Origin of the sequence: Pseudomonas triticifolii (assembly GCF_014358015.1) — a bacterium.
In the GTDB taxonomy this organism is placed as follows: domain Bacteria; phylum Pseudomonadota; class Gammaproteobacteria; order Pseudomonadales; family Pseudomonadaceae; genus Aquipseudomonas; species Aquipseudomonas triticifolii.
In genome coordinates, this window is sequence record NZ_JACONV010000016.1 from 1 (window position 1) to 107,215 (window position 107,215).

91 protein-coding genes and 3 pseudogenes are annotated in these 107,215 nt (G+C 61.1%); 30 read left to right on the forward strand and 64 right to left on the reverse strand.

Features of this window, described 5'->3' with window-relative positions; genetic code table 11:
- Positions 1 to 240 precede the first annotated feature (240 nt).
- Genes H8S56_RS18190 through cbiE form a run of 3 tightly spaced genes read right to left on the reverse strand, consistent with a single transcriptional unit; the run spans position 241 to position 3,268 of the window.
- Complete coding sequence (locus H8S56_RS18190) at positions 241 to 957, reverse strand: cobalt-precorrin-6A reductase (RefSeq protein ID WP_187519403.1); 717 nt, start codon at positions 955 to 957, stop codon at positions 241 to 243.
- Complete coding sequence (locus tag H8S56_RS18195) at positions 954 to 2,066, reverse strand: cobalt-precorrin-5B (C(1))-methyltransferase (protein ID WP_187519404.1); 1,113 nt, start codon at positions 2,064 to 2,066, stop codon at positions 954 to 956. The genes H8S56_RS18190 and H8S56_RS18195 overlap by 4 nt, the downstream gene beginning before the upstream one ends.
- Positions 2,066 to 3,268, reverse strand: coding sequence for a precorrin-6y C5,15-methyltransferase (decarboxylating) subunit CbiE (cbiE, locus tag H8S56_RS18200; protein ID WP_187519405.1), 1,203 nt, complete (start codon positions 3,266 to 3,268; stop codon positions 2,066 to 2,068). Before cbiE ends, H8S56_RS18195 begins: the two co-directional genes overlap by 1 nt.
- Before the next feature lie 155 nt (positions 3,269 to 3,423).
- On the opposite strand from cbiE, the gene cobG reads away from it, so the two are divergent.
- The 8 genes from cobG (at position 3,424) to H8S56_RS18240 (ending at position 11,079) form a co-directional block, all read left to right on the forward strand.
- Entirely contained in the window at positions 3,424 to 4,764 is a 1,341-nt protein-coding gene (cobG, locus tag H8S56_RS18205) for a precorrin-3B synthase (protein ID WP_187519406.1), read from the forward strand.
- A complete protein-coding gene (locus H8S56_RS18210) occupies positions 4,761 to 5,387 on the forward strand; it encodes a precorrin-8X methylmutase (RefSeq protein WP_024685422.1) in 627 nt (208 codons plus the stop codon). The genes cobG and H8S56_RS18210 overlap by 4 nt, the downstream gene beginning before the upstream one ends.
- Entirely contained in the window at positions 5,384 to 6,118 is a 735-nt protein-coding gene (locus H8S56_RS18215; RefSeq protein ID WP_408003835.1) for a precorrin-2 C(20)-methyltransferase, read from the forward strand. Before H8S56_RS18210 ends, H8S56_RS18215 begins: the two co-directional genes overlap by 4 nt.
- A complete protein-coding gene (gene cobJ / locus H8S56_RS18220) occupies positions 6,118 to 7,818 on the forward strand; it encodes a precorrin-3B C(17)-methyltransferase (RefSeq protein WP_187519407.1) in 1,701 nt (566 codons plus the stop codon). The genes H8S56_RS18215 and cobJ overlap by 1 nt, the downstream gene beginning before the upstream one ends.
- A gap of 347 nt (positions 7,819 to 8,165) precedes the next feature.
- Positions 8,166 to 8,999 carry a hypothetical protein gene (locus H8S56_RS18225; protein ID WP_024685419.1) on the forward strand — a complete coding sequence of 278 codons (834 nt, stop codon included), beginning with the start codon at positions 8,166 to 8,168 and terminating at the stop codon, positions 8,997 to 8,999.
- Positions 9,000 to 9,056: 57 nt separating this feature from the next.
- Complete coding sequence (locus H8S56_RS18230) at positions 9,057 to 9,791, forward strand: hypothetical protein (protein WP_187519408.1); 735 nt, start codon at positions 9,057 to 9,059, stop codon at positions 9,789 to 9,791.
- Positions 9,775 to 10,410, forward strand: a complete 636-nt coding sequence (locus H8S56_RS18235) for a hypothetical protein (protein ID WP_187519409.1) — start codon at positions 9,775 to 9,777, stop codon at positions 10,408 to 10,410. The genes H8S56_RS18230 and H8S56_RS18235 overlap by 17 nt, the downstream gene beginning before the upstream one ends.
- A gap of 33 nt (positions 10,411 to 10,443) precedes the next feature.
- Entirely contained in the window at positions 10,444 to 11,079 is a 636-nt protein-coding gene (locus H8S56_RS18240; protein WP_187519410.1) for a hypothetical protein, read from the forward strand.
- Positions 11,080 to 11,085: 6 nt separating this feature from the next.
- Here H8S56_RS18240 and H8S56_RS18245 read toward each other — a convergent pair whose 3' ends face one another.
- The 20 genes from H8S56_RS18245 to cpaB all read right to left on the reverse strand — a co-directional run bounded on the left by H8S56_RS18245 (position 11,086) and on the right by cpaB (position 33,684).
- A complete protein-coding gene (locus H8S56_RS18245; RefSeq protein ID WP_024685415.1) occupies positions 11,086 to 11,682 on the reverse strand; it encodes a MarC family protein in 597 nt (198 codons plus the stop codon).
- A 74-nt stretch (positions 11,683 to 11,756) separates the two neighbouring features.
- A complete protein-coding gene (retS, locus tag H8S56_RS18250) occupies positions 11,757 to 14,546 on the reverse strand; it encodes a hybrid sensor histidine kinase/response regulator RetS (protein ID WP_187519411.1) in 2,790 nt (929 codons plus the stop codon).
- Between the two features lie 91 nt (positions 14,547 to 14,637).
- Entirely contained in the window at positions 14,638 to 15,933 is a 1,296-nt protein-coding gene (gene purD / locus H8S56_RS18255; RefSeq protein ID WP_024685413.1) for a phosphoribosylamine--glycine ligase, read from the reverse strand.
- A gap of 201 nt (positions 15,934 to 16,134) precedes the next feature.
- A complete protein-coding gene (purH, locus tag H8S56_RS18260; protein WP_187519412.1) occupies positions 16,135 to 17,739 on the reverse strand; it encodes a bifunctional phosphoribosylaminoimidazolecarboxamide formyltransferase/IMP cyclohydrolase in 1,605 nt (534 codons plus the stop codon).
- Positions 17,740 to 17,821: 82 nt separating this feature from the next.
- The gene (gene fis / locus H8S56_RS18265; protein ID WP_002555375.1) at positions 17,822 to 18,142 is read right to left on the reverse strand and encodes a DNA-binding transcriptional regulator Fis; all 321 of its coding nucleotides are present in this window, start codon (positions 18,140 to 18,142) and stop codon (positions 17,822 to 17,824) included.
- The gene (dusB, locus tag H8S56_RS18270) at positions 18,139 to 19,152 is read right to left on the reverse strand and encodes a tRNA dihydrouridine synthase DusB (RefSeq protein ID WP_024685411.1); all 1,014 of its coding nucleotides are present in this window, start codon (positions 19,150 to 19,152) and stop codon (positions 18,139 to 18,141) included. Before dusB ends, fis begins: the two co-directional genes overlap by 4 nt.
- A gap of 317 nt (positions 19,153 to 19,469) precedes the next feature.
- Positions 19,470 to 20,771, reverse strand: coding sequence for a DUF3426 domain-containing protein (locus tag H8S56_RS18275; RefSeq protein WP_187519413.1), 1,302 nt, complete (start codon positions 20,769 to 20,771; stop codon positions 19,470 to 19,472).
- A gap of 24 nt (positions 20,772 to 20,795) precedes the next feature.
- The gene (gene prmA, locus H8S56_RS18280) at positions 20,796 to 21,674 is read right to left on the reverse strand and encodes a 50S ribosomal protein L11 methyltransferase (protein WP_024685409.1); all 879 of its coding nucleotides are present in this window, start codon (positions 21,672 to 21,674) and stop codon (positions 20,796 to 20,798) included.
- Positions 21,675 to 21,799: 125 nt separating this feature from the next.
- Positions 21,800 to 23,143: an acetyl-CoA carboxylase biotin carboxylase subunit gene (gene accC, locus H8S56_RS18285; protein ID WP_024685408.1), complete on the reverse strand. Its 1,344-nt coding sequence runs from the start codon at positions 23,141 to 23,143 to the stop codon at positions 21,800 to 21,802.
- Between the two features lie 17 nt (positions 23,144 to 23,160).
- Positions 23,161 to 23,616, reverse strand: coding sequence for an acetyl-CoA carboxylase biotin carboxyl carrier protein (gene accB / locus H8S56_RS18290; protein ID WP_024685407.1), 456 nt, complete (start codon positions 23,614 to 23,616; stop codon positions 23,161 to 23,163).
- A 79-nt stretch (positions 23,617 to 23,695) separates the two neighbouring features.
- The gene (gene aroQ / locus H8S56_RS18295; RefSeq protein ID WP_024685406.1) at positions 23,696 to 24,148 is read right to left on the reverse strand and encodes a type II 3-dehydroquinate dehydratase; all 453 of its coding nucleotides are present in this window, start codon (positions 24,146 to 24,148) and stop codon (positions 23,696 to 23,698) included.
- Positions 24,149 to 24,276: 128 nt separating this feature from the next.
- Positions 24,277 to 26,061, reverse strand: a complete 1,785-nt coding sequence (locus H8S56_RS18300; RefSeq protein WP_187519414.1) for a protein-disulfide reductase DsbD — start codon at positions 26,059 to 26,061, stop codon at positions 24,277 to 24,279.
- 113 nt (positions 26,062 to 26,174) lie between these two features.
- A complete protein-coding gene (locus H8S56_RS18305) occupies positions 26,175 to 26,447 on the reverse strand; it encodes a DUF3613 domain-containing protein (protein ID WP_187519415.1) in 273 nt (90 codons plus the stop codon).
- Positions 26,444 to 27,181, reverse strand: a complete 738-nt coding sequence (locus tag H8S56_RS18310; RefSeq protein ID WP_187519416.1) for a tetratricopeptide repeat protein — start codon at positions 27,179 to 27,181, stop codon at positions 26,444 to 26,446. The genes H8S56_RS18305 and H8S56_RS18310 overlap by 4 nt, the downstream gene beginning before the upstream one ends.
- A 28-nt stretch (positions 27,182 to 27,209) precedes the next feature.
- A complete protein-coding gene (locus tag H8S56_RS18315; protein WP_187519417.1) occupies positions 27,210 to 28,094 on the reverse strand; it encodes a type II secretion system F family protein in 885 nt (294 codons plus the stop codon).
- 1 nt (position 28,095) lies between these two features.
- Positions 28,096 to 28,980, reverse strand: coding sequence for a type II secretion system F family protein (locus H8S56_RS18320; RefSeq protein ID WP_187519418.1), 885 nt, complete (start codon positions 28,978 to 28,980; stop codon positions 28,096 to 28,098).
- 12 nt (positions 28,981 to 28,992) lie between these two features.
- A complete protein-coding gene (locus H8S56_RS18325) occupies positions 28,993 to 30,249 on the reverse strand; it encodes a CpaF family protein (RefSeq protein ID WP_187519419.1) in 1,257 nt (418 codons plus the stop codon).
- Positions 30,249 to 31,439 carry an AAA family ATPase gene (locus H8S56_RS18330; protein WP_187519420.1) on the reverse strand — a complete coding sequence of 397 codons (1,191 nt, stop codon included), beginning with the start codon at positions 31,437 to 31,439 and terminating at the stop codon, positions 30,249 to 30,251. The genes H8S56_RS18325 and H8S56_RS18330 overlap by 1 nt, the downstream gene beginning before the upstream one ends.
- Positions 31,436 to 32,692, reverse strand: a complete 1,257-nt coding sequence (locus H8S56_RS18335) for a type II and III secretion system protein family protein (protein ID WP_187519421.1) — start codon at positions 32,690 to 32,692, stop codon at positions 31,436 to 31,438. The genes H8S56_RS18330 and H8S56_RS18335 overlap by 4 nt, the downstream gene beginning before the upstream one ends.
- Before the next feature lie 20 nt (positions 32,693 to 32,712).
- A complete protein-coding gene (gene cpaB, locus H8S56_RS18340; RefSeq protein WP_187519422.1) occupies positions 32,713 to 33,684 on the reverse strand; it encodes a Flp pilus assembly protein CpaB in 972 nt (323 codons plus the stop codon).
- Between the two features lie 331 nt (positions 33,685 to 34,015).
- Between cpaB and H8S56_RS18345 the strand changes: the two genes are divergently transcribed.
- Positions 34,016 to 34,207, forward strand: a complete 192-nt coding sequence (locus H8S56_RS18345; RefSeq protein WP_187519423.1) for a Flp family type IVb pilin — start codon at positions 34,016 to 34,018, stop codon at positions 34,205 to 34,207.
- An 84-nt stretch (positions 34,208 to 34,291) separates the two neighbouring features.
- Positions 34,292 to 34,699, forward strand: coding sequence for a response regulator (locus H8S56_RS18350; RefSeq protein WP_024685404.1), 408 nt, complete (start codon positions 34,292 to 34,294; stop codon positions 34,697 to 34,699).
- Between the two features lie 129 nt (positions 34,700 to 34,828).
- Here H8S56_RS18350 and pbpC read toward each other — a convergent pair whose 3' ends face one another.
- Positions 34,829 to 37,237, reverse strand: coding sequence for a peptidoglycan glycosyltransferase PbpC (pbpC, locus tag H8S56_RS18355; RefSeq protein WP_235986814.1), 2,409 nt, complete (start codon positions 37,235 to 37,237; stop codon positions 34,829 to 34,831).
- A gap of 95 nt (positions 37,238 to 37,332) precedes the next feature.
- Here pbpC and H8S56_RS18360 point away from each other — a divergent pair, with 95 nt between their 5' ends.
- Positions 37,333 to 37,626, forward strand: a complete 294-nt coding sequence (locus H8S56_RS18360; RefSeq protein WP_002555356.1) for a hypothetical protein — start codon at positions 37,333 to 37,335, stop codon at positions 37,624 to 37,626.
- 57 nt (positions 37,627 to 37,683) lie between these two features.
- On the opposite strand, the gene H8S56_RS18365 is transcribed toward H8S56_RS18360, so the two are convergent.
- Complete coding sequence (locus H8S56_RS18365) at positions 37,684 to 42,630, reverse strand: alpha-2-macroglobulin family protein (protein ID WP_187519424.1); 4,947 nt, start codon at positions 42,628 to 42,630, stop codon at positions 37,684 to 37,686.
- Between the two features lie 636 nt (positions 42,631 to 43,266).
- Here H8S56_RS18365 and H8S56_RS18370 point away from each other — a divergent pair.
- Positions 43,267 to 44,607: an MATE family efflux transporter gene (locus H8S56_RS18370; protein WP_187519425.1), complete on the forward strand. Its 1,341-nt coding sequence runs from the start codon at positions 43,267 to 43,269 to the stop codon at positions 44,605 to 44,607.
- On the opposite strand, the gene H8S56_RS18375 is transcribed toward H8S56_RS18370, so the two are convergent.
- The 6 genes from H8S56_RS18375 to H8S56_RS18400 form a co-directional block, all read right to left on the reverse strand.
- Positions 44,601 to 45,500, reverse strand: coding sequence for an alpha/beta hydrolase (locus H8S56_RS18375; RefSeq protein WP_187519426.1), 900 nt, complete (start codon positions 45,498 to 45,500; stop codon positions 44,601 to 44,603). The genes H8S56_RS18370 and H8S56_RS18375 overlap by 7 nt on opposite strands.
- A gap of 90 nt (positions 45,501 to 45,590) precedes the next feature.
- A complete protein-coding gene (locus H8S56_RS18380; RefSeq protein WP_187519427.1) occupies positions 45,591 to 47,009 on the reverse strand; it encodes a type VI secretion system Vgr family protein in 1,419 nt (472 codons plus the stop codon).
- A 157-nt stretch (positions 47,010 to 47,166) separates the two neighbouring features.
- Positions 47,167 to 49,080, reverse strand: coding sequence for an arginine decarboxylase (gene speA, locus H8S56_RS18385; RefSeq protein ID WP_024685398.1), 1,914 nt, complete (start codon positions 49,078 to 49,080; stop codon positions 47,167 to 47,169).
- Between the two features lie 87 nt (positions 49,081 to 49,167).
- Positions 49,168 to 49,539 (reverse strand): translation initiation factor Sui1, encoded by a 372-nt coding sequence (locus H8S56_RS18390; RefSeq protein ID WP_187519428.1) that lies wholly within the window; start codon positions 49,537 to 49,539, stop codon positions 49,168 to 49,170.
- 172 nt (positions 49,540 to 49,711) lie between these two features.
- The gene (locus H8S56_RS18395; protein ID WP_024685396.1) at positions 49,712 to 50,257 is read right to left on the reverse strand and encodes an NUDIX hydrolase; all 546 of its coding nucleotides are present in this window, start codon (positions 50,255 to 50,257) and stop codon (positions 49,712 to 49,714) included.
- Positions 50,257 to 51,336 carry a DUF2333 family protein gene (locus H8S56_RS18400; RefSeq protein ID WP_187519429.1) on the reverse strand — a complete coding sequence of 360 codons (1,080 nt, stop codon included), beginning with the start codon at positions 51,334 to 51,336 and terminating at the stop codon, positions 50,257 to 50,259. Before H8S56_RS18400 ends, H8S56_RS18395 begins: the two co-directional genes overlap by 1 nt.
- A 446-nt stretch (positions 51,337 to 51,782) precedes the next feature.
- On the opposite strand from H8S56_RS18400, the gene H8S56_RS18405 reads away from it, so the two are divergent.
- A complete protein-coding gene (locus H8S56_RS18405) occupies positions 51,783 to 53,438 on the forward strand; it encodes a response regulator (RefSeq protein ID WP_024694052.1) in 1,656 nt (551 codons plus the stop codon).
- Between the two features lie 2 nt (positions 53,439 to 53,440).
- Here the strand turns inward: H8S56_RS18405 and H8S56_RS25025 are convergent.
- The 3 genes and pseudogenes from H8S56_RS25025 to H8S56_RS18415 all read right to left on the reverse strand — a co-directional run.
- Positions 53,441 to 53,668: pseudogene (locus H8S56_RS25025) on the reverse strand (response regulator transcription factor); the annotation flags it as partial.
- A 62-nt stretch (positions 53,669 to 53,730) separates the two neighbouring features.
- Positions 53,731 to 54,217 (reverse strand): annotated as a pseudogene (locus H8S56_RS25030) (response regulator); the annotation flags it as partial.
- Positions 54,218 to 54,392: 175 nt separating this feature from the next.
- On the reverse strand, positions 54,393 to 54,863 hold the full coding sequence (locus H8S56_RS18415; RefSeq protein ID WP_024685392.1) for a prepilin peptidase: 471 nt from the start codon (positions 54,861 to 54,863) through the stop codon (positions 54,393 to 54,395).
- 75 nt (positions 54,864 to 54,938) lie between these two features.
- On the opposite strand from H8S56_RS18415, the gene H8S56_RS18420 reads away from it, so the two are divergent.
- Together H8S56_RS18420 and H8S56_RS18425 are read left to right on the forward strand one after the other, a co-directional pair.
- Positions 54,939 to 55,394, forward strand: a complete 456-nt coding sequence (locus H8S56_RS18420) for a TadE/TadG family type IV pilus assembly protein (protein WP_187519431.1) — start codon at positions 54,939 to 54,941, stop codon at positions 55,392 to 55,394.
- Positions 55,384 to 58,152: a PAS domain-containing sensor histidine kinase gene (locus tag H8S56_RS18425; protein WP_187519432.1), complete on the forward strand. Its 2,769-nt coding sequence runs from the start codon at positions 55,384 to 55,386 to the stop codon at positions 58,150 to 58,152. The genes H8S56_RS18420 and H8S56_RS18425 overlap by 11 nt, the downstream gene beginning before the upstream one ends.
- Here the strand turns inward: H8S56_RS18425 and H8S56_RS18430 are convergent.
- From H8S56_RS18430 to H8S56_RS18460, 7 genes are all read right to left on the reverse strand, one after another.
- Positions 58,149 to 60,173 (reverse strand): pilus assembly protein TadG-related protein, encoded by a 2,025-nt coding sequence (locus H8S56_RS18430; RefSeq protein ID WP_187519433.1) that lies wholly within the window; start codon positions 60,171 to 60,173, stop codon positions 58,149 to 58,151. The genes H8S56_RS18425 and H8S56_RS18430 overlap by 4 nt on opposite strands.
- A 105-nt stretch (positions 60,174 to 60,278) precedes the next feature.
- Positions 60,279 to 60,845 carry a DUF4136 domain-containing protein gene (locus H8S56_RS18435; RefSeq protein ID WP_187519434.1) on the reverse strand — a complete coding sequence of 189 codons (567 nt, stop codon included), beginning with the start codon at positions 60,843 to 60,845 and terminating at the stop codon, positions 60,279 to 60,281.
- A gap of 18 nt (positions 60,846 to 60,863) precedes the next feature.
- Positions 60,864 to 61,487 carry a DUF4136 domain-containing protein gene (locus H8S56_RS18440; protein WP_187519435.1) on the reverse strand — a complete coding sequence of 208 codons (624 nt, stop codon included), beginning with the start codon at positions 61,485 to 61,487 and terminating at the stop codon, positions 60,864 to 60,866.
- A gap of 17 nt (positions 61,488 to 61,504) precedes the next feature.
- On the reverse strand, positions 61,505 to 62,254 hold the full coding sequence (locus H8S56_RS18445; protein WP_024685389.1) for a methyltransferase domain-containing protein: 750 nt from the start codon (positions 62,252 to 62,254) through the stop codon (positions 61,505 to 61,507).
- On the reverse strand, positions 62,251 to 62,556 hold the full coding sequence (locus tag H8S56_RS18450; RefSeq protein ID WP_024685388.1) for a MazG-like family protein: 306 nt from the start codon (positions 62,554 to 62,556) through the stop codon (positions 62,251 to 62,253). Before H8S56_RS18450 ends, H8S56_RS18445 begins: the two co-directional genes overlap by 4 nt.
- Before the next feature lie 107 nt (positions 62,557 to 62,663).
- Positions 62,664 to 63,521 (reverse strand): MaoC family dehydratase, encoded by an 858-nt coding sequence (locus H8S56_RS18455; protein ID WP_024685387.1) that lies wholly within the window; start codon positions 63,519 to 63,521, stop codon positions 62,664 to 62,666.
- Between the two features lie 30 nt (positions 63,522 to 63,551).
- Positions 63,552 to 64,907, reverse strand: a complete 1,356-nt coding sequence (locus H8S56_RS18460) for a 3-oxoacyl-ACP reductase (protein WP_024694049.1) — start codon at positions 64,905 to 64,907, stop codon at positions 63,552 to 63,554.
- Between the two features lie 109 nt (positions 64,908 to 65,016).
- Between H8S56_RS18460 and H8S56_RS18465 the strand changes: the two genes are divergently transcribed.
- From H8S56_RS18465 to H8S56_RS18475, 3 genes are all read left to right on the forward strand, one after another.
- On the forward strand, positions 65,017 to 66,294 hold the full coding sequence (locus tag H8S56_RS18465) for an acetyl-CoA C-acetyltransferase (RefSeq protein ID WP_187519436.1): 1,278 nt from the start codon (positions 65,017 to 65,019) through the stop codon (positions 66,292 to 66,294).
- 104 nt (positions 66,295 to 66,398) lie between these two features.
- On the forward strand, positions 66,399 to 66,677 hold the full coding sequence (locus tag H8S56_RS18470; protein ID WP_024685384.1) for a hypothetical protein: 279 nt from the start codon (positions 66,399 to 66,401) through the stop codon (positions 66,675 to 66,677).
- Between the two features lie 34 nt (positions 66,678 to 66,711).
- Positions 66,712 to 68,163, forward strand: coding sequence for a DUF726 domain-containing protein (locus H8S56_RS18475; protein ID WP_187519437.1), 1,452 nt, complete (start codon positions 66,712 to 66,714; stop codon positions 68,161 to 68,163).
- A 10-nt stretch (positions 68,164 to 68,173) separates the two neighbouring features.
- Here H8S56_RS18475 and H8S56_RS18480 read toward each other — a convergent pair whose 3' ends face one another.
- Positions 68,174 to 69,202: a bile acid:sodium symporter family protein gene (locus H8S56_RS18480; protein ID WP_187519438.1), complete on the reverse strand. Its 1,029-nt coding sequence runs from the start codon at positions 69,200 to 69,202 to the stop codon at positions 68,174 to 68,176.
- Between the two features lie 84 nt (positions 69,203 to 69,286).
- On the opposite strand from H8S56_RS18480, the gene H8S56_RS18485 reads away from it, so the two are divergent.
- Both H8S56_RS18485 and H8S56_RS18490 read left to right on the forward strand, forming a co-directional pair.
- Positions 69,287 to 70,090, forward strand: coding sequence for an AraC family transcriptional regulator (locus H8S56_RS18485; protein ID WP_024685381.1), 804 nt, complete (start codon positions 69,287 to 69,289; stop codon positions 70,088 to 70,090).
- Between the two features lie 210 nt (positions 70,091 to 70,300).
- Positions 70,301 to 71,197 (forward strand): PA4780 family RIO1-like protein kinase, encoded by an 897-nt coding sequence (locus H8S56_RS18490; protein ID WP_024685380.1) that lies wholly within the window; start codon positions 70,301 to 70,303, stop codon positions 71,195 to 71,197.
- 48 nt (positions 71,198 to 71,245) lie between these two features.
- Here H8S56_RS18490 and cueR read toward each other — a convergent pair whose 3' ends face one another.
- The 3 genes from cueR to H8S56_RS18505 form a co-directional block, all read right to left on the reverse strand.
- Positions 71,246 to 71,647 carry a Cu(I)-responsive transcriptional regulator gene (gene cueR / locus H8S56_RS18495; protein WP_024685379.1) on the reverse strand — a complete coding sequence of 134 codons (402 nt, stop codon included), beginning with the start codon at positions 71,645 to 71,647 and terminating at the stop codon, positions 71,246 to 71,248.
- Entirely contained in the window at positions 71,644 to 73,842 is a 2,199-nt protein-coding gene (locus H8S56_RS18500; RefSeq protein ID WP_187519439.1) for a heavy metal translocating P-type ATPase, read from the reverse strand. Before H8S56_RS18500 ends, cueR begins: the two co-directional genes overlap by 4 nt.
- A 69-nt stretch (positions 73,843 to 73,911) precedes the next feature.
- Positions 73,912 to 74,292, reverse strand: coding sequence for a hypothetical protein (locus H8S56_RS18505; protein WP_024685377.1), 381 nt, complete (start codon positions 74,290 to 74,292; stop codon positions 73,912 to 73,914).
- A 145-nt stretch (positions 74,293 to 74,437) separates the two neighbouring features.
- Between H8S56_RS18505 and H8S56_RS18510 the strand changes: the two genes are divergently transcribed.
- From H8S56_RS18510 to H8S56_RS18520, 4 genes and pseudogenes are all read left to right on the forward strand, one after another.
- Positions 74,438 to 74,635, forward strand: coding sequence for a heavy-metal-associated domain-containing protein (locus H8S56_RS18510; protein ID WP_024685376.1), 198 nt, complete (start codon positions 74,438 to 74,440; stop codon positions 74,633 to 74,635).
- A gap of 134 nt (positions 74,636 to 74,769) precedes the next feature.
- Positions 74,770 to 75,534 (forward strand): annotated as a pseudogene (locus H8S56_RS25035) (MCP four helix bundle domain-containing protein); the annotation flags it as partial.
- A gap of 96 nt (positions 75,535 to 75,630) precedes the next feature.
- Positions 75,631 to 76,392, forward strand: coding sequence for a methyl-accepting chemotaxis protein (locus H8S56_RS25040; RefSeq protein WP_408003836.1), 762 nt, complete (start codon positions 75,631 to 75,633; stop codon positions 76,390 to 76,392).
- 136 nt (positions 76,393 to 76,528) lie between these two features.
- Positions 76,529 to 77,725: a multidrug effflux MFS transporter gene (locus tag H8S56_RS18520; protein ID WP_024685374.1), complete on the forward strand. Its 1,197-nt coding sequence runs from the start codon at positions 76,529 to 76,531 to the stop codon at positions 77,723 to 77,725.
- Positions 77,726 to 77,781: 56 nt separating this feature from the next.
- Here H8S56_RS18520 and H8S56_RS18525 read toward each other — a convergent pair whose 3' ends face one another.
- Complete coding sequence (locus H8S56_RS18525; protein WP_024694043.1) at positions 77,782 to 78,795, reverse strand: zinc-binding alcohol dehydrogenase family protein; 1,014 nt, start codon at positions 78,793 to 78,795, stop codon at positions 77,782 to 77,784.
- A gap of 114 nt (positions 78,796 to 78,909) precedes the next feature.
- On the opposite strand from H8S56_RS18525, the gene H8S56_RS18530 reads away from it, so the two are divergent.
- Positions 78,910 to 79,815: a LysR family transcriptional regulator gene (locus H8S56_RS18530; RefSeq protein ID WP_187519440.1), complete on the forward strand. Its 906-nt coding sequence runs from the start codon at positions 78,910 to 78,912 to the stop codon at positions 79,813 to 79,815.
- 450 nt (positions 79,816 to 80,265) lie between these two features.
- Positions 80,266 to 80,958, forward strand: a complete 693-nt coding sequence (locus H8S56_RS18535) for an ArsR/SmtB family transcription factor (protein ID WP_024685371.1) — start codon at positions 80,266 to 80,268, stop codon at positions 80,956 to 80,958.
- 58 nt (positions 80,959 to 81,016) lie between these two features.
- Here H8S56_RS18535 and H8S56_RS18540 read toward each other — a convergent pair whose 3' ends face one another.
- The 7 genes from H8S56_RS18540 to H8S56_RS18570 form a co-directional block, all read right to left on the reverse strand.
- Positions 81,017 to 81,970, reverse strand: a complete 954-nt coding sequence (locus H8S56_RS18540) for an adenosine deaminase (protein WP_024685370.1) — start codon at positions 81,968 to 81,970, stop codon at positions 81,017 to 81,019.
- Between the two features lie 137 nt (positions 81,971 to 82,107).
- On the reverse strand, positions 82,108 to 83,076 hold the full coding sequence (locus H8S56_RS18545) for a 2-oxoglutarate and iron-dependent oxygenase domain-containing protein (protein ID WP_187519441.1): 969 nt from the start codon (positions 83,074 to 83,076) through the stop codon (positions 82,108 to 82,110).
- Between the two features lie 74 nt (positions 83,077 to 83,150).
- Complete coding sequence (locus tag H8S56_RS18550; RefSeq protein ID WP_024685368.1) at positions 83,151 to 84,245, reverse strand: BMP family ABC transporter substrate-binding protein; 1,095 nt, start codon at positions 84,243 to 84,245, stop codon at positions 83,151 to 83,153.
- A gap of 150 nt (positions 84,246 to 84,395) precedes the next feature.
- Positions 84,396 to 85,187: a Fe(3+) dicitrate ABC transporter ATP-binding protein FecE gene (gene fecE / locus H8S56_RS18555; protein ID WP_187519442.1), complete on the reverse strand. Its 792-nt coding sequence runs from the start codon at positions 85,185 to 85,187 to the stop codon at positions 84,396 to 84,398.
- Positions 85,188 to 85,191: 4 nt separating this feature from the next.
- On the reverse strand, positions 85,192 to 86,160 hold the full coding sequence (locus H8S56_RS18560; protein ID WP_187519443.1) for an iron chelate uptake ABC transporter family permease subunit: 969 nt from the start codon (positions 86,158 to 86,160) through the stop codon (positions 85,192 to 85,194).
- Positions 86,157 to 87,146, reverse strand: a complete 990-nt coding sequence (gene fecC / locus H8S56_RS18565; protein WP_024694039.1) for an iron-dicitrate ABC transporter permease FecC — start codon at positions 87,144 to 87,146, stop codon at positions 86,157 to 86,159. The genes H8S56_RS18560 and fecC overlap by 4 nt, the downstream gene beginning before the upstream one ends.
- A complete protein-coding gene (locus H8S56_RS18570) occupies positions 87,147 to 88,067 on the reverse strand; it encodes a Fe(3+) dicitrate ABC transporter substrate-binding protein (RefSeq protein WP_187519444.1) in 921 nt (306 codons plus the stop codon).
- A gap of 245 nt (positions 88,068 to 88,312) precedes the next feature.
- On the opposite strand from H8S56_RS18570, the gene H8S56_RS18575 reads away from it, so the two are divergent.
- Entirely contained in the window at positions 88,313 to 89,404 is a 1,092-nt protein-coding gene (locus H8S56_RS18575; RefSeq protein WP_187519445.1) for a calcium:proton antiporter, read from the forward strand.
- 899 nt (positions 89,405 to 90,303) lie between these two features.
- On the opposite strand, the gene H8S56_RS18580 is transcribed toward H8S56_RS18575, so the two are convergent.
- The 4 genes from H8S56_RS18580 to H8S56_RS18595 form a co-directional block, all read right to left on the reverse strand.
- A complete protein-coding gene (locus H8S56_RS18580) occupies positions 90,304 to 92,796 on the reverse strand; it encodes a hypothetical protein (protein WP_187519446.1) in 2,493 nt (830 codons plus the stop codon).
- Between the two features lie 92 nt (positions 92,797 to 92,888).
- A complete protein-coding gene (locus tag H8S56_RS18585; protein WP_187519447.1) occupies positions 92,889 to 94,244 on the reverse strand; it encodes an 8-oxoguanine deaminase in 1,356 nt (451 codons plus the stop codon).
- A 154-nt stretch (positions 94,245 to 94,398) separates the two neighbouring features.
- Positions 94,399 to 95,082, reverse strand: a complete 684-nt coding sequence (locus tag H8S56_RS18590; protein WP_187519448.1) for an SDR family oxidoreductase — start codon at positions 95,080 to 95,082, stop codon at positions 94,399 to 94,401.
- A 31-nt stretch (positions 95,083 to 95,113) separates the two neighbouring features.
- Entirely contained in the window at positions 95,114 to 95,464 is a 351-nt protein-coding gene (locus tag H8S56_RS18595; RefSeq protein WP_024684747.1) for a MerR family transcriptional regulator, read from the reverse strand.
- A gap of 85 nt (positions 95,465 to 95,549) precedes the next feature.
- Between H8S56_RS18595 and H8S56_RS18600 the strand changes: the two genes are divergently transcribed.
- Positions 95,550 to 95,972 (forward strand): hypothetical protein, encoded by a 423-nt coding sequence (locus H8S56_RS18600; RefSeq protein ID WP_024694035.1) that lies wholly within the window; start codon positions 95,550 to 95,552, stop codon positions 95,970 to 95,972.
- A gap of 116 nt (positions 95,973 to 96,088) precedes the next feature.
- On the opposite strand, the gene H8S56_RS18605 is transcribed toward H8S56_RS18600, so the two are convergent.
- The 7 genes from H8S56_RS18605 to H8S56_RS18635 all read right to left on the reverse strand — a co-directional run bounded on the left by H8S56_RS18605 (position 96,089) and on the right by H8S56_RS18635 (position 104,093).
- Complete coding sequence (locus H8S56_RS18605; protein WP_024684749.1) at positions 96,089 to 97,015, reverse strand: ABC transporter permease; 927 nt, start codon at positions 97,013 to 97,015, stop codon at positions 96,089 to 96,091.
- Positions 97,015 to 98,115 (reverse strand): ABC transporter permease, encoded by a 1,101-nt coding sequence (locus tag H8S56_RS18610; RefSeq protein ID WP_187519449.1) that lies wholly within the window; start codon positions 98,113 to 98,115, stop codon positions 97,015 to 97,017. Before H8S56_RS18610 ends, H8S56_RS18605 begins: the two co-directional genes overlap by 1 nt.
- An 11-nt stretch (positions 98,116 to 98,126) precedes the next feature.
- Positions 98,127 to 99,680: an ABC transporter ATP-binding protein gene (locus tag H8S56_RS18615; RefSeq protein WP_024694034.1), complete on the reverse strand. Its 1,554-nt coding sequence runs from the start codon at positions 99,678 to 99,680 to the stop codon at positions 98,127 to 98,129.
- Positions 99,681 to 100,202: 522 nt separating this feature from the next.
- Positions 100,203 to 100,796, reverse strand: a complete 594-nt coding sequence (locus tag H8S56_RS18620) for an IMPACT family protein (protein ID WP_187519450.1) — start codon at positions 100,794 to 100,796, stop codon at positions 100,203 to 100,205.
- 32 nt (positions 100,797 to 100,828) lie between these two features.
- Positions 100,829 to 101,491, reverse strand: a complete 663-nt coding sequence (locus H8S56_RS18625; protein WP_024684753.1) for a TetR/AcrR family transcriptional regulator — start codon at positions 101,489 to 101,491, stop codon at positions 100,829 to 100,831.
- A gap of 81 nt (positions 101,492 to 101,572) precedes the next feature.
- Complete coding sequence (locus tag H8S56_RS18630) at positions 101,573 to 102,970, reverse strand: uracil-xanthine permease family protein (protein WP_187519451.1); 1,398 nt, start codon at positions 102,968 to 102,970, stop codon at positions 101,573 to 101,575.
- A gap of 202 nt (positions 102,971 to 103,172) precedes the next feature.
- Entirely contained in the window at positions 103,173 to 104,093 is a 921-nt protein-coding gene (locus H8S56_RS18635; RefSeq protein WP_024694031.1) for a LysR family transcriptional regulator, read from the reverse strand.
- A gap of 112 nt (positions 104,094 to 104,205) precedes the next feature.
- Here H8S56_RS18635 and H8S56_RS18640 point away from each other — a divergent pair, with 112 nt between their 5' ends.
- On the forward strand, positions 104,206 to 105,552 hold the full coding sequence (locus H8S56_RS18640; RefSeq protein WP_187519452.1) for an aspartate aminotransferase family protein: 1,347 nt from the start codon (positions 104,206 to 104,208) through the stop codon (positions 105,550 to 105,552).
- An 81-nt stretch (positions 105,553 to 105,633) separates the two neighbouring features.
- Positions 105,634 to 107,127 carry a CoA-acylating methylmalonate-semialdehyde dehydrogenase gene (locus H8S56_RS18645; protein WP_159372165.1) on the forward strand — a complete coding sequence of 498 codons (1,494 nt, stop codon included), beginning with the start codon at positions 105,634 to 105,636 and terminating at the stop codon, positions 107,125 to 107,127.
- Positions 107,128 to 107,215: the final 88 nt, after the last annotated feature.

Consider the following 107,215-nt stretch of genomic DNA (forward strand, 5'->3'; position numbering starts at 1 on the left):
AAGCACTGCTGCTCCAGCGCCTTTAACACCTCATTAACCCCGGTGGAGTCGCTGCCACTGCTTCCCCACGGAGAACTCAAATTGTGGGAGCGAGCTTGCTCGCGAAGGCGGCAGAGTGAGCACTACTGCTCCAGCGCCTTTAACACCTCATTAACCCCGGTGGAGTCGCTGCCACTGTTTCCCCACGGAGAACTCAAATTTGTGGGAGCGAGCTTGCTCGCGAAGGCGGCTGAGTGAGCACTACTGCTCCAGCGCCTTTAACACCTCATTAACCCCCCAAAACACCCGATCCACTTCAGGCAGTTCAGGCCGTTTCAGGATCAGTACCGGCAAGCCGCGCTCGCGGGCGATGTCGAGTTTGGGTTCGGTGGAGTCGCTGCCGCTGTTCTTGCTGATCAGTACATCGATCCGGCGTTGTTCGAACAGCTGACGCTCGTCTTCCAGCAAGAAAGGGCCGCGGGCTCCGATGACGTCGCAGCGCTCGTTGCCGGGGTAGCTGTCCAGTGCGCGCAGCGTCCAGAACTGGTGATCAGGGATTTCTTCAAGATGCTGCAGCGGCTCGCGCCCCAAAGTGAAGAAAGGACGTTTGAACGGTGCCAGCGCAGCGACCAGCTCCGACCAGCCGGCCACTTCCCGCCAGTCATCGCCGGGCCCGGCCTGCCACGCGGTGCGGCGCAAGGCCCAGCAGGGAATGCCTGCACGCTTTGCTGCAAGGGCGGCGTTGTGGCTGATTTGGGCTGCGTAAGGGTGCGTGGCGTCCAGCAGTAAATCGACGCCGTGCTCGCGAATGTACTGTGCCATGCCCTCAGCGCCGCCATAACCGCCGACTTTCAACTGACAGGTCAGGTCGGTCGGCACTCGGCCAACGCCTGCCAGGCTGTAAATGTGCTCAGGCCCCAAGGTGCGGGCGATGGCCAGTGCTTCAGCAATACCACCCAATAACAAAATACGTTTCATGCGGGTTCTCCAAGTGATAGCACACCAGCCTGCCCGACGATTGCGCCCTGACGATCAATGGCGAACACTTCGACCTGAACGCGGGCGGGCACCACGCTGCGGGCGAAATTCAAGGCGTGCTGGCAGACCACATCACCCAACGGCACGCCGACCGCAGCGCTCATTGCCAGCGCCTGCTGGCTGGTGTTGGCGTCGCGTATCTGCTGTTGCAGTTCGCTGTCCGCGCCAGCATCCGCTGCCCATTGCGCCAGTTGTGGCAGGTCGATGCTGGAATGGCGGCTGTGCAGGTCCATGTGTCCAGCCGCCAGTTTGCTGATCTTGCCGAAGCCGCCGCACAGGCTGAGCTTTTCCACAGGCACTTTGCGCAGGTGCTTGAGCACTGCGCCAACGAAGTCGCCCATTTCGATCAGGGCAATGTCCGGGATGTTGTACACCCGGCGCATGGTGTCTTCGCTGGCGTTTCCGGTGCAGGCGGCAATGTGCACGTAGCCATTGGTGGTGGCGACATCGATACCCTGATGGATTGACGCGATGTACGCCGCGCAGGAAAAGGGACGTACGATCCCGCTGGTGCCCAGAATCGACAGCCCGCCGAGGATCCCCAGGCGCGGGTTCATGGTCTTGAGCGCCAGCGCCTCGCCGCCCTCGACACCGATCATGACTTCGAAGCCCCCACCATAGCCCAGCGATTCAGCCAGATTCAGCAAGTGCTCGGTCATCATGCGGCGCGGTACAGGGTTGATGGCCGGCTCACCAACGCCCAGCACCAGACCAGGACGTGTCACGGTGCCGACCCCAGCGCCCGCCACAAAGCGCACGCCAGGCGCAGGTTCCAGCCTGACGCGGGCGAACACCAGCGCCCCATGCGTTACATCAGGGTCGTCGCCAGCGTCTTTCAGCGTTCCGGCCTCCGCGTAATCATCCACACAGCGGCAGAACTCCAGACGCATCTGAACCTGTTTGCCCTTGGGCAGCACGATCTCGACCGCATCGCTTACCTGTCCGCTGAGCAGCAATCGGGCGGCCGCGAGGCTGGTCGCGGTCGCGCAGCTTCCCGTGGTCAAGCCACTGCGCAGCGGGGCGGGTTGTTCAGCGGTCTCGTCACGCATCAGGGCTTGACCACATCCAGCAGGGTGATCGGCAAGGCCTGACGCCAGGTATCGAACTCGCCCAACGGTTGGGCGTGGGCGACATGGATACGGGTCAGCTCGCCGCCGTAACGCTCGCGCCAGGCCATCAGTGCGGATTCGCTTTGCAGGGTGACGGCATTGGCGACCAGCCTGCCACCCGGCCGCAACTGCTCCCAGCAGGTTTCCAGCACGCCGATGCGGGTCACGCCGCCACCGATGAAGACGGCGTCTGGACGTTCAAGACCGCTCAGGGCCTGTGGCGCTGTGCCGCGCACCAGTTGCAGACCCGGCACGCCGAGCGCATCGCGATTGAATTCGATCAGTTGTTGCCGTCCTTCATCAGCCTCGATAGCCAGCGTGCGACACGTCGGGTGGGCACGCATCCATTCGATGCCAATGGAGCCGCAACCGGCCCCGACATCCCACAGCAACTCGCCCGGCACCGGGGCCAGACGGGCCAGCGTGATTGCCCTGACGTCACGCTTGGTGAGCTGGCCGTCATGCTCGAACGCGCTGTCGGGCAAGCCGGCGAGGGTTGTCAGGCGCGTGGCGCTGGCGTCGGCGCGGCAGTCGATGGCGACCAGGTTCAACGCGGCGATGTCAGGGTTGCCCCAGTCGCTTGCCAGGCCATCGATACGCCGCTCGGCTTCGCCACCCAGGTGTTCAAGCACGCTCATGTGGCTGGGGCCGAAACCCCGTTCGCGCAGCAGGCCAGCAATGATCGCCGGGCTGCTGCCGTCGTTGCTCAGCACCAGCAGGCGCACGCCGTGATGAATATGGGCGTTGAGCGCGGCGACGGGACGGGCGACCACCGACAGCGTGACCACATCCTGCAGCGGCCAGCCCAATCGCGCCGCGGCCAGCGAATAAGAGGAGGGCGCAGACAGAATGCGCATCTCATCGATAGCGACGACACGGCTCAGGCTGGCACCGACGCCGAACAGCATCGGATCGCCGCTGGCCAGCACACAGACTTCGGCCCCGCGCTGTTCCAGTACAGGATTGAGCGAAAAAGGACTCGGCCATGCGCGACGTTCGGCACGGATGCACGGTGGCAGCAATGCCAGCTGGCGAGGGCCGCCGAACACCTGATCGGCGCGCAGCAGAGCGTGCCGGGCGTTCCTGCCCAGGCCTTTGTAACCGTCTTCTCCGATTCCCACCACTGTCAGCCAAGGCGACATGCATACCCCTCAATCCGAACTTCCGACAGAGCGCCTTTTCATGCCTGCGGACAAAGCAGGCATAATACCGCGCCCGACGGGGTACAAGTGCTCTAATCCATGGACGGGTTCAGCCAGTTTCAGTCGGTTCCAGTCAGTCCCTGCCAGGTGATCCATTGAACGAGCAGAAGTCCGCTCGCACACTCAGCGCAACGCTACGCCCCTCGGCCTGTCCGGGGTTGCTGCGTATCGTCCCGGCGCTGGACGGAGGCATTTGCCGGATCAAACTGCCCGGCGGGGTGCTGCTGGCCGAACAGGCGCAGGCCGTGGCTCACGCGGCGCGCACTTATGCACAAGGCGTGATCGAGGCCACCAACCGCTCAAATCTGCAGATTCGTGGCGTGGGCGACGATCATGACGTGCTGATCAGGGTACTTTTGGACGCAGGCCTCGGCCCGTCCCACCCAGACAGCGACGATGTGCGCAACCTGATGCTCAGCCCGGTCGCGGGGCTGGACGCCCAGATGCTGTTCGATGCCCGGCCGCTGGCGGCGCAGATTCTCACGGCGCTGGAAACTCACCCGCGCTTCCACGAGCTGTCGCCCAAGTTTGCGATTTCGCTGGACGCTGGTGAAGCGCTGGTGATGCTGGAGCATCCCCACGACCTGTGGCTCTCGGCATTGAAACGTGGCGATCAGGTGATGCTGGCGTTCGGGCTGGCAGGTTGTCCGGCCCACGACACACCTCTGGCTGCGGTGCCGTTGGCCGATGGGCAGGCTCTGGTCGTCGCACTGCTTGAGCTGTTTCTCGACCTGGCCCGCCCGGAACACACCCGCATGCGGCATTTGCTGGCCGAGGTGTCGACCGACGAGATCCTGCGCCAGCTTTCGGCGCGTCTGAACAGGGAGCTGTGCGTTGAGCCTGCGGTTACGCAGTGGCAACGTCCCGCCATCCAGCACCAGCGCCACATCGGCATTTATCCACAGGCTCAGCCAGCCGTCGTCTCGGTGGGCGCTGTCGTGCCGCTGGGACGTCTCGATGCCGACATGCTCTCGGCTGTCGCTCAGTTGGCTTCGCGAGCAGGCGACGGTTCTTTGCGCCTGACGCCCTGGCAAAGCCTGATGGTGCCCAACGTGCCCGTCGAACGAGCGCCCGAGGTGCTCGATGCGCTACAGGCTGCGGGCCTGATCTGTTCGGCCGGCCAGCCACTGGCGCACCTTGTCGCCTGCACCGGTTCGGCCGGTTGTGCCAAGGGGCTGGCCGATACCAAGGCCGATGCGCAGCAGCTGGCAGCGCACTTGCATCACAGTCAGGCGCTGCACCTGACTGGCTGCCGACGCTCCTGCGCTGCGGCGCATGTGGCACCGATGACGCTGCTGGCCGTTTCGCCCGGCCGCTATGACCTTTATTTTCGCGACGCAGCCCATGCCGGTTTCGGTGTGCTGCGCGCGCGTGACCTCACTATTGAAGCAGTCGGTGCGTTGTTGAACGCCGACTCACGGAGCCACACTGCATGATTGATTACATCCGCGATGGTCAGGAGATTTATCGCAACTCCTTCTCGATCATTCGCGCCGAAGCGCGCCTGGACACGATCCCTGCCGACCTGGAAAAACTCGCCGTGCGCGTGATCCACGCCTGCGGGATGGTCGAAGTCATCGAAGACCTGCGCTTCTCGCCGGGTGCAGGCAAGGCCGGACGCGATGCGCTGGCGGCGGGCGCGCCCATTCTGTGCGACGCGCGCATGGTGTCAGAGGGCATCACCCGCACCCGCTTGCCTGCCAACAATGAGATCATCTGCACCCTGCATGACGAAGGCGTGCGGGAAATGGCGCTGGAACTGGGCAATACCCGTTCCGCCGTGGCGCTTGAGCTTTGGCGTCCGTACCTGGAAGGCAGTGTGGTGGTGATCGGCAACGCGCCGACAGCGCTGTTCTATCTGTTGGAAATGCTGGATGCCGGCGCGCCGAAGCCTGCGTTGATCCTCGGTTTTCCAGTCGGTTTCGTCGGCGCGGCCGAATCCAAGGCCATGCTCGCTGCCGACAGCCGTGGCGTGCCGTTCGTGATCATGCAGGGTCGTCGTGGCGGTAGCGCCATGGCCGTTGCAGCCGTCAACGCACTGGCCACGGAGATCGAATGATGCAGGCACGCGGTCGATTGATTGGCCTGGGCGTTGGCCCCGGCGACCCGGAGCTGATCACCGTCAAGGCGCTGCGCCTGCTGCGCGAGTCGCCGGTGGTCGCGTATTTCGTGGCCAAGGGCAAGAAAGGCAATGCGTTCAGCATCATCGAGGCGCACCTGCAGGACGTTCAAACGTTGATGCCGCTGGTGTACCCGGTCACCACCGAAGCCCTGCCTGCGCCGCTGTCCTACGAGACAGTCATCAGTGACTTCTACGACGAGTCGAGCCTGCTGATTGCTGCGCACCTGGACGCTGGCCGCGACGTGGCAGTCATCTGTGAAGGCGACCCGTTCTTCTACGGCTCTTATATGTACCTGCATGACCGGTTGGCCGAGCGTTACGAGGCGCAGGTGATCCCCGGCGTATGCTCGATGCTGGGTGGCGCTTCGGTGCTGGGCGCGCCACTGGTGTATCGCAATCAGAGCCTGTCGGTGCTGTCTGGCGTGCTGTCCCACGACGACCTGAAACGCAAGCTGGCCGATGCCGACGCCGCGGTGATCATGAAGCTGGGTCGCAACTTTCATAAAGTGCGCGAAGTGCTGACCGAATTGGGCATGCATGAGCGCGCGCTCTATGTCGAGCGGGCAACCATGGCCAACCAGAAAATCGTGCCGCTGGATCAGGTCGACCCGATGTCTTCGCCCTATTTCTCGTTGATCATCGTTCCCGGCGACAGGTGGCAAGGCTGATGGTGCACAACATTCCGGCCATCGTCATTCTGGGCAACGGCAGCCTGGCCACCGCACGACGCATCCAGCGCCTGTATCCCGATGCCGTGATTCATGGACTGGCCGAGCGGGTGCAGGGTGCTGACAGCACATACACCGAATTTGGCGCGACAGTGCGCCAGTTGTATCAGCAGAACACCCCGATCATTGCGCTGTGCGCGGCGGGCATCGTGATTCGCACCCTGGCGCCGCTATTGCTGGAGAAAGGCGTCGAGCCGCCGGTGCTGGCCGTGGCTGAAGACGGCAGTGCGGTCGTGCCGCTGCTGGGTGGTCTGGGCGGGGTCAACGTCATGGCTCGCGCGATTGCTGCAGGCCTGGCGGTCAATCCGGCGATCACCACCAGTGGCGAGTTGCGTTTCGGCACTTGCCTGCTCAATCCTCCGAGCGGTTATGCCTTGGGCGATCTGGAACTGGGCAAGCGCTTCGTTTCCGATCTGTTGTCTGGCGAGTCGGTGCGTATCGAGGGTGACGCGCCGTGGCTGGCTCAGGCGCAACTGCCCGAAGACCCCCAGGCTGAACTGGCCATTCATGTGGGTTATGCCTTGCGCGAGCCATCGGCCAACGAACTGCTGATCTACCCGCGTAACGTATTGGTCGCCGTGGACGAGTGCCTTCCTGAGCTGGCCACTCAGGTCCGCCAGGCCTTGCGTGACGCCCGGATTGCCGAACAGTCGCTGGCTTGTCTGCTGGCAGGTGAACAGCACATGGCCAATGCACTGTTGCATGAGGCTGCCGCTGAACTGGGCGTGCCGGTGCGTTTTGTCACGGCAGGTTCGGCCAGTGACATGGCGATGAGCGCTGTGCCGCAACTGCTGCCGCCTTTGAGTCTTGCGGGGATGGCCATTTCTGTCGCGGCCCAGCCGCTGGAGCCGAGCCAGATCGGCCGTGGCCGTGGACGCCTTGCGGTGATCGGCCTGGGGCCGGGCGCAGCAGACCTGATGGTGCCTGCGGTCAAGGCCGAGCTGGCACGTGCCAACGATGTGCTGGGCTATGAAACCTACGTGCGTATGGCCGGGCCGTTCCGCGCCGATCAGGTGCTGCACTGCACGGACAACCGTGAAGAGATGATGCGCGCGCGTCACGCGTTCGAGCTGGCGGCGGAAGGTCGCTCGGTGGTGGTGGTATCGTCGGGCGATCCCGGCGTGTTTGCCATGGCGTCGGCGGTGCTCGAAGCGTTGCATGAGTCCGACAACCCGCAGTGGCACGCCGTCGATCTGGAAATCCTGCCGGGTGTTTCTGCCTCGCTGGCCACTGCCGCCCAAGCAGGTGCGCCGCTGGGGCATGACTTCTGCGTGCTGTCGCTGTCGGACAACCTCAAACCCTGGGACGTCATCGAAAAGCGTCTGGACCTGGCCTGTCAGGCGGACCTGGCGCTGGCGTTCTACAACCCGATTTCCCGCTCCCGGCCCTGGCAACTGGGGCGTGCCCTGGAAATCGTCAGGCAACACCGCACGCCTGAGACGCCCGTCACGCTGGGTCGTGACATCGGTCGTCCCGGCCAGACGCTGCGCATCATCACGCTGGGTGAGTTGACGCCCGAGCAGGTGGACATGCGAACCATGGTGCTGATTGGTTCGTCGCTGACCTGTACGTTTCCTCGCAATGAGGGACGTCAGTGGGTGTATACACCGCGCTGGTACGGGGCCAAGCCTACGAAATAATGTACGGATGCGTAGGTACGTTTCCACATGGATGTGGGAACGCGCCGAATTGATCGCATAAAAAGCCCTTGCCGGCCCCGGGTTTTCATCGCTGTTGCGACGTGAATTGATTTCTGCCGAACAACAAGCCTTGTAATAAATCGCCTCTATTCAATTCGGAGTGTGTCTCGACGCCTTTGTAATCAGGCCGTGCGCGAGACTCGCTCCCACTTCTTCATACGGCTGACGTCCGTCCTGCTACGGCAATGAGTCACGGCGCATTACACAAACGCATGCCTGTTCAGGTTCCGCCAATTCGCTAGTCTCGTTTCGTCCATCAGGACTTCATAAATTAAAGGACTAATGAAATGAAACCGGAAACAACCCTGCGTACTGTCGACAGCATCGATTCAAACTATCTGGCGGCCTGCGAACTGGCTGACTGCTCGCACTCGCTGGCAGAACACGTTGCAACACTGTCCGCACCATCTCTCCTGGACACCGCGCCGCCTGACGCCGAGGCGGGAACGGCAGGCACGGCAGAGGGCGCGGTAGTCGGCGGCAGCCTGATTGCCTTCGCCGAGGGCGTATCGCGTCAGAACAAGGAAGACATCATGGACTCCTTCCTGTTTGCCACACTGGTGGCCAACAAGGCGTTCAATCCCGAGTCGCAAAGTGACCTCTGGTACGGCAAGTTCAACGACGTGCTGTCCAAGCTGGGCTGGCTGTCCACCCACTGGAGCTACGCTCGATACCGCGCCGCGCAGCAGCGCTTCTCGATGGATGAGGTGGGGCTGGAAATTCTCGGCTCGGCCATCGCTGCGGCGAGCCTGCCAGGGCCTGCGTCGGTGGCCATGCTGAAGGTCGCCAAGGATGCAGTGACTGCCTTGAGCGCCAAAAAGGAGCCATTGCGTCTTTTCGAGCGTCAGACCAAGACGCATCGCGGCGGTAACTTCCGCATTGCGGCCTGCTCCGAGTCCGCAGACGGAGGCGTCAGTCTGGCCATGGCCGCGGTTGCTTTCAGCGCCAATACCAACGTCACCAATGTGCTGTTCTGGGAATGGCAGCACTCGGATGTGGAAACGTATCGAGGTGAAAACAACCTGGTCTTCAATACCCGCGTGTATGCGGGCGTTCGAGCGGTTGTGCAGGAGAAGCTTGGCAAAAGTGCCGAGAGCGCCATCGAAGCGTTCGAGATCTGACCCGATGGGTGCGAAGGTGCCTGGCACCTTCGCTCTCTCAACAAGGAGGGCTGTTAAATGGAGCATATTTACGAGGGGGCCGTCGTCAACGCAGGGTGCTTGTTGTTTTTTCCTGAACAGGTGGCAGTGGATCGGCCCAACGATGTTCTGGATTCGTTGTTATACATTCAGTTGGCGGCGGCCAAAAAATATCCAAAATTTGTGGAGTTCGACAACTGGAAGGATACCTGGCTGGCGGCAACGCTGCGTTTTGGCTGGGCTCTCAAAGCCAGTGCCTATGTCAGTGAAGCACTGCCAACCGTCGATACTGTCTGGCGTCTGGCCAGTGGCGCATTGGCGACGTCAGTCCCGCCCCAAGAGCTGGCCCGCATTGAGACACTCGTTCGGCAGGCCTGCCTGCAGCCTCAGGATTACCCGGCACTCTACGTGTTGGGCCGTCACGCGATGCATGTCCAGATAGCGGGGCCGGAGCGCAGTATCGACGCTTTAGTGCCCGATTCACCCAAGAGCACGACCGCAGTGGCGTTGCAACTGGGGCATGTCACGGCAGATGGCGCTCTGAACCTGACTCAACTGCATTTCACCACCCGCCAACCGCTGACGGCCGGGTTTCTGTTCGACGCGCTTGAACCCGGCATGATGTGTGGCAACGTCGAGGTGACGGTCTACTCGATGCGATTGATGGATCAGGTTTACACGCCGTTCCGTGAAGCATTCGCCACCGCCCTGCAGGATCGGCGCGCTGCTCTGGTCCTGTCGCTGGAGGAGGTGTCCCATGAGTCCGGGCAGTGAAAGCTGTCTGTACGGGACCAACCTGGTGTCCTTCGGCGAGGGGGGCGAGGCCGGTTTGCGACAGGACGTCCTGGACTGCTTGCTGTATGCGCAGCTCAAGGCTGATGACGAGACCTCGCGTCAACACAACTGGCGAGGGTGGCTGCACGCCTTTCAGCACTTCATGCAGAAGGCGGGAGCACGCCAGTCAGCCGTTGTTGGCGATAACATGATGATCGTTCGTGGTCTAGGTGACCTGTCCAATCCGCGCTTTCTGGGCGCTTCCTCTTCGGCCGAACTTCGTGGCCTGTTCAATCGTTCGATCGACACGCTCATGACCAGTGAACAGGCAAAAAACTACTTCCGTTCATGGTTCAGTTCTGGACGGTCCGAAAGTGTGCAGGTCGTGCCCTGTGTCATGGAGAGCGACGACGAAGTGACGATCATGCTGTGTGGCATTCAACTGACAACGCTGGCGTTGAGGCCAGGATTTTTTTTCTGGGACGTGCTGCGTGGCGAGATGCGCGTGCACTATGCCGGCGCTTCCTACCGCTTCAGCCGCACGCTGTTCGAGCCCTCGCGTTCGCAGGTTCAGGAAACGCTGGACAGCCATGCAACGCGCCAGATCATCCAGTTGTAACGTGAAATAATTCCCATGGAGGGAAGTACAAGCATGGACAGGCACGACAACAATGCTGTTTATCTGGGCGGTACACGCAGCATGGCCGCCTTCCTCCCAGGGCTGTCTGCGCAGGAAAGGACGGACCTTCAGGACGTGTTGCTGGATGCTCAGTTGTTCGCGGGAACACAGTTTGGCTTCGAGAGACAGTGGGCAAGCTGGATGCATTATTACCGCAACCGGCTCAAGTCCCGTGGTGTGCAGGAGAGAAGTCTGGTCACCAGCGATTCGTTGCTATTGAGCAGCGTGGCGGATTTGAGGGACGCGACTTTCGCGATCAAAGGCGTGACGGACCATCAACGCCTGGGCGACCTGGTTCGACGATCGTTTGATGCCATGGGCGTGTATCAGGCGGCAAGCGCCTATTTCGAACAAGGTTTCGACAATGGTCGTCTGGGCAGTTTCCAGATAGTGCCTTGTGCAAAGTCCGATTCTGGCCAGATCCTGATGTTGCTGTGTGGCTTGCATCTGGTGACTGACGCGTATTCGGCCGGAAGCCGCCGGCTGCTGTTTTTCTTCAAGGGCGGCAGCTACACCTTCGACCGCAGCCGGTACGCCGCATACCGCAGCGACGTGGCACGCTATCTGGGCAGCAAGAGCACCAGCATGATCAGCTCTTTCCAGATATGAGCCGCTTCATGGCACCAGATAGCCTTTGACGCCGGTGAAGATGATCTGTGCGGCCAGCGCGCAGACAAATAGCCCCATCAGGCGGCTGACGATCTGCAGGCCCTGGTCGCCAAGGATGCGTTCGATCCGGTTGGAGAGGTAAAGCACCACCCCGACTGTCAGGCTGGCCAGCGCAATACCCAACAGGGCAGTCAGCTTGTCATCCCAGTGCGGTTGACTGACACCCATCACCAGCAACGCACCGATGGTGCCGGGGCCGACCGTGATGGGGATTGTGAGGGGGACGATGGTCACGTCCTGCTGAATGTTGTCGGTCTGCACGGCCGACTTGCCCTGAGCCATGCCCAGCGCGGAAATGAACAGCACGCTGCCGGCGCCGATACGGAACGCATCGACCGTGATGCCGAAGACATCGAAAATCACGCGGCCAAACAGGTACAGCAGAACGCTTGAAACCAGTGTCGCCAAGGCAACCTTCCAGGCCAGGCGCTTCTGTTCCTTGCGCGAATGTCCACGGGTCAGGCTGATGAAACAGGACAGGACGAAGAAGGGGCTGTAAAGCACCAGCATCTTCAGGTAAACGCTGGACAACACATGGAGCATGACGTGGGCTCTTTGCGGCAGTTGGCGGGCCAGGGGAGTCTAACAGGCAGCGGGCTGCCTGACGCCTCGGCGTGTCAGTTTTGCCGGCAAAGATCAGCGTCCGATGTGAGTCCGCGTACCTTTTCGCGTTGTTCAACCCAGTGTTCGACCAGCTCGCGCAGTTGAGACAGCTCAATGGGCTTGGCCATGTGGCCATCCATGCCTGCCTGACGTGCCCGGTCCTTGTGCTCGGTCAGAATGTGGGCGGTCAGCGCGACCACTGGCGTGCGCACACGCTGATTGCCGACCTCCCAGGCGCGCAGTTGCTCGGTGGCCGAGAAACCGTCGAGCACGGGCATTTCGCAGTCCATCAGCACCAGGTCGTAGCGCTGCGCTTTCATGGCGCGCAAGGCTTCTTCGCCGTTGCTGGCGGTATCGGGATTGAGATTGAGCTTGCCCAGCATGCCGCGTATCACTTTGGTCGAAATGCTGTTGTCTTCGGCGACCAGAATACGGAAATCGGTGGGCACACGAACCGGCATGTTCAACACGGGTGCCGGATTGAGCAGGGCGACACCCTTGTTCAATTGGGTCAGCTCGTCCGCCAGTGTGGTCTTGAGGGTGTACCCGGCGACCGGCTTGGCCAGAATGCGCTTGATCCCGGCATTACGGGCGATGATCTTGCTCGGCGCGTTGCTGATGCCGGTCAGCATGATCAGCAGGATGTCATGGTTCAGGCTTGGGTCTTCCTTGATCTTGGCGGACAGCTGCATGCCGGTCATGCCAGGCATGTTCTGGTCCAGTAACACCACATCAAAGTAATCGCGCAAGTGTGCCCGGGTGCGCAACAGCGCCAGCGCTTCCTTGCCGGACGCCACGGCACTGACGTTCAGGCCCCAGGCGCTGCACTGCTGGACCAGCACCTTGCGGCAGGTGTCGTTATCGTCGACCACCAGCACCCTGGCGTCTTTCAGCGGACTGTCCAGATCAAGCGTGGGCTGTTCAAGCAGTTTGGCGTCCAGTGGCAGGGTCAGCCATAACGTGTTGCCCTGCGGACCGCCGTTCTGAATGCCGAACTCACCGTCCATCAGCACAATCAACTGTCGGGCAATCACCAGCCCAAGGTGCCCGCCAAGTTTACTGCTGGCCAGGAAATTCTTGCTGTGCAGTTCGGCATGCAGCAGCGCATCGCGCTCCTCGTCCGACAATGACTCGCCACTGTCCTGCACGGAAATGCGCAAACGCGGTTTGCCGGATTTCGAAGCGTCGAGGGCCACAGCCAGAAGGATCTCGCCTTCCTCGGTTTTCTTCAGCGCGTTTTCCAGCAGGCTCAACAGCGTCTGACGCAAGCGGGTCGGGTCGCCACTGATGACTCGCGGGACCTGGGGATGTATCAGGCTGATGAGTTCGACCTGTTGCTGTTCTGCCTTGGCGCGGAAGATATTCAGGCAATCCTCGACCAGTGCACTGATGTCGAACTGCACATCGTCGAGCTCGATCTGCCCCGATTCCAGCTTGGTGATGTCGAGGATCTCGTTGATCAGTGTCAGCAGCTCATTGCCCGCGCTGTGAATGGTCTGCACGTAATCGCGCTGCTTGACCGACAGCGGAGTGCCCAGCAGCAGTTCGGTCATGCCCAGAACACCGTTCATGGGTGTGCGTATCTCATGGCTGATCTTGGCCAGAAACTCGGCCTTGGCGTTGATCTCGGCAGTGCTGGCGGCCTGATCGCGGCTGATGCTGAACCGGTCTTCAGTGATGCTGCGATGCCGTTCGCTCAAGGCGGTGCTCATCAGCAATCCGCTGATGCAGAATACGGCCAGCAGCGACAGGATCAGCCACTGCGGAGGCACCAGGCTCAGCCACAGCAGCCCTGGCAGAACGACCATGTAACCAATGTTGAAGGTGATCATGCCCAGTACGAACAGTCGTGCCGAGCGGTAGCCCTTCTGCCAGTGCCACACCGAGACTGCCAGGATGCTCAGTGTGGTCATGGACACCAGCACAAAGGTCAGAATGTTGATGGGCAGGTTATCGTCGAGCAGTACGACCAGTGCCCCAAGCGCCATGAGCACTGCATTGCCCAGCAGCAGACGGTCCAGCGCTTTCACATTGCGGTGGACGAAGAAGCAGTAGGTGTAGATCAGCCCGGCAATGGCCGCCATCAGCAAGGCGAGGTGCGCGCCGGGCGTCTGTGAAATGCTCAAGGACTCAAGCGGGCTGAGCAGGTTGAGCAGCAGCAGGGCGCTGAGTGCCAGCAAGGCTTCGCACGCCGCCAGCCAGAGGTTGCTGCGTGAGCGAGTGTGTCCGTAGCGGGTCAGGTTCTGGACGATCAGCATGGCCAACGCGCCGAACAACAGGCCGAACAGGAACGGCTCGGTTTCATTGGCGGCACTTTCTATGGCAGGTTCCAGGGTAATGCTGGGGCGCATTTTCTGGGTTGAAACCAGCCGCAGGTAGATGTCCAGCGGCACGGCGCTTTGCGCAATGGTCAGCAGGAAATCGTTGGAAGGCAGTCGCTGGTCCTGCTTGGGCACCTCATTGCCCGTACGCATGTAATCAACCATGCGATCACCGTCCATGACATACATGTCGGCAGTGGCGAGGTCGGGGGCAAAGATGCGTAACAGTTGTTCGTGTTGGGTGGGATGCTGTCGATAATGCAGCCAGACGGCGCTGTTGCGGCCGGCCGCGACAACGTGCTCCAGTTCGACCGGGCTGAACTGATTCTGATAGCGGGCCGACCGGATTTCTTCAAGGTTCAGGGATGCCTTTTCATCGAGCAGTGTCGACCAGCCCGCGCCATGATCGGCCTGCGCCGAGAGCATGAAGAGCAGGGTCATCAACCCAATGGTCGAGGCTATGGCAATCCTGAGCCAGCGCACAATCAAATCCCTTCGTGAGTGAATATCGGGTAAATCTACGTCGCACCGGGACAACTGACCCGTCCCCCGTATGGAGAACGGGTCTGATCGTTTACTCCTGGCTTTCACCACGCTCACGGGCAATGGCGCGGTAGCCAATGTCCTTGCGGTAGAAACAACCTTCCCAATCGACTTCAGCGGCCAGTGCATAGGCATTTTTCTGTGCGGCACCAACACTTTCGCCCAGCGCTGTGGCACACAGTACACGACCACCACTGGTCACGACACGATCGTCCTGCAATGCAGTGCCCGCGTGGAACACCTTGCCACTGAGTTTAGCGGCTTTGTCCAGACCGTTGATGACAGCACCCTTTGCGTAGTCGCCAGGATAGCCGCCCGCCGCCAGCACGATGCCCAGGCTGGGACGTGGATCCCATTGCGCTTCGACCTTGTCCAGCGCCTGCGCCAGCGCCGCCTCGACCAGCAGGACCAGGCTCGATTGCAGGCGCAGCATGACCGGTTGGGTTTCCGGGTCGCCGAAGCGGCAGTTGAACTCGATGACCTTGGGGTTACCCGCTTTGTCGATCATCAGACCAGCATAGAGGAAGCCGGTGTAAACGTTGCCTTCGTCTGCCATGCCCCGGACAGTCGGCCAGATCACCAGGTCCATCACGCGCTGATGAACCTCGGCAGTGACCACCGGTGCCGGGGAATAAGCACCCATGCCACCCGTGTTCGGACCGCTGTCGCCGTCGCCGACCCGTTTGTGATCCTGGCTGGTCGCCATCGGCAGCACGTTCTTGCCATCGACCATGACGATGAAGCTGGCTTCTTCGCCATCGAGGAACTCTTCGATCACGACGCGCGAGCCAGCATCGCCAAAGGCATTGCCCGCCAGCATGTCACGTACGGCCTCTTCGGCCTCGCTCAGGGTCATGGCGACGATAACGCCCTTACCGGCTGCCAGGCCATCGGCCTTGATGACAATCGGTGCGCCTTTTTCGCGCAGGTAAGCCAGAGCCGGCTCGATTTCGGTGAAGTTCTGGTAATCGGCAGTCGGAATCTTGTGGCGTGCCAGGAAATCCTTTGTGAATGCCTTGGAACCCTCAAGCTGAGCAGCACCGGCGGTCGGGCCGAAGCAGTCCAGGCCGCGACTGCGGAACAGATCGACGACGCCTGCCACCAAGGGTACTTCAGGGCCGACGATGGTCAGGGAGACGTTCTTCTCGGCGAAGTCAGCCAGTTGCTCGAGTGCCAGCACGTCGATTGCGACGTTTTCGCACTTGGCCTCAATGGCAGTGCCTGCGTTCCCCGGTGCGACGAACACCTTCTGGATGCGTGGGTCCTGAGCGACTTTCCATGCCAGGGCGTGTTCACGACCGCCACTGCCGATAATCAAAACATTCATGTCAAAAACCTCGATGACGCTGATTCTGGGAGGTAGCGCGGCAATTCATCGTCGGATGACCCCGCGGTACGAGGTCGCAATGACGTAGGTGTATGCAAGGCGGATGGGGCTTCGCTGAGCGCAGTTGCCTCCTGGCAATGAGCATCAGCGGAGCCCCATCCAACGCAGCAGACGCCTGCGGCAGTGCGGCCGTTTCCTGAGTTAGTGGCGGAAATGGCGCATACCGGTGAAGACCATCGCAATACCGGCTTCATCTGCCGCCGCGATGACTTCATTGTCGCGCATCGAGCCGCCTGGCTGGATGACAGCGGTAATGCCGGCCTTGGCCGCATTGTCGATGCCGTCGCGGAACGGGAAGAATGCATCGGACGCCATGACAGCACCCTGCACCTGCAAGCCCGCATGCTCGGCCTTGATCGCGGCGATGCGCGCAGAGTTCACGCGGCTCATCTGGCCTGCGCCGACGCCGATGGTCTGGCGGTTCTTGGCGTAGACAATGGCGTTGGACTTCACGTACTTGGCGACCTTCCAGGCGAAGATCAGGTCGTGGATTTCGTGCTCGGTCGGCGCGCGCTTGGTCACAACCTTGAGGTCATCTTCCGTGATCATGCCGATGTCACGGCTCTGCACCAGCAGGCCACCGTTGACGCGCTTGTAATCCCACGCAGGCGTACGTTCGTTCCACTGGCCGCAGGTCAGCAGGCGCACGTTGGCTTTGCTGGCCACGATGGCCTGAGCTTCGGCACTGACGCTTGGGGCGATGATCACTTCAACGAACTGGCGCTCGACGATGGCCTTGGCCGTTTCGGCATCCAGCTCGCGGTTGAAGGCGATGATGCCGCCAAAGGCCGATTCGGTGTCGGTGGCGTAGGCCAGCTCATAGGCCTGGCGAATGCCGCCTTCGTCGTCCGGGCAGACCGAAACGCCGCACGGGTTGGCGTGCTTGACGATCACGCATGCAGGCTTGACGAAACTCTTGACGCATTCCAGCGCGGCATCGGTGTCTGCCACGTTGTTGAACGACAGTTCCTTGCCTTGCAGCTGGGTTGCGGTGGCGATGCCGACTTCGGCAGGTTTGGCTTCAACGTAGAACGCCGCGCTCTGGTGCGGGTTCTCGCCGTAGCGCATTTCCTGGGCCTTGACGAACTGGGTGTTGAAGGTGCGCGGGAACTGGCTGCGGCCTTCGGTGCTCAGGGTCTGTGCCGTCTGATCGACGCCGCCCAGGTAGTTGGCGATCATGCCGTCGTAGGCGGCGGTGTGCTCGAACGCCTTGAGCATCAGGTCGAAGCGCTGAGCGTACGTCAGGCCGCCGGCCTTGAGGCTTTCCAGCACCTGGCCGTAATCGCTGGCGTTGACCACGATGGCAACGTCCTTGTGGTTCTTGGCAGCGGAACGGACCATGGTCGGGCCGCCGATGTCGATGTTTTCAATCGCGGTCGGCAGGTCACAGCCGGGCTTGGATACCGTGGCTTCGAAGGGGTAGAGATTGACGGCGACCAGGTCGATCGGATTGATGCCGTGCTCGCTCATGATGGCGTCGTCGATGCCGCGACGGCCCAGAATGCCGCCGTGGATCTTGGGGTGCAGGGTCTTGACCCGGCCGTCCATCATTTCGGCGAAACCTGTGTAGTCAGCCACTTCAACTGCCGCGACACCGTTGTCCTTGAGCAGCTTGAAGGTTCCGCCAGTGGACAGGATCTCGACGCCAAGCGCTTCAAGCTCGCGGGCGAATTCGAGGATTCCGGTCTTGTCGGATACGCTGATCAAAGCGCGGCGGATCGGCAGGCGGGTAGTCTGGTCGGTCATCTCAATTTCCATCAAAAGCAAAAGAAGTCAGCAAAAAAAGGCGACCCTGTGCAAGGTGGGTCGCCTTTTCTGTTTTGAATGCCTAAAGCAGATCGTACTGTTTGAGTTTCTTGCGCAGCGTGCCGCGATTGAGGCCCAGTAGCTCGGAAGCCTTGGTCTGGTTGCCCTTGACGTAGTTCATCACGCTTTCCAGAAGCGGAGCCTCGACTTCCGACAACACCAGGTTGTAGACGTCAGTGACGGATGCGCCTTCGAGGTGGGCGAAATAATTGTGCAGCGCCTTCTCGACACTTCCGCGCAGGGTCTGACCCTCTTCGCTTGGCGTGTTCAGGTGCTGTTTCAAATTGACGTTGTCGCTCACGGGTGTTGTTCCACTCACTAAAGTCTCGGTCATCATCGTCATGCGGCCACCTCTTTATCATTCTGGTTATCCGGGCCCTTGCAGCCTTGGCTGAAGAACTCCCGGACGTTGGCGCACTGTGCTTCCGTATCTTCCAATCGATTGAATCGGGCGCGAAACTCCCTGGCGCCCGGCAAGGTTGCGAGATACCAACCGACGTGTTTGCGTGCAATTCGCACGCCCATTACGTCGCCGTAGAAAACATGAAGCGCTGCCAGATGCTCCAGCAGAATGCGCTCCACTTCTTCCAGCTGCAGGGCCGGGAGTGTTTCTCCGGTGCGCAGGTAGTGTTCTATCTCGCGAAAAATCCACGGCCGCCCCTGAGCGGCCCTGCCAATCAGTAATCCGTCCGCGCCGGTGGCGTGCAGCACGTACCGGGCCTTTTCAGGTGAATCGATGTCGCCGTTGGCAAACACCGGAATCGACACAGCCTGCTTGATGGCGGCAATCGTGTCGTACTCGGCTTCGCCGGTGTAAAGGTCTGCACGGGTTCGTCCGTGCACCGCCAGCGCCTGAATTCCGGCTTGCTCGGCGATTCTTGCAACCGTCAGCCCGTTCTTGTTCTCCCGGTCCCAGCCGGTGCGTATCTTCAGCGTGACCGGCACATCGACTGCAGCCACGACGGCCTGCAGGATCTCGCTCACCAGTTGTTCGTCCTTCAGCAGCGCAGAACCCGCTGCCTTGTTGCAGACTTTCTTGGCCGGGCAACCCATGTTGATGTCGATGATCTGGGCACCCAGCTCGACATTGGCACGCGCTGCGTCCGCCAGCATTTGCGCGTCTCCACCGGCGATCTGTACCGAGCGGGGCTCGGGATCACCTTCATGGATCATGCGCAGTCGCGATTTGCGGCTGTTCCACAGGCTCATGTCACTGGTGACCATTTCCGAGACCACCAGTCCTGCGCCGAGCTGTCGGCACAGCTGACGGAATGGCTGGTCGGTGACGCCCGCCATCGGGGCGAGAATCAAGCCATTTTGCAATGTATATGGGCCGATGCGTACCGCCGACATAGCCTTACCTATAGTGGGGCCGAATCATCCGCAGGCCGGGTAAAAAACCGTTCCACACGGTCTGCAACGGCCCATCCTGTCAGCCGCTTGCGCCACTGTCAGATCAAGCCGAGAGTTTGAAAAAGGGTTGGCATGATACCCGCTCTCGATGACTGGATAAAGGCTGAATTGGATAAAATCTGAACAGTTACTTTTGGGGCTTGCGGGCAGCCATTCCTCGGCGATTGTCGGTGAAATGCTGACAAATATGCAGGAGTGTGCTGCATAAGCTGCCTGTTTGTCAGGTGACTACCCCGCGCCGACGTGCCTCTCGCCGCTCATTCGGGCGAGCGGAAGTTCAGGCTGTAATTCACGGCCTTCGCACCCGGATCGAGAATATCCAGCGCAATATGGATCGGAGTCTGGGGTGGCATCTCTTCCTTGCCAGCCATTTCGCCGCTCAGGTATTCCCCGGGCTTGAACCGACGACTGGCAATGAGCTGACCACTGGTATCAGCGAACCGCAGTTCCAGCAATGGAAATGGCTGGGAAAATGAGGCGCGGTTATAGATGATCGCGTCCACCACCAGAGCCCCTTGAAATTCCGGGTGGCTGCGCACCACCAGATTGCTGCTGCGCAGCAGGGATATGTCGACCTTGGACGGCACCTTGCAGCCGATTTGTGGGCAGATCTGCTGAAACCATTCGCGGTACTGGTCCTGTCGCGCCAGATGATCGAAGTGGTACCAGATGTACTGGCCGGCCAATCCTGCCAGTGCAAGCACTATCAGAATCCCCCACGCCAGTCGGCGGCCCCAGCGCGGCTTGGGGCGCTGCCAATCCAGTTGCAGCGGATCGTCACTGAGGTCCAGCAGGGTCTTGTCACGCACGGCGGGTTCGTTTCGAGTGCGCCTGCCGCGTACCTCGGGTTCTGGCTCGTCATCATGCGTGGAGTCGGTGTGGTCGTCGTCATCGACCGCCGACCAGCGTTCGGTTTTCTCGGTCGTTGGCTGCTTGCGGGCGCTGATGGGCGGAGCCATGGGCTCGTCGTCCAGGTCATGGTGCGAAGACAGCGAGGGTTCGGTGCGCTGAGTGTCCGGCGTCGGTTCCGGCTCGGGTGTGTGGTCCTGCTCCTCGATCACCTCGGCCTTTAGCTCGGGCAGGTGGCTGACGTCGTCGTTGTGCAGGGTGTCTACCCAAATGGCTTCGTCGGCATGCGAGGTCTCACGGTGAGCGGTGAGTGCCGTGTCGTCATTGCGCACGCCCGAGCCGCCGAAGGTGTCCGGGCGCTGTGTCTCGCGCTGTTCGAGCCGAGCCAGTTCTTCGTCCAGGTTCAGGTTGTCCAGGTCCATTTCGCTGACCTGCCAAGGGTCCTCTTCAACCTGAGCGCGCCTGGGCTCGGGGTGAGGGGTGGGCGAGGGCGGTGACGCCGGCTCGACCACCACCGGCACCGGTGCCTCTGCCTCTGCCTCTTTTACGGGCTCCTCGGTCGCTCGCTGTTCCAGCAATTGCCGGGCAGCGTTGAATACCTGCAGGCAGGCGCCGCAACGAACCACCCCACGAGCCACGCTCAATTGCGCATGGCTGACACGGAAGCTGGTCTGGCAATGAGGGCACTGGGTGACGAAACTGTCGGTCATGCGGCGGTCCGGTTCAGGCGGCGGTTAACGGCGACGGCCCGTGATGCGTACCCAGCCATCTCGGTTCGCGATCGGGTCCAGATCGAATGTAGCAGCATAAGCAGCGGCCACTTCCTCTCCCTGCTCGGCCAGAATGCCGGACAGTGCAAGACGCCCTCCAGGCTTGACCAGCTCTGCCAGCTGGGGGGCCAGCGATACCAGTGGGCCAGCCAGAATATTGGCGACCAGCACATCGGCCGGTGTGCGAGGCAGGTCTTCAGGCAGGTACAGAGGGAAACGCTCGGCAGCGATGTTGTTGCGCCCGGCGTTGTCACGCGAGGCTTCAAGCGCCTGGACGTCGATGTCAGTGCCGACGGCCTGTTCTGCGCCCAGCAACAGTGCAGCAATGGCCAGGATGCCGGAGCCACAGCCGAAGTCCAGCACGTGGCTGCCCTTGAGGTCCTGGCCGTCCAGCCATTCCAGGCACAGGGCGGTGGTCGGATGTGTGCCGGTGCCGAATGCCAGGCCCGGGTCGAGCAGCAGGTTCACGGCGTCAGGCTCGGGAGCGGCATGCCAGCTCGGCACGATCCACAGGCGCTGGCCGAAGCGCATCGGCTGGAAGTTATCCATCCAGCTGCGTTCCCAGTCCTGGTCTTCAATGACTTCGGCGGTATGCTCGGGCAATTCGGCATCGGTCAGCAGGCGCAGGTGTGCAAGCACCAGATCGGCATCGGTGTCGGCTTCGAACAGCGCCAGCAGATGAGTGTGTGCCCACAGCGGCGTGGTGTTGAGTTCAGGTTCGAAAATCGGCTGGTCTTCAGCGTCCATGAAGGTCACGGACACGGCGCCGACTTCGAGAAGGGCGTCTTCGTAGGTTTCGGCTTGTTCTGGGCTGATGGCGAGACGGACTTGCAGCCAAGGCATGGCGGATTACCTTCGATTCAAAAATAAGTGCGGGCGTGGCCGCAGGAAGCGGGCAAGTTTACTTCCAAGCGGTGCAAACAACAAAGCCGCATCACTGCGGCTTCGTCTTTATGCAACACACGGGCTTATTGATTGGCCAGTTTGTGTTCCAGGTAGTGGATGTTGACGCCGCCTTCGCAGAAGCCTTCATCGCGGGTCAGATCACGGTGCAGCGGGATGTTGGTCTTGATCCCGTCGACCACGATTTCGTCCAGGGCATTGCGCATGCGTGCCATGGCTTCTTCGCGGGTTGCGCCCCAGGTGATCAGCTTGCCGATCAGCGAGTCGTAGTTCGACGGCACCTTGTAACCGCTGTACAGGTGCGAATCGACACGAACGCCGTTGCCGCCTGGCGCGTGGAAGTGCTTGACCAGGCCAGGGCTCGGGATGAAGGTTTTCGGGTCTTCAGCGTTGATCCGGCATTCCAGCGAATGGCCCTTGATGACCACGTCATCCTGGGTGAACGACAGTTTGTTGCCGGCGGCGATGCTGAGCATCTCCTTGACGATGTCGATACCGGTGACCATCTCCGAAACCGGGTGCTCCACCTGAACACGGGTGTTCATTTCGATGAAGTAGAAACGGCCGTTCTCGTACAGGAACTCGAACGTGCCCGCGCCGCGGTAACCGATATCGATGCACGCCTTGACGCAGGCTGCGAAGACATCTTTGCGCGCCTGCTCGTCGATGAACGGAGCCGGTGCTTCTTCCAGTACCTTCTGGTGACGGCGTTGCAGCGAGCAGTCACGATCACCGAGGTGGATCGCCTGGCCCTGACCGTCGGAAATGACCTGGACTTCCACGTGACGCGGGTTGGTCAGGTATTTTTCCAGGTAGACCATCGGGTTGCTGAACCAGGCGGCCGCTTCAGCGCGGGTCTGGGCAGCGGCTTCGATCAGGTCTTCTTCCTTGTGCACCACGCGCATACCGCGACCACCACCGCCACCGGCGGCCTTGATGATCACTGGATAGCCGACTTCACGGCCGATGCGCAGCGCCGTCGCTTCGTCTTCCGGCAGCGGGCCGTCAGAACCCGGAACGGTAGGCACGTTGGCGCGCTTCATGGCGTCCTTGGCCGAAACCTTGTCGCCCATCAGGCGAATGGTGTCGGCTTTCGGGCCGATGAAGGCAAAGCCGGATTTCTCGACCTGTTCGGCAAAGTCGGCGTTTTCCGCGAGGAAGCCGTAGCCGGGGTGGATCGCTGTGGCACCGGTCAGCTCGGCGGCCGAGATGATCGCCGGGATGTTCAGGTACGACAGGTTGGCAGGTGCCGGGCCGATGCAGACGGTTTCGTCGGCCAGGCCCAGGTGCATCAACTCGCGATCTGCCGTGGAGTGTACAGCGACGGTCTTGATGCCCAGTTCTTTACAGGCACGCAAGATGCGCAAGGCAATTTCGCCGCGGTTGGCGATCAGAACTTTTTCCAACATCGCAGGCTCTCCCCGGTTCAAACGATAGTGAACAGCGGCTGGTCAAACTCAACCGGCTGACCGTTTTCTACCAGGATGGATTCGATCACACCGCTGGCTTCGGCCTGGATGTGGTTCATCATTTTCATCGCTTCGACGATGCAGATGGTGTCGCCTTTCTTGACGGTCTGACCGACTTCAACGAATGCAGGCGAAGTCGGCGCAGGGGTGCGGTAGAACGTACCGACCATTGGCGATTTCACGACATGGCCGTTCAGCTTGGGAGCCGATGGCGCTTCTGCTGCGACTGGCGCGGCGGCTGGTGCCGGTGCGGCGACTGGCGCTGCAACAGGGGCCGGAGCGTAATACTGCTGCGCAGGGGTCTTGCTGTGACGGCTGATTCGTACGGACTCTTCGCCTTCACGAATTTCCAGTTCGTCGATGCCAGACTCTTCCAGCAATTCGATCAGTTTCTTGACTTTGCGAATATCCATCAATCATCAACTCCCAAGGGGTCTGTCAGTCAGTTCGGCAGCCGGTTCAAACCATGAGGTCAGCTTCTGGCTGCACCATTCATGGCCTGGAGCTAACGGCCAGTTGTTCCAGGGCGGCCTCCAGGGCCAGTCGGTAACCGCTGGCGCCAAGGCCGCAGATCACTCCCACAGCAACATCTGAAAAGTAGGAGTGATGGCGGAAAGGTTCGCGTTTGTGCACGTTCGACAAATGCACTTCGATGAATGGGATGCTCACTCCCATCAGCGCGTCACGTATTGCCACGCTTGTATGCGTAAAAGCGGCAGGATTGATCAAAATAAAGTCCACACCTTCATCGCGAGCAGCGTGAATGCGGTCGATCAATTCGTACTCGGCGTTGCTTTGCAGGTACATCAGATGGTGGCCAGCATCGCGAGCGCGCTGTTCCAGGTCCTGATTGATCTGAGGCAGGGTGACGGTGCCGTATACACCGGGTTCCCGAGTGCCGAGCAGGTTCAGGTTGGGTCCGTGAAGAACCAGAATGGTCGCCATTGTGTAGTCCTTTTATTGTCTGCGAGCGTTTACGCCCGGCGACTATGCCGGAAGGGCAATGGACTGTCCAGTTAACTACAGTAGCCAGCACGATGAGCGATATTCGCGCAAAGTTTATGACTCAGGGGCTAGATTTGGTCATTTGCTCCATTCAGGCGTTCGATCAGCGCCGCAGCGTCGATTTCCCCAACAACCCGTACGTTTTGCAGTTCTTCGCCGCTTTTGCTGAAAAATAGCAGCGCGGGCGGGCCAAACAGTTTGTAGCGATCCAGCAGGGCGCGCTGTTCTGCGTTGCTGTCGGTCATGTCGAACTTCACTAGGCTGTAGCCTGACAGACGTTGGACAACACCCGGATCAGGCAGTACTTCATGTTCGATCACTTTGCAGCTGATGCACCAGTCGGCGTACCAGTCGAGCATCAAAGGTTTGCCATTGCGCTTTGCTTCGTCGAGTACGCGGTCCAGTTCTGCGGAGGTGGTGATGGTTTGCCACGGGTTGGTCGCCAACGCTACCGCCCCGTTGCTGACCGTCGCTTGCGCGCGGCCCAATGGGCGTGTGGGGTCGGTCTGGCCGGTCAGTGCGCCGTACCAGCATGCCAGAGCGTAGACCAATAGAAGCAGACCGATAAGCTGCGCCAGCTTTTGGCGAGACGTTTTGTCGGTCAGTTGCAGCGTGCCCATGAACAGCGCCACGCCAGCGCTCAACAGACCGACCAGCAGCAGGGTGATCTGGCCGGGCAGAACGCGACTCAGCAAACCGATGGCCAGGGCGAGCAGCAGCACGCCGATGGCGTTTTTTACGGTGACCAGCCATGGGCCGCTTTTCGGCAGCCAGGCCGCGCCGCCTGTGGCGACCAGCAGCAGCGGTGCGCCCATGCCCAGGCCCAGCGCGAAGAGTTTCAAGGCGCCCCCGAGTGCGTCACCGCTGGCGCTGATGTACAGCAATGCGCCGGCCAGCGGTGCTGAAACACAGGGTGAAACCAGCAGGCTCGACACCACGCCCAGTACCGCAGCGCCCCACAGCGAGCCGCCTTCGGTCTTGCCTGCAATGCGGTCAAGCCGGTTGCTCAAGCCTTGCGGCAGGCGCAGTTCGAAGAGGCCGAACATGGCGATGGCGAAGACCACAAAGAAGGCCGAGAACGGCACCAGCACCCAGGCCGATTGCAGGCGTGCCTGCAGATTGAGACCGGCACCGAACATGCCCATCAGTGCGCCGAGCAAGGCAAAACACACTGCCATCGGCAGCACGTAGGCCAGCGACAGGCTTAAACCACGCAGACCACCCACCTGACCGCGCAGCACGACGCCGGACAGGATCGGCAGCATTGGCAGCACGCAGGGCGTAAAGGTCAGGCCCACGCCTGCCAGGAAGAACAGCGCCAGTTCCTTCCAGCTCCACGCTGTCTTTGCGTCGGGCGCAGAAGCCGAAGCGGCAGCGTTCGCTGCGACGTCACCGATGTCCAGTCGCTCGGTTTCGGGGGGATAGCACAGGCCCTTGTCGGCGCAGCCCTGATAGGTCACGGCAAGGGTAAAAGGTCGTTCTTCGCCGGGCTTGCGGGGCAGGTTGATGTCCAGAATGCCGTGATAGACCTCGACGTCGCCGAAGTACTCGTCATGTTTCTGCTCGCCTTTAGGCAGTTGCGCCTCGCCCAGGCCAATGTCGGCAGGCTCGGTGCGAAACTGAAAGCGATGGCGATACAGGTAATAGCCTTCGGTGGCGACAAAGCGCAGCTTGATGGATTGCGGCGTGGTTTCGATCAGGCTTAGCTGGAAGGCCTGACGAACGGGCAGGAATTCCTTGCTGTTATCAAGGGTTGCACCGCCCAGCGTCGGGGCCGGGCGACTCTCCAGCAGACTTGCGCCGAAGGCGGGCATGGTCAGGATCAACAGCATCAGGCATAGCAAGCGGCGCATGGCAGTCCAGAGTCTCGGAGCTCGAAAGTCTGCGCATGATAACGGAGTGCTTCGCTGCGTGCTGTGATCGCGTTTGTAAGGACCGATTTCAAGAGTCGCCTGTAGGGCAGGTCCTACTGCTGCGACGCGAAGCTGCCGCCGGTCTCCTGATCAAAGAACTCGGGGATCTTGTACTTGTAGCTTTCAAGCCAGCGTTGCAGGCTCAGGTCGCGCTCGGCGGGCGTACTGGTTTGCGGAGTGGGGGAGGATGCGGTGCCTTTGGCCTGCAGTTTCAGCCAGGTTTCGGTCTGGGTCTGGGGCTGAGTGGTCGTCGAGGACGAATCACTGGCCAGCGTGTCCGTTGAAAATGCCAGCAGCACGGCGCCGCAGAGGAGAATGCGTTTCATGGTTGTACTCCGCTGAGTGAAGGGGCTGGCCGATCCAGCATTGCCGAGACCCGGGCTTTGGCGGGTGCAGGTGTGTCGACCGGGGTCTTGAGTGCATCCGCTCGCGCCTTGGCGTAGGTGATCTGTTCGGGCGACAGGCCTGCCTGGGAAGCCAGGGCAGCGGCCTGCGTCCAGTTGTCCTGATAGATCAGCAGTGTGACCAGATTCAGTGCCGCCAACGGATCGGACTGTTTGAGCTCCATGGCCGTCAGAAACTGGAAACGCGCCTGCTCGATCTTCCGTTGATTGAGATAGACGACACCCAGGTCGTTGCGGATTTTTTCGTCGGTGGGTTCAAGCTTGCTGGCCCGAAGCAGGTGCTGCTGGGCCTGCGCGTTATCGCCGCGAGCGGCTGCCAGTTGTCCGAGACCATGCTCGCCTTGAGCGGCGCGACAGGTGCCAAGCAGGCTGCGGTACAGAGGCTGTGCTTCGTCACTGCCCAGCAGCCGCAATACGCGAGCCTTGCGCAGGCGTACTTCGGCCAGGTTGTCCGGCAGGCTTTCCAGGTTGGCGAGACTGGCGTGCAGCCGGCCCTCATCGGCCATACTTTGGGCCAGATTCAGCGCAAACTCCTGGTCCGAGGTCGGTTTGGGGCAATGGCCTGTCTGACTAAGGGGGCTGGTCCACAGGGCGCTACCATCACGGGCGCATCCACCCAGCATTAACAAGCTGATCAGTACCATGACTGTCTTCATTGAGTGCCTTCCTTGAGTAACGTGAGCCTTAGCCACCCAGTGCACGGCTTAAGGCGACAAAACTGGGACCTGCCAGCACGATCAACAGCGCTGGAAACAGAAAAACCATCATGACAACCGACATTTTTGCCGACAGCTTGGAGATGTATTCCTGCAGACGGGTCATACGCCGGTCATCGATCAGTTGCTTGAGCGTCAGCAGGGATTTCAGCGCTCCGCCGCCCTGATGGACCAATTGGTTGAGGATCACGCAGGTGTCGCTGAACTCGTCCACTGCCAGCAGGGCTGCGCTTTTACGCAACTCTTCACCCAGCTCCAGGCCTGAATCGACCCGCGTCAGGATGACCCGGATTTCCTCGGACAGCACCGGCAGCAGGTCCTTGCCTTCATTGCTGAGCACCCGCAAGGCCTGCTCCACGGCCATGCCGGATTCGAACAGGATGCGCAGCAGTGGAATAAAGGTGGAAATTTCCACGACCACTTGTTTCTGGCGAGAACGGGCATATGCGGCCAGCACTCTCTTGGGCAGCATGTAACCGATGCCCAGAGCGAACATCGGTGCCACCAGAGGCTGCGCCACCTCCTTGAGGAACAGCATCTGCGCCAGCACGACCAGGGTCACCAGTCCGAACGGCACGCCGATCTGGCTGGCCGCGTACAGCGATCGTTTGCTGGCGCGGCGCCAGCCGATCCGGTTAAGCAGCAGTTGCGTTTCGCTGTCCAGGCTGACACTGCGCTGACCCAGGCGTGTGTCGCCCAGCAGGCGCAGCCAACTGCCGATGCGGCTCTCCCGTAGGGTCTGCCCCTTCAGCCGTTGAGCAACCAGACGCTCGCTTCGACGCTGCCGAGCAATACTGGACAGCACCAGAAGTGCCGCTGCCACTAACATCATTGCGCAGAGTGCGATGGCCATTTCAGATGCTCCGCAGCATGCGCCACAGCGCCAGACAGCCCAGCGCTTGCAGGATGAACGCGGCCATCAGCATGATTCGGCCGCCGCCGTCGTTCCACATGTGGATCAGATAAGTCGGGTTGACCGCCATGAAGTAACCGGCCATGCCCACTGGCAGCAGTGCCAGCACCACGGAGGTCATGCGTGTTTCGCCAGTCATGGCCCGCAACTGGCGGCTGGCTTGTTCCCGCTCGCGAATCAGCCTGATCAGGTTTTCCATCAGCTCGCTGGCGTTGCCGCCATAGCGGTTGTTGACGCGCAAACCCAGCGCGAACAGGTGAAACTCGTCACGTTCGTACAGTTCGGCGAAGTCGCGGGCCGCGTCCGGCAGACCGACGCCCAGTTGCACGTTGCGCTCGATACGGCTCATGCCGTCCTTGAGCGGCTGGTCGGCGGCCTCGATGCCATGCAGGACAGCGTCAGCCAGGGTTCTGCCGGATTTGAGACTGCGAACCGTATGGTCGAGCAATTGCGGCAGTTGCTCGACCATGCGCCGCACACGCTTGTGGTAGCGCCACGAAACGAACAGACGCAGCATCAAGGGCACGCCGACCAGTCCTGCGGCAGCGCCAAACCAGTCGAACAGGGCGTAGCCGATCACGATCATCGCCACCCACGTCATCAACAGCAGGTGGAATCGCCCGGTCGGCTGGCCAAGGCCCGCGCGCAGAAAAGCCCGGTCCAGATAGACCCAGCCGGGTTTCTCGACAATCGGCTGCACCTGGCCTGCAATCAGGCGCTCCATGATCCGCTCGCTGTCGCCCCGGCTCAACGCCAGAAAGAACAACCAGGCCGAGGCGCACAGCATCAGCACCGCGATGAACGCCAGCCACAATGACGCGCTCATGTCTCGAACTCCTCAGTAACCGGGTCGCAGCTTTTCGCCCGCGGCGTGGATCGCTTCGCGCTGAAACCCGATACCGGTACGACGATCCAGGCGGAACAGCGTGTTGGTGACATAGACGTCATCGCGGATGCCCACCACTTCCACCACTTCGCTGACCGCGCGGCGGCCATCCGGGAGACGCGTCAACTGGATGATCACGTCCAGTGCTGCGCAGATCATTTGCCTCAGGGTCTTTTCCGGGATCTGCCGTCCAGTAAGGCCCACCAGCGTTTCCAGGCGCAGCAGCGCGTCCTGAGCGTTGTTGGCGTGCACGGTGCTCATCGAGCCGTCGTGGCCGGTGTTCATGGCGGTCAGCACGTCCAGTACCTCGACGCCGCGAATCTCGCCAAGAATGATGCGGTCCGGGCGCATTCGCAGCGAGTTGCGTATCAGGTCGCTGGCGCGAACTTCACCATGACCTTCGGCATTGGGGGGACGGGTTTCCAGGCGCACCACGTGGGGGTGATTAAGCTGCAATTCGGCCACATCTTCGATGGTCACCAGTCGTTGATGGGTATCGATCAACTGGCTGAGCACGTTGAGCAGGGTGGTCTTGCCGGTGCCCGTTCCGCCACTGACCAGCACGTTGCAGCGCTTGCCCACTGCTTCGGCAAAGAAGTCGAAAATCGGCTGGTCGATGGTCTGCATCGCCACCAGATCGGCGCTTTTGAACATCTCGCGGCGAAATTTGCGGATCGACAGGCAAGGACCATCCAGCGCAATGGGTGGAATGATCGCGTTCACCCGGCTGCCATCGGGCAGGCGCGCATCGACCATCGGCGAAGATTCGTCGAGCCTGCGCCCCAGCGGGGCAAGAATGCGCTGCATGACGCGTTCGACGTGGTGCGAATCGATGAAGCGCAGGTCGGTGTGATGCAGCACGCCGTCGCGTTCGACGAAGACCTTGCCGGGCCCGTTGACCAGAATTTCCGTCACTGAGTCGTCACGCAGTAGCACTTCCAGCGGGCCGTAGCCGGTCAGTTCGTCAACCAGCTCTTCAGCCAGGCGCTCCATCTCGTAACGCGAAATCGCCAGTCGCAGCCGGGAAACGTACTCGGCTACCTTGTCGATGACGAATTGCGCCAACACCGGCCGCGAGCCCTCGAGCAGGTTTTTGCCGCTTTCTTCGATGCCGTCGATGATGTAGCGGTGCAGCACCAGTTTAAGGCCCTGGCCTTCATCGGCATGGGCTTGCGCACGGGATGACACGCCAAACAGTTTTTCCGGCATTACCTGTTCTCCCAGAGTCGGGTCAGCCAGCCTTGATCGGCTTTTTCGTGGGCGTGGGAGTTGTCGGCCATGTGTTCGCCCAGGCGACGCAAGCCCGCGCACAGTGAGTCTCGCGAAGCCAGCTCGAAGAGTGGCAGGCCTTGATTCTTGGCATTAAGGCGCAACTCCGGCGCGTAGGGCAGCACGGCACGCACGGGCAGGCCGAAGGTTTTACCGAGGGTCTGCGAATCGGGGGCAACGGCGCGCAGGTAACGATCCACCAGCAAGCCTGCGTGCTGCAGTCGCATGCCTTTTTCGCGCCACAGGTTGAGCACCTTAAGGTTGCGGCGACAGCCCAGCACACTCTGGTCCGCGTACCACAGCAACTGGTCGCAGTGGCTGACCAAGGTACGCAGCGCCTCGCTGTCCGGCTGGCCGACGAGGTTCACGACGACGTGCTCGAAGTGCTGACGCAGCGCGCTGAGCAACATGTACAGCTCGGCGGCGCTGGACTGTTCCAGATGATCGTCAGCTTCGGTATAGGCCAGGATCCGCAGGCCGCTTTGAGTGGTGGTAAAGGCGCTGTCGATCAGCGTAGCGTCAAGCCTGCGCAAGTGGCGCAGGGCATCGCCGAAACTGAAAGACGACTCCAGACCCAGCATCGCCAGGCTGTCGCCACGCGGCAGGCCCAGGTCCAGCAGCAACGTGCGCTGGCCTTTCTTGTGCACCACCATCGCCAGGTGTGTGGCAATCAATGCGCCGTCGCCATCGCTTTGTGCGCCATAAAGCACAGACAGGCCGCTCATGTTGGGGTTGGGTGCGACGGCGGGCAGGCGCTTGCTCAGGCGCCGTACCAGACCCGCTACTTCGCTGGAACGTGAGCCGTAGGCGACGAAGTCCCGTGCCCCGGCACGCATGGCGTTGAGCACCAACTGGTTATCCATGCCATCGCCCAGCGCAACAATCGCCAGCATGGGCTTGGCTTCGAGCGCGCCTTCGATCAGCGCGCTCTGGTTCATCAGGTGTTCCCGGTCCAGGCCTACGAACACCACGCTGGCGAAGGTGACGTCCACCAGTGCCAGCAGATCGTCCAGGCTGCCGGTGCCTGCGCTGACCACCTGGCCCAGCGAGCCGAGTGCACCCTGAAGCCATTCCAGGTCGGTGGTGTTGCGCGTGATTGCCAGAAACGTCTGGCTCAGGCTCTGGCTCATTCAGACAACCCGCTGCGGCGGTCGAAATCGCCGTTCTCCAGGAAATACAGTTTCAAAAAGCTCGGGTCATAGTGACGCAAGCCTTCGCCCGGCAGGGCGGGCAGTTGGGCGTTGGCGGCCAGGGGCTGGACCAGATGCGGGGTGACGATCATCAGCAGTTCGCGCTCATCGCGCTGGATCTGCGAGTTGCGAAAGAACGCGCCCAGAATCGGGATATCACCAAGGCCGGGAAACTTGTCCACGGACGAGACATTGCTGGAGCTGATCAACCCGCTGACCACGAAGCTTTCGCCGTCGGCCAGCGAGACACTTGTGTCCGTGCGGCGTATGTTGAGAGCGGGCACGGCGGTGCCCGCGATGGTGATTCCGGCAGTAAAATCCAGCTCACTGACTTCCGGGGCAACCTTGAGCACTATCCGGTCGCGGCCGACCACGGTCGGTGTCAGCGTCAGACGTACACCAAACTCCTTGTACTCGATGGAGATCCCGTTGCCTTCGCCGTTGGGCACCGGCACCGGAAACTGACCGCCGGCCAGGAAGCTTGCGCTTTGCCCGTTCAAGGCAACCAGGCTGGGACGTGCCAGGGTGTACGCGAAGCCGCTGTTTTCCAGCGCGTTGATCATCCCCAAAACCTTGCTGCTGCCACCACCCCAGACGATGTTGAAGGTGTTGTCGTTCAGCGGGATGCTCGGCCTCGTGGCGCTTACGGTGCCCGGCGTGACGTTCACGCCGGGAACCGTGCCTGGCGCCCCGAACAGAAAATTGTTCGAACTCTTGCCGAAGATCGAGGTGCTGGCCTCTTTAAGCTTGCTGCGCCGGACCTCGACGAAGCGAATATCGGTCTGAACCTGGCTGGGCACCTGCGAATCTGTGGAGGGCCGGGACTGTGCGTCGACCATCAATGCCGTCGCCCGGCCGCGCACGAATACCATGCTCTGGCGAGGTGCCTTGGAGCAGGCCGTCCACACCATCAGGCTGGTCGCGCCTGGTGCGATGCCTGTCAGTAAAAAGCCTTCGGTGTCGCTGTCACTGACATGAACATCGGCGATTTTCGGGTCGCCCACGGCAATTCGCGTGATGGCCACCGGCGACTGGATGTTCTGCTGAATGCCCTGGTTGATCTCCATGGCTGCTGGCAGTTTGTCCAGACTGCTACAACTGACGGGCGCTGCCCACGCCGAGTGCGCGGACAGCGCGCTGATCAGCAGAATCAGCAGCCTGTAGGGTGTAGCGGGCACGGAACAACAGCTCATCAAATGCAATCCTTGCTCAATCAGGGAGTTTGTTGCGTGATCGTGTTGCCGCGTATCACCTCGACGGGACGTGGCCCGCGAGGAGGTCCTGCCTGTGTGGGCGTAACGGCAGGGCTCAGGCTCAACTGGCTGAAGCTGACTTTCTGGCGATTGGCCGAATCCAGCCGCTCGGCAACGTCCAGGCTGGCGCTTTCATTGGCCCAGTAATCCTGCAGATTGCCCTCGCGTGCACTGCGCACGGCCAGGCGCAGTGTGCCGGTTTGCGATGCCAGCATCAGGCGGCCGAGCAAGGCCTGAGGTACGGCGACTACGACGGTGCGAGCGCTGGCGCGGCGTTCTTCCTGTTGGAGGCGGTCGCTGGCGCTGATGGAATTGACCGGCTTGCCATCAAGGTCAGGTCCCAGCAATTCACCCACGCTCAACACCCGCAGTGCAGGCACCGCTACCTGACTGGAGCGCTGAAGATTGTCGGCGTCGCCGGGCAGGTACAGCAGCACATCGACGTAGTCGCCCGGGCTCAACTGCCCGGCCGCGCCAGTGACTTCATCCACCAGCAACGCCAGCGCGCGCTCCTGCGGACGGATCATGCGCGCCAGTGCGCCACCGACTTGGAAGCTGCCTTCGTTCAGCCAGGTTCCGGCGGTCAGCGTGCGCCAGCTCGTGCGCCCCACGACAGAATCGATGGCGTCGAAGCTTCCAGCGGGTGCGACTCTGAGGCGCTCGACGATCAGGTCCTCTGCCGTGATAGGGGCGTACGCGGGTACGTCACGCGCCAGCACCACGACGTTATGACGTATGACGTCTTCCATGGTCGCGGGAGCGGGGCTTGGCACAGGCGCTGGCGCTGTTTCAACGGTTTCTGCGGCGGCCGGTGCAACCGCCTCGGGAGACGGTGCTTCTGGCTGTCTGCTGACGATGATCCCCATATACCCGGCGATGATCGCGCCGAGCAGAAACAGCACTGCGAGCATCGTGGTGAAGCGACTGCTCATGGCAACTTTCCCTTTTTCATCGCATGACAACCTTGAACCGATGCGTGAACGGCGCGTAAAGGGCCAGGATGTTTCACATCCATTTGGTTCTATGAAAGTAGTTCATACCCTTCAAAACGCCATTTAACTTTCTGCACAGACGTCCGTGCGCACGTTGTAGGGTGTTGATGTCACAGGTTTATCCAACGCGATGATCGGTGGGAATTATCACTTTGTGACTAATGCTTTATTACATTTGTGAGTTTGGAAGTTGGCGACAATGCTGTAGGGGTAGACGGTTTCACATGTGTTGCGCATGTCGCGCCTTTTCCGTGGCGCAAGGAGAAATGAGATGTCCCTTACAGCGCTTTATGTTCAGTGTCACACCCGGGTCAGTTCGTTCATCAAGGACAGGGAGGCCGCTTCAGGTATCGAGTACGCACTGGTGGCGGCGATGGTTGCGGTGGCGCTTGTAGCGTTTGTCCCTGGAATAAGCACCAGGATTACGGCGATTTTTAACCAGATCCAGACCGCGCTGACTTAAACGACTATTATCCGTGAGGCGCTTTTTTGCACAGGGAAATCTGGATATCCTGCTTGAAATGACCCACGTATAAAGGTGTTCACGATGGCCCTTCAGCCGACCCGCCAACAACTGCTACTGGTCGATGACGAAGAGGACGCCAATGAAGAGTTGGCAGAGCTGCTCGAAGGCGAGGGGTTCTGCTGCTTTACGGCGTCCTCGGTCAAGATGGCCTTGCAGCAACTGACTCTTCACCCGGATATCGCGTTGGTGATCACTGACCTGCGCATGCCGGAAGAAAGCGGTATCCAGTTGATTCGTCATTTGAGGGATCACACTGCGCGCCAACACCTGCCCGTGATCGTCACCTCAGGCCATGCCGACATGGACGATGTCAGCGACATGCTGCGTCTGCAGGTGCTGGACCTGTTTCGCAAGCCGATCTACCACGTCCGCTTGCTGGAAACCCTCAATAACCTGTTTCCTGAGCCGAAGATCTTCCAGGTTCAGTGAACCCGTGCCTGACCTCTTTATCATGCTCAAAGCGCTCTGAGCAGCGTTCCCCGTTCTAACCAGGCCTCACTGGCTACCAGACCTGACTGGATAAATGCATACCTTGTGGGATTTGTCGTAGGTGTAGCCTTAATCCACCACGCTGAACTCCACGCGTGCCGTCTGACCGCTTTCATCCAGTACGCTCAGTTGATAACGACCCAGCTTGTTCAGCGTCGGCGTGAAGTCCTGCTGGTTGTCGGTGTCTGCGACCTGCGCGCCATCGATGAACCACCAGCGGCGACCGCTGCCGCCTAGCGCCGATAGCTTGAGACGCAGGGCCTGACGGCTGGCGGCGGGCAGGCGCAGGTTATCGCCTTCGCGCACACCGACGATGCTCAGTGGCGGGGCCAGGTTGAGGTTGTGCGGCGGGCAGTCGGGGTCGGCCGCAGACAGACGCGCTTCGCGGCGTTCTGCGCGTGGCAGCCAGGGCTCCAGCGGGGCGGGCCACAGGGCGATGTCCTGCGGCTGTGCGTCCGGGCAACTGGCGGCGACGCGCAGTCCCTTGGCGTTGATCCAGATTCTTTCCTGTAACCCCAGCCCCAACGGTTGGTCGGCCGCTTGCAGCGTGGGCGGCGTGGTCCCGTCCAGGGTCCAGGCAAAGCGTTGGCGGCGACAATTCGGATCGCTCTTGCTCATCGGCTGACCCAGCGGCCAGCAGATCGCGGCCACGCCAACCTTCATCGGCACGGGTTGCACTGGCGCGACAATGCCGCGCTGGCTGTCGCGATTCACCAGCACATCGTGCACCTGCAGCATCAACGGCGCTGCCGACGCCAGCCCGAACTGCCCCGGCACCGGCGTGCCGTCGGGTCTGCCGATCCACACACCCACCAGAAAGCGCGGCCCGACGCCAATCGCCCAGGCGTCGCGAAAGCCATAGCTGGTGCCGGTCTTCCAGGCCAGTTGCGGACGCTGCACCAGTTCGGCGCGCGGGTCGATGTCCGGGCGCGACTGGCCACTGAGAATCCGCCGAATGATCCACGCTGCGCCCGGCGACATCATCCGCCGCTCGCGCAAGCGATCCTGCGGCTGCAAGCGCACGTCGGCACTGCGTCCGCCACGGGCGAAGGCGCTGTAGCCGGTCACCAGATCTTCCAGCCGACTGCCTGCGCCACCCAGAATCAGTGCAAGATTCGGCTCAGCCAGCGGCGGCAGGGTCAGCGGCACGCCGCCGTTGCGCAGTTCGGCGGCAAAGCGTTTCGGCCCATAGACTTCCAGCAACTGCACGGCAGGCAGGTTGAGCGACATCGATAACGCAGAACTGGCCGCCACCGGGCCGCCGAAACCGGTCGAGAAATTGCCCGGCCGGTAATCGCCATACCGGCGCGGCACGTCCTGCATCAGCGACTCGGAATGGATCAGCCCGGCGTCCATCGCCATGCCATACAGGAATGGCTTGAGCGTCGAACCCGGCGAGCGCAGCGCAGTGACCATGTCCACATGGCCGAAACGCTTGGCGTCGTTGATGTCCACCGAACCGACGTAGGCGCGTACCGCCATGGTCTCGGCCTCGACCACCAGAATGGCCGCCGAGGTGCGTTCCGGCAGGCGTGCACGCCAGCCCAGCAACAGGTCTTCCATGCGCCGTTGCAGGCTGGCATCCAGTGTGGTGCGGATCAGCGGCGGGCTATTGGCGCGGTTCAGACGCCGGGCCAGCAGCGGGGCGAGGCTCGGCTCCTGGCGCGGTGCCAGCCACAGCGGTTCTTCCAGCGCTTCATTCACGCTGCCTTGCGGCCACACCTGAAATTCGGCCAGACGCCTGAGCACCTTGTCCCGTGCGACCTGAGCCCGCAGCGGATGACGATCCGGGCGCAGACGACTCGGTGCCTGGGGCAATACTGCCAGCAGCGCCGCTTCAGCGCGTGTCAGGTTATGCGGGGATTTGCCCAGATACGCCCAGCTGGCAGCCGCCACACCTTGCAATGTGCCGCCGAACGGAGCGCGGTTGAGGTAGATACCGAGGATCTGGTCTTTCGACAGATGCCATTCCAGCTGCGCGGTGCGCCACAGCTGGCGCAGCTTGCCGAACAGCGTGCGCGAGTGCGGATCGAGCAAACGTGCGACCTGCATCGACAACGTGCTGCCGCCCGACACCACCCGTGCGCCGCTGACGTTCTGCCAGGTGGCGCGTACCAGCGCCAGCGGGTTCACGCCGGGATGGCTGTAGAACCAGCGATCCTCATAGGTCAGCAGAGCTTCGAGGTAATACGGCGACACCTGATCGTTGTTGACCGGATAGCGCCACACCCCATTGGCGTCGGCGAAGCGCCACAACGGCGTGCCGTCCTCGGCCAGCACTACGCGGGCCAGATCGTCCCTGGGCAGCGGCAGGGGCCAGATGCGATCGGCCAGCCAGAGCAGGACAACCAGCAACAACAGCGTGCACAGGGTCCAGCGCGCGGCTTTATAAAGACGCGAACGGGGCCGCGAGCCCGGTGCGGGCGTGCTGCTCAGGCGACGCTTGCGCATGAGGCGCAGAAGAAATTCAGGTTTCAATGCAAAGAGCCTTTATGATCCACGGAACCTGACACGGCTGGCGACAGCCAAAGTGCACAGATCAATTTATTCATGGCCCCAATCAGGATGGACATATGCAGGTAGAAGGCTTTTTTGAATGGCTCGGGCAGGCAATCGGCGCGGTCATCCGCTTTTTCGTCGACGGTCTGGCATGGTTGTTCAACGGGTTCACCCACGCGGGCGGCAACTTTGTCGACGGGCTGTCCCGTACGTTGGGCATGGACACCTCGCTGATCAGCATCGTGGCGCTGATCATCGGGCTGATGCTGCTGTACTCCGCCGTCCGGGCTTTCATGCGTGCGTCGATCATCCTGGGGATCATCTGGCTGGCACTGGGCCTGTGGCTGTTGAGCTGGATCATTCACTGATTCAACCCACCTTCCATCGGCTGACGTGCCCCTGAACAAGCGGGCACGTACTGCGGATCACTTGCCCTTCACGACCATCTGCGCAGGCGCATCACCCAGAGCCTGCCAGTTCGGACGATACATCGACTCCACCTGCGGCGGCGGAACACGATACGTGCCAGGCGTCACCGCGCGCGCCAGATACAGCAAGTGCACGCTGGTGCCACTGTTGATATCCAGCGCTGCGACGTAACGATCGCCACGGTATTCCTGGTGCTTGATGCCCGCGTTTTCCATCGACTCGCGAAGGGTCTTAACCTCTTCACTGGCGTCAGCCAGACTGGCCGAACTTTGCGCCAGGTTCTGGTTTTCCAGCTCAAGACCGGCTGGCAGCAAGTCCACGACCAGTGCGTCCGGGACCCGCTGACGGGCACTGACTTCCAGGTGCACCAGAACCAGTTGCCCGGTTTTCAGTGCGCCGACATTCAGCGGCGCGCCGCTGAGGCTCAGGTACTCACGACGGATGCCGAGGTTCTCGCCACCGGCAACCGGTGCCTGCGTTGGATAACCCGAAACAGTCAGTTGCTGATAAAGCGGATCGCTGCTTTCGTTGTGGACTGACAGCGGCGACGTGAGCAGTGGGCCGTCGAGTTTCAGGGCTGGCTGTTTATTGCTCAGATCACGCCCTTCAGTACCGCTGGTGAGCTTCGCTGTCCAGTCCTTGTCTGGCTTGTTCAGCAGGTTGCGACCGGCGAGGAACAGCGAGTTGCTTTCCTGAGTCGACAGATAACCGTTGGCGGCGACTTCATCGGCCAGCGTAAACAGGCGTTCATCGCGCTTGTCCTTGGCCAGGTCGTTCTCTTCCAGCAGTGCCAGAATCAGCGCCTGATCACGCAGCGAGCTGCCGTAGTCGGCCAGCCATTCGTTCTTGCGACTGATGGCCAGACCCGCCGTCAGCGCCAGATCGGCACGCGGCTTGTCGCCCATCTTCTCCAGCGCGACGGCCAGTTGCACCAGCGGCAGGCCGGAACGGGCATCGCTGCGGCGATCGAACAGGCTGCGCAGGGCGGCCAGCGGCGCCTGCTGACTGCGCGACAGTACCAGACCGGCATAGGCCTGAACCGCGAAGCGGGTGTGCTCGGCGTTCTGGCTGTAGTTGACCTGAATCTGGCCGGCGTCCTGCAAGTAGCGCAGCAGGCGTTCGTTGGCTTTCTTCAGCGAGTCTGGCGGTACGGCAAAGCCCTGATCACGCGCACGCAACAGGAAGTCGGTGACATAGGCGGTCAGCCAGTATTCCTCTTCACTGTCCGAGCCCCACAGACCGAAACTGCCGTTGTAACGCTGCATGCCCAGCAGGCGTTCGATACCGATCTCGACCTTGCGCTTGCGTTCGGCATCCGGCTCGCCCTTCAGGCCCAGACGCTTGAGCGTTGCGGCGTCAGCGTACAGCGACGGGTACAGGCCGCTCGCGGTCTGCTCCAGGCAGCCATAAGGATAGGCTTTGAGCGCACGAATCTGTTCGCCCAGGTTCAGCGGCGGACGGCTCGACAGCGACAGCATGGCTTCGCGGCCCGCCGGTTCAAAGGCTTCCAGCGCGCCCTCCGGCAGGCTCCACGGCTGATCGTTCAGGGTTGCCCGGTAATGCTTGAGCAGAGCCGGGTAGGCCGGACGCACACCGACGGTCCATTCACGGGAGAATGCAGGCAGGTTTTCGCCCGGCAGGTTCAGGCCTTCGACCTGCACTTTGATCTTGCCCTGACCCAGGCCGCCTTGCGCCAACACCGGTATTTTCAGGGTGACGCGCTGGCCTTGCTTGAGTTGCAGCGACTTGAGCTGATCGCCGCCGGGAATGCTCAACTGGCCTTCGGCGCTGACCTTGACGTCCAGCTTCTGAGCCGTGCCCGACAGGTTGGAGACGTCCAGTGCCACGTTGGTCTGGTCACCACCCGCCAGGAAACGCGGCGTCGACAGCTCGGCAATGATGGGCGCTGCGACCACGGTTTTCGCTTCGGCCATGCCGTAGCGGTCTTCGGTCCAGGCCTGCGCCATGATGCGCAGTTCGCCGTTGAAGTCCGGAATGTCTACGCTGACTTCGCCTTCACCGGCGTCGTTCAGGGTCACCGGCGCACTTTGCAGGGCCACGATCGTGACGCTGGTGTCAGGACGTTTGCCGCCCTTGGCCAGGGCGTCACCACCAAAGGCGAGGCTGGCCACACGGCCCTGACCGGCTTCGATCAACTGGCCGTAGATGTCCAGTTGGTCTGCGCCGTATTCCTTGCGACCAAACAGGCTGGCGAACGGATCCGGGGTTGCGTAACTGGTGATGTTGAGGATGCCGACGTCCACGGCCGAGACCAGCACGCGTACCTGTTTGGGCACGCTGCCATCGGCGTTTTTCGCGGCAACCTTGAGTTTGAGCGGTTGTTTGGGACGCATCTTCTCCGGCGCAGTAACGGTCAATGCCAGCTTGCGTTGCGAGCGGTCCAGCGGCAGGTGCAGAACGCCTACAGCGCGCTTGGGCGTGACGTTAGCCTTGCGCTCGCCGGGACGTACCACCAGTGCCGTCACGTACAGGTCGTGACGCGCCCATTGCTTGTCCAGTGGAATGTCGAACGATTTGCCTTCGACCGGCACGTCGATTTCCTTCCACCACAGCGGGCCTTCACTGGATTCGACCAGCAGATAGCCTTTGCCTGCGGCAGGAGGCGTTACTGTGATTTTGGCGGTGTCGCCGTCGTTGTAAGCGGGCTTGTCCAGCGCGAGCTTGACCTGATCCGGTCTGACCGCGCCGCCGTCAGTGTTGTCCTGCCAGCGGTAACCGGCCCAGAAACGCATGCTGCTGACCATGCCAGTGGATGGGTCTTCCACTTCGACGCGATACGGGCCCCACTCGACCGGGAAGCTGATTTTGGCCGTGGAGTCCTTTTTGAGGCTGACGGTTTCTTCGTTCAGGTTGAGGAATTTCTCGTTGAAGTGGTAGCTCCAGCCATCGTCGGCCGAGTAGTTCCAGTAGTAGTCGCGGCGTTCGCGAATCAGGCGCACTTTGACGTTGTCGGCCGCCAGCTTGTTGCCTGCGGCGTCTGCCATGACGATTTCGAACTCGGCCGGACCGTCGCCGTCGGTCTGCGCTTCGCCTTTGCCGGCTTGCTCGTCGTATTCATCACCACCGGTGCTGCTGCCGAACAACGCACGTACGCCGGGCAACTGCTCGGCAGGCCAGATCGGCTGCACCAGGCGGCGAGTAATCGGACGGCCGCCGGATTCCTGCAGGCTGGCTTGCAGAATCAGTTGCAACGGGGATTTGGCTTCAGCCCATTTGGTTTCAACCTCCAGGGTCGTCTGGCCATTGGGGTCGAGGGTGACAGGCTCCAGATCGACGTCGTGCTTGAGGTCTTCCTCGGTGATGGAGCCGAACTGGTAGCCCGGCAGTTTCGGCACCGCTTCGCGCAGGGGGCGCACGTACACCTGACCGGTCAGGGTGTTGCCCGACGCGGGGGCGCCATAGAGGTAGCGTCCGGTGATGTCGAACTGCGGGTTATCGGCAGGCGCGACGGGTTCATCGCTGCCCTTGAGTTCCAGCGCCAGACGTTCCGGCAGGAAGTCCTCGACCTTGAATTCGTAGAGTTGCGGCTTGCCGTCACCCAGGTCGAACACCAACTGCCAGCGTCCGGTCGGGGCTTCGTCAGCGAGCGGCAGTTGATACTGGTAGAAGCCATCCTTGTCGGCTTCCCAGACGAACTTGCGGCTGACCTGGTCGTCAGGGCGGCGCACTTCGACGGTGATCGGCTGCGGCTTGACGTTCTTGCCGTCGCTGTCGCGCAGCAGGCCGTTGAGCAATACGGTTTCGCCAGGACGATACAGGTCGCGCGGGCCGAAGATGAAGAATTGCAGCGGGTGAGCCTGCGGGCCGGAAATGTCGAACTCGGCCAGGTCCAGCGCCGAGCTGTTCAGGCGCAGCATGCTGGTCTGTTCATCCTTGTGCGCCAGCACCACTGCGGCCTTGGCAGGCAACGGCAGTTGCAGGTGGCCGTCGCTCTCGGTCTTGCCTTGGGCCACGACCTTGCCGTTGTCATCGTAGACCTCGACGTTCACGCCATCGATGGCCTTGCCACCTTCCAGCGCCTGAGTGAACACATCCAGACGATTGCTGTAGCGGTGCACCGACAGCCCGATGTCACTGAGCGTGAACAGGGTCGCAGGTTGTGAATAACTGTAAGTGCCCGAGGCACGCATCACTGCCAGATAAACCCCTGGCTGTTGCAGGGCCTTGATTCCGGCAATCGGCAGCAGCAAGGTTTCGCGGGTGTTGCGTGCAGGCTTGAGGTCGAAGCGCCCGCCGTAGACCAGATCGGCCATGGGCAACAGCTCTTCGGAACCGTAACTGGACAGGCTCGACGCGCCATCCCATTGGGCGAGGAAGCTGGGCATCGAGTCGGGTTTGACGCGAAAGAATTCGACATCGACCTTGTCGACGTTCAGTGCGATCACCGGCAGGCCCTCGGCCAGACGGGTCGGCAGCAGGCTGCCACGGCTGGCAAAACCCACGGACGGCTGCAGGTCGCGGGTTTCCAGACGGCTGATGAACTCAGCCGCGAGCTTGGCCTTGTTGACGGCCAGCAATCCGGCATCGACGGTCAGGACCAGTTTGCGTTGCGGTTCCAGATGGCGCAGACGCAGCTCCATCAGGTTGTCGGACAGCTCCCATGCGCCATCGACCTTGCCGTTCTTGCTGTCCACCAGGTGCAGCTTCTCGCCGAATTTCTGTTCCGGGTCCAGCGGCACGGAAAAACTCACCGACAGGGTGCTGGCACCATCGACCTGGATCTCAGAGACGTCGATGACCGTCAGCTCGCGGCCTGCATAGCGCTTGCTCAGCGCTGCAATGTCGACTGCCGGCTTGGGCTTTGTCTCGGTCGCCGTCTGAGTGGCCGGTGCCGCTGCGGGCGCAGGCTTTTGCGAGGTGGAAGAATCACAGGCGCTCAGCAGCGCAAGCGCGCAAGCCAAAAACAGTCCTTTGTTGAACATTTGGGCACTCATCGACGGCATTGGAGAAGGGGCTGTAACGGGGGAGACTATATAGCAGTCAGGGTTACAATTATTACGAAGCGCGCGAATAGACCTTCGGATTGAGACTTTGTTCGCAGCCGGACGTGTAATGGCTCATTGAGAGGATGATCGAGCCCATCACTCTTTGTTCATTGCTCATACGCAAGCCCGTTGAAGACACTCTATTTTTTGCGGGAGGTGCCGCTGCCTGTTCGGGGCTGCGCTGTCTCGCGGCAAACTCGGGACTGTGGGAGGCGGCTTGCCGGCGATGAAGCCCGCACGATTTATCAGAAAATCGCTATCATCAGTCATCGCGGACTGGGCGGCGTTCCGGTTGTCCTGGAAAGGGGCGGTACATCCGATGAAGATGCAGTGCAAGAGCGACTGCATTCGCGGACAAGTCCGCTCCTACGACCCCGAAGTGAACTAAATACTTAAATACTGTAGGAGCGGACTTGTCCGCGAAAAGGCCAGTGCAGCCGACACATGTTCAGCCGCTGAACTGCAGCTTTTCGCCCATAAACAAAACCTGCGTTGATTCAGGGGAATGTGCAGACCTTCAGTCGGCAAACCCTCGCAGGGCTCGCTACAATGCCCGCCTTCCCGGGAGTCCTCATGTCCAGTTTGCTCAGCGATTGGCGTCATCGCCCCACTCATCGTCGTGTCTGGGCGCTGGCTGCGCCGATGATTCTTTCGAACATTTCCGTGCCACTGGTTGCGCTGGTCGACAGTGCGGTGATCGGTCATCTGCCGCATGCGCATCAACTGGGCGCGGTGGCGGTGGGCGCGACCTTGTATACGTTTCTGGCCTGGGCCATGGGCTTTCTGCGCATGGGCACCACCGGTTTTGCTGCGCAGGCAGCGGGGCGTTCCGATGGCGCGGTGCTGCGCCAGATCCTGTTGCAAGGCCTGCTACTGGCAGCAGGGCTGGCGCTGATGCTGGGTGTGATCGCTGTGCCGTTCAGCCAGCTGGCGCTGAGCCTGATGCAGCCGTCGGCCGACCTGCAGCAGATGACGCTGGATTTCTTTCATACCCGATTGTTCGGCCTGCCCGCCGCGCTCGCCACCTATGCGCTGGTGGGCTGGTTTCTCGGCACGCAAAATGCGCGGGCACCCCTGGCGATTCTGCTGACCACCAACCTGGTCAACATCGCGCTCAATCTTTGGTTCGTGATCGGTCTGGACTGGGGCGTGGTGGGCTCTGCACGGGCCTCGGTGCTGGCGGAATGGACCGGCGTGCTGCTCGGTCTGGTCCTGGCGAACAAGACGCTGCGTGACTGGCCGGGTCAGATCGTCTGGGCGGCATTGAGGCTGTGGAGCAACTGGCGGCCGCTGCTGGCGGTCAATCGCGACATCTTTCTACGCACGCTGGCGCTGCAATCGGTGATGTTTCTGATCACCGTGCAGGGCGCTCGGCTGGGTGATGCGACGGTCGCCGCCAATGCGCTGCTGCTCAACGGCCTGCTGCTGACCTCCCACGCGCTGGACGGGCTGGCGCATGCGGTGGAGGCTCTGTGTGGGCATGCCATCGGTGCGCGTGACCGGGCGACCTTGCGGCGCTCACTGGTGGTCGCCGCAGGCTGGTCGCTGATTGCCAGCGTCGGGTTCGCGCTGCTGTTTCTGGTGGGCGGTCACTGGTTCATTCGTTTACAGACTGACATCCCGGACGTGCGTGACACGGCGATGATTTATTTGCCTTATCTGGCGCTGATGCCGCTGCTTGCGGTCTGGAGCTACCTGCTCGACGGGCTGTTCATCGGCGCAACCCGTGCCCGCGAGATGCGCAACGCCATGCTGATCAGCGCAGCCGCCATCGCGCCAGTCGCGTATCTGGCCGCCAGCCACGATAACCATGCGTTATGGCTGACCTTTCTGGCGTTCACCCTGTTGCGCGGCATCAGCCTGGGCACCATCGCCTGGCGTCTGACGCGCAAGGATGGCTGGTTCGTTCACTGAGCCGCGGGCTGCGCGCCGGCCACAGCAGAGGGTGCGCGAGGCGGGTTGACGAACAGCACGACCTCATCAAGCACCGGAGCCAGGCTGCGCAAGGGTCTGGCAAACGCACCGATCAGCGTGCCGTGATTGGTGCGCGAGAAATAGCGTTCGCGGACCTGAACGCCGTCATCGCGCAAGCGCGTGGCCAGGCCTCCTGTGTTGCGCACCGGATTGACCAGCGAATCATCGTCCGAAGCCATCAGCAAGGCGCGTGGCGCCCCCGCGCTGACATGGTTGATGGGCTGCGAGTCAGGCGGTGAATTGGGGAAGAAGAACACCGGTTTGACGTCGGCATTCTTGATCGGCAGAAAATCGTAAGGGCCGGCCAGGCCGATCCAGCCACTGAGGATGGCGGGCGACAAGCCTTCCCGCGCCAGCCAGCGCGCGTCGAGTGCGAGCATTGAGGCGTTGTAGGCCCCCGAACTGTGGCCCATTACGTACAGGCGATGCGTATCGCCGCCAAAAGCCGCTGCGTTCCGATAGACCCACGCCAGTGCTTTGGCTGAATCTTCCAGAAAGCTTGGGTAGCGGACTTGAGGGTACAGTCGGTAGTCGGCGATGATCACCACGATACCCTTGGCGGCGAGCGATTCTCCGACAAAGTCATAATCGCTGCGTGAGCCACTGTTCCAGCTTCCGCCGTAGAAAAACACCACGACGGGCGCCTGAGCGACTTTCGTTTTGGGGGTGTAAACGTCCAGCCGGTTGCGCGGGTCGGGGCCGTATGCGAGCCCCGAAACCTTGTCGACCGTGCTGGTGGGCGTCAATGCGTTGAGCAGCTTCAAGGCAGAGCAACCCGACAGGAATGCCAACAGGGCTGTCGTCATCAGTGTCAGGCATATCGTTCGGATCATGGTTACGCTCGATTGAAGTACGCGGGGCTGGACCAGGGCTGAAAACGTCATGCGCAGCGGCACAGGTCGTGGCCGTATTGCACCGCTACGTCAGCCCGCGTCATCCGGATCACCCCATGTGTCCAGATCGACCTCGGGCAGTTGAGTATCCAGAACGATACGCGGGCTGACCACGCTCACCCCGTCTGCATCGAACCTCACCTGGCTGTCGCCTACTTCGAACACAAGATGGCAGCCTTGTTCGATACACATTCGCGAACCGTCGTCCACATACAGCCTGTTGCCGTCACCCATGACGGCCTGCCAGTCGAGTCGCATTTTGAAGCGTTCGGCGACGGCCTGATCGGGGTCCTGCGTTTGCAGAATGGGCGAGGTCGGCGAGTCGCCATGCAGCGTTGCGATGATCCAGGGGCTGTCCAGATCGCCCTTGTCGAAGGCGACCACCACCTCCTTGCCGCCGACGCAATGCAGGTTCAGGTCCGGCAAAACCGGCAGCCAGCAGGCGGCCTGTCGATCACCCGGCTGCGCCCACTCGAACTGCACCTGCACGCGTCCGCTCGCGTCCAGGTCGCTTCGTTGGCCTGCCGGTCCCACGATCCAGGCGCGTTGCAACCCGGCTACGTGTCGGGATGTGTAGGGGGGATTGAAGCCCACTTCCCACGGGATGGCCTGAAACCGGTTCCGGTAGGCGCTTTTGGTCGGGCGATCGCTGGCCGCGCGGCCGTCGAAGTGATGCTGGACCTGCGTCACCAGCCATAAGTGGTTCCAGTCCCGTTCGGGATGGCCGGCCAAGGGCAGCAATAAACCAGCGGTCACACTGAGCAGGTCGCTTTCACCTCGTGCCCGTTGCTGGCTGCGACTGCCGGGGACGTCGTCTGCGTCCTGCGTCACGGCAAAACCCGTTACGCCGGATGTCTGCCCGGACGGCGACCATGGTGCAATAGGTGCGCGGGGAAGGCTTCGCAGCCCCTCACTGAACACCAGTTGGTGACTGCGACGGGTGTGCCTGAAGTGATAGTGGATGCCTTCCTCTGCGCACAGCCGATGCACCAGTTGCAGATCGGATTCGTTGTGCTGAAAGCAGGTCTCGCGCCGTTGGCATTCTTTGGCGAGGTCGAAGCGGTAGCGCTCCTTGAGGCCGTGCTCTCTAAGCACGCGGGCAATAATCTGCGTAGCGCTCATGCGCTGAAATACCCGCTGGTTGTAGCGCAGGTCCAGGCAGGCCAGCCGCGGGCCGACGGTCAATCGATAGCACGCAGGCCCTGGCCGGTAGTGCGCGCGTGTCGCGCCTTGAATCTGTCCGTGAAAACCCTGCGGGCCGCCGTTCAGACTCAGGAAGGCGGGCTTGAACATCAGGCTGCCAAGGTCGATCTCATCGCCGCTGACCAGCAGGTCGAAGAGATAGGGCTCGCTGATGGCTTCGGTTGCACTGAAGGACAGCACGCTGAAATGTCGACGCAGGCGTGCGATCTCCAGACGAAAGAAGGGCTCGCTGGCGGGTTGTGGCATGGGTAATTCTCGACCGGAAATGCGGGCGGCGATTCTGGCGGAGAAGACGGATGGATAAAGTGTCGGGGTGCTGAAAAGGAAGTTGCCTACAAGGGGAGTAGGTCATGCCTTACGCTGATCGTGCCCATCATGACGATGGGCACGATCAGCGCCTGGATCAAGACGACAGGTAGGAAGAGCGCGTCAGTCCCAGACGCAGGGCGTCGAGGAAGTAGGTGCGTTCGCGCGGGGTGATCTTGGCGCTGGCGACCTTGTCCCGGTAATGGGTCATCAGTTCTTCCGGCGACAAGTGCACGTAGCGCAGCATGTCTTCGATGGTGTCGTGAGTCTCGATGCCGGCGTGGTAAACCGTACCGTCCGGATTCTGGTAGATGTTGACCGAATCGGTGTCACCGAACAGGTTGTGCATGTCGCCGAGAATTTCCTGATACGCGCCGACCAGGAAGATCCCCAGCAGGTAGTCCTCGCCCTCGTTCAGCGGATGGACCGGCATGCTGGTCTCAATGCTCTGCTCGTCGACATACTGCTTGATCTTGCCGTCGGAGTCGCAGGTCAGGTCCTGAAGCACGGCGCGGCGTACCGGCTCTTCGCCCAGACGATGCAATGGCAAGATCGGCAGCACCTGGCCGATGGCCCAGGTGTCCGGCAGGCTCTGGAACACCGAGAAGTTGCAGATGTACTTGTCGGCCAGCTTGTCGTTGAGTTCGTCCAGCACTTGACGGTGTGAGCGCTGACGCGCTTTCAACGAGTTGTGCAGGCGGCGGCAGACCGCGAAATAGCACTGCTCGCCCAAGGCTTTCTGCGCCAGGGTGATCTTGCCGTCGGCGTACTGGGTGGCGATGTCGCTCATGTAGTGCGTTGCGCGCCAGTAGGTTTCGGTGACCATCTCGATGTCGGTCGGACCCAGCAGGTCTACCAGCCATTGCACGGTTTCCGGCAGGCTTTCCTTGTCGGCGATTTCAGGCACTTCGTCGTTGTGTTTCTCGACGTCGGTCACCTGCACCACCAGCATGGCGTGGTGAGCGGTCAGCGAGCGGCCGCTTTCCGAGAAAATGTGCGGATGCGGCAGGCCCTGCGCGTCGCAGAATTCCTTGAGCATGCCGACCACGACACCGGCGTAGTCGTCCATGTCGTAGTTGATCGAGCTGGCGTTACGCGAGTGGGTACCGTCGTAATCCACACCCAGCCCGCCACCGACGTCAATGTGATCGACGGGCAGGCCGAGGTTGCGCAGCTCGCCGTAATAGCGGATCGCTTCCTTGAAACCGTGCTGATAGTCGGCCAGGTTGGCGATCTGCGAGCCCATGTGGAAGTGCAACAGACGAATGCCCTGATCCAGACCGGCTTTGCGGAAACGCTCGACCACCGACAGCAGTTGCGCGGCCGACAGACCGAACTTGGATTTCTCGCCACCGGTATCTGCCCATTTGCTCGATGCCAGGGACGACAGGCGCACACGCAGGCCGACCTGAGGTGCGACCTTCAGCTCGGCCGCTTCTTCGATCACCAGTTCGACTTCGGATTCTTTCTCGATGACGATGAAAACGTTATGGCCCAGCTTCTGGCCCATCAGCGCCAGACGGATGAACTCGCGGTCCTTGTAACCGTTGCAGACGATGGTGCCGCCTTTTGGTGCCAGCGCCAGCACGGCCATCAGCTCGGGCTTGGAGCCCGCTTCCAGACCGATGGAGACGTTCTGCGTGGCGATGATGTTCTCGACCACCGCTTCCTGCTGGTTGACCTTGATCGGGTAGAGCGCGGTGTACTGGCTCTGGTATTCCAGTCGGGCAATGTTGCTGTCGAACGCCCCCGTCAACTGGCGGACCCGGTCCTGCAGAATGTCAGGGAAACGTACCAGCAACGGCAGGGAAAGACCGCTCTTGCGCAAGTCTTCGACCTGCTCGTAAAGATCGATAGGCGAGCTGCCAGCCCCGTTGGGACGAACTTCAACGCGCCCGGCTTCATTGATCGCAAAATAACCTGCACCCCAATGGCGAATGCCATAAACGCTGCGGCTGTCCGCAACGGTCCATTGGCTGCCATCGTCTTTGCGTGTACGTCGTACGGACATCGAAGTCCCCTATAAAGAAGTCATAGCGCCAGCTCGTAGCCAGCTGGGCGCAGTGTAAAGAGTGTAGGTGACGGTTTTGATGCGCTTTCAGCCGCCGGATTTTTTGGCCTTGAAGCCTTTCTTGATCAATTCGGCCAGCAGCAGTTCGACATGATCGCCTTGAATCTCGATCACCCCGTCCTTGAGCGCGCCGCCTGTACCGCAGCGCTGCTTGAGCGCCTTGGCCAGTTCCTTGAGCGCGTCTTCTGCCAAGGGCACGCCGGTAATGGTGGTGACGGTCTTGCCGCCGCGGCCCTTGCTCTCGCGACGAACGCGGGCGATGCCATCCCCTTCTGGAATGGCGGTCTGCTTGCAGGTGCACTGATCGACGGGTTGGCGACAGTCGGGGCAGTGACGCCCTGAGTCGGTTGAAAATACCAGGCCACCCAGGGCGGCGAAGGAAGCGGCTTTTTTAGCCACGCGAAATCCTCTTGTTGAGGACTGAAGATGGGCCGGGCTTGTTTAAACCATCGACCGCGAAGCCCCACTCTGGCAGGGGCAGCGCTACCGGGACGGCAAGGCCGGCCCGCTTTAAAAGGTCGCGCAGTGTAACGACAAAAGAGCCCGTTGCTAAGGGGTTCAATGCGCCAATTTACTGAACATTTGCGACCCGCCCGAGGTAGCGTTTCAGGGCTGCCAGCGAGTCAGGGCAATAGGGTTGTTGTTCGGTCTGGCGCAGCACCTCTGCGACGGGCAAGAAGTGCGCTTCCATCACCTCTTCCGGTTGCAGGCTCAAGACGCCATCCCAGATAGCAGAGAACACCGCGCACCAGATCCGGTTGCCCGGTTGGTCGAAGAGAAACCGCTCATGCGCCTGCAATGTCACGCCGTGCACGCCCAGTTCTTCTTCCAGCTCGCGGGCGGCGGATTCAGCGTAGGTTTCATCAGCCTGCACCATGCCGCCTGCGGCAACGTCCCAGTAACCGGGATAGATAGCCTTGCTGAGCGTGCGACGGTGCACGCACAGCTCGCCGGCGGAGTTGAACAGCAGAATGTACGTGCCACGCCCGATCAGCCCGCGCTCGCGCAGTTCGGCGCGCGGCAGCGCACCCACTAGCGTGTCGTGCTCATCGACCCAGGCGATCACCTCGGCGTCCGAGGCGGCGCGGTGCGCGGCCTCGTGGGAAGAGATCGACATCAGCCCTGGTTCAACAACTGACGAAGATCAATAACCGCCGCGTTGGCCCGCGAGATGTAATTGGCCATGACCAGCGAGTGGTTGGCGAACACACCGAACGGGCTGCCGTTGAGAATCATCGGGCTCCATAGCGGCTCTTGCGAGGCCTCAAGCTCACGAATGATCTGGCGCACGCTGACCGTGGCGTTCTTTTTGGCCAGTACGTCGGCGAAGTCCACTTCGATGGCGCGCAGCAGATGAGACAGTGCCCAGGCCTGACCGCGTGCTTCGTAGAAGACGTTATCCACTTCCAGCCATGGAGTTTCGACGATTTCTTCGTCTACCTGTGGTACTTCACCCGGCTTGACCGACGCAATGGCTTCTGTTTTCAGGGTGCTGTTGAGCTTGACCCGGCCAACGCTGGCCGACAGACGCTGCGACAACGAACCCAAACGGGTACCGACATCGCCCAGCCAGTTGTTCAGGTTGTCAGCACGTGCGTAGAACAGCGCGCCTTTCTGGTTCGGGTCGGACAGACGTGCCTGATAGCGGCTCAGTGAGTTGATGCCCTCAGCGTATTGCGATTCGCTGGACGGCAATATCCAGCTGCGGTTGTTGAAGTTGAACAGCGGCTCGGCACGGGCCAGATCACCGTCTTCAGCCGACTGCGACTGTGAGCGGGCGAAGTCCTTGCGCAGCGCACGACTCAGGTCTCGTACCTGGACCAGCACGCCGTATTCCCAGCTCGGGATGTTGTCCAGCCACAGGCCCGGCGGCAGGCGGTCGTTGGAAAGGTAGCCGCCGCGCTTGTCCAGAAGGGTCTGGGTGACGCTTTTCAGGGTCTCGACGGTGGTGTAGCCGATGACCATCGGTTTGCCTTCGCGCTCGGCTGCAGCCTGGGCATTTTGCTGCACGGGAAACAGTGCAGGCTCCTTGCTCCAGTACCAGCCGACCACCAGGCAGACAAGCAGGTAGATCAAGACCAAGGCACCCAGCGCGCGGCTGTAGAACAGGCTGCCCAGATAGCCGCGTCGTTTGACCGATGCAGTGTCAGCGGTACGCTCACCCGCGCTGCCTGCGCGGTTCTTCCAATCCAGCATGGTAGGGTCCTTTCGATCTTGAGTTGAATGCTTCACGAGGCGTTCGACCGTAACCTTACCTCAAGGTGCAATGGACGAGCACGTACGGGCGGTTTTTTACCTATGATGCGAGGCTCTGTTGTTTTCTCACACAGGGCGGTCGCTCGGGAAATCCAGGATCGTGGGGGGATGAATTGCCGGTAATAGCCTTCATTCTGTCGATGGCAGTGCATCCGGGGAGCCCGGGTCGCAGGCATTATGTTTCCATTAAGGTTAATTATTTCAATAAGTTACGTAACTATTAAAGGTGCGATAGCAATACGCTATACATGCATAGTTATACGTAATGGCATAGCGCCATAGTTTTGTTGTCAAATAAGTGACTTACGGCACTCTGCTGTCGTATGGGAGGTGCTAGCATAGCGCCATTATCTGTACCGCTCAGCGACACTCACAGTAGCCTGAATATGACCGAGCCCGAAGATCCCAGCCGTGATCGTTTAAAGCAGCATTTTGCCCAACGGGTCATTCATCAAGCACGCCAGATACTGGAAACCTGGCAGCGGCTGCAAAAAGGCGAGTGGTCGGCCGGCGACATGGCTGAGTTGAAAGAGTCCACGCTGCGTCTGCTGCGCTTCGCGGAGCGGTTCGAGCAGGCCGAGCACATGGCGTTGGCGCAAGACATTGGTGAGGCTCTGGACGCTGTCGAGGCCAACCGGGGGCGTTTGAACAGCAGCGCCATCACTGAGCTCAACCGTCTGATGCAGCGTCTGTCCCGTACCGGCCTGCGCCAGGGCGACAGGCTGGAGCAGACCTCGCTGCCGCCGTTGCGCAAGCCGGTTTACATTGCGCTGCAGGACCATGAGCGTGCGGAGCGGCTAGCCAAGCAGCTGGAGTTTTTCGGGTTATCGGCGCTGTCGTTGCACAGCGTGTCTGAATTTCAGATGGCAATGACACAGCGTCATCCGGCCGCCATCGTCATGGATGTCGATTTCAGCGGACCTTCCCAAGGGCTGAAACTCGCGTCTCAGGCGCAGGAAGGTCTTGAGCAGAAGTTGCCGCTGTTGTTTTTCAGTCTTCATGAAACCGATACCCCGACCCGACTGGCCGCGGTGCGTGCCGGTGGGCAGGAGTTTCTGACCGGGACGCTGGAAGCCTCCAGCCTGCTGGAAAAAATCGAAGTGCTGACCTGCGTGGCGCAATACGAGCCCTACAAGGTGCTGATCATCGACGATTCCCGCGCTCAGGCCACGCACACCGAGCGTGTACTCAATGCGGCCGGTATCGTCACGCGCACCTTGCTCGACCCGATTCAGGCGATGCCCGAGCTGGCTGAGTTCCAGCCCGATCTGATCATTCTCGACATGTACATGCCCGGCTGCACGGGGACCGAGCTTGCCAAGGTCATCCGCCACAATGATCGCTACGTCAGCGTGCCAATCATTTACCTCTCTGCCGAAGACGATCAGGACAAGCAACTGGACGCCATGAGCGAAGGCGGGGATGACTTCCTGACCAAGCCGATCAAGCCGCGCCATCTGATCACCACCGTGCGCAACCGGGCCGCCAGGGCGCGCAACCTCAAGGCGCGGATGGTTCGTGACAGCCTGACCGGGCTGTATAACCACACGCATATTCTGCAGTTGCTGGAAGACTGCAGTTTTCGTTCGCGTCGCGAGGGCAAGCCATTGTGCTTTGCGATGCTTGATATCGACCACTTCAAGAAGGTCAACGACAGTCACGGGCACCCGATGGGTGACCGGGTGATCAAAAGCCTGGCGCTGTTTCTCAAGCAGCGGTTGCGCAAGACCGATTTCATCGGCCGTTACGGTGGCGAGGAATTTGCCATCGTGATGCCGGACACCGACATTCACAGTGCGCACAAAGTGCTGGAAGAGATCCGCCACCGCTTTGCAGAAATCCACTATCCCGCCCAGCCTGCGGATCTGTTCTGCACCTTCAGTGCGGGCGTGGTCTGTCTGGGTGCGCACGATGACAGCCTGACGCTGGCCTCTCACGCCGACAATGCGCTGTACCGTGCCAAGCACGCCGGTCGTAATCAGGTGCATTCGGCACTGGTCGAAGCGCCTTACCACGTCGTGTTGCCTGAAGTGCAGGTCTGATCTCAGTCCAGCGCCACGCGCGGCCTGGCGTTGAGTCTGCCGGGTGAAAACGCCAGCGCCAGTTGCGTACGGTTGTGCATGCGCGTCAGACGCAGGACCTGCGAGACGTACAGTTTGACAGTGTTTTCGGTGATGCCCAGTTCGCACGCGATCTGATAGTTGGTCTGCCCGGTGCTGACCAGCAACGCCACGTCCAGTTGGCGTGGAGAGAGCTTGGCGAAAGCGTCGGGCACCGGCTGAACATGATCTGTTTCGACAGCTGCGCTTTGGTCGGCCGCTGCCGATCCTCGCGCCTTATCCAGATTCTGATAGAGATCGTCGATGGACGCCGCCAGATACTGAAGCTTTTCGTTGAGCAGGCCCAGTTGTTGATGGTTGCTTTGCCGCTCGGCCAGCGCCTTGACCTGAGTCTGTACGCCTTCAAGCATTTCGTTCAGGTCGACAGGCTTCTGGTAGTAATCGGCGATGCCGGCTCGCAAGGCCTTGATCACATCTTTTTTCTCGGCCTTGCCGGTCAGCATGATTGCTTCGAACAGGTGCTTCCTGCCCCCGACGCGTTTCATCGTCTCAACCATTTCGATGCCGTCCATGCCCGGCATGTCCAGGTCGCACAGCACAATGCCGATGGCCTCATCCCGGGTGAAGTGTTCGATGGCTTCGCGACTGGAAAGGCTGGGTATGCATTGATATCCACTGCCTTCAAGGAACTCGCTGAGCTCTTCGACGATGAGCGGCTGGTCATCGACGACCAGAATTTTTACCGGTGAAAACGTGTTCACGCGCAACTCCCTGTCAGTGGACAATACTATAAAGACTGAGGCCAGAGTCCATTTCCCTAACTTCCGAGGACACTGAGCGATGAGGGTTCAACTCATGTCGGCGCTTGTATCGACTATCAGGATTTAACCTAGTCGTACTTTGTGATTATGTATATGGCTTTAAAGGTTTCGTCGATCAACGGATAAGTAGGCTCACGGCGACGAGGCCGATAAACAGGAACGGCGAAAAAGGATATTTATTTGTCATTCCCGGGCTCATCAGCAAGTAACGGCGCGTAAGTCTCTGGTTTAAAAGCGGCCATAGGTACTTGCCTGCCAGTGCCCATGCGGCCAAGGCGATTGCGGCGCCAATGAAGGTGCCCAGCAGGTGCAGGGTGTCGCTTGCCAGCGCCAGCGCCAGCAGTAATTTCACGTCTGCAGCCCCCAGCCTGCGCAGCGCATGGCCCGGCAGGGTCAGGGCCAGTGCGATCACGGCAGCCTGGCCTGCGTCATCGGGATGCGCGCCGAGCCATGTGTGCCCGGTGTACGCCAGAAATGCCAGAGCCAAGGCTGCAATGCCCAGTGTCAGCCAGTTGGAAATTTCTTTCTGTCGAGCGTCCTGTTCGGCGCAGACAGCAAACCATATGAGTAGGAAAAATAAATCCATCAGGTAAAAAACATCCTCATTCCTTGAAAGAAACTATGCTGACTTAATGCAGTGACTGTCAGGGTAGACGTTGATATGGCAACAGCCCCGCCTCTTTCTTCGCCCCGCAGACAACGGGGCGCTGCCGCTATCGAGTTTGCGGCGGTATTCGTCATGTTCTTCGCCGTGTTCTACGGCGCTGTGAGTTACAGCCTGCCGCTGCTGATGCTGCAGTCTTTCAACGCCGCAGCGAGTGAGGCGGTGCGGCGCAGCGTAGCGCTCAGCCCCTCGGTGACCAACTACAACCAATTGATCGTGACTCAGGCCGAGAGCGTGGTCATGAACCAGCTGTCCTGGATACCCGCATCGCTCGGATTCAGCAGCACCCACGTGCGCGTGACCTACACGGCCGGTGTGCTGACCGCCAACATCAGTTATCCCAAATCCAGACTGGCCCAGGTCCTGCCGTTTCTGACCTTGCCCGGTATCGGTGAAATACCGCGCCTGCCCACTCATCTCTCTGCCCAAGCGAGCCTGCAACTTGTCCCTTGATAAAAGCCGTTTGAGTCGCTGGCTGGGCCGTGCCGAAGCGCCCCCCGTGCAGCAGACCGTGTTCGTTGCAACCGAACCAGACCCTATCGGTGCCGACCTGTACCTGCTGCTGGATGATGACGGGCGTGTGCAAAGCGTCAGTCCTCACCTGGCTTTGCGGCTTGGCATCGCGGCCCCGATGGTCGCCACTCAGCGTTTGATGAGCCTGCTGTTGCCCAACAGCGCGCTGGTGATCGAAGGTATTCCGCGTGACTGGTTGGGACACATGCTCGACCTGGACTTCAAGAGTGCCGATGCTCATACCTTGCATGCGCGTGGCTGGGTACAGGCGCGCGGCAAGGACTGGTTGCTGCAGTTGCTGGATATCAGCGATTTGATGGAGGAGGCCAGCGCAGCGCGCAGCCGTCAGCATTGCCTGCGTGTGGCCGGGCAGATAGCAGAACGGGTGCGCGTGTGCCATGTCGACCGCCTCAAGGCCGTGGTATCGGAACAGCTCGAAGAGCTGGCGCAGCACTGGCACATACCCTGTGTCGCGCTGGTCTTGCCCGCGCCCGGCGGTGTCGGCTGGCAGGTCTACTGCCAGTACAACGCCCACACGGCACCGGAACTGTGGCAGGCCGGACAGCGTCTGGGCGCTGGGCTGGACACGCTTAACGCCAACACCACTCATCAGTTGTCGTTCGGCACGGGTTCGATATCCGGTCCGCTGCAAAGCGCATTTGGCAACGCCGACGGCTTTTTGATGCCCCACAGCCGCGAAGGTGTGGCCAGAGCCTGGTTGCTGTTCGGTTTCTACGACGCGCGCCAGCAGGCGCCTGACCTGGGGGAGCGGGAATGGCTGAACCTGTGTTCGGCGCTGGCCGGGCCGGTGCTGTTCAGGCTGTCGGAGCAGCACAACCGCCACCACGTCGAGCGTCTGGCGGTGCTTCAGGATCTGCTCGGCACTGGCTGGTGGGAGTTGTTGCCTGGCAGTGACGAGATACTGCTGGCACCGCAACTGGCGCGCAGCCTGCGTCTGGCTGATCGGGTGGAGAGCTTGCCGCGTCAGGACTGGCTGGCGCTGATTCATCCTGCCGACCGTCAGGAGCTGGCCAGTCGTCTGGCGCAGTTGCGCGACAAAGGCACACCGATGCTGTTCTGCGTGCGTCTGGCGCAGGCCGATCCGACGCAGCAAACCCTCTGGTTCCGGATTCAGGGCCAGGCGCTGATCAGCGGTCAGGTGCAGCGCGTGCTGGGTTTCATGCTGGATGTCAGCGATATCAAGAATCAGGAAACCGATGCCGCCGCCGCACATGCGCGGCTGGACAACCTGATCGCCAGCTCACCTGCCGTGATCTATGTGCAGCGCTACGATCAGGGCAATCTGGAGCCGACCTTTTTCAGTGACAGCCTTACACCCTTGCTGGGCTGGACGCTGGCCGAGTGCATCGAAGGCCAGCTGGCTGAATACATCCACCCGCAGGACCGCGACATCTGGTTCGAGCGCAACCGGCAGCTGCTGCGCGAAGGCTTTGTCAGCCGCCGTTATCGACTGCGCGGCAAGGACGGCAGTTACCACTGGCTGCTCGATGAGGCCCGTTTGCTGCGTGACGACCTCGGCATGCCGGTGGAGGCCGTCGGTCTGTGGCTTGATGTGACCGAAGCCACGCTGGCGGCCGAGCAGGTGCGCAAGAGCGAGGAGCGCTACCGGATTCTGGTCGAGGATTCGCCCGCGATGATCTGCCGTTATACCCCGGACCTGGTGCTCAGCTTTGGCAACAGACCACTGGCCAACTACATGGAGTGCACGCCGGAGCAACTGACGGGCATCAATCTGGGCGACTGGCTGTCGGATGAGCAACGTGAGGCGTTCCTTCGCCGTATCAGCCAGCTCACACCCGAAAACCCGATGAGCACTGAAGAAATCTGCATCGAACTGCCCGGCCGCGAATACGCCTGGTGGGTCTGGGCCGACCGTGGCGTGTTCGACGAACAGGGCAGGCTGGTCGAGATTCAGGCGGTAGGCCGTGACAACACCGACGTACGGCGCTCACGGATGCAATTGAACCAGAGCGCCAAAATGGCGACGCTGGGCGAAATGTCGACCGGTTTGGCCCATGAGATCAATCAGCCGCTCAACGTCATGCGCATGGCGGTGGTCAATGTCCTCAAGCGGCTGGGCAGGGGCGATGTCGATATTGAGTACCTCACCGAAAAACTCAACCGCATCGACGCCCAGGTACAACGTGCCGCGCGGGTGGTGGATCACATGCGGGTCTTCGGTCGTCGTTCCGAAATCGAGGAGCAGCTGTTCAACCCCGCCCAGGCAGTGGAAGGCACGCTTTCAATGCTGTCCGAAGGCATGAAGGGTAAGGGTGTGCAGTTGCGTGTCGGCGAGATGGGCGAGCCGGTGCAGGTGCGCGGGCATATGGATCAGCTGGAACAAGTGCTGATCAACCTGATGGTCAACGCCCGCGATGCGCTTCTGTCGCGTCGCGAGAAGGATCGCGATTTCGAGCCCTGGATCGGCGTCGAGGTCGAGCGTGACGAAAACATCATCCGCCTGAGCGTGCAGGACAACGGCGGCGGTATCGATCCACGTCTGCTGGAGCGGATTTTCGAACCGTTTTTCACCACCAAGCCGATAGGCGTCGGCACCGGGCTTGGGTTGTCGGTCAGCTACGGCATCGTCGACCAGATGGGCGGCCAGTTGACGGTCAGCAACGTGGGTGAGGGCGCACGGTTTCGCATCGAACTGCCGATCTTCAACGCCAGCTAGATCACCAGTTGGGCCTGGCCGAAGTTGCAGCTCAGATTGACGCCTACATCGGCAGGCGCCAGCGTCACGCCGAGCGCTGCCAGCAGAGGGTCGACGACCGAGGTCAACAAGGGCTTGAGGGTGTTCTCGACAATGACATCCAGCGCGCCGGTCAGGCTGCTCAGGATTGTGGCCGCGCCGGTGATCAGATTGCCCAGCGTTGTGCTCGTCGCGGGCTTGTAGACATCGACCTTGACGCCCGAGACGACGCCATCGAGAACGGTGCTGGGTTTGACCGAAGTCGTGGTGGTCAGAAAGTAGGGCGGGCTGCTGATCTCCGGCAGGTTGGGCGAGCTAAAGGTGGTGTTGGTCGCAGAGGCGCTGCCCAGCGGTGCCTGGCTGACCGTATCGAAGCTGAGGCCGATGCCACCGCCGCCGAAGGGCGTGCGGGCGGTGCAGTTGCCCAGAAGGCCCAATATCTTTTGACAGGTCATGGTGCCGATATCGATCACGGGCAGTGGTATAGCGGTGACAGCGGATGGTGCGGTGCTGGCCGGGAAAGCGTCGTTAATCTGGCCCAGCTTGGCGGTGACCAGTGCGGCGTCGGTGCGGACGGTCAAGGTCTTGATGGTATTGCTGGTGCAGGTATAGCCGGTGATGTAGCTGTCGGCGCTGGCCAGCGAGAGACTCAGGTCTATTTTGGGTCCGGTCGCTGGCGTGCCGCTGTCCAGGAATTTTATATCCGAGACCATACAACTGGTCAGGCCCACCGCACAGGTCGCCGAGGTCACCACGCCTGCCAGATTCAGGTTCAAGGCACTGTTGAGAAGTGGCGTAAGACTGCCGACCACCGAGCCTGCGGTATTGGCCAGTGACGTTATTGTGCCCAGAACCGGCAGGTTGATCGATACCAGTGCACGCATCTGTGCGGTGCGCACGTAGATCCGGTTGGCGCCGTTTCTGGGGTTGAGCGGATCGATCTTGCCGGGGTCGCCAATGGCTGACAGTTGAGGCGGTTCGATGACCTGGATGCGTGCCGTGACCTGCGCCAGGTTGCCGACATTGATTTGCGCCGCCGCCGAGATACCGTTCTTGTGGTTGGCCAGTTGTGCCAGGCTCTGGACCAGGTCCGTCAGCCGTAGCTGGGTGTTCAGTGCTGCAATGTCGGTACTGCCTTGCACGGCCAGCAGTTGCCCGAGCAGGACAGTGGTGGTGCCGGTGGCGGCCTTGATGGCTTGCAGACCCGCGAGAGTGGCGGTGCCGCCCAATGTGCCGTTGACGTCCAGGACATTGATGGCGCTCTGCACCAGTTGGCTGACGGACACCGTGGTGTTGAGCACCTCGGTGTACCCGACGGCGGTCAGGTTCAGATCGGTTTTCAGCCGATTCAGATAAGCCAGCAGGCTCAGGTCAGTGCTGGCCAGGGCCTGCCAGTTCGCAACGCTCAGGTTCAGCGTGCCGCCCAGCATTGTGCCCACAATGGGGTTGAGAATCGCAGCTTTGGCGCTGTCGATGGTCATTGTTGCACTGCGGATGGTCAACGCCGCCAAGGGCGGTGTACCCGCTGCAACCGCGGTGGCGCTGAGCTGAATGGTGGGAGAAACCGGCCCGCTGCTGAACAACGCGCCGATGCCCGCAGCGACGCTGCGCGGCACGGCGTGGCTGACCACCACCTGAATGGCTCCGGATTGTGTGGCATTGGCGATGAAGACGCGTTGGCTCTGGGGATTGGTGGCCAGTGTGCCGCAGCTTGCGACCAGCGTGCGTCCGTCCGTGCCCGGTGTGAAGCCGTTACGTATTGCGCTCTGATTGGCATAACTGCTGGCGCTTGCGCCGGCCGTGCAAGTGCCCTTGCGGCCTGCGGCTTCCAGGGCGGCGATGTCGGCCACGCGCTGCAAGGAGCGTTTTTCCAGGTACAGCCTGCCGCTGTCGATCACCACCAGCGTGAACAGCAACGCGAGGCCAAGCGTGAGCGCGGCCACAAGCCCGATCGCACCGCGTTGCCGAGCCCGCCGGGCGGTGTAGTGAATCAGGGGAGACATCAGCACTCCTTCGGCATCGCCATCGCTTCCTCACCTGTTGTCCGGGAGTGTAGTCAAGGCGTTGGAGGTGTGCTGGTGTAGACGATCAGGTCTGCATCACCAGCCTTAGCGCGGCGGGTATTGCTCCAGGATTTTGGCCACTGTTGCGCGCATGGCGGTGTCCCGGTCGGCCGGGTTGCCGGCGTTATCGCTGAGGATGCGCTCGGTGCTGCCGCGCCAGACCAGTTTGCCGTCCTTGCTGTCGATCAGGTCGATCTGCAGGGTCGACACCTTGTAGTCAACGCTGCGGGTTTCAGTATTCATCGGTGCGCCCCAGTAGCCGTAACCGCCCCACGGGCCCCCCCAGCCGCCGCCATAGTTGGTGCTGACCAGTTGCTGGCGGTTCTCGACGATCAGCCAGGCCTGGACTTTCAGGTCGGCAGGCTTTCCGGCAGGTGCCATGCGCAGGCCACGCTGGTCCAGTTGATCATTGATCGACTGGCGAATGCGCTGTTCGGTCAGGTCGCTTTTGAGGCGGGGATCATCAGGCTGGTACTGCACGCCGGGCTCTTTCCAGCTCCAGGTGCTATAGCCGCCAAAGTCCCGCTGGGCGTCAAAGTCACGATTGACCTGGCTGGTTTGGCACGCGGTGATCAGGATCAGGCACGACAACAACACAAGGCGGCGGAACATGGCAGTTCTCCAGAAGAGTTACCGGGGAGGATACGCGGTCAGCGCCTGTTGCACGGCCTGACGTAAAGCTTTGTTGCTATCCGACTGATCAGTGCCGCTGCGAGCGTCGGCGCTGGTACTCCACACGGGCTGACCGGTGCGGGCATCGAACAGGCTGATCTGCACCACCATGACTTTTTCCTGATAGGTTCGAACTACTGGCACGCTGGCATACCCGCCGTAGCCCGGGCCGTAACCGCGTCCATAGCCGCTGTAACCCAGACCGCCGCCGTAATACGGGTCGTAGTCCTCGCGCACCTGGCGCAAGCGGGTTTCCTGCCGGGTTGCCGCGCTGACGTACAGGTCTGCTGGCTGATTGCGAGCAGGCCGCAGGCCTCGCTGGTCCAGTCCGTTGCTCACGGCTTCAGCGACCTGCGCCGGGTCCATCCAGGCTGTGCCGGGCGGCAGTTGGCCATTGAGCCACGCCCAGCTTCGATAACGCCCGTAATCCCGTGGCGGCGCGGGGTAGGCGCTCAGGTCCAGCGTCTGCGCTGCCTGAGGCGGCGCAGGTGCAATGGGCATCGAGCTGGCGACGTACGGGTTGTTGCTCTGGCAGGCGCTGGTCGCCAGAAACAGAACGATCAAAGCGAGGCGGTGCTTCATGATGATCTCCGAGGGTTTCAAACCGGCCGGCAAATCCAGTGCAAGTACCGACCCAAACCTGCAAACGCCGGATGACGCCGGTGCGCCAGCTCCATTTCCAGCAGGCCGGTCAGCTCGACCCGCGCCTGGAACTCCACGGGCATGTAGTCGTGAAACACGCGCACGCCGCTCTGGGTTTCGACTCGCCACTGTCCTTCAAGTTGCGTCGCCAGTTCCCGAGGGTCGAGTGGCTGTTGGGGCGTCAGGCTCTGCTTTTCACCGGCCATGTCGTTCTTGCGCATCTTGCGAAAGTGACCCTTGAGCAGGTTGCGATAGATCAGTGCATCGCGGTTGTAGAACGCCAGCGACAGCCAACCGTCGGGCTTGGTGAGCTGATGCAGCACCGGCAGGATGGTGTGCGGTTCGGCCAGCCATTCCAGCACGGCGTGGCAAATCACCAGATCATAAGTATCGGTCAGCAGTCCGGGCAGCGCCTGCCAGGGTGCCTGAATGAAGGTCGCCGTCTGTCCGGCGTCGGCGAAGCGCTGGCGAGCGCCTTCCAGCATCGGTTCGGCGGGTTCTGCCAATGTCACGTCATGACCGCGCTCGGCCAGCCACAACGACATGTGGCCCAGGCCCGCGCCGATGTCCAGCACACGCAGTGGTCGCTCAGGCAGCGCCTCTTCCAGATCGGCCTGCAATACAGCGAGGCGAATCGCGCCCTTGGCACCGCCGTAGATCTTTTCGGCGAAACGGGTGGCCAGTTGATCGAAATGGCGGTCGCTCACTTGGCGAATCTCCGCTCGCTGTCAGCCAGCTTGCTGCGCACGACGTCGTCCATGTCCAGCCCCAGTTCGCTGCACAACAGCAACAGATAGAGGACGATGTCGCCCACTTCCTGCCCGGCATGGGCCAGTTGCTCGGGGGATAGCTCGCGGGACTGGTCTTCGCGCAGCCACTGAAAGATTTCCACCAGCTCCGACATTTCCACACTGGCGGCCATGGCCAGGTTCTTGGGGCTGTGAAATGGCTTCCAGTCATTCTGGTCGCGGATGCGATGCAGCCGCTGGGTCAATTCGTCGAGGTTCATCGTATTCTCCTGAAGGCGCATAGCTTCAGGGGGAACCGGTTGTCAGGCAAGCGGGCTTTTAGGTTTGTTCAGCTGCAATGAGGGATGGAGGCTTCCCGGACACCCTGTCATTGCGCCGCAGGCTGCCAACTTCCGACCATGTGCACCAGGTCCGGCTGGCCGTCCAGCCGCAACTGGCCGTGCGAGCCTGCTGCACTGGCGAACAGTTTCACATCGCTGGGCAGGCGTACCGGCTTCTGGAACTGCACGGCGATCTCGACGTTGGACGCAGGCAGATGATCATCCAGAGCGGCAAGCGTACGCGCCTTGAGCCACATGCCGTGGGCGATGGCGCGCGGGAATCCGAACAGTCTGGCGCTTGGTGCGCTCAGGTGAATGGGGTTGTAGTCGCCAGAGACGCGGGCATAGTCGCGTCCGATGTATGAGGGGGCTTGCCAGGTAGCGTGCTCGATGACGGGCAGACAGGCCGGCTCAAGGTGATCGTCCATCTCCCCCTCCAGCCTCACGCCTTTGCACAGCAGGGTGCTGTCTTCTTCCCACAAAACACCCACGCTGTCTTCGATGTGAGTCACCAGTGTGAAGGTCGCGCCTTTGGGATGTGGCTGCAGGTCGGTGGCTTGCACGCTGACGTACACCTGGCCGATACCGCCGAGCGGGCGATGAATGCGGATGCGATTGGCGATGTGTACCAGCCCCATCAGCGGAAACGGAAAATCCTTGGAGGTCATCAGTTGCATCTGGAGTGGGAAGGCCAGAACGTGCGGGTAGGTCGGCGGCAGCAGGCTGCTGTCCTGGAATCCGCAGACTGTGCGATACGCGGCGAGTTTGTCGGCATCCACCGATACCCAGCTGCGCAGGCCCAGATCAGGCAACTGCGTGCCCGTGACCTTGCGGCGCAGGGCCGCGTGAAAAAACAGGTTGGGCAGTGCAGGCACCGCATCCAGATAGAGCCAGTGAGCAGTCATCATCCTTCTCCTTGAACTCAATGCAGGGTCTTATGCCCCGATCACGCTTTGACCACAGACGCGCAGCACCTGGCCGCTGACCGAGCCGGTGCCTGGCTGGCTGAACCAGGCGACGGCCTCGGCGACGTCCTGAGGCGAGCCGCCCTGACCGAGCGAGCTCATGCGCCTGCCCGCTTCACGCAGGGTGAAGGGCATGTCGGCGGTCATTTTGGTTTCGATGAAACCCGGAGCAATCGCGTTGATGCTGATGCCACGCGATTTGAGGCCCGGCGCCATGGCGCGGGCGTAACCGATCAGACCGGCCTTGCTGGTGGTGTAGTTGGTCTGCCCACGGTTGCCGGCAATGCCGCTGATCGAGGCCATGAGCACCACCCGAGCGTTGTCGTTCAGCGCGCCGTGGTCCAGCAACGCCTGAGTCAGCACTTGCGGGGCATTGAGGTTGACGGCCAGTACCGAGTCCCAGAAATCCTCTGGCATGTTGACCAGCGTCTTGTCGCGGGTGATGCCTGCGTTGTGGACCAGAATGTCGATGCCGCCTTGCAGATGCTCCAGCAGTTGGCCCGCGGCATCCGGTGCGCAGATGTCCAGTGCCAGCGCTTTTCCGCCCAGGCGCGAGGCGAGGGCTTCAAGGTCCGAGCGGGCTTGCGGCACGTCCAGCAGGATCACCTGCGCGCCATCGCGGGTCAGGGTTTCGGCAATTGATGCACCGATACCGCGCGCCGCACCCGTCACCAAGGCCTTGCGTCCGGCCAGCGGGCGGCTCCAGTCCTGCACGTGCGACGTGCATGGCGTCAGGTGCAGAAACTGCCCGGAGATAAACGCACTCTTGGGCGTCAGAAAGAAACGCAGCGCGCCCTCCAGCTGATCTTCGGCCCCTTCATCCACCTGCAACAATTTCACCGTGGCACCGTTGCGCAGTTCCTTACCCAATGAACGGCTGAAGCCTTCTATCGCCTGCTGGGTACTGGCGGCCAGCGGGTCGTCGAGGGTTTGCGGCGACCGCGTCAGGATCACGACGTGGGCGCAAGTGTCGAGGCAGCGCAGCAGTGGGTGAAAGAAATCGCGCAACTGCCGTAAGTGTTCGGTTCGCACAATCGTACTGGCATCGAACACCACCGCCTTGAGTGTCGGGCTCTGGTTGGCGACCCAGGCCGTTGCGCCGGGCATGTCACTGCCAAAGCTGTACAGCGAGTCGGTCAGGCGCTGGGCGAACTCGCGAACCTTGTCAGCCAAAGGACCGGCGCTGATCAGCAGCGTGCCCTCGACAGGGCGCAGACGTCCGGCCTGCCAGCGCTCAAGGCGTGTCGGGGTCGGCAGACCGACGGCTTTCACCAGGCGACGGCCCACGTCGGAGTTGGCGAAATCGATATAGCGATCTGACGGCATGGAACACTCTCCTTGAGTCGGGGTTCAAAGAAGTGGACCACAGCCGGGCGAGGTTTGTTCGTGCGCGTCCGTGCTGTTCATCTATCGGTTTGAAGAAAGGGAGTTTTCCATGACGCAGCCTCGCCGGGTCGCCATCGTAGGCGGCAACCGCATTCCGTTCGCCCGTTCCAATGGCCTTTACGCCACGGCCAGCAATCAGGACATGCTCACTGCCGCGCTTGAAGGGCTGATCGAACGCCTCAACCTGCATGGGCTGCGCATGGGCGAAGTGGCGGCCGGTGCAGTGCTCAAGCACTCTCGCGACTTCAACCTGACCCGCGAATGCGTGCTGGGCTCCCGGCTGTCGGCACAAACCCCGGCCTATGACATTCAGCAGGCCTGCGGTACGGGGCTGGAGGCGGCATTGCTGGTGGCCAACAAGATCGCCCTGGGGCAGATTGAGTGCGGCATTGCCGGCGGGGTGGACACCACCTCCGACGCGCCTATCGGGGTCAACGAGGACCTGCGCGCCATCCTGCTGCAGGTCAACCGCAGCAAGAGCATGGGTGACAAGCTCAAAGCGCTGATGCAGTTGCGTCCGCATAACCTCAAGCCTGAGTTGCCGCGCAATGGCGAGCCGCGCACCGGCCTGTCGATGGGCCAGCACTGCGAATTGATGGCGCAGCACTGGGGCATCGAGCGTGCGCTTCAGGACCAGCTTGCACTGGAAAGCCACCAGAAGATGGCGGCGGCTTATGCCGAAGGCTGGCACGATGATTTGATGACCCCTTATCTGGGGCTCAATCGTGACAATAACCTGCGCCCGGATCTGACGCTGGAGAAGCTCGCGGGCCTCAAGCCCGCCTTCGAGCGCAGCGCCAAGGGCACGTTGACGGCAGGCAACGCCACACCACTGACCGACGGCGCGTCGGTGGTGCTGCTGGCCAGCGAAGAATGGGCGCGCGAGCGCGGCCTGCCGGTGCTGGCTTATTGGCGTGATGGCGAAGCGGCGGCTGTGGATTTTGTCAGGGGCGAGGAAGGCCTGCTGATGGCGCCGGTCTACGCTGTGCCGCGCCTGCTGGCACGTAATGGCCTGACGCTTCAGGACTTCGATTATTACGAAATCCACGAAGCCTTCGCTGCCCAGGTGCTGTGCACGCTCAAGGCCTGGGAAGACGCCGACTACTGTAAGACCCGATTGGGGCTGGACGCGCCGCTGGGCACTATTGATCGCAGCAAGATGAACGTCAAAGGCAGCTCGCTGGCCGCCGGTCATCCGTTTGCCGCGACCGGTGGCCGGATCGTCGCCAATCTTGCCAAGCTGCTGGAGGCGGCAGGCAGTGGTCGCGGGCTGATTTCCATCTGCGCGGCGGGCGGGCAGGGCGTGACGGCGATTCTGGAGCGTTGAGTACCTGTCGTCGCGCCGATAGCCACAGACCCGGGTCGTCGGCATAATCGACCGCTGCAGGGCGGGAGTACCCTGCACTCGCTTGAAACACAGACAGGTGAAGGATGGGACTCATTATTGGCGTGGCGGTGCTCCTGATTCTGGTGGGTGCCTTGCTTTACCTGTTCGACAAGGGTTCAAAGTCCCGCTGGCTGCGCCCCTATATCGGCTTGATGCTGATCGGGCTGCTGATCGGCGGTATGGGGCTGTTGATTGGCCTGATCTCCGATGAGATCGAAAACTATTTCATTCTGGTCGCCAAGGTCGTCATTTCGCTGACCGGCGTGGCTTTCTGCCTGCGGCTGATCATGCTGATCGCCAAGCGATTCATTGTCAGAAACTGAACGGGAGCGCCACGGTCAGGCGAAACAGGACAACGTGGACAATCATTTCAAGTTTCTGACGTTGCCCAGACCCTCGGGCAACGTGGCCAATGTCTTCATCCACGGCTATTCGTCGGGGCATGACCTCAATGACCGACGCCTGCTGGCCAACAGCATTCCAGCAGCGTTGCGCCAGAGCGTGAACATCCTGGCCTTCTGGCCGTCGAGCCATTTCACGCAAATGAACAATCGCTCCCGTGGCCTGTTGGTGGCGGCTGCCCGTATGCACCCGCTGGCCGGAGCGGCTGCGCTGGCGGGGGATCGTGCTTACCACTTTTCGCGCATTCGCTCGCGTGCCGAAGCCATGGGCAAGGTGCTGTTGGCGCAACTGGACCGTTACCTGTTCGAACAGCACCCCGGCGTGACGCGGGTCAACCTGATCGGCCATTCACTGGGCGGACGGCTGCTGGTCAGCGCGCTCAAAGGGCTAGACCGGCCACCCGAGCATGGTCTGGTCATTGGCGATGTGCTGCTGATGGCTGCCGCGGTGCGCCTCTCGGCGGATGATGCCCGTGTGCTGAAACGCCGTATTTGCGGGAGGCTGATCAATGCGTACTCCAGCGAAGACCACGTGCTGTTGCTCAACCTGGGTGAAAAGAGCCTGGGGCGTGGACCGGCCGAGCATTTTGAAAATGTCTACATGCAAGGTTATCGGCATCATCATTACTGGGCGCGCTTGCAGGAAGTTCTGATCGCCAGCTGTTTCAGCGGCTGCGAAGCGATGGATCTGGACGACGTCGCGTTACAGAGGACGAATCAGGACCCGGTGCTGCAGGACACGTATCTGCACAGCGTGCTGGCGCGGTCGCCAGACTATCTGCTGGAGGCGGCTATCCAGCACCTGCGCAGCAGCCGCTGGACGCAACTCAAGGACACTGAGGAAGACCGGATTTACGCCTTCGTGCGCGAATTCCAGCTGGTCGCCGGGCACTGCGTGGTCAATGCCGCCCGTCGTCACGGCATCTCGTACACCCGCGTGCTCGGCATGCTCGCCCGACAGTATGATCTGGGTGATGCGCTGCATCACTGTGCGACCGTGGTTGAAGTGGAAGAGTTGTTGCTCGGAACGTTCTTCCGCCACGCATTTACTGCGGCGCATCCCTTGGCGCAAATGCCGCGTGCCAGCGTCAAGGCCATGCCCTGGGACGTGTACGCCCGGCATGTGGATACGTTGGCCGAGCGCCTGACCGTGGGCTCGATTTTCAAGCCCGCGAGCAACGATGATGTGCCCACCGGCTCTGCAAGCCGGTCGGTCGCGGCCCTTGAGCCTCCCGAGCGCCAGCCCGGTTCGCTCAAGGGCTTGTTGTCGGCGATTCGCCAGGCACCGGTTCAGCGCGTGCTGACGCGCTTCAGCACCGCGCTCAAGCCGGGGTATTCCGCGTTGATCCCCACCGTTGCCATCGTGTTTTATGCGCGCGTCATGCTCGACGACGATGCCCTGATGTAGCGCGTCGTCGTCATGCGGCCTGCGCTTCTTCCAGCGCTGCTTTGGAGAGCTGCTGGCGATGGCGGTTGGCGTAGTTCTCGGCGATCACCGAGCAGACAATCAACTGCATCGGGTGATAAATCATGATCGGCAGCAGAATCAGGCCCAGACCCGGATGGGTGCCGAAAATCAGCGCCGCCATCGGCGCACCGGCCGCCAGGGATTTCTTGCTCGCGCAGAACACGGCGGCAACCTTGTCGGCGTGATTGAACTTCAGTACGCGTGCCGTGCTGGTGGTCATCAGCAGAATGACGGCGAGCAGCAGAGCGGTGCCGATAAAGGCGGTCAGGATCACGCTGTTGCCCTGGCTCTGCCACATGCCCGAGATCATCGAGTTACAGAACGCGGCGTATACCAGCAGCAGGATCACCAGTTTGTCGATGATGCCGGTGTACTTCTTGTGGCGCGAAAAGAACGTGCCCAGCAATGGCCGCAGCAATTGGCCCAGCACCAGCGGCAGCAACAGCATGAGGCTCAGTTTGAGCAGCGTATCGCTCAGATCGATCCCGCCTGCGCCGGTTCCGACTACAAGGCTAATGAGCCACGGCGTGATGAAAATGCCCAGCACGCTGGACATACTGGCGTTCAGAATGGCCGCGGGCACGTTGCCGCCTGCGCTGCCGGTCAGTGCCACAGACGAGGATATCGTCGAGGGCAGTGCGCACAAGTATAAGAAACCCAGCATCAGCAACGCCGGGACATGCGAGCCCAGCAGTTTGTCGCACGCCAGCCAGAGAACCGGGAACACCACGAAGGTGAACGCCTGGATCATCAGATGCAAACGCCAGTTGCGCAGGCCTTTCTTGATCTGTTCGCTGGACAGGTTGACGCCGTGCAGGAAGAACACCACGAACACGCCGATGTTGATGACGTACTCGGCATGCATGTTGCCGCCGGTCGCGCCGAAGCGCGGAAAGAAATACGCCAGGACCGTCGCCAGCACCATACCCAACAGGAACCAGTCGGTGGCGACGCGCTTGAAATGTTTGAGTGATTGCATGAAAAGCTCGGGCCATTGTGTAAACAGGGATGTTCGCAGGCTACTCTGTTGGTCAATAGCCGTCTTGCGACATAAGGTCATACGATGCCGAGTAACGGACAGATCGACACACGTCATCCCGAAGGGCAACGCCAGATCCCCGAATTGTCGGGTCTGCCGCGCCCCGTGTATGCCCGCGCCGAGAGCCTTAGCGCGGGCTCATGGACGCCGCCGCATCGTCATGAATGGGTGCAGTTTTCCTATGCCATCAGCGGCGTGCTGGGGGTGCACACGGCCGAAGGCAGCTTTTTCGCGCCGCCTCAGTGGGGCGTATGGATCCCCGCCGGGCTGGAGCACGAGGTGGTGACGTCCATGCGCGCTGAGATGCGCAGCCTGTACATCCGCAGTGAAGATTCGCGCTGGGCGCCTGAGCGCTGCCGGGTGCTGGAGGTCACACCGCTGGCACGTGAGCTGATCAAGAGCTTCTGCCTGCTGCCTGCCACTTATCCAGAACAGGAGAGTGCCGAGTCGCGTCTGGTGCAGGTTCTGCTGGATCAGCTCGCGCACCTGCCCGAAGTCGGCTTTTCCCTGCCGCTGCCCCGGCATCCGCGTCTGCTGGGGCTGTGCAACGAGTTGATCGAGGAACCCTGGCAACCGATTTTCCTGCATGACTGGGCCGAGCGTCTCGGGACCTCCGAGAAGACCTTGATGCGCCTGTTTCAGCGCGAAACCGGCCTGAGTTTTCGCGGCTGGCGTCAGCGTGCGCGGTTATTGTCCTCGTTGAGTGCGCTGGAAGAAGGCAGCAGTGTGACCAGCGCCGCCCTTGCCTGCGGCTATGATTCGACGTCTGCGTTCATCGCAGCGTTCAAAGGGCTGTTCGGCGTTACGCCTGGCGAGCTGTTCAAATAATCCGCGCGAATGTCAGCGGCGACACGTTTTGCTGCGCATTATCTTTGCAGCGCGACGCGGCACGAAAGGTGCTTGAAACCGGGGCATTGCGTGAATTTTCGATAAAAATCCATGCAACTCAAAAGACGCTCCCCCTACTCGCTGGCGGAGGATTGCCGTATAACGGCAACAATCGCGTATCTGGCCACAAAGGACCCACAATAAAAGCTGATGAAAACTCCTAAACGCATTGAACCCCTGATCGAAGACGGTCTGGTCGACGAGGTGCTGCGCCCGCTCATGAGTGGTAAAGAGGCAGCTGTTTATGTGGTGCGCTGCGGCAAAGAGCTGCGGTGTGCCAAGGTTTACAAGGAGGCAAACAAACGCAGTTTCCGCCAGGCGGCCGAGTATCAGGAAGGTCGCAAGGTACGCAACAGTCGACAGGCCCGGGCCATGGCCAAGGGGTCGAAGTTCGGCCGCAAAGAAACCGAAGACGCGTGGCAGAACGCTGAAGTTGCCGCGTTGTTCCGTCTGGCCAGCGCGGGCGTGCGAGTGCCCAAGCCGTATGACTTCCTGGAAGGCGTACTGCTAATGGAGCTGGTGGCCGACGAGTATGGCGATGCTGCGCCGCGTCTGAACGACGTAGTACTGGAGCCGGATCAGGCGCGTGAATACCACGCGTTCCTGATCGAGCAGATCGTGCTGATGTTGTGTGCCGGTCTGGTGCACGGTGACCTTTCCGAGTTCAACGTGCTGCTGGCGCCGAGTGGTCCGGTCATCATCGACCTGCCGCAGGCGGTGGATGCGGCGGGCAACAACCACGCATTCAGCATGCTGGAGCGTGACGTCGGCAACATGGCCTTGTACTTCGGCCGTTTTGCGCCGGAACTCAGAAAGACCAAATACGCCAAGGAAATGTGGTCGTATTACGAAGCCGGTACGTTATCGCCGACTACGGTGTTGACCGGTGAATTCGACGAGCCGGAGGACGAAGCCGATGTGGGCGGCGTGCTGCGCGAAATCGAAGCCGCCCGTCTGGACGAAGCCCGTCGTCAGGCCGCCCGCGCCGCCGACGATGCGCCACCGGGCAAGTCCACGGAAGAGCCTCCGCCGCCGTGGTTGCAGTGACCTGACCGGCAGCTCCGCGTCGCTAACAGTCGGACGCGGAGCTCCTTGTCACGAACAGCACCCGCCCGACGCCAGATCCTTGAGGATCGGGCAATCAGGTCGGTCGTTGCCCTGGCAGTGCTCCATCAGATCCTGAAGCGTGTCGCGCAGTCCTGCCAGTTCGTTGATCTTCTGGTTCAACGCGAGGATGTGCTGGCGGGCGAGGGCTTTGACGTCGGCGCTGGCCCGCTGGCGGTCCTGCCACAGGGTCAGCAGCTTGCCGACTTCCTCCAGTGAAAACCCCAAATCCCGTGAGCGCTTGATGAAGGCCAGGGTGTGCAGGTCTTCCGGGCTGTACAGCCGATAGCCGCTTTCGCTGCGCTGTGCCGCCTGCAACAGGCTGATGGATTCGTAGTAACGGATCATCTTGGCGCTGAGGCCACTTTTTTTTGCCGCCTGGCCGATGTTCATGGTGTGTCTCCCGGATCTTTCGGTTTCCAGGTCTTGAGCAGCAGCGCATTGCTCACCACGCTGACGCTGGACAACGCCATTGCCGCCCCGGCGAGCACCGGGTTGAGATAGCCGAACGCCGCCAAGGGAATACCGATCAGGTTGTAGACGAACGCCCAGAACAGGTTCTGGCGGATCTTGGCATAGGTTCTGCGGCTGATGTCCAGTGCGGCTGGCACCAGGCGCGGGTCGCCACGCATCAGCGTGATGCCTGCCGCCTGCATGGCCACATCCGTGCCGCTGCCCATTGCGATACCGATATCGGCGGCGGCCAGGGCGGGGGCATCGTTGATGCCGTCGCCGACCATGGCCACCACATTGTGGGCTTTCAGTTGCGTCACGGTCGCCGATTTGTCGGCGGGCAAAACTTCGGCGTGCACGTCATGAATGCCCAGCGCCTTGGCCACCACTTGCGCGCTGCCGCGATTGTCGCCGGTCAGCAGGTGACTGGTGATCCCGCGTGCATTGAGCTCGCGTACCGCCTCGTCGGTGCCCGGCTTGAGCGAATCTCCGAAGGCGAGCAAGCCGATGACGTGCGGGTCAGGTGCCTGTTCGATCAGCCAGGAAAGCGTCCGTCCCTCGGCTTCCCAGATGCGCGCCGACTCGAGCAGATCGCCCATCGGCAGGCCGCTTTCTTCCAGCAGGCGTCGATTGCCCAAAACCAGCTGATGGCCTTGAACCGTGCCGGCAATGCCGCGCCCGCTCAGTGCGTGGCTGTGTTCGATCTCGTCCAGCGTCAGTTGCCATTCGCGACAGACGTCCAGCACGGCCTTGGCCAGTGGATGCTCACTACCGCGCTGCAGGGCACCGGCCCGTTGCAGGAGTTGTTCTTCATTGCCCTCCAGCGCAATCATGTTGGTGATGCGCGGGGTGCCTGAGGTCAGCGTGCCGGTCTTGTCGAACACCACTGCGGTGACTTCATGGGCGCGTTCCAGGGCTTCGGCGTCCTTGATCAGAATGCCGTAGCGCGCAGCAACCCCGGTGCCGGCCATGATCGCCGTGGGCGTGGCTAACCCCAGCGCACACGGGCAAGCAATCACCAGCACTGTGACCGCGTTGATCACGGCCACTTCCAGCGACGCGCCGACCAGCAGCCAGCCTGCCAGGGTGACGAACGCAATCAGCAGCACGACAGGCACAAAGACCTGACTGACCCGGTCCACCAGACGCTGGATGGGCGCCTTGCCGGTCTGGGCGTCCTCGACCAGACGAATGATGCGCGCCAGGACCGTTTCCGAGCCCAGCGCAGTCACTTTCACCAGCAATAGGCCTTCGCCATTGATGGCACCGCCCGTCACCCGGTCGCCGGGTTCCTTGGTCACCGGAAGGCTCTCGCCGGTAATCAGCGCTTCGTCGGCATGGCTGTGACCTTCGATGACCTCGCCGTCCACTGGAAAACGCTCGCCGGGTTTGATCCTTACCCGGTCATCCAGCTGCAACTCGCTGATGGCAACTTCCTGTTCGACGCCGTCGATCACACGCAAGGCCCGGTCCGGCCGTAACGCCTCCAGAGCGCGGATCGCACTGGCAGTCTGGCGCTTGGCGCGGCTTTCCAGGTATTTGCCCAGCAGCACCAGCGCGATGACCACGGCCGAGGCTTCGAAATACAGATGCGGCGTGGTGCCTGGCGCGGCGTTCAGCCATTGGTAGAGGCTCAAGCCGTACCCGGCGCTGGTGCCAATGGCGACCAACAGGTCCATGTTGCCAGCGCCCGACCTTACGGCCTTCCAGGCTGCCACGTAAAAGCGCGCACCCAGGATGAACTGCACAGGCGTGGCCAGCGCAGCCTGAGCCCATGCAGGCAACATCCAGTGCACGCCCAGCGGCGAGAGCATCATGGGCACGATCAGCGGCACCGCTAGAGCGATGGCCAGCAGCAGCGCCCAGCGTTCGCGGTGCAGGCTGCGGACCTTGCGATCGGCTTCGATGCGTTCGTCCTGCAGCAGGGTCGCGCCATAGCCGGCGTTGCTGACGGCGCTGATCAGGGTGTCTGGATCGGTCTTGGGTTCGGCCTGCACATGGGCGCGTTCGCTGGCCAGGTTGACCGTCACGCTGTTGACCCCCGGCACCTTGGCCAGGGCACGCTCGACCCGGCCTGCACAACTGGCGCAGGTCATGCCGCTGATGGGCAGGTCGAAGGTGATGGTGTCTTGCATCTCTTTCACTCCCTGAGGCTGGATACCTGCAAGGATCAACCTTGCCACAGGGGCAAGGTCAAGCGCGAATCAATAGTTGAGGTCGGCTTTCTTGAGGTACATGCCCTTGAGACTGGTCGCGATGCGGTACTTCAGGATGTCGCCTGCGTGCATCTGGATCGTGGTGCTGTTGGGGGCTTCCATTCCCGGCTCACAGCCTACGATTTTGCCCGGTAGCCGACGCAGACGCACCGAGACCGGCCCGGCCGGCAGATTGAAGGACACCGAGTCCTCCTGGAAGAGTCGCCCGGCCAGTTGATCCTGAATGTAGATGCCGATTTCACAGGAGGTCGCCACTTCCAGGCGCTCTCTGGAAATGATCAGAATGCCGTAATCCTGGGCGGCCTGAACGGCGGGGGCGGCGGCCACTAAACCAAGAATGCTGAAGAGGCTAACTACTGACCAGCGCATCGCTGATACTCCTGATGTAAACGTCGATGGTGGAGCTTGGCTCACGATAGGGCTGAATGCCAGCCCGGCAGTGCATACAAAAACTTGACCTTGCCACGATGGCAAGGTTGAAGATGCCGCTCATTCACTCTCAAAGGAGCATCCCATGCAGTTATTCCATGTTCAGGGCATGACCTGTGGTCATTGTGTTCGCGCTGTGACGCAAGCCATCCGGCAGCAAGATCCGGCCGCCGAAGTGCAGGTCGAGCTGGCGAGTAAAGAAGTGAAGGTGCAGAGCGTATTGAGTGCCGAGCACATCATTCGGTTGATCGGCGAGGAGGGGTATCAGGCGCAGGCGATCTGATCCGCGCCCGGTTTCCAGACGAACAGCGGCGTAGCCGATTCAGGGCGATTACCGAACACATCGAGTAGTCGCAGCCTTTAGAAAAGGGGCTCACAGTCGTAACCATAGCTACGCCCATTTGTCTGGTAGTACCCATGACCCTCCGCAGTCTGCGTTTTTCCACCCGCGCTTTTCTCAGCTTCGGCATCATTTTGTTTCTGCTTCTTGGCCTTGGGGTGTTCTCCATGATCCAGATCGCGAAAATGCGTGAAGTCGTGGTTTATACCGAAGAAGTCTCGCACGCGGGCACACGTGCTCTGGCGCGTATCCGGGATAACTCGCTGGGCATTCGTGTCATCAGCCTGCGCATGATGCTCAACCGCGACCCCAAACTCCTGACCCCATCGGTCGACCGGATGAACTTCCTGATTGGCGAACTGGACAAGTCCATGGCTGAGTACCGTGCTGTTGTACAGCCCGAGTCCGCCAAGGTGTTCACCGAGATGGAGAGTGTGATTGCCCGGTACAACCAGCAGTTGGTGACCTATCAGGGCCTGTCCCGACAGGACGACACGCCGGCCATGCTGCAATTGCTCAACGGCACCATTCAGGAATTGTCGAACCAGACCGGCGACCTGTTTAACGCGCTGGTCAAGATCAATGCCCAGAGCGCTGCGCTTTTCACTGCTGATGCGAAACTGCGTTACGAGTCGGCGATACAAACCAGTGTGATCGTGTTGGTCATCGCATTCGCCCTGACGCTGCTGCTCGCGTGGGTACTGATCCGAAGCATCACGGCACCGTTGCGTCAGTCCGTAGCCTTCGCGCGCAGCATTGCCGCTTGCGACCTGACCACCCGAATCGTGATCGATGGAAAAGACGAAGTGTCCGACCTGCAGCAGGCGCTCGTTGCCATGCAGGGCAGCCTGATCGACACCTTGCGCCTGATCGGCGATTCGTCCACGCAGATGGCGACGGCCGCAGAGGAAATGACGTCGATCACCAACCAGACGTCGATGGACCTGAACAGCCAGAACGCCGAAATTCAGCAAGCCGCGACGGCGGTCAACGAGATGACTGCTGCGGTCGAAGAGGTCGCCCGCAATGCGGTTTCCACGGCTGACGCGTCCAGCACTTCAAGTGCCACGGCCCATGACGGGCGTGAGCGTGTCAGCCTGACGATCCAGTCCATTCAGGCCATGAACGCCCGGGTCGATGAGGCCTCTCATTCGGTTCAGGAACTGGCGGTCCACTCTCAGGACATCGGCAAAATCCTCGACGTGATTCGCGGTGTTGCCGAGCAGACCAATCTGCTGGCACTCAACGCCGCCATCGAAGCTGCCCGTGCCGGTGAGGCCGGACGAGGCTTTGCGGTGGTGGCCGATGAGGTGCGTGCGCTGGCAGGTCGTACCCAGAGTTCGACGCTGGACATCGAAAAGGTCGTGGGTGCGATCCACGCCGGCACCTCAAAGGTTGTAAGCACCATGCAGGCCAACAACGATCATGCGCTGCATACGCTTGAGACCGCCAGGCACGCGGGTTCGGCGCTGGATGAGATCACCGGCGCCATTTCGTTGATCCATGAGCGAAACCTGGTCATTGCCAGCGCTTCGGAAGAGCAGGCGCAGGTGGCGCGAGAAATCGACCGCAACCTGGTCAACATCCGAGACCTGTCGATTCAAACGTCCGACGGGGCCGGGCAGATCGACTCGGCCAGTCAGTCGTTATCGACGCTGTCCCACCAGTTGAAATCCATGGTTGATCGATTCCGTTTGTAAGGCGCGAGGCGATCAGGTTGGCAACCTGATCGCCTTTTTGCTTTGAAAAATCTTGAATTAATTTCTCCGCGTTTCGTCCCCTGCAACCCAAGCCGGTTAGACTAACCCGCTGCCCTGCATCGCTTATGGACGCCCGATGAACTTACGCACCATCCTTATTCTTGGCTCGCTCAGCGCCTTCGGCCCGTTGGCCATCGATTTCTATCTGCCTGGTTTTCCTGCCATGGCCTTGTATTTCGCCACCGATGAAAAGCATGTCCAGTTGACCCTGGCGGCGTATTTCCTCGGTCTGTCACTGGGGCAACTGGCCTACGGGCCGGTGGCTGACCGGTTCGGGCGGCGCATTCCGATGCTGGTGGGCGTCAGCCTGTTCACGCTGGCGTCGGTCGCCTGTGCCTTCGCGCCGAGCCTTGAGTGGCTGATTGGCGCACGCTTCGTTCAGGCGCTTGGCGGCTGTGCGGGCATGGTGTTGTCGCGGGCGATTGTCAGCGACAAATGCAATGCCGTGGAATCGGCCAAGGTGTTCTCGCAACTGATGCTGGTCATGGGGCTGGCGCCGATTCTGGCACCGATGCTGGGCGGGGTATTGGTCGGCGCATATGGCTGGCAGTCGATTTTCATTTGCCTGACGTTGTTCAGTGCGCTTTGCCTGACCGCTGTTGCGCTGGGTTTGCCGGAAAGTATGCCTGACAGCACGCCGCGTCAGCCGCTCAGTGGCGCGCTGCGTCAATACGGGCGGCTGCTGACTGACCGCGTCTTTATCGGGCACGCGCTCACGGGCGGTATCGCCATGGCGGGCATGTTCGCTTATGTGGCGGGGTCGCCGTTCGTGTTCATCAAGCTGTATGGCGTGCCCGCCGAGCACTATGGCTGGCTGTTCGGGATGAATGCGGCGGGCTTCATTCTGGTCGCGCAGATCAATGCGCGCATTCTGCGCAAGGCCGGTCCTGCCTTTCTGCTGACGCGCACGGTGTGGGTTTATCTTGCTGCGGGTCTGGTGTTGCTCGGCATCACTACCTTACGCACCGAGGCGCTCTGGCCGCTGCTGGTGCCGCTGTTCATCTGTGTGGCCAGTCTGGGCTGCATCATTCCCAACGCCTCGGCTTGCGCCATGAATGGTCAGTGGGCGCGCGCGGGCAGTGCCTCTGCCTTGCTGGGCTGTCTACAGTTCAGTGTGGCGGCGGCTGCGGCGAGCCTGGTAGGTGTGCTGCACGACGGCACTGCAACGCCCATGGCACTGGTCATCAGCCTGTGTGGCGTGCTGTCGGTCAGTGCGTCGGTGTACACGCGTCGTCTGCAGGCCCGACGTGACGCTCAGGTCGCGCCAGCCTGATCGAAAGAGGCGTTGTGGCAGTCGAGGGCGACTGACACAACGCCAACGGGGGCTGATCAGAACCCTTCAAGCACGATCTTGCCCTTGGCCTTGCCGCTTTCCAGCAGCGCGTGAGCACGACGCAGGTTCTCGGCGTTGATGCGGCCGAAGTGTTCGCCGAAGGTGGTTTTCAGCGTGCCGGCGTCCACCAGTTCGGCCACACGATTGAGCAGATTGTGCTGCTCGATGATGTCGTCGGTCTCGAACATCGAGCGGGTGTACATGAACTCCCAGTGCAGCGACAGGCTCTTGCGCTTGAGCTTGGAGACATCCAGCGACTTGGGGTCGTCGATCAGGCCCAGCTTGCCCTGGGGTTTGAGGGCTTCGACCAGTTGATCCAGGTGGTGCTCGGTCTGGGTCAGACTGGCCACGTGGGTGACAGCGGCGATGCCAACGCGCTTGAGCTCTTCGCTCAGCGGCTTGCTGTGGTCCAGCACTTCATGGGCACCCAGTTCACGCACCCAGCTTTCGGTCTCGGCGCGTGAAGCGGTGCCGATGACGTTCAGCGCGGTCAATTGACGCGCCAGTTGCGTGAGGATCGAACCGACGCCGCCTGCGGCACCGACGATCAACAGGCTTTGCCCGCTTTCACCTTTGCCCTGTGCGATCTGCAGGCGCTCGAACAACAGCTCCCACGCGGTAATGGCCGTCAGCGGCAGCGCGGCGGCGTGGGCAAAGCTCAGTGATTTGGGCATGTGGCCAACGATGCGTTCATCCACCACGTGCAGCTCGCTGTTGGCACCCGGGCGTATCAACGAGCCTGCGTAGTAGACCTTGTCGCCTGGCTTGAACAGCGTGACGTTGCTGCCAACGGCTTTCACCACGCCCGCCACGTCCCAGCCCAGCACTTTGGCTGCGCCATCTTCAGGCTGGACGTTCTGCCGGATCTTGGTGTCCACCGGGTTCACGGAAATGGCCTTGACCTCGACCAGCAGGTCACGCGCACCAGCAACCGGCTCTGGTAGCTCAACGTCCTGCAAGGCCTCGGGGTTGCTGGCCGGCAGGGATTGGTAATAAGCAACAGCCTTCATGAGCGGGTCCTCGCGAGAAAAAATGATGAGTGGATCATTAGGTATTTCCCGTCAAGATAAAACCCGCTAAAACGGTAGTCTCTTTCAATATTATTTTGATAATCCGAGGTGGCCATGCTGCGATTTGATGACCTGCAGGTGTTCGTGAGGGCGGCAGATCTGGGTAGCCTGTCGGCTGCCGCGCGGGTCATGGACATGTCGGCGGCCGTGGCAAGTGCGGCGCTCAAACGGGTCGAATTGCAGGTCGGCGCGCGTTTACTCGCGCGCTCGACACGCAGTCTGCGCCTGACCGCCGAGGGTGAGGGCTTTCTGGAATACGCCCGCGCTGCGCTCGGCAGTCTTGAAGAGGGGCAGCGTCTGTTGGCCAGCAGTCAGGACCGCTGCGAAGGTGTTCTGCAGCTCTCGGCACCTTCGGACCTGGGCCGAAATGTATTGCTTCCCTGGCTGGACGCGTTTCAGCAGCAACACCCGCAACTCACTTTGCGCCTGTTGCTGGGCGACCGGATGGCCGATCTGTTCCGCCAGCCGGTGGACGTGGCACTGCGTTATGGCGAGCCGGAAGACTCGACGCTGGTAGCGCTGCCAGTCCTGCCGGGTAACAGGCGGGTCCTGTGCGCCTCACCCGGCTATCTGGAGCGCTTCGGCGAGCCGCAGCATATCGAGCAACTGGCACAGCACAATTGCCTGCTGTTCATGCTGGGTGAGCGTGTTCATGACCGCTGGACGTTCGAGGACGGTAAGCGCGAAATGAGCCTGACGGTTGAAGGCAATCGGTTCAGCGATGACGCCGATGTGGTACGCCGCTGGGCCGTGGCGGGCGAGGGCATTGCGTACAAATCCTGGCTGGATGTCGCCTCGGATGTCCGGGCCGGACGATTGACGGTGCTTATGCCTCATTTGCTCGGCGAGCGTGCGCCCTTGAACTTGCTGTGTGCCCATCGTGCCCAACTCAGTAAGCCCGTCAACTTGCTTCTGGACATGTTACGTACGCGTTGTCAGCAACACGGTGTAAGCCAATGAGTACTTCAATAGTTTCAATGGCTACAAAAACAGAAGAATTAACCTACGGACACTTCGGAAAATATAGTATTTAAATGCATTTCATTCATGCGACGTTCTGATATCAACGTGGAAGCGAATCTTTAGCGTAGTTAGAACTTCTGGCGTTTTTGTCGTAGGCACCTTCCTCATTATTCTTTTCACGTAACCGCTTATCAGCCTTAAGGCCCGATGCAGAGCGCTCTGCTCGTGATTTTTTAGTTCGGATGATAATGGTCTGTTCGTCATGAAGACGCTATTTATGCCATTGGCAGATAGGTGTTCTGCGGCAAAAGTTTTTAGCCAATCGGAGGCCGTGGCATAGAGTTTATACTTGTCATTTCAAGTTGGATCCGCGTTCAACTTTACTGAGGCGTGAATGCTGTCAATATGTCATCGCACTAGATGACTGTTTCAACAGGGAGTGAACACATGGAATATGCACCTTGCATCAGCCAGATTGCGACATTGCTGGCCGACCCCAAGCGCAGCGCGATGATTTGGGCATTGATGGATGGTACTGCTCGTCCTGCCGATGAGTTGGCACTGTTGGCTGGCCTCTCGACGTCTTCTGCGGGTGCGCATCTGTCGCGGCTGGCCAGCGGAGGGTTGTTGAAGCAGGAAGCGCGGGGTCGCAAGCGTTTTTTCCGCCTGGCAGCGCCCGAGGTCGGCGCGGCAGTTGAGGCATTGGCCAATGCCTCGCTGGCCAGCGCCGATCAGATCAGCCGCAGCGTTGCTCAGCCCATGCCTCCCTTGCCATTGCGTCGCGCGCGTATCTGCTGCGATCACCTGGGGGGCGAAATGGCTGCCGAGCTTTATCAGCGCCTGTTGGGTGCCGGGTGGATAGAGCAGCAGGACAAGCGCATCGAGGTCACGAGCAAGGGTATGACCAGGTTTGCTGAACGCGGAATTTACATACCGGCGCTCGCCCAGCGCAAACGTGAGACGGTCTGCGCCTGCGCCAACTGGAGCGAACGCAGCCCGCATCTGGGCGGCGCGTTGGGCGCGGGGCTTTTGCAGTTGTTCATTCAGATGGGCTGGCTGCGCACGACCGAAGAATCCAGCACCTTGCAAGTGTCGTCGAGCGGGCAGCGGGAGATCAGCAAGATTGCATCCGCGGCCTGAGCCGGCCCGGGCAGCATGCCGACGCAGAGCATCGGCACGGTCACGACACTATTCAGGTTTAAGGCTTCACCAACCGCGCATCCAGGCTGTTCTGCGCCAGACGCCTGGCCTGATCTTCGGTCATGCCCAGGTGGGTGTGCAGGGCGTGGAAGTTCTCGGTCACGTAGCCGCCGAAATAGGCCGGGTCGTCGGAATTCACCGTGACTTTCACACCGCGCTCAAGCATGTCGAGGATGTTGTGCTGGGCCATGTCGTCGAACACGCAGAGTTTGGTGTTTGACAGGGGGCAGACGGTCAGCGGGATCTGTTCGTCGATGATGCGCTGCATCAGTCTTTCGTCTTCGATGGCGCGCACACCATGATCGATGCGCTCGATCTTCAGCAGGTCCAGCGCTTCCCAGATGTACTCCGGCGGGCCTTCTTCGCCAGCGTGGGCCACGGTCAGGAAGCCTTCGTTGCGGGCGCGGTCAAACACGCGCTGGAACTTGCTCGGCGGATGCCCCATCTCCGAGCTGTCCAGGCCAACGGCCACGAACGCATCACGGAACGGCAGTGCCTGAGTGAGGGTTTTTTCGGCTTCCTCTTCGCTCAGGTGGCGCAGGAAGCTGAGGATCAGGCCGCTGTCGATGCCCAGTTGCGATTTTCCGTCTTTCAGCGCACCGGTGATGCCGGCCAGCACCACTTCGAACGGGATCCCACGGTCGGTGTGGGTCTGCGGATCGAAGAACGGTTCGGTGTGAATCACGTTCTGCGCCTTGCAGCGTTGCAGGTAGGCCCAGGTCAGGTCGTAGAAGTCCTGCTCGGTACGCAGCACGTCCGCGCCCTGGTAATACAGGTCGAGGAATTCCTGCAGGTTGTTGAAGGCGTAAGCCTTGCGCAGCGCTTCCACGTCGTTCCACGGCAGGGCAATCCTGTTGCGCTCGGCCAGGGCAAACAGCAGCTCGGGTTCGAGCGAACCTTCAAGGTGCAAGTGCAATTCTGCCTTGGGCAGGGCGTTCAACCAGTCATACATGTGCTTTTCTCATCAGGTGCAGATCGCGGGCATTCTACAGATGCACGTCGCCGCGTAGGGTAAAACCTGACCGGCCGTTCAACTCAACCAGGCGCTGTAAGAAAAGTGGCTGCGTTCGCCGACATTGCGTACAGAGCCTAAGATACGTTTTCCTGGTCTCGGCGATAGGCATACGTATCGGCGAAACGCGACAGCAGAAACTCGGCACAGGTCGTGACAGGATAGCGGGCCGGCTGGCTTTCGCTCTGACAGCCCGGCAGGCATTCGATACGGGTATCGGGATGAGGCTCGGCGAAGAACGGCATCGAGTAGCGGTCGATACCCAACGGGCTGATGACCCGGTGTGGCGTGGACAGGTAACGGTCGTTGCTCCAGCGCGCCATCATGTCGCCGAGGTTGACCACGAACGTGCCTTCAATGGGCGGTGCGTCGATCCACTGGCCGCGTACATCCCGAACCTGCAAACCGCCTGCCGCGTCTTGATACAGCAGGGTGATACAGCCGTAATCGGTGTGGGCACCTGCGCCTTGCTGCTCGCTGGATGTGGCGGTGTGGCGCGGCGGGTAATGGATCATGCGTAGCACGCTGACCGGGTCCTTGAAGCGCTCATCGAAGAAGTCCCGCTCAATGCCCAGCGCCAGGGTCATGGCGCGCAGCAGGGTCTGCGCCAGTGCCTGCATATCCAGGTAATGCTGCTCCATCAGACTTTGCCAGCCCGGCAGGTCAGGGTGCCGATTCGGCCCGCGCAAGGGTTTGCCTGCCAGCACGTCGGGATGCCCGGCGTCCATGTGCAGCCCCATGTCGAAGGTTTCCTTCAGATCGCTCGGCAGGCTGGGGTCCAGTTGCTCGGTGGCAATGGCACCGTAGCCGCGATGGTGGGTGCTTTGGGTGATGTCGATGTTGAGTTTTTCGGCTGTCGGTCGGGCAAAGAAACGTTTGGCGGCCGTTTGCACCTGCTCGATCCGCTGCGGCGTGATCGGGTGGCCGGTGATGTAGAAAAAGCCCCATTCGCGGCAGGCGCTGTCGATCTGACTGGCGACGGTCTGCCAGGCCTGAATGTCCGGGCCGTAGAGCGGGGCGATATCGATGATGGGAAGCTGGTCCATGAAGCGGTCCTGGAAATCGGGTGGTCGGCGGAGCGATCGCGCCCTTTGAGCATGGACGCGATCCCTCAGGCAGATTACTTCGGCAACTCGGCCTTGATGCCTTCGACGTAGTAGTTCATCGACGCCAGCTCGGCGTTGGTCGCGACCACGCCGGCAGGGATTTTCACGGTGCCGGTCTGGTCCTTGATCGGGCCGGTGAACGGATGAAATTCGCCGCTTTCGATGCTGGCGATGATTGTCTGCGCCTCGGCCTTCACGTCGGCGGGCACGATGTCGCTGATCGGCAGTTCAACCGTACCCTCCTTCAAGCCACCCCAGTAATCCTGCGGTTTCCAGGTACCTGCAAGCACGCCTTCGGCCGCCTGAATGTAATGCGGCCCCCAGTTATTGACGATGGACGTAAGCACTGCCTTGGGGCCGAAGTGGGCCATGTCCGATGCGTAGCCGACCGCGTAAACGCCGCGACGCTCGGCGGTCTGGATCGGGGCCGGGCTGTCGGTGTGCTGGAACACTACGTCCACGCCCTGGTCGATCAGCGCGTTGGCCGCGTCGGCTTCCTTGCCCGGATCGAACCAGGAGTTGACCCACACCACCTTGATCTCGGTGCCGGGGTTGTACTTGTTCAGTGCCAGTTGAATGGCGTCGATGTCGCGCAGCACTTCCGGGATCGGGAACGATGCGACGTAGCCGATTTTCTTGGTCTTGGTCATCTTCGCGGCCAGGAAACCACCCACGTAACGGCCTTCATAGGTGCGGGCCAGGTAGGTGCCCATATTCTTGTCCTGCTTGTAGCCGGTGGCGTGTTCGAACTTCACCTTGGGAAACTGCTTGGCGACTTTCAGGGTCGGGTTCATGTAGCCAAACGAGGTGCTGAAGATCAGGTCATAGCCGCCCTTGGCCATGTTGCGGATCACACGTTCGGCATCCGCGCCTTCAGGCACGTTTTCCACGTAGCTGCTGCTGACCTTGTCGCCCAGGGCTGCGACCATCGCCTTGCGGCCCTGCTCGTGCTGATAGGTCCAGCCGTGGTCGCCGATAGGGCCGATGTAGACGAAGCCGACTTTCAGCGGATCGGCTGCCGAGGCGAGCAGGCTTGCACCCAGACCGACGACAGCAGTCATGGCACACAGCAGTTTTTTCAGGGGACGGCGTGGGGTGGTCAGGTGCATCGGGTCTTGCTCCTTGCAGTCTTGTTGGAGTGGATACTCCGCCAATGCAAAAAACTGACCATAAAGACAAGTTATAGCGCAGACGTGCTGCGGGCTGTTTAACCCAACGATCTATGCAGCGTGACGGTGCAGGAAACAGGCACTTCGCCGCTAACTGGTGCAGCGCGTGCTGCGCTCGACGATGCACATGGGCGTGCCTGCTACCGGCTCACGCATGATCTGCACCTGGACATCGAACACGCGGCACACCAGTTCGGCATCCAGCACGTCGCCGGGTGTGCCGCTGGCAACCAGTTGCCCGGCCTGCATGACCGCCAGGTGGTCGGCATAACGGCAGGCCTGGTTGATGTCATGCAGCACAGTGATGACCGTCTTGCCCTCGGCGCTTAGGGCACGCATCAGGTCCAGCAGCTCGACCTGATGGCTGATGTCCAGATACGTGGTCGGCTCGTCGAGCAGCACGATGGCCGCATCCTGCGCCAGAATCATCGCCAGCCATGCGCGCTGGCGTTGCCCGCCGGACAGGTCAGACAGCGGCCGGTCGGCGAGGGTGTCCAGCTCCATGCGTCGCAGGGCCTGCTCGACACTGTGCTGATCCGTGCCGCTCAACCGACCCCACAAGCTGTTGTGCGGGCTGCGGCCATAGGCAACCAGTTGGCGCACGCTGACGCCTTCGGGAATGGGCAGCACCTGGGGCAGAAACGCCACTTTGCGCGCCAGATCCCGCGCCGACAGATCACGGTAGGGCGTGCCATCCAGACTGAGGCTGCCCGACTGCGGCGTGAGAATGCGTGCGAACGCCTTGAGCAACGTGGATTTGCCACAGCCGTTGGGTCCGATCAGCGCCGTGACCTTGCCGGGCGGCGGGCTGAACGACAGGTTCTGCACGATGCGCGTTGAGCCGTAGCCGATGTCGAGTTGCTGTGCCTGAAGAATGCTCATGGGATCAACCTTTGAATCGGGCCAGCAGCCACAGGAAATAGGGCGCGCCGATTACAGCCGTGAGAATCCCGGCCGGGATCTCGCTGGGCGCGATCAGCGTGCGACCGAGGGTGTCGGCCAGCACCAGCAGCAGTGCGCCCAGCACCATGGAGGCGGTCAACAGGTATTGATGATGACCGCCCACCAGTCGGCGGGCCATGTGCGGTGCGACCAGCCCGACGAAACTGATCGGGCCAATGATCCCGACGCCCAGACTGGTCAGCAGCACCGCACTGCCCATCGCCAGCCAGCGCGTGCGCTTGAGCCCCGTTCCCAGGCTTTGCGCCGCCTCATCCCCCAGACCGATCAGGTTCAGCGGTTTGGCCAGCAACAGCGTGACGGGGATCAGTATCAGCAACGGCGAGGCCAGCAGCACGTGATGCCAGTTGCGGCTCCACAGGCTGCCGGTCAGCGCCAGTAATGCGGTGTTGATGTCCAGCGGGTTGGACAGAATCAAAAACTCGGTGATGCTCGACAACGTGACCGCGATGGCCACTCCCGACAGCGCGAAACGCACCCCGGAAAACTGCACGCCGGTGTTGTATAGCGCGAGCAACAGCGCGCCACCCGCACCGCCCAGGCACGCCACAAATGGCAGCGCAGACACCGGCAAGTGCGGGAAACCGATGATCGCGATGGTCAGCGCAAGTCCCGCGCCTTGCGTCACGCCGAGGATTTCCGGTGAGGCCAGCGGGTTGCGGATCACGCCCTGTACGATGGCTCCGGCAAGACCGAATGCACAGCCAGTCACCACCGCGATCAGGCCGCGTGGCAATCGGTGATTCCAGACTTCGAAGTCTTTGCTGTCGTGGGCGATCAAATGGTCGAGCACCGCGCCGGGTGTCAGCCAGACCGTACCTGCGCTCAGGCTTAACAGCAGCGCCAGCAGCAACAGGCCGATCAGTATCAGCAGTCTTGAGCGCGGCTGACTCATAGCGCGCGCCTCGCCAGAAACAGGAAGAACGGCGCGCCGATCAATGCCGTCACCACGCCTGCCGGTGTCTCGACCGGGAATGCCACGGCGCGGCTGATCAGGTCGGAGGCCAGCACAATTGCGGCGCCCAGTCCGGCACTGACCGGGATCAGCCAGCGGTAATCGTTGCCCAGCCATTGGCGGGCGATGTTCGGCGCGATCAGCCCGACAAAGCCGATGGGCCCGACGGCGCATACACTGGCTCCGACCAGCACCAGACTGACCACGAACACCAGCAGACGCAACGCGCCGATGCGCACGCCCAGCGAACGGGCGGCGTCTTCACCGAGGTTGATCAGGTTCAGGCGTGGCGCGCAGGCAATCGCCAGCACGACGCCGATCAGCGTGCAGGGCCACAGCAGTTGCAGTTGTGCGGTGCCGACGTTGGCCAGCGAGCCGGCCAGCCAGTTCAGAACACTTTGCGCCTGCGCTTCAACGAGAATCACCGTCAGCCGGGTCAGCGCCGCGCACAGTGCAGCCACCGCCACGCCCGCCAGCACCAGTCGCCCCTGAGACGTTGCCGGTGACCACGCCCCGCCGAGGCTGAACACGGTGATCCAGGCCAGCGCGCCGCCCAGACACGTCATCAATAGCGCGCCGCCGGCAAAGGGCAGGGCAATCAAACCTGTCGAAAACAGTGCCAGGCCCAGCGCCGCGCCTGCGGTTACTCCGAATAGAGAGGGGGAGGCCAGCCGATTGCGGGTGATGCCCTGCATCAACGCCCCGGCCACGCCCAGGCAGGCACCGACCAGCGCCGCGCACAACGCTCGCGGCACGCGCAGTTGCGCGACGATGTAGGCGATGTTGCCGCCCTCGCGGCCCAGCGTGAACAACCCGTTCCAGGCGTCGACCTGCCGGATGGTGAAGGGCGACAGGGCGAACAGCGACATCCAGAACAGGCCCAGACAACTCGCGGCGATCACGCTCGCCATCAGCCAACGGCGCATTTACGGGTTGATCACGGCCTTGCCGCCCTTAAGGACGGCAAGCGCATCATCGGCAATCTGTTCGGACGCCATGATCCCGCGATTGCGCGCCCAACTGTCGCCGTCCACTTCTGCCACGTGCTGGTTACGCACAGCAGTCAATACCTGCCACAGCGGCTGCTTGCTCCAGCTGTCTACCAGGCTTGGGCGACGATAATGGCCGACCAGCAGCCAGCCCGGGTCCAGCGCCAGCAACTGTTCAAGACTGACGAACTCGGTCGGCGCGGCGTTCTTGCGCACTTCAGGCACTTGCAAACCGATGGCCTTCAATACGCTGCCTGCGTAAGCGTGCGGGCCATGTACCGAGAAGCTGTCTTCACGGGCAACGCCGAACAGCACCGTTGTATCGGCCGGGATTTGTGCGGCAACGGTTTTCAGGTGCTCACGGTTTTGCGCGATACGCGCCTGCATCTGCGGGCCTTTGCCCAACGCCGTACCGATCAGCTCGGCGGATTTCAGGCTGCCTTCATAGTCTTCGCCACGCGACGGTAACATCAGCGTGGGTGCCAGGCTGGCCAGATCGTTGTACAGCGCCTGATGACGACCCAGGTCAGCGATGATCAGGTCCGGCTTGAGGCGAGCGATAACCTCGATATTGGGCTGCGAGCGCAGGCCTACCGACTGCCATTCCCCTACGGCCTTGCGCGCCTTGGGCAGTACGCGGTTGGCATCGCCATCGTCAGCCGCGCCCACAGGCGTCACGCCGACCGAGGCCAGGCTGTCGAGGAAGGAAAACTCCAGCACCACCGCACGCTTGGGCGTGTCAGGCAGATGAACCTTGTGCTGGCCGTCATCGATGTCGATGGGTGCGGCTTGGGTTGCGCAGGCCAGCGCTGCCAAAAGGCTAACGGCCAGCAGATGAGAGAGGCGAAAAGCACGCATGGCGAATGTCCTTTGTCACTGAAACAAAATCGCGAAAACAGACGCGCCAGAAAGGTCGCGAAGAAAACGGCGGGCACTATTTCACATCGTGACGGCGGGATCAAAAGTCATTTACACGTGTGTGCCATTCTCATTCGGGTCTTTTTTTTGAAACCTTTTGTCACACCCTGCACTCTGAACGGCTTCAATGACAGACACCTTCACATACATCCGCGGCGATGTGTCGCAAGGGTTTGGGGTACACAATGGGCGCGCTGCTCAAGCAAGAAAAGTTTTTACTGCTGGCGATCATCGCCACCTTTATCGCCTATCCACTGGAGCACACGCTGCTGGGCAATGGCCAGACCGTCGCGCTGGTGGCCGGTCTGGCGCTGGTTGGCTTCATCGTTTGCGCATCGCTGCGTGTGGCGCATCACGCCGAACAGCTCGCCGAGAAAGTCGGCGATCCTTACGGCACGATGATTCTCACGTTGTCGGCAGTGCTGGTCGAAGTGGTGATCCTGGCGATCATGATGAGCAACGAGCCATCACCGACGCTGGTGCGCGACACCATCTATTCCGCTGTGATGCTCGACATCAACGGCATTCTCGGACTGGCCGCGTTGATGGGCGGCATCAAGCACGGCGAGCAGTCGTACAACGATGACTCGGCGCGCACCTACAGCGTGATGATCATGACCGCCATGGGCGTGTCCATGGTGGTGCCCGAGTTCATTCCCGAGGCGAACTGGAAGCTGTATTCGGCGTTCACCATTGGCGCGATGGTCCTGCTCTATACCGTGTTTCTGCGCATGCAGGTCGGGCCACACAGCTACTTTTTCAGCTACAGCTACCCGGACAAGAAGAAGCGCAAGGATCAGCCTGAAGAGCACGGCGAGCCGGTCAACCTGACCCGTTCCATCGCCACATTGGTGGTCGGTGTCGTGGTCATCGGCGCGCTGGCGGAAGTCATGTCCAAGACCGTGGACCTGGGCCTTGAAGGTACGGGTGCGCCGCCGGTGATGACCGCGATCCTGGTCGCGGCGATTTCCGCCTCGCCCGAAATTCTCACCGCATTACGTGCGGCGCTGGCCAACCGCATGCAGTCGGTGGTCAACATCGCCCTGGGTGCATCGCTGTCGACGGTGATCCTGACCGTGCCGGTGATGGAAGCCATGGCGCTCTACAGCGGCCAGCCGTTCCAGATGGCCATGACGCCGGTGCAGACCGTGATGATCCTGATCACCCTGTTGGTCAGCGCGATCAATCTGAACGACGGTGAAACCAACGCCATTGAAGGCATGACTCACTTCGTGCTGTTTGCGACGTTCATCATGTTGTCGTGCCTGGGGGTTTGAGGGATCGGGGCTCCTTCGACTGAACACACCGCCCCCTTCGCGGACAAGTCCGCTCCCACTGGCTGAAACCGGTTTTAACCTGTGGGAGTGAGCTTGCTCACGAAGACTGACTTCCAGACGCAACACCTCGACTGAATACACCAGCCCCTTCGCGGACAAGTCCGCTCCCGCTGGCTGAAACCGGTTTTAACCTTTGGGAGTGAGCTTGCTCACGAAGACTGACTTTCAGACGCAACACCTCGACTGAATACAGCAGCCCCTTCGCGGACAAGTCCGCTCCTACTGGTTGAAACCGGTTTTAACCTGTGGGAGTGAGCTTGCTCACGAAGACTGACTTTCAGGCGCAACACATTTGGCTGAATGTACTGGCCTCTTCGCGGACAAGTCCGCTCCTACTGGTTGAGACCGGTTTTAACCTTTGGGAGTGAGCTTGCTCACGAAGACTGACTTTCAGACGCAACACCTCGACTGAATACAGCAGCCCCTTCGCGGACAAGTCCGCTCCTACTGGTTGAAACCGGTTTTAACCTGTGGGAGTGAGCTTGCTCACGAAGACTGACTTTCAGGCGCAACACATTTGGCTGAATGTACTGGCCTCTTCGCGGACAAGTCCGCTCCTACTGGTTGAAACCGGTTTTAACCTGTGGGAGTGAGCTTGCTCACGAAGACTGACTTCCAGACGCAACACCTCGACTGAACACACCGCCCCCTTCGCGGACAAGTCCGCTCCTACTGGTTGAAACCGGTTTTAACCTGTGGGAGTGGGCTTGCTCACGAAGACTGACTTCCAGACGCAACACCTCGACTGAATACACCAGCCCCTTCGCGGACAAGTCCGCTCCTACTGGTTGAAACCGGTTTTAACCTGTGGGAGTGAGCTTGCTCACGAAGACTGACTTTCAGACGCAACCCGTCGACTGAACACACAGTGGCGTTTTTTCCAGCGCTCGCCACAAGGAGGCCTCGGCTTCCTGCCCCGGCATCAGCCAGACGCCGTCCTGTTCGACCAGCGCCACCGCCGGTAGCTTCAACAAACTGGCCAGACTCGTCGAGCTGACGCGGCCGTTGTCCAGATAAACCTCCGAATCCCAGTCCCGCTCGAACGCTCGCATCTTCAGCTTCCCGTTGTCGAAGCTTTCGAACTGGGGCCGGTTGCCCGGTGAGTAAGGAAAGGTGCGCAACGTCCGTTCCTGCACATCCAGCAGCAACAGCTCCCATCGGCTTTGCGGGTCGACATGCAAGCGAGTGAGGGCCAGGTAACGGGCGTCGTGTGACCAAATCATGGACGGTGCGAGGTCCTTGATGGCGCAACCTGACGCCGTCAGCAGATGACCGCCCAGGCGACCTGAGCTGGTGCGCATCCAGCTATCGGCGTATTCGGTCTCGCTGCCGAACAGCCAGGCCGCGTCACGGTTGTCAGTTGCGGGCTGCAGGAAATCTCCGTCCGCCGTGGCCGCCTGAGGCCTGTGTACTGTTCGCCATTGCGGCAACATCTGCAGGGCGTCGCTGCCGATTTCCAGCTCGACTGTCTGATAGTAAGGGCGAGAGCCTTCGCGGTCATCGCAAAAGCCTGCCGCTTGCCCGATGGGTGGCGCGGGTTGGTCATAACGCTGCAAGGCGGTGCTTTCGCAGGTATCCGTCAGCCGCCCGGACACCGTGATGACCGAGAGTGTGCCTTCGCGCACGTCCAGCAGGTGGACCACCTCCATGGGAGGGCCTTCGAGGCGACGACGCTTGAGGACATCGACGACCACTACGTTGCCCGCGCTGGCCGGGTATTCGGTGAAGGGGATCAGCGCCAGATAACGTTTACAGTCCGAAACCCGGTGATCAAGCAGCCACAGCCCCGGCAGTTCCCAGTCCGCAATCCGGCAGCGATAACCTCCCTGATCAATGCTGTTATCCATCTGCCAGGTCAGCCGCGCGCGCTGCTCATCCAGCAGCGGCGCGGACTCGACACTGCTTGCGCCGCGCTCGCCATTACCGGTCAGCGGGACGACCAGGCGGATACCGGTCAGCGCTCGCTGCCCGCTTCGCAAACGGCCCTGAGCGTCGTGACCGGTCTGTATTTGCGTGTCGCTGTGAATGCAACGCAGACTGTAGCCATAGCGGCCACGATCGGGGCACTCAAAAGCCAGATAGCCTTCAATGCGCACGTAATGATCGTCCAGCGCCAGCAGTCTGTTCCAGTTGAGCGAGATTTCCCGGTGGCTGATCACCCAAGGCTCGGGCAGTGCGTGCCAGCCGGTTTTGCTTTCCCAGCACCAGTATTTCGTCTGCTCGTCACTGGCCTGTTGCGCCATGACACACAGCGCCTTGCCGTCCGCGCGCCAGATGATCGAGGCGTCCGCGTAGAAAAACAGGTCGGTTTCCCGGCCGTCCAGGCTCAATTGATAGGCCGGGTAGCGCAGGGCGTCCAGTGGTTGCTCCAGATCGCGCAGGCTGGCGGGCATTCGCAAATGGCCTTCTATGCGATGTCGGTCGTGTGGCCCGTTGCGTTCTATTCGCTCGGCGGCGGCGTCCTGAGGCAGTGCCGAGGGCTCGATCCAGATATCCACGATCGACATCATGTCCACGACTCGGGCGGTCTTGAGCAAGTCCTGCAGGTTGATCGTGGAGGCCCGGTTGTCCACCAGCGGACTGATGCGCCCGCTCAGATCGGTCTCGCTGAACGCGTCCAGCTCCCAGAACACATCGTTGTCGCAGTGATACACCCGGCGCATCTGACGGTCGAGAATAACCAGTCCCCATTGCTGCCTGGACGGCACTGTAGCGGCGAAGTAGCGACCGTCGCTGGAAAACCGGGCCGAAGAACCAAGCCCTTGCAGCAACACGCCGTCGGGAAACAGATAGTCAACGTAGACCGGCCCGCCCATGGCGATTTCGCCCATGTTGAAGACGCGAATCGGCTCGCCTTCGGGCGTGCGTTCCGGCTCCTGGCCACCCCAGGCGCTGCTGCTCGTTTCATGGCTGCGCTGACGAGGCGGTGATGGCGTGTTCTCACCCGCCTTTTCGTCAACGGATGGCTCGGCAATGCCCAGTTTGCGTTCCCATTTCTGCAGCAGGTTCAGACCGAACACAACGGTGAACAGGGCAATGGGCACATTCCAGTAATTGGGCAGCACGCGACCCAGACTCAGCCCCAGGCCGATCATGGCGCTGGCACCTAGCGGGGTGATCTGGTTGGCTGCGTCTTTCCAGCCAGCCCATACACATAACCCGCTCAGCGCGGCCAGACTGAGCACGATCAGAAACCCCTGCCAGGGCGGCAACATCGTGACCAGCGCGGCGGGTCCTACCAACAGCAAGAGCTGCCAGGCCAGACCCAGCAGCAGGACCAACAGGCTTTTGTCATCTTCGGGAGGGCTTGCAGGCTGAGGTGTGGTGGACACGGCGTTTCGCCTGGCGGCTGGAGGAGGCGACACTCTAGCGGATCGACATCGCTGAAGGTGTCGATCCGTTCACAGCTTTACAGGCCTGGCGTTTAACCCTGAAGCAGCTCGCGTGCTGCCTGACGATGGTCGGCGATCAACTGTTGCAGATCCAGCCCTTGGACCTGGCCGTCGATCACCCGCCAGTGTCCTGCGATCATCACCCGGTCGGCACGGTCTGCGCCGCACAGCAGCAGCGCCGATAGCGGGTCGTGGCTGCCGGAAAAACGCAGCTCGTCGAGTTTGAACAGCGCCAGATCGGCCTGCTTACCGACCGCCAATTCGCCGATGTCGGTACGCCCCAGCAGTTGAGCTGAGCCTTTTGTCGCCCAGCCCAGCACGCGCTGCGGGGTGATTTTTTCCGCGCCGTAGCGCAGCCGTTGCAGGTAGAGCGCCTGACGGGCTTCCAGGATCATGTTCGACGCATCGTTGGAGGCCGAACCGTCAACGCCAAGCCCCAGTGGCGCGCCTGCGTCGGTGAGGTCCAGCGTCGGGCAGATGCCAGAGGCCAGGCGCATGTTGGAACTCGGGCAATGACAGATGCCGGTGCCCGCTGCGCCCAGGCGCGCGATTTCGTCGGGGTTGAAATGAATGCCATGAGCCAGCCAGGTGCGCGGGCCGAGCCAGCCGACGCTGTCCAGATAATCCACCGTGCGCAGGCCGAAACGTTGCAGGCAGAAATCTTCTTCGTCGAGGGTTTCCGCGAGATGAGTGTGCAGGCGCACGTCGAGTTTTTCGGCCAGCTCCGCGCTTTCAGCCATGATCTGCGGCGTGACGGAAAACGGCGAACACGGCGCGAGGGCGATCTGGATCTGCGCACCGTCGCCGCGTTCGTGGTAGGTCTCGATCAGGCGCTGGCTGTCGGCCAGAATCACCTCGCCCTGCTGCACGGTCTGTTGCGGCGGCAGCCCGCCATCCGCTTCGCCCAGGCTCATGGAGCCGCGGGTGAGCATGGCGCGCATACCCAGTTCACGAACGCTCTGTACCTGCACGTCGATGGCCTGTTCCAGCCCGTCCGGAAACAGATAGTGGTGGTCGGCGGCGGTCGTGCAGCCAGACAACAACAGTTCGGTCAGCGCGACCTTGCTGGCGACGGCGAGCTTTTCCGGCGTCAGTCGTGCCCATACCGGATACAAGGTTTTGAGCCATGGAAACAGCGGCTGATTGACCACCGGTGCCCAGGCGCGGGTCAGGGTTTGATAGAAATGGTGATGCGTGTTGATCAAGCCCGGCAGCAGCACATGCTCGCAGGCATCGAACACCTGCGCGCAGGGCAGGGCAGGATGCTGCCCGGCCGCCAGCACTTGCGTGATGACGCCGCCCTCGATCACCAGCCCGCCACGGGCGTCCAGATGATTGGCGGTAAAGATGGCCAGGGGATTTTTCAACCAGATACGGATCGCGGACATGAGCCGGCTCCTCTGAAAATGGGTTCAGGGTTAGCCAGCTCAGTGTTGCCCTGTCTGCTGATCCAGGGTGCGAGGCAGACAGCACCTCGGCAGGTCGCAGATGTTACCGGGGTGGTCAGTTTTTAATCAAGTTGCGCGTGTGCCCGGCGTTGATCTACCAGGCAATCGTCTCGCCCTTGTAGTTGATGAAGTGATGTCCACCCTTGCCCGCATAGGCATTGAGTTGTTCAACGAGCCCGGTGGTGCTGGTCAGCACGTCGATGGCTGCGTTCTCGCCGCCCATGTCGGTCTTGACCCAGCCCGGATGCAACGACAGCACGGTCGGACGTGGCTCTGGCAGTTGGACCACAAAGCTGTTGGTCATCGAGTTAAGTGCGGCCTTGCTGGCTTTATACAGCGTCATGGTTTCGCCTTCAGGGCAGGCAACACTGCCCAGCACCGAACTCATGAACGCCAATACGCCGGTTTCAGGACGAATATGATCGACGAAGCGTTCGGCAAGGCGGATCGGCGCAATCGCATTGGTCAGAAACAGCTGACCCAGTTCGGCTGCCGTGGCCTGGGCCGCACTCTGATGCTTGGGACCCATGATCCCGGCGTTGACGAACAGCACGTCGAACACTTCGCCTTTGAGCTTCTGCACCAGCACTTCCAGCGAAGCAGTATCGTCGAGGTCCATCGCTTCGATTCGCACGCCTTCGATGGCTCTGAGCGCGTCGGCATTGTGCGGATCACGCACCGTTGCGGTGACCTTCCAGCCCTGCTCGGTGAGGCGCTGAACCAGGCTGAGACCCAGGCCACGCGAGGCGCCAATGATCAGTGCGGTTTTGGTGGTCATGAAAAACTCCTTGGCAGATTGAAAGATGGACTCAAGGGCTCAGCGGGCATTGCTGGCCCAGACGCTGATGCAACTCGCCGCGCAGCGCGGTGAGCGCTGCGATACGGGTATCGATCAGCGCCAGTTTTTCCCGGAGCAGTGCTGCAATTGCAGTATCCGGATCGGGCGCCTTCCACAGTTCGGCAACATTGCTGCCGACTTCGTTCAGGCTGAAACCCAGCCGTTGCGCCACTTTGATGAATTGCACCAGTTGGACCGTCTCTACAGGGTAGTGTCGATAACCGTTGGCGCTGCGTTGCGCGACGATCAGTCCGCGCTGCTCGTAGAAGCGCAGTGTGTCGCGACTGACGGCGGTCGCCTCTGCCAGTTCACCGATACGCATCAATGGAATGTCCCTGAAGTGCTTGACCCTGGAGCCTACTCCAGCCTTTAGCCTGTTGGAATCTTAATCAGCAGGAAGCCGCTTCATGTGGACAACCCGGCAATACCGCCAAGTGATCAAAGCCAGTGCATGGTACGACCTGATCATCACGGCGGCCTTCGTCACTCCCTGGAGTTTCGTCGTCCTTCATGGGGGATTGAGGGCGTTGAGTCAGTTCTGGAACCTGTCAGGTGATTTTCCGGATTTCGAGCCCATGCACATGCTGATGGCCAACCTGCTGGGTTCGATTGTCTGTGTGTGGGCAGTGCTGAGGATTCGCCATCCGCAACCGATATTCGGGCGCTATGACGCGGCGGGTCGCGTGCTGTTCGCAACGTGGCAAGCCTACGCGTTGAGTCAGGGAGCCAGCAGCCTGCTGATCGGCATCCTGGCAGCCGAACTGTTCTGGGCTGTGTTGCAGCTTTGGCCGGTGCGACGTGACGCGCTGTCTGAGCCGCCGTCTTCGTGAGCAAGCTCTCACTGACTCACTGACTCACTGACTCACTGACTCACTGACTCACTGACTGAAGCAATGTCCCGTGGGAGGCGGCTTGCCGGCGATGCGTACGGCACCGCCGTTTATCCTCAATGCCCCGCCCGCCAAGGCTGCCCCAGCGAAACCGGGGCGTACAACCGGGTGCGCAATGCGTCGCGCGACAGCAGCACCAGCACGATGATGGTCGCGACATAAGGCAGCATCGCCAGCAGGTTGGAAGGGATCGCCAGACCGATGCCTTGGGCGACCAGGTGCAGGATGCTGGCCAGACCGAACAGGTAAGCGCCCAGCAGCAAGCGCCAGACGCGCCAGCTGGCGAACACCACCAGCGCCAGGGCAATCCAGCCGCGCCCGGCGCTCATGTTTTCGGCCCACATCGGCGTGTAGGCGAGCGACAGATACGCCCCTGCCAGTCCGGCCATGGCCCCGCCGAACAACACGGCAAGCGTACGCACCCGCAACACGGGCAGGCCCATTGCGCTGGCCGCGTCAGGGTTTTCGCCGACAGCCTGGATGATCAGCCCGATGCGACTTTTCAGCAGGGCCCAGGCCACCAGCGCAAACAGGGCGAAGGACAGGTAGACCAACAGATCCTGCGCGAACAGCATGCGGCCGATCAGCGGAATGTCGCTCAGAAACGGAATCGCAACCGGCTCGAAACCGCTGAGTGGTTTGCCGACCCACGCCGCCCCGACAAAACTCGACAGCCCGACGCCGAAGATGGTCAGTGCCAGACCGGTGGCCACCTGATTGGCGTTGAATACCAGTGCAACCAGCGCGAACAGTGCCGACAGCAGCATGCCGGCCGCCATCGCCAGCAGCACGCCGAGCCACAGGTTGCCGGTGCTCAGAGCGATGATGAAGCCGATCACGGCACCGAACAGCATCATGCCTTCCTGACCGAGGTTGATCACGCCGCTCTTTTCACAGATCAGCTCACCCAGCGCGACCAGCAGCAGCGGCGTGCCGCAACGCACCATGGCGTAGAAAATATTGCTCAGTAGATCGATATCCATTACATGGCTCCCACGGCAGGCGTCATCTGACGCTTGGCCCAGCGCATCTTCAGACGCGGGCGGTAAAGAATCAGTACGTCGCAGGCCAGCAGGAAGAACAGCATCATTCCCTGAAACAATTGGGTGATGGCGGGCGGCAGGTTCAAGGTCATCTGTGCGCTTTCCCCGCCCAGGTAAAGCAGGGCGATCAACAGACTGGAAAACAGAATGCCGATGGGATTGAGACGGCCCAGGAACGCCACGGTAATCGCCGCGTAGCCGTAGCCCGGCGACACCTGTGGCACCAATTGCCCGATGGGCCCGGTGACTTCCGACACACCCGCGAGCCCGGCCAGTGCGCCGCTGATCAACAAGGCCAGCCACACCAGACGCTTTTCACGAAAACCGACGAATCCGGCGGCGCGTTTGTCCAGGCCCAGCACCTTGATCTGGAAACCGACGAAGCTACGCTGCAGCAAGACCCACACCACCACCAGCGCCAGCAGCGCGAAGTACACGCCGACATGCGCGCGGCCGTCTTCCATCAACAGCGGCAGACGGCTGGCGTCGCCAAAGGTCGCGGACTCCGGGAAGTTCATGCCCGCAGGATCCTTGAGCGGGCCATGCACGAAGTACAGGAGCAGGTTCAGGGCGATGTAATTGAGCATGATGCTGGTGAGGATTTCGTTGGCGTTGAAGTGCGTGCGCAGCCAGGCCGTCACCCCGGCCCAGGCCGCACCGGCCAGCGTGCCCGCCAGTAACACCATCACCAGCGCCCAGCGGCTTTCCATCTCGATGATATTGACGGCCACCGCGCTACCCGCCAGAGCACCGAGCAACAGTTGGCCTTCGGCCCCGATGTTCCAGATGCGGGCCTGATAGGCGACCGCCAGACCCAGCGCACACAGCAGAATCGGCAATGTCTTGACCATCAGTTCCGACAGCCCGTAAAGGTCGCTGACCGGTGCAATCAGCAACGTGTGCAACGTCACCCAGGGGTCGAGCCCCAAAGCAATGAACAGGAGCGACCCGCACACCAGCGTCAGCACCGCGGCCAGCAGCGGCGAGCACCACAACATGGCGCGCGATTGCTGGCCGCGCGGTTCCAGAGAAAGCAGCATGTTTTGCTCCGTTAACCCGGCGTATGGGCCTGAGTGTGAGAATGATCGAACTGTCCCGCCATCCAGCCGCCGATCTGTACGGTGCTGGTCTGTCCGGTCGGGATCAGGTCAGAAAGATGCCCGCCGCTCAGGGCTGCAAGGCGGTCGCTGATCTGGAACAGTTCGTCCAGGTCTTCGGATATCACGAGAATGGCCGCGCCTGCATCGCGCAACGTGATCAGCGCACGATGAATGGCCGCAGCTGCACCTACGTCTACGCCCCAGGTCGGGTGCGCGGCGACCAGCAGTTTCGGGTTCTGCATGATCTCGCGGCCCAGAATGAATTTCTGCAGGTTGCCGCCCGACAGGCTGCGCGCAGCGGTCTGGGCGTCCGGCGTCTTTACGGAGAAGCGACGGATGATCTCATCGGCCAGCGCCCGAACCTTGCCGCGCTGAATCAGGCCATGACTGACCAGACCTTGTTGAAAGGCGGTGAGCAGTGCGTTGTCAGCCAGGCTCAGCTCCGGCACGGCGCCGTGACCCAAACGCTCTGCCGGGACAAAGGCCAGACCGCGCTTGCGCCTCGCATCAGGCCGCAAATGACCGACCGGTGTGTCAGCGAAGCGCAGTGTGGCGGCCTGGGCGTTGGGCAGTACCTGTTCACCGCTGAGCAGGGCCAGCAGCTCGTCCTGCCCATTGCCTGCCACGCCCGCGATGCCGACAATTTCGCCGCTGCGCACTTCCAGACTGACCTCCCTCAGGGAGCAGCCAAACGGATCGGGGTTGTGCCACGACAAGCGCTCAACCCTCAGAAACGGCGCTGCACCGCTGACTTTTTCATACTGCGCCGTCAGCCCTTCGGCATCACCGACCATCAGCCGCGCCAGTTCCAGATCCGAGCACTCTGCCGGGATGCAGTGCCCGGACACCTTGCCGTTTCGCAACACGGTCGCGCTGTGGCACAGGGCGCGAACTTCGCCCAGCTTATGGCTGATGAACAGAATGCTGCAGCCTTCGGCGGCCAGATGCCTCAAGGTGACGAACAGCTCCTCGGCTTCCAGTGGTGTGAGCACCGAGGTGGGTTCGTCGAGAATCAGCAGGCGAATGTCCTGCATCAGGCAGCGAATGATCTCTACTTTCTGGCGCTCGCCGATCGACAGGCTATGCACCAGCCGCTGTGGCTCCAGTGCCATGCCGTAGCGCTGTGAGACCTCACGGATGCGCGGTTCCAGTTGCTTGGGTGTGCCCGCGGCTGCGCCCATGGCCAGCGCAATGTTTTGCGCCACACTCAAGGTCTCGAACAGCGAGAAATGCTGAAACACCATGCCGATGCCCAGGCTTCTGGCTTGCGCCGGGTTGCGCATGGTCTGCGTCTGACCCTGCCAGACGATGGAGCCGGAGTCCGGTTGTGTCACGCCGTAGATGATCTTCATCAGCGTGCTCTTGCCCGCGCCGTTTTCACCCAGCAAGGCATGGATTTCTCCGGGCTGGATGGTCAGATCGACGGCGTCGTTGGCCAGACAGCCAGGATACTGTTTGGTGATGTGGCGCAACTGGAGACGCGCAGGTGTCGCGTGGTTTGGCATGTCAGGCTCTGATGCAGGAGTGGGTCGCTCGTGGGTAAAGCAAAATCCTGGCCAGGGAGTCAGCTTTTGTTGCGCGGCCCTGAATCGGGCCTGCCAGGACTGCTGATTTAAGGCTGCAGATGCTGGATAAGTGCGTTTGGCACCAGATGAGGGCATGGGCAAGAAGGAAGGGAGCCAATATGGCTCATTGATGTGAGCAAAAAACATACAGCTTCACAAGAGCGCGCTACGCTCGGCGACTGCGCTGCCCTTGCACCTGTTATCCACAGGTTGGTCCACAGTTACTGTGCGAAAGTGCGCGACCCCTGAATAACGCCGTATTGCTTAGTAGCCGATGGTGCTAAGCCACTTTAAATCGCTGTTTTATCGATGTTTTTACAGGTTCCTGTGTGATCTGTACAAAAAACGATCAGTTGCCTGAGACGCTTGCCCGGCAAGGCTTGCAGCAGGGTGTGCTCAGCTTATCCACAGTCGGATGCACAGTAGATGTGGGCAAGTAGGCATAGACGCATGACGCCTTCATTACAGGGTAGATGCCGCATGCAGAATGATTCTGCCCCGACTCAGGTCCGCCAGTTGGCGCTGAAAGTTCTCAACATGCTCCGGGCCGATGGCAATCGCCATTTCCACGCCATTGGCGGTGAAGTTTTCGGCTTCCACCCGCCCATTCGATTCCGCCAGGCGAACCTTGACCAGCGCCAGTTCGCTGAAGCTGCATTCAAGGTTGAAGGACAGCCGGTTGACCAGTTCCACACGCGCCGCTTGTTGCAGGCATTTGTTGGCACCGCCGCCATAAGCGCGGGCCAGGCCGCCGGTTCCCAATTGAATGCCGCCGTACCAGCGAATCACCAGCACCACGACCTGATCGAATCCCTGCGCTTCAATGGCGGCCAGGATCGGACGGCCAGCGGTGCCGCCAGGTTCGCCGTCATCGTTGCTGCGGTACTGATCGCCCAGCTTCCAGGCCCAGCAGTTGTGGGTCGCGTTCAGATCACTGTTGTGCTCTATAAACGCCAGCGCGTCGGCAGGGCTGGCAATCGGGGCGGCGAGGGTGATGAAGCGGCTCTTGCGAATCTCTTCACGAAACTCGCAAGGGCCGAGGAGGGTAAAAGGCATGCGTCTGTCCAGCTGGCAACAAGGTGCGGATTCTACAAGGCTGGCGGTGTGAGCCCACAACCTTTGAGGATGATCCTGATCAGGTTCTCGCTGGCCTCGTCCATGTCTTGCTTGGTCAGGCGGGTGCGCCCGGTGACGCGACAGATCTGCGTGGCGAAGTCGGCGTAATGCTGGGTGCTGCCCCACAGCAGGAATATCAGGTGCACCGGATCGACCGCGTCCATCTTGCCAGCGTCTATCCATGCCTGGAAAACCGCTGCCCGCCCCTGGAACCACAAGCGGTAGTCCTGGCTGAAATACTCGCTCATGCACTCGCCGCCGCTGATGATTTCCATGGCGAAGATGCGTGAGGCCTGAGGCTGGCGACGTGAAAACTCCATCTTGGCGCGGATGTATCCGGTAAGTGCCTGTGCGGGATCGTCGTCCACGCTCAAGGTGTTGAAGGTGCTGTCCCACAGCTCGATGATGTTGCTCAACACCGCAACATAAAGCCCCAGTTTGTTGGTGAAGTAGTAGTGCAGGTTGGCCTTGGGCAACCCGGCCTTCAGTGCGATGGTGTTCATGCTGGTGCCCTTGAAACCGTGACGTGCAAATTCGTCTTCAGCGGCCTTGATGATTGCCTCTTCGTTCTTCTGGCGAATGCGGCTTGCAGGCTTTGCGACGTGGACGCTGTGAGCATGGACTTCAAGGGTCATGGGACGATTCCGGGCAGGTCAGGGTGCACAACGAACGACAGATAACCCACCTGCGACCAACTCGCAAGCGGGCACAGGGAATTATCGTTGATGCTCAAAGGGTTCAGGGCGCTGGACGGTGAGTGGCTCAGACGCAACGACTTTACTTTCGGGTATCAACAGGCACATCACAATCGCGGTCAGGCCACCGCTGGTGATGGCCGAATCGAACAGGTTCTGCACCAGTTTTGGCATGTGGTGCAGCAGTGCCGGTTGGGAAGCAATGCCCAGACCTACGCCGAACGAGGTGGCGATGATCAGCATGCTGCGCCGATCCAGTGGCGACTGAGCGAGGATCCGCACGCCTGCCGCCGCGACACTGCCAAACATCACCAGCGTCGCGCCGCCCAGCACTGGTTTGGGAATCTGCTGAACGATGGCACCGATGTGCGGAAACAGCCCCAGTACGAACAGCACAGCACCGATGTACAGACCCACGTAACGACTGGCAACGCCTGTCAACTGGATCACGCCATTGTTCTGGGCGAAGGTGGTATTCGGGAATGCGCTGAAGGTAGCGGCCAGCATGCAGCTCACCCCATCGCCCAGGACGCCGCCTTTGAGCCTGGCCACATAGCTGGGCCCGCTGATGGGTTGTCGGGCCAGCATGCAGTTGGCGGTCAGGTCGCCGACGGTTTCGATGCTGCTGATCAGATAAATCAGCGCAACCGGCAGGAAGGCGCTCCAGTCAAAACTGAAACCGAAGCGAAACGGTATTGGAACGCTGATCAGCGGCAGGTCATGAATAGGCTGCGGTACGAGCTTGCCGCTGAACCAGGCCGCCACACTGCCAACCGCCAGGCCGATGATGATGCCCGACAGCCGAACCCACGGTGTGTTGGAGCGATTCAGTGCAATGATCACCACCAGCACGAACACGCCCAGCGCCAGATTAAGGGGCGAGCCGAAGTCAGGTGCATTGAAACCGCCGCCCAGATCGGTCACGCCGACCTTGATGAGGCTCACACCGATCAGCGTAATCACGATCCCGGTCACCAGCGGCGTGATCACGCGGCGCAGTTGCCCGATGCAGCGGCTGAGCACGATCTGCACCAGCGCGCCGAAAAAGCACACACCAAAGATCATCGCCATGATGTCTTCCGGGCTGCCACCACGCTGCTTGACCAGAAAGCCCGCCGACAGCACTGCGCCGAGAAATGCGAAGCTGGTGCCCTGCAGGCAGATCATCCCGGCGCCGATACCGAACGGGCGGCGTGCCTGGATGGAGGTGCCGACGCCTGAGACCATCAGCGCCATGCTGATCAGGTAGGGCAGATAATCGCCAAGCCCCAGTGTCGAGCCAATGATCAGGGGCGGGGTGATGATGCCCACGAAGCTGGCCAGTACATGTTGCAGTGCTGCCAGTATGGCCGTCAGTGGTTTTGGCCGGTCATCAAGGCCGTAGATCAGGTCATTATTGTCGGACGGTTCAGGCTGCATGGCAGGTTCTCGCGGCTTCGCGCTCTCTGGATAAAATGCGCCAAGGGCTGGCGTTGGGTTATCCAGATGCTTTGCAAAAAGCTGTCCACTTGCTCAGGTTATGCCGCGTTAGCGTTGATATATCCCGCAGGATCAAAGATGTCCGCTGATTTCAGGCCTCGCGGTGCTGGGTGATCTGTCGATGCCGTGCCGACGAAATGTGTCATCGGGTAGCAGCCAGCCTTTCCAGAAAACTTTCCAGCACCAAATGAGGGCGTCGTCCTTTACGCGTCACGGTCACCAGGCTCAGGTCATAAAATCTTGAACCGGGTTTGAGGGCTCGCAATCTGCCTTCCTTTACCCAGGCGCTGGCGTAATGGTCTGGCAGGTAGCCAATATAACGGCCGGTCAATATCAGGAACGCCATGCCTTCGCGGTCCGATGCACTGGCGGTGCACCTGAGTGCCTGATAGTGAGCCTGAAGCTCGGTCGGCAGCCGAAAGGTCGGCGCAATGGCTTCCTGTGTTGCAAGGCGCTCACTGTCCAGCGCGGCATCTTCTGCATAGAACAATGGATGGCCGACTGCGCAGTAAAGCAGCGAGCGCTCGCTGTACAACGGCTGATAGTCCAGCCCCGGCAGTGCGCTGACCTGCGGGACGACGCCGACATGCAGTCCGCCTTCAAGCACACCTTGCTCGACTTCGGCCGGTGCGACCATGCGGATGTTGATGTGCACATCCGGCCCTAGCTCCTTGAGCTGCGACAGCGCATGGGTGATGCGCATGTGGGGCATGGTGACGAGGTTGTCGGTCAGCCCGATATTCAGCTCGCCCCGCAAGTGCTGATGCAGGCCGTTGACCTCGGTTCGAAAGCTTTCCAGTGCGCTCAGCAATTGCAACGCCGACTGGTAGACCTCTTTGCCTTCATCAGTGACCGAGAAACCTGCCCGGCCACGCTGGCAGAGACGCAGGCCCAGACGTTGCTCAAGGTCGCTCATCTGCTGACTGATTGCCGATCGGCCGATCCCGAGCGCGCTTTCGGCCGCCGAGAAGCCGCCAGCCTCGACTACGCTCTTGAACAGGCGCAGCAGGCGGATATCGAAGTCACTGACTTGCGCAAGGGGATCGGTGCGGCGGCTACTCATTGTTTAGTCTCTATCAAACTAAAGATCGTAAAAGTCAGATTTTCCAGACCTGGGCTCCATGGCACCTTAACTGAAATAACTGCTTGCTCAAGCACACACGAGGTTCGTTTTAATGAATATGCTCGAGTCGTCCGATCTTTCTGTCTCCAGTCAGCTGAAGCTTGATGCCCACTGGATGCCTTACACGGCCAATCGCAACTTCCAGCGCGACCCGCGCATGGTCGTTGCCGCGCAGGGCAGTTACCTGACAGACGACAAGGGCCGCAAGATCTACGACGCGCTTTCGGGGCTGTGGACCTGCGGTGCCGGGCACACCCGCAAGGAAATTCAGGAGGCCGTCTACAAGCAGCTGGGCGTGCTGGATTATTCACCCGGTTTTCAGTTCGGCCATCCATTGTCGTTCCAGCTGGCAGAGAAAATCACCGATCTGACGCCGGGCAACCTCAATCATGTGTTCTACACCAACTCCGGGTCTGAATGTGCAGACACGGCGGTGAAGATGGTGCGCGCCTACTGGCGTCTGAAGGGCCAGGCGACCAAGACCAAGATGATCGGTCGAGCGCGCGGTTACCACGGTGTGAATGTGGCGGGCACAAGCCTGGGCGGCGTGAACGGTAACCGCAAAATGTTCGGTCAATTGATGGACGTCGATCATCTGCCGCACACGCTGCTGGCCAGCAACGCGTATTCGAAGGGTATGCCGGAGGCGGGTGGTATCGCACTGGCTGACGAGATGCTCAAGCTGATCGAGCTGCACGACGCGTCGAACATCGCTGCCGTGATCGTCGAGCCCATGGCAGGTTCGGCGGGTGTGATCGTGCCGCCGCAGGGTTACCTCAAGCGTTTGCGTGAAATTTGCGATCAGCACAACATCCTGCTGATCTTCGACGAAGTCATCACTGGCTTCGGTCGCACCGGCTCCATGTTCGGTTCGGACAGCTTCGGTGTGACCCCTGATTTGATGTGCATCGCCAAGCAGATCACCAATGGTGCGATCCCTATGGGCGCCGTGATTGCGAGCAGCGAGATTTATCAAGCGTTCATGAACCAGCCGACGCCGGAATACGCCGTCGAATTCCCTCATGGCTATACGTATTCGGCACACCCGGTCGCCTGTGCTGCAGGCCTGGCTGCGCTGGAACTGTTGCAGCGCGAGAACCTGGTGCAGCAGGCGGCGGAAACCGCCCCTCACTTCGAGCGTGCCTTGCACGGTATCAAAGGCACCAGGAACGTGGTGGACATCCGTAACTACGGTCTGGCGGGAGCGATTCAGCTCGCGCCGCGTGATGGCGATATGATCGTGCGGCCGTTCGAAGCGGGTATGAAGTTGTGGAAAGCCGGCTTCTATGTACGGTTTGGCGGTGACACGCTGCAGTTCGGACCGACCTTCAACAGCAAGGCGCAGGACCTGGACCGCTTGTTTGACGCTGTCGGTGAAGCGCTGAACCAGGTCGACTGATCGCCTCCGCTCACATCCTTCTTATATAAGCAGCAGGTGCCAAGCGATTCGCGCCTGCAGGGAACCCTTTTGGAGTTTTTCATGAGCAGCATTCAACACCTGATTCACGGTGAGTTCGTTTCTGGCGAAGGACGCACGGCCGACGTGTTCAACCCGTCGACCGGGCAAGCCGTTCACAAGGTTGCCCTGGCCAGTCGTGAAACCGTTCAGCAGGCGATCGACTCTGCAAAGTCAGCCTTTCCGGCCTGGCGCAATACACCGGCTGCGAAGCGGGCTCAGGTGATGTTTCGTTTCAAACAATTGCTGGAGCAGAACGAGGGGCGTATCGCTCAGTTGATCAGCGAAGAGCATGGCAAGACGCTGGAGGATGCTGCGGGCGAGCTGAAGCGCGGTATCGAGAACGTTGAATACGCTTGTGCTGCACCCGAGGTGCTCAAGGGCGAATACAGCCGTAACGTCGGTCCTAACATTGATGCCTGGTCAGACTTTCAGCCGCTGGGCATCGTGGCGGGCATCACACCGTTCAACTTTCCGGCGATGGTGCCGCTGTGGATGTATCCGCTGGCGATCGTCTGTGGCAACTGCTTCATTCTCAAACCGTCCGAGCGTGATCCGAGCTCCACTTTGCTGATTGCCGAGCTGCTGCATGAGGCAGGTTTGCCCAAAGGTGTGCTCAATGTGGTGCATGGCGACAAGGTTGCAGTGGATGCGCTGATCGAAGCGCCGGAAGTCAAAGCGTTGAGTTTTGTCGGTTCGACACCTATCGCCGAGTACATCTATAAAGAAGGCGCTGCACGCGGCAAGCGCGTTCAGGCACTGGGCGGCGCGAAGAATCACGCGGTGCTGATGCCGGATGCGGACCTGGATAATGCGGTCAGTGCCTTAATGGGCGCAGCGTATGGTTCGTGCGGCGAGCGTTGCATGGCGATCTCGGTTGCGGTCTGCGTGGGTGACCAGATCGCCGATGCGCTGGTGGCGAAGCTGGTCCCGCAGATCCAGAGCCTGAAAATCGGGGCAGGTACCACCTGTGGTCTGGACATGGGGCCTCTGGTGACGGGGCAGCATCGCGATAAGGTCAGTGGCTATATAGAAGACGGCGTTCAGTCGGGTGCGACGCTGGTCGTGGACGGGCGCGGTCTTGAGGTTGCCGGTCATGAGCATGGCTTCTTCATGGGCGGGTGCCTGTTTGATCGCGTGACCCCGCAGATGCGTATCTATAAGGAAGAGATCTTCGGGCCGGTGCTGTGCATCGTGCGTGTGGACAGCCTGGAGGCGGCCATGCAACTGATCAATGATCACGAGTACGGCAACGGCACCTGCATCTTCACGCGCGATGGCGAAGCGGCGCGCCTGTTCTGTGACGAGATTGAAGTGGGCATGGTCGGCGTCAACGTACCGTTGCCGGTTCCGGTTGCTTATCACAGCTTCGGTGGGTGGAAGCGTTCGTTGTTCGGTGATCTGCATGCGTATGGTCCGGATGGCGTACGTTTCTATACGCGCCGCAAGGCAATCACCCAGCGTTGGCCGCAACGTGCGAGTCATGAAGCGTCGCAATTTGCGTTTCCCAGCCTGTAAATCAGGCGTGTGGAGTGGGGTGGCTGGATAGATGTATCCCGTATTTATTGGGGATCATTTGAAAGATGACAGTTTTTTGAAATTAACT

Bases quoted from the DNA above. Each gene is read 5' to 3' on its own strand.
- H8S56_RS18190 (WP_187519403.1), bottom strand. From the start codon at position 957: ATGAAACGTATTTTGTTATTGGGTGGTATTGCTGAAGCACTGGCCATC.
- H8S56_RS18195 (WP_187519404.1), bottom strand. From the start codon at position 2,066: ATGCGTGACGAGACCGCTGAACAACCCGCCCCGCTGCGCAGTGGCTTG.
- cbiE (WP_187519405.1), bottom strand. From the start codon at position 3,268: ATGTCGCCTTGGCTGACAGTGGTGGGAATCGGAGAAGACGGTTACAAA.
- H8S56_RS18210 (WP_024685422.1), top strand. From the start codon at position 4,761: ATGATTGATTACATCCGCGATGGTCAGGAGATTTATCGCAACTCCTTC.
- H8S56_RS18215 (WP_408003835.1), top strand. From the start codon at position 5,384: ATGATGCAGGCACGCGGTCGATTGATTGGCCTGGGCGTTGGCCCCGGC.
- cobJ (WP_187519407.1), top strand. From the start codon at position 6,118: ATGGTGCACAACATTCCGGCCATCGTCATTCTGGGCAACGGCAGCCTG.
- H8S56_RS18225 (WP_024685419.1), top strand. From the start codon at position 8,166: ATGAAACCGGAAACAACCCTGCGTACTGTCGACAGCATCGATTCAAAC.
- H8S56_RS18230 (WP_187519408.1), top strand. From the start codon at position 9,057: ATGGAGCATATTTACGAGGGGGCCGTCGTCAACGCAGGGTGCTTGTTG.
- H8S56_RS18235 (WP_187519409.1), top strand. From the start codon at position 9,775: ATGAGTCCGGGCAGTGAAAGCTGTCTGTACGGGACCAACCTGGTGTCC.
- H8S56_RS18240 (WP_187519410.1), top strand. From the start codon at position 10,444: ATGGACAGGCACGACAACAATGCTGTTTATCTGGGCGGTACACGCAGC.
- H8S56_RS18245 (WP_024685415.1), bottom strand. From the start codon at position 11,682: ATGCTCCATGTGTTGTCCAGCGTTTACCTGAAGATGCTGGTGCTTTAC.
- purD (WP_024685413.1), bottom strand. From the start codon at position 15,933: ATGAATGTTTTGATTATCGGCAGTGGCGGTCGTGAACACGCCCTGGCA.
- purH (WP_187519412.1), bottom strand. From the start codon at position 17,739: ATGACCGACCAGACTACCCGCCTGCCGATCCGCCGCGCTTTGATCAGC.
- fis (WP_002555375.1), bottom strand. From the start codon at position 18,142: ATGACGATGATGACCGAGACTTTAGTGAGTGGAACAACACCCGTGAGC.
- dusB (WP_024685411.1), bottom strand. From the start codon at position 19,152: ATGTCGGCGGTACGCATCGGCCCATATACATTGCAAAATGGCTTGATT.
- H8S56_RS18275 (WP_187519413.1), bottom strand. From the start codon at position 20,771: ATGACCGACAGTTTCGTCACCCAGTGCCCTCATTGCCAGACCAGCTTC.
- prmA (WP_024685409.1), bottom strand. From the start codon at position 21,674: ATGCCTTGGCTGCAAGTCCGTCTCGCCATCAGCCCAGAACAAGCCGAA.
- accC (WP_024685408.1), bottom strand. From the start codon at position 23,143: ATGTTGGAAAAAGTTCTGATCGCCAACCGCGGCGAAATTGCCTTGCGC.
- accB (WP_024685407.1), bottom strand. From the start codon at position 23,616: ATGGATATTCGCAAAGTCAAGAAACTGATCGAATTGCTGGAAGAGTCT.
- aroQ (WP_024685406.1), bottom strand. From the start codon at position 24,148: ATGGCGACCATTCTGGTTCTTCACGGACCCAACCTGAACCTGCTCGGC.
- H8S56_RS18300 (WP_187519414.1), bottom strand. From the start codon at position 26,061: ATGCGCCGCTTGCTATGCCTGATGCTGTTGATCCTGACCATGCCCGCC.
- H8S56_RS18305 (WP_187519415.1), bottom strand. From the start codon at position 26,447: ATGAAACGCATTCTCCTCTGCGGCGCCGTGCTGCTGGCATTTTCAACG.
- H8S56_RS18310 (WP_187519416.1), bottom strand. From the start codon at position 27,181: ATGAAGACAGTCATGGTACTGATCAGCTTGTTAATGCTGGGTGGATGC.
- H8S56_RS18315 (WP_187519417.1), bottom strand. From the start codon at position 28,094: ATGGCCATCGCACTCTGCGCAATGATGTTAGTGGCAGCGGCACTTCTG.
- H8S56_RS18320 (WP_187519418.1), bottom strand. From the start codon at position 28,980: ATGAGCGCGTCATTGTGGCTGGCGTTCATCGCGGTGCTGATGCTGTGC.
- H8S56_RS18325 (WP_187519419.1), bottom strand. From the start codon at position 30,249: ATGCCGGAAAAACTGTTTGGCGTGTCATCCCGTGCGCAAGCCCATGCC.
- H8S56_RS18330 (WP_187519420.1), bottom strand. From the start codon at position 31,439: ATGAGCCAGAGCCTGAGCCAGACGTTTCTGGCAATCACGCGCAACACC.
- H8S56_RS18335 (WP_187519421.1), bottom strand. From the start codon at position 32,692: ATGAGCTGTTGTTCCGTGCCCGCTACACCCTACAGGCTGCTGATTCTG.
- cpaB (WP_187519422.1), bottom strand. From the start codon at position 33,684: ATGAGCAGTCGCTTCACCACGATGCTCGCAGTGCTGTTTCTGCTCGGC.
- H8S56_RS18345 (WP_187519423.1), top strand. From the start codon at position 34,016: ATGTCCCTTACAGCGCTTTATGTTCAGTGTCACACCCGGGTCAGTTCG.
- H8S56_RS18350 (WP_024685404.1), top strand. From the start codon at position 34,292: ATGGCCCTTCAGCCGACCCGCCAACAACTGCTACTGGTCGATGACGAA.
- H8S56_RS18360 (WP_002555356.1), top strand. From the start codon at position 37,333: ATGCAGGTAGAAGGCTTTTTTGAATGGCTCGGGCAGGCAATCGGCGCG.
- H8S56_RS18365 (WP_187519424.1), bottom strand. From the start codon at position 42,630: ATGTTCAACAAAGGACTGTTTTTGGCTTGCGCGCTTGCGCTGCTGAGC.
- H8S56_RS18370 (WP_187519425.1), top strand. From the start codon at position 43,267: ATGTCCAGTTTGCTCAGCGATTGGCGTCATCGCCCCACTCATCGTCGT.
- H8S56_RS18375 (WP_187519426.1), bottom strand. From the start codon at position 45,500: ATGATCCGAACGATATGCCTGACACTGATGACGACAGCCCTGTTGGCA.
- H8S56_RS18380 (WP_187519427.1), bottom strand. From the start codon at position 47,009: ATGCCACAACCCGCCAGCGAGCCCTTCTTTCGTCTGGAGATCGCACGC.
- speA (WP_024685398.1), bottom strand. From the start codon at position 49,080: ATGTCCGTACGACGTACACGCAAAGACGATGGCAGCCAATGGACCGTT.
- H8S56_RS18395 (WP_024685396.1), bottom strand. From the start codon at position 50,257: ATGTCGATCTCTTCCCACGAGGCCGCGCACCGCGCCGCCTCGGACGCC.
- H8S56_RS18400 (WP_187519429.1), bottom strand. From the start codon at position 51,336: ATGCTGGATTGGAAGAACCGCGCAGGCAGCGCGGGTGAGCGTACCGCT.
- H8S56_RS18405 (WP_024694052.1), top strand. From the start codon at position 51,783: ATGACCGAGCCCGAAGATCCCAGCCGTGATCGTTTAAAGCAGCATTTT.
- H8S56_RS18415 (WP_024685392.1), bottom strand. From the start codon at position 54,863: ATGGATTTATTTTTCCTACTCATATGGTTTGCTGTCTGCGCCGAACAG.
- H8S56_RS18420 (WP_187519431.1), top strand. From the start codon at position 54,939: ATGGCAACAGCCCCGCCTCTTTCTTCGCCCCGCAGACAACGGGGCGCT.
- H8S56_RS18430 (WP_187519433.1), bottom strand. From the start codon at position 60,173: ATGTCTCCCCTGATTCACTACACCGCCCGGCGGGCTCGGCAACGCGGT.
- H8S56_RS18435 (WP_187519434.1), bottom strand. From the start codon at position 60,845: ATGTTCCGCCGCCTTGTGTTGTTGTCGTGCCTGATCCTGATCACCGCG.
- H8S56_RS18440 (WP_187519435.1), bottom strand. From the start codon at position 61,487: ATGAAGCACCGCCTCGCTTTGATCGTTCTGTTTCTGGCGACCAGCGCC.
- H8S56_RS18450 (WP_024685388.1), bottom strand. From the start codon at position 62,556: ATGAACCTCGACGAATTGACCCAGCGGCTGCATCGCATCCGCGACCAG.
- H8S56_RS18455 (WP_024685387.1), bottom strand. From the start codon at position 63,521: ATGACTGCTCACTGGCTCTATCTGGATGCGGTGCCTGCACTGCCCAAC.
- H8S56_RS18460 (WP_024694049.1), bottom strand. From the start codon at position 64,907: ATGCCGTCAGATCGCTATATCGATTTCGCCAACTCCGACGTGGGCCGT.
- H8S56_RS18465 (WP_187519436.1), top strand. From the start codon at position 65,017: ATGACGCAGCCTCGCCGGGTCGCCATCGTAGGCGGCAACCGCATTCCG.
- H8S56_RS18470 (WP_024685384.1), top strand. From the start codon at position 66,399: ATGGGACTCATTATTGGCGTGGCGGTGCTCCTGATTCTGGTGGGTGCC.
- H8S56_RS18480 (WP_187519438.1), bottom strand. From the start codon at position 69,202: ATGCAATCACTCAAACATTTCAAGCGCGTCGCCACCGACTGGTTCCTG.
- H8S56_RS18485 (WP_024685381.1), top strand. From the start codon at position 69,287: ATGCCGAGTAACGGACAGATCGACACACGTCATCCCGAAGGGCAACGC.
- H8S56_RS18490 (WP_024685380.1), top strand. From the start codon at position 70,301: ATGAAAACTCCTAAACGCATTGAACCCCTGATCGAAGACGGTCTGGTC.
- cueR (WP_024685379.1), bottom strand. From the start codon at position 71,647: ATGAACATCGGCCAGGCGGCAAAAAAAAGTGGCCTCAGCGCCAAGATG.
- H8S56_RS18500 (WP_187519439.1), bottom strand. From the start codon at position 73,842: ATGCAAGACACCATCACCTTCGACCTGCCCATCAGCGGCATGACCTGC.
- H8S56_RS18505 (WP_024685377.1), bottom strand. From the start codon at position 74,292: ATGCGCTGGTCAGTAGTTAGCCTCTTCAGCATTCTTGGTTTAGTGGCC.
- H8S56_RS18510 (WP_024685376.1), top strand. From the start codon at position 74,438: ATGCAGTTATTCCATGTTCAGGGCATGACCTGTGGTCATTGTGTTCGC.
- H8S56_RS25040 (WP_408003836.1), top strand. From the start codon at position 75,631: ATGGACCTGAACAGCCAGAACGCCGAAATTCAGCAAGCCGCGACGGCG.
- H8S56_RS18520 (WP_024685374.1), top strand. From the start codon at position 76,529: ATGAACTTACGCACCATCCTTATTCTTGGCTCGCTCAGCGCCTTCGGC.
- H8S56_RS18525 (WP_024694043.1), bottom strand. From the start codon at position 78,795: ATGAAGGCTGTTGCTTATTACCAATCCCTGCCGGCCAGCAACCCCGAG.
- H8S56_RS18530 (WP_187519440.1), top strand. From the start codon at position 78,910: ATGCTGCGATTTGATGACCTGCAGGTGTTCGTGAGGGCGGCAGATCTG.
- H8S56_RS18535 (WP_024685371.1), top strand. From the start codon at position 80,266: ATGGAATATGCACCTTGCATCAGCCAGATTGCGACATTGCTGGCCGAC.
- H8S56_RS18540 (WP_024685370.1), bottom strand. From the start codon at position 81,970: ATGTATGACTGGTTGAACGCCCTGCCCAAGGCAGAATTGCACTTGCAC.
- H8S56_RS18545 (WP_187519441.1), bottom strand. From the start codon at position 83,076: ATGGACCAGCTTCCCATCATCGATATCGCCCCGCTCTACGGCCCGGAC.
- H8S56_RS18550 (WP_024685368.1), bottom strand. From the start codon at position 84,245: ATGCACCTGACCACCCCACGCCGTCCCCTGAAAAAACTGCTGTGTGCC.
- fecE (WP_187519442.1), bottom strand. From the start codon at position 85,187: ATGAGCATTCTTCAGGCACAGCAACTCGACATCGGCTACGGCTCAACG.
- H8S56_RS18560 (WP_187519443.1), bottom strand. From the start codon at position 86,160: ATGAGTCAGCCGCGCTCAAGACTGCTGATACTGATCGGCCTGTTGCTG.
- fecC (WP_024694039.1), bottom strand. From the start codon at position 87,146: ATGCGCCGTTGGCTGATGGCGAGCGTGATCGCCGCGAGTTGTCTGGGC.
- H8S56_RS18570 (WP_187519444.1), bottom strand. From the start codon at position 88,067: ATGCGTGCTTTTCGCCTCTCTCATCTGCTGGCCGTTAGCCTTTTGGCA.
- H8S56_RS18575 (WP_187519445.1), top strand. From the start codon at position 88,313: ATGGGCGCGCTGCTCAAGCAAGAAAAGTTTTTACTGCTGGCGATCATC.
- H8S56_RS18585 (WP_187519447.1), bottom strand. From the start codon at position 94,244: ATGTCCGCGATCCGTATCTGGTTGAAAAATCCCCTGGCCATCTTTACC.
- H8S56_RS18590 (WP_187519448.1), bottom strand. From the start codon at position 95,082: ATGACCACCAAAACCGCACTGATCATTGGCGCCTCGCGTGGCCTGGGT.
- H8S56_RS18595 (WP_024684747.1), bottom strand. From the start codon at position 95,464: ATGCGTATCGGTGAACTGGCAGAGGCGACCGCCGTCAGTCGCGACACA.
- H8S56_RS18600 (WP_024694035.1), top strand. From the start codon at position 95,550: ATGTGGACAACCCGGCAATACCGCCAAGTGATCAAAGCCAGTGCATGG.
- H8S56_RS18605 (WP_024684749.1), bottom strand. From the start codon at position 97,015: ATGGATATCGATCTACTGAGCAATATTTTCTACGCCATGGTGCGTTGC.
- H8S56_RS18610 (WP_187519449.1), bottom strand. From the start codon at position 98,115: ATGCTGCTTTCTCTGGAACCGCGCGGCCAGCAATCGCGCGCCATGTTG.
- H8S56_RS18615 (WP_024694034.1), bottom strand. From the start codon at position 99,680: ATGCCAAACCACGCGACACCTGCGCGTCTCCAGTTGCGCCACATCACC.
- H8S56_RS18620 (WP_187519450.1), bottom strand. From the start codon at position 100,796: ATGCCTTTTACCCTCCTCGGCCCTTGCGAGTTTCGTGAAGAGATTCGC.
- H8S56_RS18625 (WP_024684753.1), bottom strand. From the start codon at position 101,491: ATGACCCTTGAAGTCCATGCTCACAGCGTCCACGTCGCAAAGCCTGCA.
- H8S56_RS18630 (WP_187519451.1), bottom strand. From the start codon at position 102,970: ATGCAGCCTGAACCGTCCGACAATAATGACCTGATCTACGGCCTTGAT.
- H8S56_RS18635 (WP_024694031.1), bottom strand. From the start codon at position 104,093: ATGAGTAGCCGCCGCACCGATCCCCTTGCGCAAGTCAGTGACTTCGAT.
- H8S56_RS18640 (WP_187519452.1), top strand. From the start codon at position 104,206: ATGAATATGCTCGAGTCGTCCGATCTTTCTGTCTCCAGTCAGCTGAAG.
- H8S56_RS18645 (WP_159372165.1), top strand. From the start codon at position 105,634: ATGAGCAGCATTCAACACCTGATTCACGGTGAGTTCGTTTCTGGCGAA.